At 64.2% G+C, this 111,091-nt stretch carries 119 protein-coding genes and 1 tRNA gene (1 of these 120 cut by a window edge); 82 read left to right on the top strand and 38 right to left on the bottom strand.

Annotated features, from left to right (window positions below; genetic code table 11):
* Positions 1-283, bottom strand: a 283-nt coding sequence (locus EPK82_RS14090) for an aldehyde dehydrogenase family protein (protein ID WP_134676959.1), incomplete at its 3' end; no start/stop codon positions are given.
* Positions 284-659: 376 nt separating this feature from the next.
* Here EPK82_RS14090 and qhpR point away from each other — a divergent pair.
* Positions 660-1,730: an AraC-like transcriptional regulator QhpR gene (qhpR, locus tag EPK82_RS14095; RefSeq protein ID WP_134676960.1), complete on the top strand. Its 1,071-nt coding sequence runs from the start codon at positions 660-662 to the stop codon at positions 1,728-1,730.
* A gap of 3 nt (positions 1,731-1,733) precedes the next feature.
* Here qhpR and EPK82_RS14100 read toward each other — a convergent pair whose 3' ends face one another.
* From EPK82_RS14100 to yjeH, 5 genes are all read right to left on the bottom strand, one after another.
* Positions 1,734-2,054 carry a glutaredoxin family protein gene (locus EPK82_RS14100; protein WP_037049770.1) on the bottom strand — a complete coding sequence of 107 codons (321 nt, stop codon included), beginning with the start codon at positions 2,052-2,054 and terminating at the stop codon, positions 1,734-1,736.
* Complete coding sequence (locus EPK82_RS14105; protein ID WP_134676961.1) at positions 2,051-2,896, bottom strand: polyphosphate kinase 2 family protein; 846 nt, start codon at positions 2,894-2,896, stop codon at positions 2,051-2,053. Before EPK82_RS14105 ends, EPK82_RS14100 begins: the two co-directional genes overlap by 4 nt.
* Before the next feature lies 1 nt (position 2,897).
* The gene (gene yejK, locus EPK82_RS14110) at positions 2,898-3,905 is read right to left on the bottom strand and encodes a nucleoid-associated protein YejK (RefSeq protein ID WP_037049760.1); all 1,008 of its coding nucleotides are present in this window, start codon (positions 3,903-3,905) and stop codon (positions 2,898-2,900) included.
* Positions 3,906-4,379: 474 nt separating this feature from the next.
* Complete coding sequence (locus EPK82_RS14115; RefSeq protein WP_134676962.1) at positions 4,380-5,705, bottom strand: TAXI family TRAP transporter solute-binding subunit; 1,326 nt, start codon at positions 5,703-5,705, stop codon at positions 4,380-4,382.
* Positions 5,706-5,858: 153 nt separating this feature from the next.
* Positions 5,859-7,121: an L-methionine/branched-chain amino acid transporter gene (gene yjeH, locus EPK82_RS14120; RefSeq protein ID WP_037049684.1), complete on the bottom strand. Its 1,263-nt coding sequence runs from the start codon at positions 7,119-7,121 to the stop codon at positions 5,859-5,861.
* 122 nt (positions 7,122-7,243) lie between these two features.
* Here yjeH and EPK82_RS14125 point away from each other — a divergent pair, with 122 nt between their 5' ends.
* The 10 genes from EPK82_RS14125 to EPK82_RS14170 all read left to right on the top strand — a co-directional run bounded on the left by EPK82_RS14125 (position 7,244) and on the right by EPK82_RS14170 (position 17,169).
* The gene (locus EPK82_RS14125; RefSeq protein WP_037049681.1) at positions 7,244-7,663 is read left to right on the top strand and encodes an Lrp/AsnC family transcriptional regulator; all 420 of its coding nucleotides are present in this window, start codon (positions 7,244-7,246) and stop codon (positions 7,661-7,663) included.
* A complete protein-coding gene (gene sbcD / locus EPK82_RS14130; protein ID WP_134676963.1) occupies positions 7,660-8,889 on the top strand; it encodes an exonuclease subunit SbcD in 1,230 nt (409 codons plus the stop codon). Before EPK82_RS14125 ends, sbcD begins: the two co-directional genes overlap by 4 nt.
* Positions 8,890-9,052: 163 nt before the next feature.
* The gene (locus tag EPK82_RS14135; RefSeq protein ID WP_134676964.1) at positions 9,053-9,634 is read left to right on the top strand and encodes an NAD(P)H-dependent oxidoreductase; all 582 of its coding nucleotides are present in this window, start codon (positions 9,053-9,055) and stop codon (positions 9,632-9,634) included.
* Positions 9,635-9,689: 55 nt separating this feature from the next.
* Positions 9,690-10,121, top strand: a complete 432-nt coding sequence (locus EPK82_RS14140; RefSeq protein WP_134676965.1) for a hypothetical protein — start codon at positions 9,690-9,692, stop codon at positions 10,119-10,121.
* Positions 10,122-10,190: 69 nt separating this feature from the next.
* Positions 10,191-10,562 (top strand): SH3 domain-containing protein, encoded by a 372-nt coding sequence (locus EPK82_RS14145; RefSeq protein ID WP_134676966.1) that lies wholly within the window; start codon positions 10,191-10,193, stop codon positions 10,560-10,562.
* A 61-nt stretch (positions 10,563-10,623) separates the two neighbouring features.
* Entirely contained in the window at positions 10,624-11,028 is a 405-nt protein-coding gene (locus EPK82_RS14150; protein ID WP_037049667.1) for an MAPEG family protein, read from the top strand.
* 106 nt (positions 11,029-11,134) lie between these two features.
* Positions 11,135-12,226 carry a GGDEF domain-containing protein gene (locus EPK82_RS14155; RefSeq protein ID WP_230622805.1) on the top strand — a complete coding sequence of 364 codons (1,092 nt, stop codon included), beginning with the start codon at positions 11,135-11,137 and terminating at the stop codon, positions 12,224-12,226.
* A 70-nt stretch (positions 12,227-12,296) separates the two neighbouring features.
* Positions 12,297-15,731, top strand: a complete 3,435-nt coding sequence (locus EPK82_RS14160) for an AAA family ATPase (RefSeq protein ID WP_134676967.1) — start codon at positions 12,297-12,299, stop codon at positions 15,729-15,731.
* Positions 15,732-15,733: 2 nt separating this feature from the next.
* A complete protein-coding gene (locus tag EPK82_RS14165; protein WP_134676968.1) occupies positions 15,734-16,276 on the top strand; it encodes a hydrolase in 543 nt (180 codons plus the stop codon).
* A 119-nt stretch (positions 16,277-16,395) separates the two neighbouring features.
* On the top strand, positions 16,396-17,169 hold the full coding sequence (locus tag EPK82_RS14170; protein ID WP_134676969.1) for a substrate-binding periplasmic protein: 774 nt from the start codon (positions 16,396-16,398) through the stop codon (positions 17,167-17,169).
* A gap of 139 nt (positions 17,170-17,308) precedes the next feature.
* On the opposite strand, the gene rlmF is transcribed toward EPK82_RS14170, so the two are convergent.
* From rlmF to EPK82_RS14190, 3 genes are all read right to left on the bottom strand, one after another.
* Positions 17,309-18,310, bottom strand: coding sequence for a 23S rRNA (adenine(1618)-N(6))-methyltransferase RlmF (rlmF, locus tag EPK82_RS14180; RefSeq protein WP_134676970.1), 1,002 nt, complete (start codon positions 18,308-18,310; stop codon positions 17,309-17,311).
* 210 nt (positions 18,311-18,520) lie between these two features.
* Positions 18,521-20,350 carry an SLC13 family permease gene (locus tag EPK82_RS14185; protein ID WP_037049653.1) on the bottom strand — a complete coding sequence of 610 codons (1,830 nt, stop codon included), beginning with the start codon at positions 20,348-20,350 and terminating at the stop codon, positions 18,521-18,523.
* A 30-nt stretch (positions 20,351-20,380) separates the two neighbouring features.
* Complete coding sequence (locus EPK82_RS14190) at positions 20,381-20,677, bottom strand: winged helix-turn-helix domain-containing protein (protein ID WP_037049650.1); 297 nt, start codon at positions 20,675-20,677, stop codon at positions 20,381-20,383.
* Between the two features lie 176 nt (positions 20,678-20,853).
* Here EPK82_RS14190 and EPK82_RS14195 point away from each other — a divergent pair, with 176 nt between their 5' ends.
* The gene (locus tag EPK82_RS14195; protein ID WP_134676971.1) at positions 20,854-21,573 is read left to right on the top strand and encodes a class I SAM-dependent methyltransferase; all 720 of its coding nucleotides are present in this window, start codon (positions 20,854-20,856) and stop codon (positions 21,571-21,573) included.
* Here EPK82_RS14195 and EPK82_RS14200 read toward each other — a convergent pair.
* Positions 21,570-22,439, bottom strand: coding sequence for a LysR substrate-binding domain-containing protein (locus tag EPK82_RS14200; RefSeq protein ID WP_134676972.1), 870 nt, complete (start codon positions 22,437-22,439; stop codon positions 21,570-21,572). The two genes, EPK82_RS14195 and EPK82_RS14200, sit on opposite strands and share 4 nt — an antisense overlap.
* Before the next feature lie 157 nt (positions 22,440-22,596).
* On the opposite strand from EPK82_RS14200, the gene EPK82_RS14205 reads away from it, so the two are divergent.
* On the top strand, positions 22,597-23,259 hold the full coding sequence (locus EPK82_RS14205) for a DUF998 domain-containing protein (protein WP_134677078.1): 663 nt from the start codon (positions 22,597-22,599) through the stop codon (positions 23,257-23,259).
* Here EPK82_RS14205 and nhaD read toward each other — a convergent pair.
* The 6 genes from nhaD to EPK82_RS14235 all read right to left on the bottom strand — a co-directional run bounded on the left by nhaD (position 23,229) and on the right by EPK82_RS14235 (position 31,882).
* Positions 23,229-24,611: a sodium:proton antiporter NhaD gene (gene nhaD, locus EPK82_RS14210; protein ID WP_037049647.1), complete on the bottom strand. Its 1,383-nt coding sequence runs from the start codon at positions 24,609-24,611 to the stop codon at positions 23,229-23,231. The genes EPK82_RS14205 and nhaD overlap by 31 nt on opposite strands.
* 145 nt (positions 24,612-24,756) lie before the next feature.
* Positions 24,757-26,190: a Na+/H+ antiporter NhaC gene (gene nhaC, locus EPK82_RS14215; RefSeq protein WP_037049645.1), complete on the bottom strand. Its 1,434-nt coding sequence runs from the start codon at positions 26,188-26,190 to the stop codon at positions 24,757-24,759.
* Between the two features lie 187 nt (positions 26,191-26,377).
* Entirely contained in the window at positions 26,378-29,209 is a 2,832-nt protein-coding gene (locus EPK82_RS14220; protein WP_134676973.1) for a valine--tRNA ligase, read from the bottom strand.
* A gap of 168 nt (positions 29,210-29,377) precedes the next feature.
* Positions 29,378-29,821, bottom strand: a complete 444-nt coding sequence (locus tag EPK82_RS14225; protein ID WP_134676974.1) for a DNA polymerase III subunit chi — start codon at positions 29,819-29,821, stop codon at positions 29,378-29,380.
* 60 nt (positions 29,822-29,881) lie between these two features.
* Positions 29,882-30,301, bottom strand: a complete 420-nt coding sequence (locus tag EPK82_RS14230) for a DNA polymerase III subunit chi (protein ID WP_037049731.1) — start codon at positions 30,299-30,301, stop codon at positions 29,882-29,884.
* Between the two features lie 93 nt (positions 30,302-30,394).
* Complete coding sequence (locus EPK82_RS14235) at positions 30,395-31,882, bottom strand: leucyl aminopeptidase (RefSeq protein ID WP_134676975.1); 1,488 nt, start codon at positions 31,880-31,882, stop codon at positions 30,395-30,397.
* Positions 31,883-32,026: 144 nt separating this feature from the next.
* On the opposite strand from EPK82_RS14235, the gene lptF reads away from it, so the two are divergent.
* Together lptF and lptG are read left to right on the top strand one after the other, a co-directional pair.
* Positions 32,027-33,151 carry an LPS export ABC transporter permease LptF gene (gene lptF / locus EPK82_RS14240; protein WP_037049636.1) on the top strand — a complete coding sequence of 375 codons (1,125 nt, stop codon included), beginning with the start codon at positions 32,027-32,029 and terminating at the stop codon, positions 33,149-33,151.
* The gene (gene lptG, locus EPK82_RS14245) at positions 33,144-34,208 is read left to right on the top strand and encodes an LPS export ABC transporter permease LptG (protein ID WP_134676976.1); all 1,065 of its coding nucleotides are present in this window, start codon (positions 33,144-33,146) and stop codon (positions 34,206-34,208) included. Before lptF ends, lptG begins: the two co-directional genes overlap by 8 nt.
* 56 nt (positions 34,209-34,264) lie before the next feature.
* Here the strand turns inward: lptG and EPK82_RS14250 are convergent, their stop codons facing one another.
* Positions 34,265-34,762 (bottom strand): RDD family protein, encoded by a 498-nt coding sequence (locus EPK82_RS14250; protein WP_037049632.1) that lies wholly within the window; start codon positions 34,760-34,762, stop codon positions 34,265-34,267.
* A gap of 165 nt (positions 34,763-34,927) precedes the next feature.
* Complete coding sequence (locus tag EPK82_RS14255) at positions 34,928-35,140, bottom strand: cold-shock protein (protein WP_003298189.1); 213 nt, start codon at positions 35,138-35,140, stop codon at positions 34,928-34,930.
* A gap of 510 nt (positions 35,141-35,650) precedes the next feature.
* Between EPK82_RS14255 and EPK82_RS14260 the strand changes: the two genes are divergently transcribed.
* Positions 35,651-36,646 (top strand): site-specific integrase, encoded by a 996-nt coding sequence (locus EPK82_RS14260; RefSeq protein WP_134676977.1) that lies wholly within the window; start codon positions 35,651-35,653, stop codon positions 36,644-36,646.
* Here EPK82_RS14260 and EPK82_RS14265 read toward each other — a convergent pair whose 3' ends face one another.
* The 3 genes from EPK82_RS14265 to EPK82_RS14275 all read right to left on the bottom strand — a co-directional run bounded on the left by EPK82_RS14265 (position 36,647) and on the right by EPK82_RS14275 (position 39,175).
* Entirely contained in the window at positions 36,647-36,961 is a 315-nt protein-coding gene (locus tag EPK82_RS14265; RefSeq protein ID WP_134676978.1) for a hypothetical protein, read from the bottom strand.
* The gene (locus tag EPK82_RS14270) at positions 36,961-37,266 is read right to left on the bottom strand and encodes a hypothetical protein (RefSeq protein ID WP_134676979.1); all 306 of its coding nucleotides are present in this window, start codon (positions 37,264-37,266) and stop codon (positions 36,961-36,963) included. The genes EPK82_RS14265 and EPK82_RS14270 overlap by 1 nt, the downstream gene beginning before the upstream one ends.
* Before the next feature lie 187 nt (positions 37,267-37,453).
* Complete coding sequence (locus EPK82_RS14275; protein ID WP_134676980.1) at positions 37,454-39,175, bottom strand: DNA cytosine methyltransferase; 1,722 nt, start codon at positions 39,173-39,175, stop codon at positions 37,454-37,456.
* Positions 39,176-39,216: 41 nt separating this feature from the next.
* On the opposite strand from EPK82_RS14275, the gene EPK82_RS14280 reads away from it, so the two are divergent.
* The gene (locus EPK82_RS14280; RefSeq protein WP_134676981.1) at positions 39,217-39,873 is read left to right on the top strand and encodes a hypothetical protein; all 657 of its coding nucleotides are present in this window, start codon (positions 39,217-39,219) and stop codon (positions 39,871-39,873) included.
* 5 nt (positions 39,874-39,878) lie between these two features.
* Here EPK82_RS14280 and EPK82_RS14285 read toward each other — a convergent pair whose 3' ends face one another.
* The 11 genes from EPK82_RS14285 to EPK82_RS14335 all read right to left on the bottom strand — a co-directional run bounded on the left by EPK82_RS14285 (position 39,879) and on the right by EPK82_RS14335 (position 45,897).
* Positions 39,879-40,454, bottom strand: coding sequence for a phosphohydrolase (locus EPK82_RS14285; RefSeq protein ID WP_134676982.1), 576 nt, complete (start codon positions 40,452-40,454; stop codon positions 39,879-39,881).
* Positions 40,451-41,476, bottom strand: a complete 1,026-nt coding sequence (locus EPK82_RS14290; RefSeq protein ID WP_167494357.1) for a DHHA1 domain-containing protein — start codon at positions 41,474-41,476, stop codon at positions 40,451-40,453. The genes EPK82_RS14285 and EPK82_RS14290 overlap by 4 nt, the downstream gene beginning before the upstream one ends.
* Entirely contained in the window at positions 41,473-42,201 is a 729-nt protein-coding gene (locus EPK82_RS14295; protein ID WP_134676983.1) for a hypothetical protein, read from the bottom strand. Before EPK82_RS14295 ends, EPK82_RS14290 begins: the two co-directional genes overlap by 4 nt.
* A 55-nt stretch (positions 42,202-42,256) precedes the next feature.
* Positions 42,257-43,078, bottom strand: a complete 822-nt coding sequence (locus EPK82_RS14300; RefSeq protein WP_134676984.1) for a YfdQ family protein — start codon at positions 43,076-43,078, stop codon at positions 42,257-42,259.
* Between the two features lie 32 nt (positions 43,079-43,110).
* A complete protein-coding gene (locus tag EPK82_RS14305; RefSeq protein WP_134676985.1) occupies positions 43,111-43,449 on the bottom strand; it encodes a hypothetical protein in 339 nt (112 codons plus the stop codon).
* 38 nt (positions 43,450-43,487) lie between these two features.
* Positions 43,488-43,754, bottom strand: coding sequence for a pyocin activator PrtN family protein (locus tag EPK82_RS14310; protein ID WP_134676986.1), 267 nt, complete (start codon positions 43,752-43,754; stop codon positions 43,488-43,490).
* Positions 43,751-44,107: a hypothetical protein gene (locus tag EPK82_RS14315; protein WP_134676987.1), complete on the bottom strand. Its 357-nt coding sequence runs from the start codon at positions 44,105-44,107 to the stop codon at positions 43,751-43,753. Before EPK82_RS14315 ends, EPK82_RS14310 begins: the two co-directional genes overlap by 4 nt.
* A complete protein-coding gene (locus EPK82_RS14320) occupies positions 44,104-44,394 on the bottom strand; it encodes a hypothetical protein (protein ID WP_134676988.1) in 291 nt (96 codons plus the stop codon). Before EPK82_RS14320 ends, EPK82_RS14315 begins: the two co-directional genes overlap by 4 nt.
* 10 nt (positions 44,395-44,404) lie before the next feature.
* Positions 44,405-44,938 carry a hypothetical protein gene (locus EPK82_RS14325; protein WP_134676989.1) on the bottom strand — a complete coding sequence of 178 codons (534 nt, stop codon included), beginning with the start codon at positions 44,936-44,938 and terminating at the stop codon, positions 44,405-44,407.
* The gene (locus EPK82_RS14330) at positions 44,938-45,135 is read right to left on the bottom strand and encodes a hypothetical protein (protein ID WP_134676990.1); all 198 of its coding nucleotides are present in this window, start codon (positions 45,133-45,135) and stop codon (positions 44,938-44,940) included. The genes EPK82_RS14325 and EPK82_RS14330 overlap by 1 nt, the downstream gene beginning before the upstream one ends.
* 78 nt (positions 45,136-45,213) lie before the next feature.
* Positions 45,214-45,897 (bottom strand): LexA family protein, encoded by a 684-nt coding sequence (locus EPK82_RS14335; protein WP_134676991.1) that lies wholly within the window; start codon positions 45,895-45,897, stop codon positions 45,214-45,216.
* 97 nt (positions 45,898-45,994) lie between these two features.
* Here EPK82_RS14335 and EPK82_RS14340 point away from each other — a divergent pair, with 97 nt between their 5' ends.
* The 29 genes from EPK82_RS14340 (at position 45,995) to EPK82_RS14480 (ending at position 75,157) form a co-directional block, all read left to right on the top strand.
* Positions 45,995-46,255 carry a hypothetical protein gene (locus EPK82_RS14340; protein WP_134676992.1) on the top strand — a complete coding sequence of 87 codons (261 nt, stop codon included), beginning with the start codon at positions 45,995-45,997 and terminating at the stop codon, positions 46,253-46,255.
* 318 nt (positions 46,256-46,573) lie between these two features.
* On the top strand, positions 46,574-47,059 hold the full coding sequence (locus tag EPK82_RS14345; protein WP_134676993.1) for a phage regulatory CII family protein: 486 nt from the start codon (positions 46,574-46,576) through the stop codon (positions 47,057-47,059).
* A complete protein-coding gene (locus EPK82_RS14350; protein WP_134676994.1) occupies positions 47,052-47,258 on the top strand; it encodes a TraR/DksA C4-type zinc finger protein in 207 nt (68 codons plus the stop codon). Before EPK82_RS14345 ends, EPK82_RS14350 begins: the two co-directional genes overlap by 8 nt.
* Complete coding sequence (locus EPK82_RS14355; protein WP_134676995.1) at positions 47,251-47,445, top strand: hypothetical protein; 195 nt, start codon at positions 47,251-47,253, stop codon at positions 47,443-47,445. Before EPK82_RS14350 ends, EPK82_RS14355 begins: the two co-directional genes overlap by 8 nt.
* Entirely contained in the window at positions 47,442-50,213 is a 2,772-nt protein-coding gene (locus EPK82_RS14360; RefSeq protein ID WP_134676996.1) for a bifunctional DNA primase/polymerase, read from the top strand. The genes EPK82_RS14355 and EPK82_RS14360 overlap by 4 nt, the downstream gene beginning before the upstream one ends.
* 344 nt (positions 50,214-50,557) lie before the next feature.
* A complete protein-coding gene (locus tag EPK82_RS14365) occupies positions 50,558-51,130 on the top strand; it encodes a hypothetical protein (protein WP_134676997.1) in 573 nt (190 codons plus the stop codon).
* Positions 51,131-51,447: 317 nt separating this feature from the next.
* On the top strand, positions 51,448-52,368 hold the full coding sequence (locus EPK82_RS14370) for a hypothetical protein (RefSeq protein WP_134676998.1): 921 nt from the start codon (positions 51,448-51,450) through the stop codon (positions 52,366-52,368).
* Positions 52,369-52,444: 76 nt separating this feature from the next.
* A complete protein-coding gene (locus EPK82_RS14375; protein ID WP_134676999.1) occupies positions 52,445-52,804 on the top strand; it encodes a putative holin in 360 nt (119 codons plus the stop codon).
* Positions 52,797-53,120: a phage holin family protein gene (locus EPK82_RS14380; RefSeq protein ID WP_134677000.1), complete on the top strand. Its 324-nt coding sequence runs from the start codon at positions 52,797-52,799 to the stop codon at positions 53,118-53,120. The genes EPK82_RS14375 and EPK82_RS14380 overlap by 8 nt, the downstream gene beginning before the upstream one ends.
* Positions 53,086-53,901 (top strand): hypothetical protein, encoded by an 816-nt coding sequence (locus tag EPK82_RS14385; RefSeq protein WP_341870009.1) that lies wholly within the window; start codon positions 53,086-53,088, stop codon positions 53,899-53,901. Before EPK82_RS14380 ends, EPK82_RS14385 begins: the two co-directional genes overlap by 35 nt.
* A 165-nt stretch (positions 53,902-54,066) precedes the next feature.
* Positions 54,067-54,648, top strand: a complete 582-nt coding sequence (locus tag EPK82_RS14390) for a terminase small subunit (protein ID WP_134677001.1) — start codon at positions 54,067-54,069, stop codon at positions 54,646-54,648.
* 2 nt (positions 54,649-54,650) lie between these two features.
* Positions 54,651-56,621, top strand: coding sequence for a phage terminase large subunit family protein (locus EPK82_RS14395; protein ID WP_134677002.1), 1,971 nt, complete (start codon positions 54,651-54,653; stop codon positions 56,619-56,621).
* A 14-nt stretch (positions 56,622-56,635) separates the two neighbouring features.
* The gene (locus tag EPK82_RS14400) at positions 56,636-56,854 is read left to right on the top strand and encodes a hypothetical protein (protein ID WP_134677003.1); all 219 of its coding nucleotides are present in this window, start codon (positions 56,636-56,638) and stop codon (positions 56,852-56,854) included.
* Complete coding sequence (locus tag EPK82_RS14405) at positions 56,854-58,314, top strand: phage portal protein (protein ID WP_134677004.1); 1,461 nt, start codon at positions 56,854-56,856, stop codon at positions 58,312-58,314. The genes EPK82_RS14400 and EPK82_RS14405 overlap by 1 nt, the downstream gene beginning before the upstream one ends.
* A complete protein-coding gene (locus tag EPK82_RS14410) occupies positions 58,311-59,516 on the top strand; it encodes a head maturation protease, ClpP-related (RefSeq protein WP_134677005.1) in 1,206 nt (401 codons plus the stop codon). The genes EPK82_RS14405 and EPK82_RS14410 overlap by 4 nt, the downstream gene beginning before the upstream one ends.
* Positions 59,513-60,148 carry a head decoration protein gene (locus EPK82_RS14415; protein ID WP_134677006.1) on the top strand — a complete coding sequence of 212 codons (636 nt, stop codon included), beginning with the start codon at positions 59,513-59,515 and terminating at the stop codon, positions 60,146-60,148. Before EPK82_RS14410 ends, EPK82_RS14415 begins: the two co-directional genes overlap by 4 nt.
* Before the next feature lie 70 nt (positions 60,149-60,218).
* Positions 60,219-61,217, top strand: coding sequence for a major capsid protein (locus tag EPK82_RS14420; protein WP_134677007.1), 999 nt, complete (start codon positions 60,219-60,221; stop codon positions 61,215-61,217).
* Position 61,218: 1 nt separating this feature from the next.
* A complete protein-coding gene (locus EPK82_RS14425; protein WP_134677008.1) occupies positions 61,219-61,554 on the top strand; it encodes a hypothetical protein in 336 nt (111 codons plus the stop codon).
* Between the two features lies 1 nt (position 61,555).
* Complete coding sequence (locus EPK82_RS14430; RefSeq protein WP_134677009.1) at positions 61,556-61,996, top strand: hypothetical protein; 441 nt, start codon at positions 61,556-61,558, stop codon at positions 61,994-61,996.
* 10 nt (positions 61,997-62,006) lie between these two features.
* Positions 62,007-62,213 carry a hypothetical protein gene (locus EPK82_RS14435; RefSeq protein ID WP_134677010.1) on the top strand — a complete coding sequence of 69 codons (207 nt, stop codon included), beginning with the start codon at positions 62,007-62,009 and terminating at the stop codon, positions 62,211-62,213.
* Between the two features lie 31 nt (positions 62,214-62,244).
* Entirely contained in the window at positions 62,245-62,994 is a 750-nt protein-coding gene (locus EPK82_RS14440; RefSeq protein ID WP_134677011.1) for a phage tail tube protein, read from the top strand.
* Between the two features lie 79 nt (positions 62,995-63,073).
* On the top strand, positions 63,074-63,871 hold the full coding sequence (locus EPK82_RS14445) for a DUF6694 family lipoprotein (protein ID WP_134677012.1): 798 nt from the start codon (positions 63,074-63,076) through the stop codon (positions 63,869-63,871).
* A 49-nt stretch (positions 63,872-63,920) separates the two neighbouring features.
* On the top strand, positions 63,921-67,187 hold the full coding sequence (locus EPK82_RS14450; RefSeq protein ID WP_134677013.1) for a phage tail length tape measure family protein: 3,267 nt from the start codon (positions 63,921-63,923) through the stop codon (positions 67,185-67,187).
* A complete protein-coding gene (locus EPK82_RS14455; RefSeq protein ID WP_134677014.1) occupies positions 67,188-67,613 on the top strand; it encodes a hypothetical protein in 426 nt (141 codons plus the stop codon). It begins immediately after the preceding gene.
* Positions 67,614-67,662: 49 nt separating this feature from the next.
* Complete coding sequence (locus tag EPK82_RS14460) at positions 67,663-71,241, top strand: hypothetical protein (protein WP_134677015.1); 3,579 nt, start codon at positions 67,663-67,665, stop codon at positions 71,239-71,241.
* Complete coding sequence (locus tag EPK82_RS14465; protein ID WP_134677016.1) at positions 71,241-72,311, top strand: hypothetical protein; 1,071 nt, start codon at positions 71,241-71,243, stop codon at positions 72,309-72,311. The genes EPK82_RS14460 and EPK82_RS14465 overlap by 1 nt, the downstream gene beginning before the upstream one ends.
* Positions 72,304-73,149 (top strand): hypothetical protein, encoded by an 846-nt coding sequence (locus EPK82_RS14470; RefSeq protein WP_134677017.1) that lies wholly within the window; start codon positions 72,304-72,306, stop codon positions 73,147-73,149. The genes EPK82_RS14465 and EPK82_RS14470 overlap by 8 nt, the downstream gene beginning before the upstream one ends.
* Positions 73,149-74,921 carry a hypothetical protein gene (locus EPK82_RS14475; protein ID WP_244229972.1) on the top strand — a complete coding sequence of 591 codons (1,773 nt, stop codon included), beginning with the start codon at positions 73,149-73,151 and terminating at the stop codon, positions 74,919-74,921. Before EPK82_RS14470 ends, EPK82_RS14475 begins: the two co-directional genes overlap by 1 nt.
* On the top strand, positions 74,921-75,157 hold the full coding sequence (locus EPK82_RS14480; RefSeq protein WP_134677018.1) for a hypothetical protein: 237 nt from the start codon (positions 74,921-74,923) through the stop codon (positions 75,155-75,157). The genes EPK82_RS14475 and EPK82_RS14480 overlap by 1 nt, the downstream gene beginning before the upstream one ends.
* Positions 75,158-75,218: 61 nt before the next feature.
* Here the strand turns inward: EPK82_RS14480 and EPK82_RS14485 are convergent, their stop codons facing one another.
* Complete coding sequence (locus EPK82_RS14485) at positions 75,219-76,265, bottom strand: hypothetical protein (protein WP_134677019.1); 1,047 nt, start codon at positions 76,263-76,265, stop codon at positions 75,219-75,221.
* Positions 76,266-76,434: 169 nt separating this feature from the next.
* On the opposite strand from EPK82_RS14485, the gene EPK82_RS14490 reads away from it, so the two are divergent.
* Positions 76,435-76,962, top strand: coding sequence for a hypothetical protein (locus EPK82_RS14490; RefSeq protein ID WP_134677020.1), 528 nt, complete (start codon positions 76,435-76,437; stop codon positions 76,960-76,962).
* On the opposite strand, the gene EPK82_RS24780 is transcribed toward EPK82_RS14490, so the two are convergent.
* Positions 76,929-77,228, bottom strand: coding sequence for a hypothetical protein (locus tag EPK82_RS24780; RefSeq protein WP_167494358.1), 300 nt, complete (start codon positions 77,226-77,228; stop codon positions 76,929-76,931). The two genes, EPK82_RS14490 and EPK82_RS24780, sit on opposite strands and share 34 nt — an antisense overlap.
* 37 nt (positions 77,229-77,265) lie before the next feature.
* Between EPK82_RS24780 and lysC the strand changes: the two genes are divergently transcribed.
* The 3 genes from lysC (at position 77,266) to EPK82_RS14505 (ending at position 78,790) form a co-directional block, all read left to right on the top strand.
* Positions 77,266-77,532, top strand: a complete 267-nt coding sequence (lysC, locus tag EPK82_RS24785; RefSeq protein ID WP_167494359.1) for an Rz1-like lysis system protein LysC — start codon at positions 77,266-77,268, stop codon at positions 77,530-77,532.
* Positions 77,533-77,682: 150 nt separating this feature from the next.
* Positions 77,683-78,477: a DNA adenine methylase gene (locus tag EPK82_RS14500; RefSeq protein ID WP_134677022.1), complete on the top strand. Its 795-nt coding sequence runs from the start codon at positions 77,683-77,685 to the stop codon at positions 78,475-78,477.
* A 43-nt stretch (positions 78,478-78,520) separates the two neighbouring features.
* Positions 78,521-78,790 carry a hypothetical protein gene (locus EPK82_RS14505; RefSeq protein ID WP_134677023.1) on the top strand — a complete coding sequence of 90 codons (270 nt, stop codon included), beginning with the start codon at positions 78,521-78,523 and terminating at the stop codon, positions 78,788-78,790.
* A gap of 9 nt (positions 78,791-78,799) precedes the next feature.
* Here the strand turns inward: EPK82_RS14505 and EPK82_RS14510 are convergent, their stop codons facing one another.
* Positions 78,800-79,495, bottom strand: coding sequence for an SOS response-associated peptidase family protein (locus tag EPK82_RS14510; RefSeq protein WP_134677024.1), 696 nt, complete (start codon positions 79,493-79,495; stop codon positions 78,800-78,802).
* A 100-nt stretch (positions 79,496-79,595) separates the two neighbouring features.
* Between EPK82_RS14510 and EPK82_RS14515 the strand changes: the two genes are divergently transcribed.
* Positions 79,596-80,033, top strand: coding sequence for a LexA family protein (locus tag EPK82_RS14515; protein WP_134677025.1), 438 nt, complete (start codon positions 79,596-79,598; stop codon positions 80,031-80,033).
* Complete coding sequence (locus EPK82_RS14520) at positions 80,026-81,300, top strand: Y-family DNA polymerase (RefSeq protein WP_134677026.1); 1,275 nt, start codon at positions 80,026-80,028, stop codon at positions 81,298-81,300. Before EPK82_RS14515 ends, EPK82_RS14520 begins: the two co-directional genes overlap by 8 nt.
* Here the strand turns inward: EPK82_RS14520 and EPK82_RS14525 are convergent, their stop codons facing one another.
* Together EPK82_RS14525 and EPK82_RS14530 are read right to left on the bottom strand one after the other, a co-directional pair.
* Positions 81,301-82,002, bottom strand: coding sequence for a hypothetical protein (locus EPK82_RS14525; RefSeq protein WP_134677027.1), 702 nt, complete (start codon positions 82,000-82,002; stop codon positions 81,301-81,303). It lies immediately after the preceding gene.
* A gap of 143 nt (positions 82,003-82,145) precedes the next feature.
* Positions 82,146-82,230: transfer RNA gene (locus EPK82_RS14530), tRNA-Leu, on the bottom strand.
* Between the two features lie 203 nt (positions 82,231-82,433).
* On the opposite strand from EPK82_RS14530, the gene EPK82_RS14535 reads away from it, so the two are divergent.
* From EPK82_RS14535 to EPK82_RS14565, 7 genes are all read left to right on the top strand, one after another.
* On the top strand, positions 82,434-83,207 hold the full coding sequence (locus EPK82_RS14535; RefSeq protein ID WP_134677028.1) for a substrate-binding periplasmic protein: 774 nt from the start codon (positions 82,434-82,436) through the stop codon (positions 83,205-83,207).
* Positions 83,208-83,242: 35 nt separating this feature from the next.
* Positions 83,243-84,286, top strand: a complete 1,044-nt coding sequence (gene queA, locus EPK82_RS14540) for a tRNA preQ1(34) S-adenosylmethionine ribosyltransferase-isomerase QueA (RefSeq protein ID WP_134677029.1) — start codon at positions 83,243-83,245, stop codon at positions 84,284-84,286.
* Between the two features lie 20 nt (positions 84,287-84,306).
* Positions 84,307-85,422 carry a tRNA guanosine(34) transglycosylase Tgt gene (tgt, locus tag EPK82_RS14545; RefSeq protein ID WP_208651146.1) on the top strand — a complete coding sequence of 372 codons (1,116 nt, stop codon included), beginning with the start codon at positions 84,307-84,309 and terminating at the stop codon, positions 85,420-85,422.
* 40 nt (positions 85,423-85,462) lie between these two features.
* A complete protein-coding gene (gene yajC, locus EPK82_RS14550) occupies positions 85,463-85,792 on the top strand; it encodes a preprotein translocase subunit YajC (RefSeq protein WP_037049627.1) in 330 nt (109 codons plus the stop codon).
* 67 nt (positions 85,793-85,859) lie between these two features.
* A complete protein-coding gene (gene secD, locus EPK82_RS14555; protein WP_134677031.1) occupies positions 85,860-87,728 on the top strand; it encodes a protein translocase subunit SecD in 1,869 nt (622 codons plus the stop codon).
* Positions 87,729-87,737: 9 nt separating this feature from the next.
* Positions 87,738-88,655, top strand: coding sequence for a protein translocase subunit SecF (gene secF, locus EPK82_RS14560; protein WP_134677032.1), 918 nt, complete (start codon positions 87,738-87,740; stop codon positions 88,653-88,655).
* A gap of 118 nt (positions 88,656-88,773) precedes the next feature.
* Positions 88,774-89,316 (top strand): glycine zipper 2TM domain-containing protein, encoded by a 543-nt coding sequence (locus EPK82_RS14565; RefSeq protein ID WP_037049619.1) that lies wholly within the window; start codon positions 88,774-88,776, stop codon positions 89,314-89,316.
* Between the two features lie 57 nt (positions 89,317-89,373).
* On the opposite strand, the gene suhB is transcribed toward EPK82_RS14565, so the two are convergent.
* A complete protein-coding gene (gene suhB / locus EPK82_RS14570) occupies positions 89,374-90,189 on the bottom strand; it encodes a type III secretion system regulator SuhB (RefSeq protein WP_047587606.1) in 816 nt (271 codons plus the stop codon).
* A 136-nt stretch (positions 90,190-90,325) separates the two neighbouring features.
* Here suhB and trmJ point away from each other — a divergent pair, with 136 nt between their 5' ends.
* The 23 genes from trmJ to EPK82_RS14685 all read left to right on the top strand — a co-directional run.
* Positions 90,326-91,114, top strand: coding sequence for a tRNA (cytosine(32)/uridine(32)-2'-O)-methyltransferase TrmJ (gene trmJ, locus EPK82_RS14575; protein WP_080757017.1), 789 nt, complete (start codon positions 90,326-90,328; stop codon positions 91,112-91,114).
* Positions 91,107-91,892, top strand: a complete 786-nt coding sequence (gene cysE, locus EPK82_RS14580; RefSeq protein ID WP_037049612.1) for a serine O-acetyltransferase — start codon at positions 91,107-91,109, stop codon at positions 91,890-91,892. The genes trmJ and cysE overlap by 8 nt, the downstream gene beginning before the upstream one ends.
* A gap of 136 nt (positions 91,893-92,028) precedes the next feature.
* On the top strand, positions 92,029-92,526 hold the full coding sequence (gene iscR / locus EPK82_RS14585) for a Fe-S cluster assembly transcriptional regulator IscR (RefSeq protein WP_037049610.1): 498 nt from the start codon (positions 92,029-92,031) through the stop codon (positions 92,524-92,526).
* 30 nt (positions 92,527-92,556) lie between these two features.
* Positions 92,557-93,771: an IscS subfamily cysteine desulfurase gene (locus EPK82_RS14590; RefSeq protein WP_037049608.1), complete on the top strand. Its 1,215-nt coding sequence runs from the start codon at positions 92,557-92,559 to the stop codon at positions 93,769-93,771.
* A 71-nt stretch (positions 93,772-93,842) separates the two neighbouring features.
* Complete coding sequence (gene iscU, locus EPK82_RS14595) at positions 93,843-94,229, top strand: Fe-S cluster assembly scaffold IscU (protein ID WP_017362576.1); 387 nt, start codon at positions 93,843-93,845, stop codon at positions 94,227-94,229.
* Positions 94,230-94,242: 13 nt separating this feature from the next.
* A complete protein-coding gene (gene iscA / locus EPK82_RS14600) occupies positions 94,243-94,566 on the top strand; it encodes an iron-sulfur cluster assembly protein IscA (RefSeq protein ID WP_021442761.1) in 324 nt (107 codons plus the stop codon).
* A 9-nt stretch (positions 94,567-94,575) separates the two neighbouring features.
* Complete coding sequence (hscB, locus tag EPK82_RS14605; RefSeq protein ID WP_037049605.1) at positions 94,576-95,097, top strand: co-chaperone HscB; 522 nt, start codon at positions 94,576-94,578, stop codon at positions 95,095-95,097.
* Positions 95,098-95,142: 45 nt separating this feature from the next.
* A complete protein-coding gene (gene hscA, locus EPK82_RS14610; RefSeq protein WP_134677033.1) occupies positions 95,143-97,008 on the top strand; it encodes a Fe-S protein assembly chaperone HscA in 1,866 nt (621 codons plus the stop codon).
* Positions 97,009-97,011: 3 nt separating this feature from the next.
* Positions 97,012-97,353 carry an ISC system 2Fe-2S type ferredoxin gene (gene fdx, locus EPK82_RS14615; protein ID WP_037049601.1) on the top strand — a complete coding sequence of 114 codons (342 nt, stop codon included), beginning with the start codon at positions 97,012-97,014 and terminating at the stop codon, positions 97,351-97,353.
* A 16-nt stretch (positions 97,354-97,369) separates the two neighbouring features.
* Complete coding sequence (gene iscX / locus EPK82_RS14620) at positions 97,370-97,570, top strand: Fe-S cluster assembly protein IscX (RefSeq protein WP_037049599.1); 201 nt, start codon at positions 97,370-97,372, stop codon at positions 97,568-97,570.
* A 183-nt stretch (positions 97,571-97,753) separates the two neighbouring features.
* Positions 97,754-98,185 carry a nucleoside-diphosphate kinase gene (gene ndk / locus EPK82_RS14625; RefSeq protein ID WP_037001951.1) on the top strand — a complete coding sequence of 144 codons (432 nt, stop codon included), beginning with the start codon at positions 97,754-97,756 and terminating at the stop codon, positions 98,183-98,185.
* 28 nt (positions 98,186-98,213) lie between these two features.
* A complete protein-coding gene (rlmN, locus tag EPK82_RS14630; RefSeq protein WP_134677034.1) occupies positions 98,214-99,362 on the top strand; it encodes a 23S rRNA (adenine(2503)-C(2))-methyltransferase RlmN in 1,149 nt (382 codons plus the stop codon).
* Between the two features lie 13 nt (positions 99,363-99,375).
* Positions 99,376-100,137, top strand: a complete 762-nt coding sequence (pilW, locus tag EPK82_RS14635) for a type IV pilus biogenesis/stability protein PilW (RefSeq protein ID WP_134677035.1) — start codon at positions 99,376-99,378, stop codon at positions 100,135-100,137.
* Positions 100,134-101,126, top strand: coding sequence for a RodZ domain-containing protein (locus EPK82_RS14640; protein WP_134677036.1), 993 nt, complete (start codon positions 100,134-100,136; stop codon positions 101,124-101,126). The genes pilW and EPK82_RS14640 overlap by 4 nt, the downstream gene beginning before the upstream one ends.
* A 3-nt stretch (positions 101,127-101,129) precedes the next feature.
* Entirely contained in the window at positions 101,130-102,242 is a 1,113-nt protein-coding gene (gene ispG, locus EPK82_RS14645) for a flavodoxin-dependent (E)-4-hydroxy-3-methylbut-2-enyl-diphosphate synthase (RefSeq protein WP_047587591.1), read from the top strand.
* A gap of 161 nt (positions 102,243-102,403) precedes the next feature.
* A complete protein-coding gene (hisS, locus tag EPK82_RS14650) occupies positions 102,404-103,693 on the top strand; it encodes a histidine--tRNA ligase (protein ID WP_037049586.1) in 1,290 nt (429 codons plus the stop codon).
* Positions 103,694-103,725: 32 nt separating this feature from the next.
* A complete protein-coding gene (locus EPK82_RS14655) occupies positions 103,726-104,364 on the top strand; it encodes a tetratricopeptide repeat protein (protein ID WP_037049583.1) in 639 nt (212 codons plus the stop codon).
* Entirely contained in the window at positions 104,357-105,508 is a 1,152-nt protein-coding gene (bamB, locus tag EPK82_RS14660) for an outer membrane protein assembly factor BamB (protein ID WP_037049581.1), read from the top strand. Before EPK82_RS14655 ends, bamB begins: the two co-directional genes overlap by 8 nt.
* A gap of 110 nt (positions 105,509-105,618) precedes the next feature.
* Positions 105,619-107,097 carry a ribosome biogenesis GTPase Der gene (gene der / locus EPK82_RS14665; RefSeq protein ID WP_037049579.1) on the top strand — a complete coding sequence of 493 codons (1,479 nt, stop codon included), beginning with the start codon at positions 105,619-105,621 and terminating at the stop codon, positions 107,095-107,097.
* A gap of 95 nt (positions 107,098-107,192) precedes the next feature.
* Positions 107,193-108,341 carry a pyridoxal phosphate-dependent aminotransferase gene (locus EPK82_RS14670; protein WP_134677037.1) on the top strand — a complete coding sequence of 383 codons (1,149 nt, stop codon included), beginning with the start codon at positions 107,193-107,195 and terminating at the stop codon, positions 108,339-108,341.
* Between the two features lie 97 nt (positions 108,342-108,438).
* Positions 108,439-109,221 carry an amidohydrolase gene (locus EPK82_RS14675; RefSeq protein WP_134677038.1) on the top strand — a complete coding sequence of 261 codons (783 nt, stop codon included), beginning with the start codon at positions 108,439-108,441 and terminating at the stop codon, positions 109,219-109,221.
* Positions 109,222-109,238: 17 nt separating this feature from the next.
* On the top strand, positions 109,239-109,694 hold the full coding sequence (locus tag EPK82_RS14680) for a hypothetical protein (protein WP_134677039.1): 456 nt from the start codon (positions 109,239-109,241) through the stop codon (positions 109,692-109,694).
* 210 nt (positions 109,695-109,904) lie between these two features.
* Positions 109,905-111,091, top strand: partial view of a GEVED domain-containing protein gene (locus EPK82_RS14685; RefSeq protein ID WP_134677040.1) — the 5' portion only. The gene runs 526 nt beyond the window's last position; the window shows 1,187 of its 1,713 coding nt (coding positions 1-1,187); the start codon lies at positions 109,905-109,907; its stop codon lies beyond the right edge, outside the window.

A 111,091-nucleotide genomic window follows, 5' to 3' on the forward strand; every position in this document is an offset into this window, starting at 1 on the left:
GGTTGGCTTCGATGCGGTCGGCGATCTTCAGCAGGATGTGCGAACGCTCCTGCACGCTGGTGCGGCCCCAGGCGTCGGCGGCGGCATGGGCGGCGTCCAGCGCCTTGTCGATGTCGGCGGCGTTGGAACGGGGGAATTCGGCGATCACCGAGCCGTCGACCGGGCTGGTGTTGCTGAAGTACTGGCCGCTGAGCGGGGCGACGAATTCACCACCGATGTAGTTGCCGTAGCGCGGCTTGAGGGTGACGACGGCGCCAGGGGTACCGGGTTTGGCATAGAGCATGAGCGTTCTCCGAAACGATGTTGTTCTAGTTGTGCGTAGCAGGTGAGCTGGGATGTCCAGCCAGGGGGCGGCTCGGATCGAGCGACAGCGAACCCTGGGGCTCGGACCGATCATGAGCCGATTTCATCTGCGCAACTTGACCGCAAGGGCGAGGTGCTGTCGTGCAAAGTCAACTTCGTCTGACGCTGGCGGGGCGTGTCGCAATGGGTCAACTCGGCCGCCTTGTTTTGGTGCGAGTGTTTCAAAACGACTCACTCGCCAGGCATGGCGCTGCCCTTTGATGTCGCGTCGAGGCTGGAAACGCCTGGCTGGCTGCCTCAGGTTGGTGCGGCGTGTTTCTTGCTTTCGAACAGCCATTGTCACGAAGGAGGACCTGATGAGTTCCTTTCTCTCTCAGGCCGGCGCTACGCTCGGTGCCTCGCTCCTGTCCGGTGCCCCGGCCAATGCCGGTGTGCTGGCAGCGGCGGCGAGCGGCCTGTGTGGATTCATCGAAAAGCACGGCGGTGATCCGGATCGCATTCTCGGCGTATCCGGCATCGACCCCGAGTGCCTGCGCCACCCGACCCTGAGCCTGGCGCTGCCCAACTACTGCCAGGTGCTGGAGGAGGCCGCGCACCAGTCCGGCTGCGACAACTTCGGTCTGTACTACGGTCAGCAGTTCAAGCCCCAGGCCCTCGGCCTGCTGGGCTACATCGGGCTGTGCTCGGCCACGCTCGAACAGGCGCTGATCAACTTCGCGCGGGCCTTCCCGCTGCATCAGCGCAACAGCCTGATTCGCCTGGTCGACGAGGGCGAGTGCTACCGCTTCGACTATCAGGTGCGCCATGGCGCCATTCTCAGTCGGCGGCAGGACGCCGAGTTGACCCTGGGCATGGTGCTCAACCTGGTGCGTCATGTGCTCGGCAGCCAATGGGCGCCGCGCGCCGTGCATTTCGAGCACCCGCGACCGGAGTGCTGGCATGAGCACTGTAAGGTGTTCGATGCGCCGGTGTACTTCGAGCAGCCATTCAACTCGCTGCTGATTCCCAAGCGCGGCCTGAACCGTGCCATGCCGGACAGCGATTCGGTGCTGCTGATGGTGATGCAGGATTCGCTGAACCAGATCAGCAGCCTGTGCGGCCGTGGCGAGCGGGACATGGTCAACGATGTACGCGAGCAGATCCGTCAGCGCCTGCTGTACGGCGAGCCGGCGCTGGATGAGGTGGCCGAGCTGCTGGGCATGACCAGCTGGTCCCTGCAGCGGCGCCTGCGCGAGCAGGGCCTGAGCTTCTCGCAACTGGTGGACAACGTGCGCCGCGAACTGGCCAACCGCTACCTGCGTGAGCCGCAGCTGCCGATCTCGCAGCTGGCCCTGTTGCTCGGCTATTCGGAAACCAGCGCGTTCTCGCGGGCCTTCCGCCGCTGGTTCGGCATCAGCCCGCGGCAGTGGCGGCGTGAAGGTGCCTGAGGCTCAGTAGGCCGCGCGGATGGCGCGCACGTCGTAGCCGTGGATGACCTGCCCGCGCATGTCGATCACTGGCACGCCGCGTCCGCCCAGGGCCTGGTAGGTGGCGCGGCCGGCGCTGTCCTTCTCGATATCCACTTCGCGATAGGCGATGCCATCGGCGGCGAACAGTTCGCGGGTCTTGGCGCAGTAGCCGCACCAGCTGGTGGCATAGAGCACGATCTCGCCGCTGGCGGTGCTGGCCTGTGGCGGGTTGAGCCAGCGCTCGAGCTTGTCCCAGTGCTGGAACAGGGCCAGGGCGGCGAGAATCAGCAGGATCTTCTTCATCGGGACACGTCCTTGTGCGGGGTGGCGGCTTGCAATTGCGCCAGAGTAAAGGGTGGAGGGCGATCCGGCCACTGCAATTGCAGGCGCTCCAGCTCACGCGCCAGCAGGCTGGCCAGCAGCAGGTCGCGTAGCCAGCGCTTGTGCGCGGGGATCACGTACCAGGGCGCATCAGCGCTGTGGCTGGCACTGAGCAGGTCGCTCCAGCGGCGCTGGCGCTCTGCGAACTGGCGATGCGACTGCAGGTCGCTGCGCTTGAGCTTCCAGCGTTTCTCCGGCTTTTCCAGGCGTTGGCGCAGGCGCTGGTACTGCTCGTCGGCGTCGATCTGCAGGTAGCACTTGAGCACATGGATGCCGCGGGCAGGCAGTTGGCGCTCGAACGCCAGCAACTCGGCCAGACGCGTGGGCAGCTCGTCCTCGCCGCACAAACCGTCGAGCGGGTCGCAGATCAGCGCTTCGTAGTGGCTGCGGTTGAACACCCCGAGCATGCCCGGTGCCGGCAGGCGCTGGCGATAGCGTTCGAGGAAGTGTGCCTGGCGCTCCTGCGCGCTCGGCGCCTGGAAGCCGTGAATGCTCAGACCCTGTGGGTTGCAGGCGCTCAGGACCCGGCGAATCACGCCGTCCTTGCCACTGCAGTCAGGCCCTTGCAGCACCAGCAGCAGCGCCTGGCGGCGATTGGCCCAGAGGCGTGTCTGCTGGTCCTGCAGCCAGGGCCGGAGTCGTGCCAGGCGGGCCTTGGCCGCATGCTTGTCGAGGCCGAAGGTACGCGCCGGGTCGCCTGCCAGCGGCGCCGCAACCTGGCAGCGGCAGCTCGCCAGTAGCGCGTCGCCGAGGCGCAGGTCCATCTCAGTCCTGGCGGCGCTTGAGCTGATCCTTCAGCTGGGTCGGCAGCTGGCGGATGATCAGCATGTCGCGGCCTTCGTCGTACTCCACCTTCGAGCCCAGCAGGTGCGCCTCGAAGCTGATCGACAGGCCTTCGGCGCGGCCGGTGAAGCGCTGGAACTGGCTGAGGGTGCGCTTGTCCGCCGGAAACTCCGGGGCCATGCCGTAATCCTTGTTGCGGATGTGCTCGTAGAAGGCCTTGGGACGCTCTTCATCGATCAGCCCGGAGAGCTCTTCCAGGGTGATCGGCTCGCCCATTTTGGCCTGGCCGCTGGCGTAGCCGACCAGTGTCTTGGTCTTCTCGCGGGCCTGCTCTTCGGGCAGGTCCTCGCTTTCCACGTAGTCGCTGAAGGCCTTGAGCAGGGTGCGCGTCTCGCCGGGACCGTCGACGCCTTCCTGGCAGCCGATGAAGTCGCGGAAGTAGTCCGAGACCTTCTTGCCGTTCTTGCCCTTGATGAACGAGATGTACTGCTTGGACTGCTTGTTGTTCTGCCACTCGCTGATGTTGATGCGTGCGGCCAGGTGCAGCTGGCCGAGGTCCAGGTGCTTGGCCGGGGTCACGTCCAGCGCGTCAGTGACGGCCACGCCTTCGCTGTGATGCAGCAGGGCGATGGCCAGGTAGTCGGTCATGCCCTGCTGGTAGTGGGCGAACAGCACGTGGCCGCCGGTGGACAGGTTGGACTCTTCCATCAGCTTCTGCAGCTGTTCCACGGCCTGGCGGCTGAAGGCGGTGAAGTCCTGCTCGCCATCGAGGTAGGCCTTGAGCCAGCCGCTGAAGGGGTAGGCGCCGGATTCCTCGTGGAACAGGCCCCAGGCCTTGCCCTGCTTGGCGTTGTAGCTCTCGTTGAGGTCGGCCAGGAGGTTCTCCATGGCTTGCGACGTGGCCAGCTCGCTGTCGCGGGCATGCAGCGCGGCGGGGCTGCCGTCGGGCTTCTTGTCGATCAGGTGGACGATGCAGTGACGGATCGGCATGGCGGTCTCGATGGGCAAATGAAACAGGGGCGCAGTTTACCCGAAGCGGGTGACGGATTCTGGTGCGGATGCATCGGCGCACGGTGCAGCCGCGTGGGGTGGATGTCGCCTTTTACATCCACCATAGGTGAGTCGACGCTGTGGATGCCGGGCTGTTCGCCCGGCGTTGCCGGGCATGGTGGATCGATGAAGCGTGATCCACCCTACGGTCGCGTGGGGTGGATGTCGCCTTTTACATCCACCGTGGGTGAGTCGGCGCGGTGGATGCCGGGTTGTTCGCCCGGCGTTGCCGGGCATGGTGGATCGATGAAGCGTGATCCACCCTACGGTCTGGTGCGGATGCATTGGTGCGCGGTGCCGCCACGTAGGGTGGATGTCGCTTTTTACATCCACCGTGGGTGAGTCGGCGCGGTGGATGCCGGGCTGTCCGTCAGGCGTTGCCGGGCATGGTGGATCGATGAAGCGCGACCCACCCTACGGCTGGCGGCGTTGCTGCAGGGTCTTCAGGCGCTCGACCACGTAGCGCACGTGCAGGTGCAGCTCGTACAGCTGGTTGGAGTAGGACAGCGGCACTTCCACCGCCGCCAGTTCGTCCTCCAGCTTCTCCAGGCGTTCGATCTCGCTGTCCAGCTCGTCCGGCAGCGAGCCGGCGTGGAGCTTGCGGTCGATCTCGCGCAGGTACTTGTACCAGCGATAGATGCGCGCCCGGATACGCCACTGGTAGATCGGCCCGACGGCCTTGAACAGCGGGATCATCACCACGATCAGCGGGATCAGCAGGATGATGTAGCGGTCGGCCAGCGAGGCGATGCGAAACGGCAGGTAGCGCTGCAGGATCGGCAGGCCCTTGGCGTAGTAGTGTTCGGCATCCTTGTGCAGTTCGAAGGTGCGCGGTTCGGCGCTGGGATAGGCGCCGGCGGTATCGAGCAGGGTGCCGTTCCTCATCACTTCGCGGCTGGCCTCGAGAAACAGCGGCACCAGCCCGGGGTTGAAGTCGTCGTTGACCACCAGGGTGGCCACCGGGGCCAGGGTGACGATGTCGCGGTCCGGTGCGTTGCTGGCCAGGTCGAGCAGGCCTTCGCCGACCGTCACCTGGTTGAAGAACGGCAGGCGCGCCTCGTAGGCCGCTGCGCGACGAAAGTGCGCCAGGGCGATATCGGGGTTGGCGGCCAGTTGCTGCACCAGGGCATTCTCCGCCGGGCCGACGAAGAACGCCGCGTCCAGCTCGCCGGCCAGCAGTGCGCGTGCGGCCTTGCCGCCGCCGATGTTCTGCCAGGTGTCGGGATACTGCTCGGGCAGGATCGCGTTGGCGCCGAGGATGGCGTCGCTGGCAGCGCGGGTGCCGCTGCCCTCGCCACCCAGGCCGAGCTTCAGCGGCAACAGGTCGGCGATGCGGTCCAGGCCGGTTTCACGGCGATAGAACAGCCAGAGCGGCTCCTGATAGATCGCCCCCAGGCTCTGCAGGCGCGTCTGCTCGTCCGGCGACAGTTGCCGCTCCAGGCCGCTTTGCACCAGGCCGATCTGCACGGCCGGGTCATCGGCCAGCAGGCGCTGCAGGTTGTCGCGCGAGCCCGAGGTCGGCACCAGGCTGAGTTCGAAACCCTCCTTGGCCAGTTCTTCCTTGAGGCGTTCGGCGAACTGCTGGTAGGCCCCGCCCTGGGTGCCGGTGGCCATGCTGGCGCTCATCGGCGGTGGCGGCGCGACGAACTGGAACAGCGCCCAGACCAGGCCGGCCACCACCGGGACGATCCACAGGTTGGCCAGGATCATGATCTTCAGGTCGTTGAGTACGCGGCGCATGGGGCTTCCTTGGGGCTGGGTTCAGGGTAAGGATAGAACCCCATGCGCCCCGAGGTCATCTGTAGCGCGGCTGGCCGGTAGCAATGCGGCTGACGGACGTAGGGTGGACGACGCTTCACCCGTCCAGCGACAGCGCCTTGCGCGAAAAGAGCGTCATCCACCCTGCGCCAGCGCCTTGTGCCTGTCGCGCAGGTGGCTCAACAGCAGCAAGGCGGCAAACAGCGCCACGGCATACAGGGCGTCGCTGCCGAGCATCACCAGCACCGCGCTGCACAGCACTGCGCTGAGTCCGGCCAGCAGGCGCCAGATACCATGCAGCAGGCTCCAGCCTGCGGCCATGCTGAGCAGGTAGATCAGCACGAAGTTGCCGTTGGCGTAGCGGATCAGGTCATCCACCGACAGTTGCAGCACGGCCGAGAGCAGCGCGCACAGCGCGCAACTGATCACGACCAGCAGCAAGGCCCGGCCGGGAACGCCATGGGCGTTGCGCACCGCCAGCCGGGCAGGCAGGCGGCCCTCGTCGGCCAGGCTCCAGATCAGGCGGGCGAAGCCCTGGATGTACACGTTCATCGAGGCGAAGCAGGCCAGGTAGCCGAGCACCGCCACCAGCACGCGGGCGCGCTCGCCGAGCAGCTGCTCGAACAGCCGGGGCAGGGCGGTGGTGTCACTGTGCACGTCGCCGTAGGTGGCGAAGCTCAGGACCGCCACCGAACAGGCCCAGTACACCAGGCCGGCGAGCAGCACGCCGAGCAGCAAGGCTAGCGGGAAGTCCCGCTGCGGGTGTTTGAACTCCTCGCCCAGATGGGTGAAGGCCTCGATGCCGACGAAGCACCAGAACATCACCCCCAGCGCCGTCGGCAGCAGGTGCCACTGGCCGTCCAGCGCCGGCAACAGCGGCTGGTCGGCATGGGGCAGGTCGCCCATCCACCAGATCAGCGCCACGCTGGCGACGATGGCCACGGCGATCAGCCCCTGCAGCAGGCCCGAGGCCCTGGGCGGGCGCTGGCCGAGCAGGAGGATGGCGCCCAGGGTCGCCAGCTCGATGATCAGCAGGTCGCTGCGGTCGAGGTCGAACAGGGCCAGCCAGAAGCCACTGGCGATATGCAGGGCCGCCGGCAGGCCCACGGGCAGCACGGCGAGAAACAGCAGGGCGCTGACGCTCTCCATGCGCAGGCCGAAGGCGCGGCCGATCAGGTGCGGTGCCCCGCCCGCGTGGGGGAAGCGCTTGCCCAGTTGGGCGAAGGTGAATGCCACCGGCAGCACCAGGGCGATGAGCATCAGCCAGGCCCACAGCGACGCCTCGCCAGCGGCGGTGGCCGCCAGTGCCGGCACCACGAAGATGCCAGTGCCGAGCAGCGATGTGCTGAGCAGGGCAATGCCCTGCAGCAGGCCCAGCTCCTTGTTGAGTCGACTCATGGGGTATGCTCACGCCTTTGCAGATCCCGCTATGGTAAGCCGCCGCCTGATTACAGGCTGCCGCCTTTCACCGACGAAATGGCGGTTCTTCCCGTCAACCTGATTGCCGCTCGAGAAACACCGTGGACAAGTTCGATCGCCAGATCCTCGCTCTGCTGCGCAGCGACGCGCGCACCTCCGTCAGCCAGATCGCCCGCGAGGTCAGTCTTTCCCGCTCGGCTGTCAGCGAGCGCATTCGCCACCTGGAACAGAGCGGCGTCATCCGCGGCTATCACGCCCAGGTCGCGGCGCCGGGTGAGGGTGGGGTCAAGGCCTTCCTCGAACTGTTCTACCAGAACGCCCGTTGCCAGGATTACGTCGAGCGCATGCGTGAATACCCGGAAATTCGCCACTGCAGCGGCATCAGCGGGGAAACCGACATGCTGGTGCTGGTCGAGGCGCCGAGCATGGCGCGCCTGAGCGAGGTCCGCGCGGCCATCGAGGCCTTCCCGCAGATGCAGCGGGTCAAGACCCACATCGTCGTCCAGGACTGGCCGCTATGAGCCTGCGCGTGCTGCACAGCTCCGACTGGCACCTGGGCCAGCACTTCATGGGCAAGACCCGCCAGGCCGAGCACCAGGCCTTCTGCGCCTGGCTGCTGGAGCAGGTGCGGGCGCATGCCGTGGATGTGCTGCTGATCGCCGGTGACGTATTCGACACCGGTGCGCCGCCCAGCTACGCCCGCGAGCAGTACTACCGCCTGGTGGTCGAACTGCGCGACGCCGGCTGCGCGCTGGTGGTCCTGGGGGGCAACCACGATTCGCCGGCCATGCTTGGCGAAAGCCGCAGCCTGCTGGCGCAGCTGGGCACCCAGGTGGTGCCGGCGGTGGGCCTCGACCTGGCCGAGCAGGTGCTGGTGCTGAATGATCGCCGCGGCCAGCCGGGCGCCATCCTCTGCGCCATCCCCTTCATTCGTCCGCGCGACGTGCTGGCCAGCCAGGCCGGGCAGAGCGCGCAGGACAAGCAGCAGTCGCTGCAACAGGCCATTGCCGCGCACTACCAGGCCCTGCACGCGCTGGCGCTGGAGCGGCGCAACGAGATCGGGCAGCCGCTGCCGATCATCGCCAGCGGCCACCTGACCACGGTCGGCGCCAGCGCCAGTGAGTCGGTGCGCGAGATCTACGTCGGCAGCCTGGAGGCCTTTCCCACCAGTGCTTTCCCGCCCGCCGACTACATCGCCCTGGGCCACATCCATCGGCCGCAGAAGGTCGGTGGCCTGGAGCATGTGCGCTACAGCGGTTCGCCGATCGCCCTGTCGTTCGATGAAACGCGCCAGCAGAAGGAAGTGCTGCTGCTGGAATTCGGCGAGGCCAGCCTGCAGTCGATCACGCCGCTGGCCGTGCCGGTGTTTCAGCCCATGGCCAGCCTGCGTGGCTCGCTCAAGGAACTGGCCGGCGCCATCGCCGAGGTCGCTGCCCAGGGCACGGGCGAGCGGCCGGTGTGGCTGGAGGTGCAGGTCAGCACCGACGACTACCTCAGCGACCTGCAAGGCCGCATCAGCGCCCTCTGCGAGGGGCATGCCGTGGAGGTGCTGCGCATCCGTCGCGAGCGTGGCAACGCCAGTGCCAGCCTGGCCAGCGCCGCACGGGAGACGCTGGACGAATTGTCCGTCGAGGATGTCTTCGCCAGGCGCCTGCAACAGGAGGTACTGGACGAGGCGGACAGCCAGCGCCTGCTCGAGCGGTATCGCCAGGTGCTGGAGGCCGTGCAGGAACGCCAGGAGCGCTAGGTGCGTGGCGCGGCATTTTGCCCGACAGCGCTGGCCGCGCGGGGCAAAGTCGCTATAGTGCACGCTCTTTCGATCTACCCGTGCTGCGAGGGTGGTGCCGAATGCGGGCGCAGGCTCGCTGGCCGCTGTCCTGCCGTAGCCGCCGCAACTGAAGGATCAGTGTGTGAAGTGTCTGGTGGTATTCGCCCATCCGCTGCAGGACAGCCTCTGTCGCCACCTGTGCGATGAAACCGTCGCGCACCTGGCGGGCAAGGGCTACGACATCGAGTTGCTGGACCTCTACGCCAGCACATTCGACCCACGGCTCAGCGAGGCCGAGCGGCAGAGCTACTACGCCGGCGCGTTCGACGCCGGGCACCTGCAGGCCCAGCTGCGTCAGTTGCAGGCGGCGCAGTCGCTGGTGCTGGTCTTCCCCACCTGGTGGTTCGGCTTCCCGGCCATTCTCAAGGGCTGGTTCGACCGCGTCTGGGCGCCGGGCCATGCCTATCAGCATGCCGCCGATCTCGGTGCGATCACCCCGGGCCTGTTGCAGTTGCAGGAGGTGCGGGTGGTTACCACGCTGGGCTCGCCCTGGTGGGTCGACCTGTTCGTCTTGCGCCGGCCCGTCAGGCGGGTGCTCAAGCTCGCCCTGCTGGGGGCCTGTACCCGGGGCTGCAGCTTCCGGATGTTGTCGTTCTACCGCAGTGAGAAGGCCGACCGCGCGCGCGTCGACGCCTTCGTGAGGAAGATCAGGGCGCGTTTCTGAGCGCGCGGACGTGATGCGCCGGCCGTGATGCCGGCGCCTGGCAAGGAGAGTCGTGATGTTGCTACAGGCCAATGGGTTCTTGCTGCTGGGGGCGCTGCTGACGGCGCTGGCCGGCGTGCTGCACTTTGCCTGCATCTTCTGGGGGGCGCGGGGTTTCCAGGTGCTTGGCGCCGGTGAACAGCTGGTGGCGATGGCCGCACGGCGTCACTGGTATCCGCCGGTGGTGGCCTGCGCCATTGGCTGCGTGCTGTTGCTGTGGGCGCTGCTGACGCTGTCTGCCGCCGGCCTCGGCCCGCAGCTGGCGCTGGCGAAATGGGCGGTGCTGCTGATCACCCTGGTCTACCTCGGCCGGGCCCTGGCCTTTCCCTGGCTCAAGCGGGTGATCATCGGCAACAGCGAGCGCTTCTGGCACCTGAGCTCATTGCTGTGCCTGGGGCTGGCGGCGCTGCACGGCGTCGGCCTGGCCCAGGTCTGGCAGGCCGCCTAGGCACTTCGACAGAGCGACGAGCGGCGGCATGTAGCGTTCGCCAAACCACAAGAAATACAGAGGTCGAGCATGCAACTGACGGAATACCGCGTCATCACGGCGCACACCAGCGAGTACCCCGAGCCGATCCAGTTCGAGGCCGGCGCCCCGCTGACGCTGGGGGAAGTCTACGAGGGACCGGAGGACTGGCAGGACTGGCGTTTCTGCCACACGCCGGGCCAGGCCGGCGGCTGGGTCCCGCAGCAGATCATCGAGGTGATCGCCGGCGACCGGGGCCGCGCGCGCGAGGACTATAGCGCCCGCGAGCTGGACGTCGTGATGGGCGAGCGGGTGCTGGCCGGGCGACAACTGAATGGCTGGGCCTGGTGCCAGCGCAGCAGTGGCGACGCGTCGGGCTGGGTGCCGTTGGAAAATCTGCAGGCCGAGGGCGCCGCGCGATGAGCCGCCGACTGTCATCGACCGCGTTGTCCGCCGCAGGGCAGCGCCTGCATGAGCGGCCGTCATGAGCCATGCCTTGATCGCGCCGATGCTGGCCCATGTCGGTCTGGCCGGCTTTCTCTATGTGCTCCTGACCCTGGCGCGTGCGCCCAGTATCTGGGGCATCGGGCGGCGCGCCGATGGCTCGAACCCCTGGGCCGAGGTCGAGCCGCGCATCAGCGCCAACCTGTCCAACCAGTTCGAATGGCCGCTGCTGTTCTACGTCGCCTGCCTGCTGCTGATCCAGGCCGGCGTGCAGTCGCCGCTCGCGACCTGGCTGGCGTGGGGTTTCATCGGCGGGCGCCTGGCACACAGCCTGGTACAGATCGGCACCGGCAACGTGCGCCTGCGCGGCCTGGTGTTCACCCTCAACTTCCTGGCCGCGCTCGGGCTCTGGGCGTTGGTGCTGCAGCGCTATCTGCATGGCTAGCAACGAATCTCGCGGCCGACACTGGAGTCTGGACTGCGCGTGACGACGCCGATCCGGCAATAGCGATCTATGCTGTCGATGATGGCAAATGGACAGGGGTGCTAGGGTGCTGACGACACTGGCCCGGTTGCTGGACCCGCTGCATGGGGTGCCGGATGCGACCCGACAGCGTTTCGAGGACTGGTATCGCCAGGCGGCGATTCCACAGATTCGCTATGTCGCCTTCCTGACCATGGGGCTGTACCTGATCTACGCCGCCATCGAGCAGAATGTCGAAACCGATCAGCCCTTCGCACGCTTCATCGTGCATGCGCTGATGGTGCCGGGGGCCCTGCTGGCTACCGGGCTGCTCAGTTTTCGACCCGGCCGGCAGACGCTGATGCTCGGCCTGCTGTCATGCGCGCCCATCGTGTCGGTGCTGTCGAATCTCTACTTCAACTTCGGCTCGTCACGCTTCGCGCTCTACGCGCCGGAAATCTACCTGAACCTGATGTGGACGTTCGCCATCTCGGGCCTGACCCTGAAGCGCGCGATGGCCACGGCACTGGTCTCGCTGTCGGCGATTCTCCTGGTCACCCTCGAACACTCACTCACCCCGGGGCCGCAGCGCCTGCACCTGATCTGGATTCTCGCCTCGTTCTCCTTCGGGCTGCTCAGTGCCTTCCTGCTGGAGAAGGCGCACAAACGCATGTTCCTGCAGCAGGACAGCCTGGAACTGAGCGCCAGCCTCGACGGCCTGACCGGGCTGTGGAACCGCTCGCGCACCGAGGCGTTCCTCGCCGACGAGCAGGCCAGGGCCAACCGCTACGGCACGCCGTTCTCGGTGGTGCTGATCGACATCGACCATTTCAAGCACGTCAATGACACCTTTGGTCATGCGGTGGGCGACAGCGTGCTGCGCCAGTTCGCCACGCTGCTGCGCGAGAACGTGCGCGCGGTGGACAAGGTCGGCCGCTTCGGGGGCGAGGAGTTTCTCATCGTCCTGCCGGAGATCGGCTCGCATCAGGCCGTGGCAGCCGTGCAGGCGCTGCGGCGGCGTATCCAGGCGTTCGCCTTCGACACCGTCGAGCGCAAGACCGCCAGCTTCGGTATCGCCGAATACCGCCCAGGCGAAACTCTGGAGGCACTGATGGCCCGGGCCGACAAGGCGATGTATCGGGCCAAGGCCAGCGGCCGCGACCGCGTCGAGGCGCTGTAGCGGCATTCGGGCCTGCAGCGCGCGGCGGAGAATGCCAGAATGGCCGCCTCCAACGGCTTTCGACCTGTGCATGAAAATCCTCAGCCTGCGCCTCAAGAACCTCAACTCCCTGAAGGGGGAGTGGAAGATCGACTTCGCCGCCGAGCCCTTCGCCGGCAGCGGCCTGTTCGCCATCACCGGGCCGACCGGCGCCGGCAAGACCACCTTGCTCGATGCCATCTGCCTCGCGCTCTATCACCGCACGCCGCGCATGAGCACGCTGTCGGCCAGCGGCAACGAGCTGATGACCCGGCACACCGCCGACTGCCTGGCCGAAGTCGAGTTCGAGGTCAGGGGGCAGGGCTACCGTGCGTTCTGGAGCCAGCGCCGAGCGCGGGACAAGGTCGACGGCGCGTTGCAGGCACCCAAGGTGGAGCTGGCGCGCATCGAGGGTGGCGAAATCCTCACCGACAGGATCCGCGAGAAGGAGAGCCTGACCGCCGAACTGACCGGTCTGGACTTCGAGCGCTTCACCAAATCCATGCTGCTGGCCCAGGGCGGTTTCGCCGCGTTCCTCGAGGCCAACGCCAACCAGCGTGCCGAACTGCTGGAAGAACTGACCGGCACCGAGGTCTACGGGCGGATTTCCCAGCAGGTCTACGAACGCACCAAGGCTGCCGAGCAGGCGCTGGGCCTGCTGAAAAGCCGCGCCCAGGGCATGGAACTGCTGGATGAAGCGCAGCGCACCGAGCTGCAGGGCGAAGCCGAGCGCCTGGCGCAGGAGCAGGCGCCGCTGCTCGCCGAGCAACAGGCGCTGCAAGGGCAGCAGCGCTGGCGAGAAGCCTTGCAGCGTGCCGAGCAGCAGGCCGCCGAAGCGGCGCAAGCCGTGCAACAGGCCCGGCAGCGCCAGGCCGACGCGGGCGATGAGCTGCAGCGCCTGGCTGCCAGCGAGCCGGCCTCGCGCCTGCTGCCCCTGCACCAGGCCTGGCAGCAGGCGCGGCAGGAGCACGAGCGGGCCGAGCACGACCTGCTCGCGCTGCGCGAACGGATGCAGGCCTGCGCCGAACGTGAGCGGCTGGCGCTGTGGCAGGCCAGCCGTTATGCCGCGCACGGTTGTGCCCAGCGTCAGGCCGCGCTGACGCAGCTGCAGCAGCAGTATGCCGAGGTGCAGGCCTGGCTGGGCGAGCGCAGCCAGCATGCGCGTCTGGGCGAGCTGCTCAGCGGCTGGGACGAGCGCTTCACCCAGCGTTCCAGGGACGAGCAGGGCGTGCAGGCGGCGCAGGCGCGGCTGAGCGAATCCGCCACGCAGCTCGCCGCGCTGCAGCGCCAGCGTGAGACGCAGGGCGCGCGTCTGACCACGCTGCAACAGCAGCTGGAGCAGGCGCGCGCTGCCGAGGCGCAGCAGCAGGCCAGCGTGCAGGACCTGCTGGGCGCGGCGGGAGAGGCGGGCCTGTGGCAGGAGGTGCAGGGCCAGCAGGCGCGCAGCCGCGTGTTCGACCGCTTGCAGCAACTGGCGCAGCGCCGCGAGACGCTGGGCGGGCAACTCGCCGCGCTGCCGCCGCGCCTGGCCGAACTGCAGCGTCTGCAGACGGACAGGAATACCGAGATCGGCGCGCTGCGCGAGCGCTACAAGGCGCTCAAGCAGCAGTGCGCCGACAAGGAAAAGCTGCTGGAGCAGGAACAGCGCATCCACGACCTGGAGGCCCATCGCGCCCGCCTGCAGCCGGGCGAGGCCTGCCCGCTGTGCGGCTCGCATGAGCATCCGGCGATCGAGCAGTACCAGGCGCTGAATGTCTCCGCCACCGAACAGGCGCTGGCGCAGTGCCGCAGCGACCTGGGCGAGCTGGAGAACCAGGGGGCCAGCCTGCGTGACGAGCTGACCCGCCTGGCCGCGCAGATCGAGCAGCTGCACGCGCAGCAGGCCGAGGCCCAGGCGCAGTTGCAGCCGCTGGATCAGCAATGGCAGCAGCAACTGAGCGAGCATGACATCCGCCTGCACGATGCTGCCGAGCTCGGCCCCATGCAACAGCAGCACGAGCAGGCGCTGGCGGCGCTGCAGGCGCGTCTGCAGACCGTGCAACAGCAGCAGGCCGAACTGCAGCGTCTGCGCGAGCTGCGCGAGACGGCCGAGCGTGAGCAGAGCGAAGCACAGCGGCAGCAGGCCCTGCTCGAACGCGATCTGGACAACACCCAGGCGCGTCTGGCCGAGCAACAGGCCGACCTGAACGATCTGCAGGCCGGGCAGGCGCAGCAGGCCCAGGCATTGCTGGCCAGCCTGGAGGGTTTCGCCAGCGAACTGCCGGCCGACGGCGAGGGCTGGTTGGCGCAGCAGAAGGCGGCCTGGCAGGCCTGGCGCGACACGCAGGCACGCGAGCAGCAGTTGCTCGAGCAGAAGCACGAGGCGCAGCGACAGCTGGACGAGGACCAGGCGCAGGCTGCGCAGTGGTTGCAGCGCTGGCAGGCCGCAGGCGTGGCTGACCTGGCCGAGCCTGCAGCCGTGAGCGATTCACGGCAGGCCTGGCGCGAGGCCGCCGAGCGCTTGGCCGCCGCGCAGCGTGAACGCGATGGCCTGGCCGGCAGCGAGCAGGCCCAGGTGGCGTTGCAGGCACGCCTGCAGGCGCGCCTGGATGACTGCCAGCAGGCCTGGCAGCAGGCGTTGGCCGGCAGCCCGTTCGCCGACCAGGCGGCGTTCGAAGCGGCGCTGCTGGGTGATGATGAACGTCAGCGCCTGCTGCAGCTGAAGGCCGATCTGGAGCGCGCGCACACCCAGGCGGCGACCTTGCAGGCGGCGGCGCAGGCCGAGGTACAGCGCCTCCAGGGCGAGGCGCAGAGCGCCCTGAGCCTGGCCGAGCTGGGCGAACAGATCCAGGCCCTGCAGGATCGCCTGCGTGCATTGAGCGAGCGCCAGGGTGAGGTGCGGGCCCAGCTTCAGGCCGACGCGGCACGGCGCAGCAGCCAGCAGGCGCTGTTCGCCGAAATCGCCGCACAGGAGGGCGAGCATGCCCTCTGGCAGCAACTCAACGGCCTGATCGGTTCGGCCGATGGCGCCAAGTTCCGCAAGTTCGCCCAGGGCCTGACCCTCGATCACCTGATCCACCTGGCGAACCGCCAGCTGACCCGCCTGCACGGCCGCTACCAGCTGGCGCGCAAGAGCAGCGGCGAGCTGGAGCTGGAGGTGCGTGACACCTGGCAGGCCGACGTGGCCCGTGATTGCCGCACGCTGTCCGGCGGCGAGAGTTTCCTGGTCAGCCTGGCCCTGGCCCTGGCGCTGTCCGATCTGGTCAGCCACAAGACCAGTATCGACTCGCTGTTCCTCGATGAAGGCTTCGGCACGCTGGATGGCGAGACCCTGGAGGTGGCGCTGGACGCCCTGGACAACCTCAACGCCAGCGGCAAGACCATCGGCGTGATCAGTCACGTCGAGGCGATGAAGGAGCGTATTCCCGTGCAGCTGCGGGTACACAAGGGCGTCGGCCTCGGCTACAGCCGGCTCGATGCGCGTTTCGCGGTGAAGGAAGGAGCGTAGCGATGTTGATGCGAGCGAAGGATTCCACCCTGCTGGTGATCGACCTGCAGGCACGGCTGTTGCCGGCGATCGACGCGGGCGCGGCGCTGGTCGAGCAGGCCGCCTGGCTGGTACGTGTGGCGCAGCGCCTCGACGTGCCGGTGATCGCCACCGAGCAGTACCCCAGGGGGCTGGGGGCAACCGACCCCGGCCTGCGCGAACTGCTGCCGGCGCACGGGCTGCGCGAGAAGATCCATTTTTCCGCCACGGCGGGCGCCGGGCTGTTCGACCTGCCGGGAGGCGAGCGCCGCCAGTTCGTGGTGTGCGGTGCGGAGACCCATGTCTGCGTGCTGCAGACGGTACTCGGCCTGCTGGCCGCCGGGCGCGAGGTGTTCGTGGTCGACGAGGCGGTGGGTTCGCGTCGCCCGCGTGACAAGGCATTGGGCCTGGCGCGCATGGAGCGCGCCGGAGCGCTGATCGTCTCGCGCGAGATGGTCGCCTTCGAATGGCTGGAGCAGGCCGGCACCGAGCAGTTCCGCGAGATCAGCCGCACCTTCATTCGCTGACGCGCGCCTGCCCCCACCAGGCTGGGGTGGCCAACTGCGCCTATGCTTAGGCACGGGATCATCAGTCGGTCATTCGCCACGGCCTGCCTGCCGGGCGGTGACACGTTGGAGTGCGGTCATTGTTCAGAACGCTGCATTGTTGCGTGTTGGGGTTGCTGCTGGGGGCCAGTGTCGCCGCCGAGTCGGCGCTGCGGTTCTGCCATGAGGACCAGGATTCGTACCCCTGGGTCATGAGCGATGGCAGCGGCCTCAACAAGGAACTGCTCGATCTCGTCCAGCAGCAGCTCGGCCTGCAGTTCACCTATGTGGCGGTGCCCTGGAAGCGTTGCCTGGCCGGCTTGCAGCATGGGCTGTATGACGGCGCTTTCGCCGCCAGTTTCAAGCCCGAACGCCAGCGGATGGGGCGTTATCCCCTCGATGCGGAGGGCCGGCCGGATACCCTCAGGCGCCTGCATTCGTCGCGCTACACCCTCTATCGGCGCGCCGGCAGCGCGGTGTCCTGGGACGGCCGGCGCTTCAGCCATCTGAACGGCCGCGTGGGCTCGCTCAGTGGCTTTTCCATTCGCGACCTGCTGCTGGCCCATGGCCTGGAGGTGGACGAGTCCAGCCGTGACCCGCTGGCGCTGTTGCAGATGCTCGAGCATGGCCGTATCGAGGCCGCTGCCTTGCAGACCCAGCGCGGTGATTTCGTGCTGCAGGCCAATCCCCAGCTCGCGCAGTCGATCGAGAAGCTGCCGCAGCTGCTCGAGGAAAAACCCTACTACCTGATGCTGTCCAATGCGCTGCTGGCGCACGAGCCGGATCTGGCCGAGCGGATCTGGGCCGAGGTGCAGCGCCAGCGTGAGTCGGCCGCCTACCAGGAGCGGAGAGACGCCTACCTGGCGAAGCCCTAGGCTTTGTACGAAAAGTGTCTGCGCTCGGTGATGCTGCGTTGAAATCGCTCTCAGAATGCTCATTTACAGCACGTAAACTGCGCTTCTTCGAGCGATTTCGCCTGGCCTGACCTTCGCTCGACGACTTCTCGTACAGAGCCTAACGCCAGCGCTTCTGGCGCCAGGCCTCGCGCTGGGCGGCGTCCTTGAATGTCCAGGCCACCAGACGGCTCTGCTTCTGCCCCTGGGACATGCCGAGAATGCGCACTTCGCTGGCGCCGGCCCTGGCCAGCCAACCCTGCAGCAGTTCCACGTTGCCGCCCTTGGACACCAGGCTGCTGAACCACAGCACCTGCTCGGCGACCTGCGCGCTCTCGCTGGCCATGCGCTTGAGGAACGCCGCCTCGCCACCGGGGCACCACAGTTCGGCAGCCTGGCCGCCGAAGTTGAGCACCGGCAGCTTGCGTTTCGGGTCGAGCTTGCCGAGGTTGCGCCATTTGCGCGTGCTGCCACGGGTGGCGTCCTCGGCGCTGGCGTGGAAGGGTGGGTTGCACAGGGTCAGGTCGATGCGCTCGTCCGCTTGCAGCAGGCCGACAAAGACGTGCGCCGCATCGCTTTGCTGGCGCAGTTCGATGGCACCCTGCAGCGCGCGGTTGGCCTGCACGATGGCGCGTGCCGAGGCCAGTGCCGCCGGCGCGATATCGGCGCCGATGAAGTGCCAGCCGTATTCGCAGTGGCCGATCAGCGGGTAGATGGCGTTGGCGCCCACGCCGACGTCCAGCGCCTGAATCGCCGCGCCACGGGGAATCTGCCCCGCGTTGTCGGTCGCCAGCAGGTCGGCGAGGTTGTGCAGGTAGTCGGCGCGGCCGGGAATCGGTGGGCACAGGTAACCATCGGGAATGTCCCAGTGGCGGATGCCGTAGTACTGCGCCAGCAGCGCACGGTTGAAGACCTTCACCGCCTGCGGATTGGCGAAGTCGATGCTCGGCTTGCCATAGGGGTTGCTGATGACGAACTGGCCGAGTTCCGGGCTGGCCTTGATCAGCTCCGGGAAGTCGTAATGTCCCTGGTGGCGATTGCGCGGATGCAGTTCGCCCTTGCTCGGCGCCGTCTTCACGGCGGCGGGGGCGGGCTTGCGTGGGCGTTTCGGTGGCTGTGGCATGGACGAGCTTCGGGCAGGCGGGCGGCGATTTTCCCACAGTCGGGCTGGCCGTGCAGCCGGGGCATCGCCTGGTGGCTGCCGCAGGGCGCCTCTGGAAACCTGGGCGAGGCGGTCAGCACCAGGCAGGAACGAGCGAAGAACGCTCGGAGTCGCGCCGGACTTCACCTGCGCTGAATGAGCCGTTCGGGCGCAGCAGTTTCCAGCGCTTGCCTACAGCGGGAAGATCAGCGGCACCAGCCCCACGCTGACGATCATCACCAGCAGGGTGAAGGGCACGCCGATGCGCACGAAATCGCCGAAGCGGTACTGCCCGGGGCCCAGTACCAGGGTGTTCACCGGCGAGGAGATCGGCGTCATGAACGCGGCCGAGGCGGCCAGGGCCACGGTCATGGCGAACGGCAGGGGTGAGGCATCGAGCGCCTGCGCGGTGGCGATCGCCACGGGCGCCATCAGCACCGCCGTGGCGGTATTGGAGATGAACAGGCCGATGACGGCGGTCAGCACGAACAGGCTGGCCAGGATCAGGCGCGGCCCGGCATCGCCCAGACCACCCACCAGCCCCTGTACCGCCAGCTCGACGCCACCGGTCTGTTGCAGCGCCTGGGCGAAGGGCAGCATGCCGACGATGAGGATCAGCGTCGGCCAGTGGATCGCGCGGTAGGCGCTGTCCAGATCGATGCAGCGAAACGCCCCGAGCAACAGGCAGGCAATCAGCGCGGCCTGCACGTTGGGCACCAGGCCGCTGACCATCAGCAGCACCATCACTGCCAGGCTGAGCAGGGCATAGGGCGCCTTGCGCGCCGCCGGTGCCACCTCGGCGACCTCGGCTGGCAGGCTGAGCACCAGAAAATCGCGGCTCAGCCCCTGCAGGCGGTGGATATCGCGCCAGGCGCCCGCCACCAGCAGGGTATCGGAGGCCTTGAGCTTCTCATCGACCAGCAGCCCTTCCAGGGCGCCACCCTGGCGACGCAGGCCGACCACGTTGAGCTTGTGCCGCGAGCGAAAGCCCAGCTCCTGGATGGTCTTGCCCGGTAGCTGCGACTCCGGCGGCAGCGCCACCTCGGCCAGGCCCAGCTCATGCGCGTGCAGGCTGAAATACGAGTGCGGCAGCGGCATGGGCTCCAGGCCGAGGGCCTGGTAGCTGCCGAGCAGGCCGATGGCGGGGCTGGCGATATCCACCAGCAACACGTCGCCGGGCTCCAGCAGGGTGTTGCCGCTGGCCATCAGCAGCAGGGTACGCAGGCGTTGCCGGCGCTCGATGGCGATGACGTTGATGCCGTGCTCGCGGCGCAGTTGCAGTTCGTTGAGCACCTGGTTGGCCAGCGGCGAGTCCGCCCGCACACGCAGGCGCCGCTCGCGCTCGCCGAGGCGATAGCGCTCGGCCAGGTCGGCCAGGGTCAGGCGCGGCGGTTCGGCATTGCCGCCGGCCTCGGTGCGCACCAGCCAGCGGCGGGCCAGCAGCATGTAGCCGATGCCGAGCAGGAGGATGGCCAGGCCGATCGGGGTGAAGGTGAAGAAGTCGAAGCCCGCGAGGCCGGCGCGTCGCAGTTCGGCGTGCACCACCAGGTTCGGCGGCGTCGCCACCAGGGTCAGCATGCCGCTGATCAGCCCGGCGAAGGCCAGCGGCATCATCAGGCGCCCCGGCGCCAGGCGCAGGCGAGCGGCGACGCCGAGTACCACGGGAATGAAGATGGCGACCACGCCAGTGGAACTCATCACCGAACCCAGGCCGGCCACGGCCAGCATCAGCAGGATCAGCAGGCGCGTCTCGCTGCTGCCGGCCCTGGCCACCAGCCAGTCACCGAGGCGATAGGCGATGCCAGTACGCACCAGGCCGTCGCCGATGACGAACAGCGCGGCGATGAGGATCACGTTGGCATCGCTGAAGCCGGCCAGGGTCTGCTGCAGGTCGAGTACACCGGTCAGCGGCAGGGCGACCAGCACCAGCAGGGCGACCACGTCCATGCGTGGCTTGCCGATGACGAACAGGGAAATGGCGCCGGCCAGCAGGCCGAGCACCCAGAGAAGATCGGGATTCATCGCAGCTCCAGAAAGCACGGAGCGATTGTTTCAGGGATAACCGAGCGTGGTCTTGATCTGCTGCAGGTTGCCGGCGATCCAGCGCTTGTCGATCGGCCCCCAGTCGCGGATCAGGTACTGCCCGGCATTGTTGCGCTCGCCCTGGCCCTGGGCGAACTGACAGTCGATGTCCAGCTCGATCAGCGCCGAGAGGGTGTCCTGCGCCGTGCGCCGTGGCATGCCGGTGGCCTCCATCAGCGCCGGCACGCTGGTCGCGGCGCCGCTGTCGATCAGCCAGGCGACGTAGAGGCGTCGGTAGAAACTGGTCTTGGTCTTGCTCACGTCCATGCGCTGGGTGTCCACGTCGGGCCGGGATTGATCGGGGGACTATATCAGCGTGGCGCTGCTCGTGGCACAGGGGGTGGTAGGTGAATTCCTCATGGGAATGCATTGGATGATAAATATGAATTTTTATTATTGTCCGGCTCGCCCTAGGCTGACGCCATCCACAGAGGAGAGCCAGGATGGAGCAGGGCCGCATGCCGGGCGCGGACAAGTTCGACGCGCCCCGGGCCGAGGAATATGCCCGCCAGAGCAGAATCGCCCTGGCCGGTTACGACGCCTGCCATGAGCTGGGCGCCTGTGTGCTGGCGACGTGCCTGGAGCAAACGGCGCAGCCGCGGGTGCTGGTCGCCGGGGTTGGCGGCGGCGCGCAGGAGATCATCACCCTTGTCGGCTTGCTACCCGCCTGCCGCTTCGTCGCGGTCGACCCCTCCGCGCCGATGCTGGCGCTGGCCCGCGAGCAACTGAGTGCCAGGGGGCTGCTGGGCTGTTGCGAGTTGCTGCCGGGGACGGTCGATGAGCTGCCCGCCGCCGCGCGCTTCGATGCCGCCACCCTGATCGGCGTGCTGCATCACGTGCCGGGGGATCGGGCCAAGCGGCAACTGCTCACCTCGATCGCCACGCGGCTCGAGCCCGGCGCGCCTCTGGTGCTGGCGGGCAACCATCAGGCGTATGCCGAGCAGCCCTTCCTGCTCAAGGTCTGGGCGCAGCGCTGGCGACAGCAGGGGGCCACGCCGGAGGAGGTGAAGGTCAAGCTGGGCAGGATCCTGCAGGGGGCCGATCCACCCCGCAGCGAGGCACAGGTGCAGCAGTTGCTCGACGACAGCGGTTTCGGCCCGGCGCAGCGGTTCTTCTCCAGCCTGTTCTGGGGCGCCTGGGTCACCTCGCGGCGTGCCGGCTAGCGCGCGGCGCTCTGCTCCAGCAGCCAGGCCTGGAACAGCGGCAGCGCAGGCGGCGATTCGGCGTTGGGGCGGGTGACCAGCACGTAGCGCTCGGCCAGTTCCGCCAGCACCGGCCAGGGCGCGCTGAGGCGCCCATCGGCCAGGTCCTGCTCGACATAGCGGCGCGGCACCAGGGCCATGCCGATGCCCGCCTTGGCGGCCTCGATGAGCAGGGCATAGCGGTCGTACACCGGGCCCTGGTCCGTGTGGGCCAGCGCCAAGGCGCTCAGCTCGGCATAGCGTGCCCAGCCGAAGGGGCTCTCGTGCTTGTGCAGCAGCGGCATCTGCCCGGCCGGCCGGGCCGCCAGCTGCGGGTGGCAGACGGCGATCAGCGGTTCCTCGAACAGGGCCTGGATCTGCATCCCCGGCCAGTCGAGATGGGCATGATGGATCGCCGCGTGCAGCTCGCTGTCCGCCAGGGAAAACGGCTGCGTGCGCTCGCGCAGGTTGATCTGGATATCCGGGTGCAACTGGCGAAAGTGCACCAGGCGCGGGATCAGCCAGCGGCTGGCCAGCGTCGGCAGGACACCGATCTCCAGGGCACTGTCGGCGCTGGCGCGCTGGGTCAGTTGCCGGGTGTGGCGCTCGATGTCGGCCAGCAGCGTGCGCATCTGCGTGGCGTAGCCGGCACCGGCAGTGGACAGCTCGACGCGGTTGCCGACGCGGTGGAACAGGCGCACGCCGAGGAAGTCTTCCAGCTTGGCGATCTGCCGGCTGATCGCGCCTTCGCTCAGCGACAGCTCCTGGGCGGCGCGGGCGAAGCTCTGGTGGCGAGCGGCGGCTTCCAGGGCCAGTAGTGCGGCGGTGCTGGGTAGGCGTCTGCTCATTCTGGCCGTCCGTGTGCGAGGCGCGACAGGATGACGCATGTGCAAGCTGCCTTGCAAAAAAATCGGTAACGCCCGCGCCCTGGCCTGCCTAGCATGTCGCCGGGTTGCCACTGTTGCTGGTGGCGCTGTCATCGACGGAGTGAAGGAGCGTGTCGTGCTGAAGACGAGTGATCGGGTGTTGCTGGGCAGTGGTGTGCTGATTCCTTGCTGGCTGTTGCTCGGCGTGGCGCTGACGGCGCTGGCCTACCCCGGCTACAGCCACCTGCAGCAGGCCATGAGCGAGCTGGGCGCGCAGGGGGCTCCGACCCATGGTTTTTCCGCCTGGGTCAACAACCTGCCACTGGGGCTGCTGTTCATTCTCTTCGGCCTGGGCATGGCGCGCCGCTTTCCTGGTTCGAAGCTGGCATTGCTCAGTGCGCTGCTGATCGGCCTGCATGGCCTGGGCAGCCTGGGCGCCGGCTATTTCGCCTGCGACCAGGGCTGTGCGCCAGCGCAACCGTCGCTGTCGCAGCAGTTGCACAACCTGGCGGGGCTGCTGATGTTTGTCTCGCTGACGCTGGCCTGCGCCCTGTGGATCGTGCTGGCGCGGCGGCTGTTGCAGTCGCCCGGGCTGGCGCTGTTCTCGGCACTGTGCCTGGTGCTGGCGATCGTCACGGTGTGGCTGATGGCCACGGCGGTTGCCAGTGGCCAGCTGTTCGGCCTGTACCAGCGCCTGAACTACGGAATATCGGTGCTCTGGGTCGCGGCGCTGGCATTGCAGGTACTGCGTGCCAGCGTGGGACGCACCGCTCAGCCGAGCACGGCGGCGAGCGCCATGTAGGTGGCCGCGCCGGCCAGGTAGCCGATGAAGGCCAGGCCGCTGATCTTCTTCAGGTACCAGATGAAGTTGATCTTCTCCATGCCCATGGCTGCCACACCGGCGGCGGAACCGATGATCAGGCAGCTGCCGCCGGTGCCGGCGCAGTAGGCGAGCATTTCCCAGAAGTTGCCGTTGACCACGAAGTTGCTCAGCCACGGCAGCTCCTCGGCGGCGGCGGTGGCGAGCATCTCCGGGCTGACCAGCGGGTACATCTTCATCGCCCCGGCGACCATCGGCACGTTGTCCACGACGGCCGACAGGATGCCGATGGAGATGGCGATGCTGTAGACGTTGCCGAGGCCGTCCTTGAGCAGGGTGGCGACCTGGATCAGGTGGCCGGCACTGGACAGCGCGGAGACCGCCAGGAGGATGCCGAGGAAGAACAGCACGCTGGTGATGTCGATGCGACGCAGGACGCCGACCACGGACAGCGGGTCCTTCTCTTCGCTGTTCTTGCTGCGGTGGATGATCTCGGTGGTGATCCACAGCAGGCTGAGGCCGAAGAGGATGCCCATGTACGGCGGCAGGTGAGTGATGGTCTTGAAGATCGGTACGAAGATCAGCGCGCCGAGGCCCAGGCCGAAGACCAGGTTGCGCTCGAACGGCGTGGTCGGGTCGCGGCGGCTCTCGGCGCTTTCCTTGATGCGCGGTTCGGAGACTTCGCCCTTGAGGACGAAACTCATGATCAGCAGCGGAGCCAGCAGGCAGACCAGGCTGGGCAGGAACAGCTTGGCGATGATGCCGGTGGCGGTGACCTGGTCACCGATCCACAGCATGGTGGTGGTGACGTCGCCAATCGGCGACCAGGCGCCACCGGCGTTGGCCGCGATGACCACGATGCCGGCGTAGAACCAGCGCTCGTGCCGGTCGGCGATCAGCTTGCGCAGCAGCGAGATCATCACGATGGTGGTGGCCAGGTTGTCCAGGGCGGCGGAGAGGAAGAAGGTGATCAGCCCCACCAGCCACAGCAGGTGGACGCGCTTGGTGGTGCGGATGCGGTCGGTGATGACCTTGAAGCCTTCGTGGGCGTCGATCAGCTCGACGATGGTCATCGCCCCCATCAGGAAGAACAGGATCTCGGAAATTTCCCCCAGGTGATGGCGCAGCTCTTCGACGACGTGATGGGTATTGGTGCTGGAGCCCGCGGTGCCGGTGCCGAGCAGCGGCAGGATGCTGTCCGCGCCGAGGACCAGGAGGGTCCAGGCGATCACGGCGGTGAGCAGGGCGGAGGCTGCCTTGTCGATCTTTAACGGGTGCTCGAGTGCGATGCACAGGTAACCGAGGACGAATACGAGGGCCATCAACGCATACATGGAGGGTCCGCCTGTTTTCTTCTGTTGATATTGAAGGTCGGTAGGCGGGGGAAGATGCCTGAAACAACTTGCAAAAGGAAAGGACTTAATGCCGCAGCGGCGCTGCGAGGGCGATCCATGCCGCTCGCGCGCAGGTAATCAGGCGTTATTGCAGCGCAGCGGTGCGGCGTGGCGGCAGCAGGTAGGCCAGGGCGATGGCCAGCACCGGCATGATCAGGTTGAAGAAGCAGTACGGCAGGTAGCTCAGGGTGGCCACGCCGAGCGTGGCGGCCATGTAGGCACCGCAGGTGTTCCAGGGCACCAGCACCGAGGTCAGGGTGCCGCCGTCCTCCAGGGCGCGGGACAGGCTGGTTGGCGGCAGGTCGCGGGCCTCGTACTCGGCGCGGTACATGCGCCCCGGCAGCACCAGGGCGATGTACTGGTCGGCGGTGATGACGTTGGTGCCGATGGTGGTGGTGATGGTGCTGGCGACCAGGCCGCTGTCGCTGCGCACCAGGCGCAGGGCACTCTGCAACAGGCGCTGCAGCAGACCAAGGCGCTCGAGCACGCCACCGAAGCACATGGCGCAGATGATCAGCCACACCGTGGTGAGCATGCTGGCCATGCCGCCCTTGGACAGCAGGCCATCGAGTTCGGCATTGCCGCTGGCCGACTCGTAGCCGGCGAACAGCGCGTTCCAGACCGTCTTCAACGGCGCCAGGGCTCCGGCCGAGGGATCGGCCAGGCGCGCCATCACGTCGGGCTGGAAGGCGATGGCGAACAGCGCACCGACCAGCGCGGCGAGGAACACAGCAGGAAAGGCCGCCCACTGACGCACCGCGAGCAGCAGCAGGAAGGCCACCGGCAGCAGCAGGTGCCAGCCCAGGCGGAACTGGGCTTCCAGCGCGGCGAGGACCTCGCTGATGCGCCCCGTATCATGTTCGGCGCTGGCCTGCTGGCCGAGGGTGAAGAAGATCGCCAGGGCAATCAGCAGCGCCGGCACGGTGGTACGCAGCATGTTGCGGATATGCGCGAACAGGTCGGCGCCGGCGGCGGCTGGCGCCAGGTTGGTGGTGTCGGACAGCGGCGACAGCTTGTCGCCGAAGTAGGCGCCGGAAATGATCGCCCCGGCGGTGATCGCCGGGTCCAGGCCGAGGCCGGCGGCCACGCCCATCAGACCGATGCCGAGGGTGCCGGCCACCGTCCATGAACTGCCGATGGACAGTGCGGTGAGCGCGCAGATCAGGCAACTGGTGACGTAGAAGTACTCGGCGCTGATCAGCTTCAGGCCGAACCAGATCATGGTCGGCACGGTGCCGGCGAGAATCCAGGTGCCGATCAGCGCGCCGACGGCCAGCAGGATCAGGTTGGCCTTCATGGCCATGTGAATGCCAGCGAGTATGCCTTCCTCGATCTCGCTCCAGCGCAGGCCGTTCTTCAGCCCGACCAGGCCGGCGACGAAGGCGGCGCTCATCAGGGCGATCTGGTTCGGGCCGCTGGAGGAACCGTCACCGAACAGGTAGACGGAGAGGCTGAGGAGAACGACGAGCACGCCGATAGGCAGCAGTGCATCGAGCAGGGAAGGGGAACGGGCTGTCATGGGTATACCGGAAAATCAGATGAACCTTGGGGCGGGCTGGTGGCCGCGACTGCGCTGTCAGGGCTCGTGGCTGTGACTGCATGGAGGCAGGCGCTGGCGCGCAGCGGAATGTCAGGGCCGAAAGCCCCTCCTGGAAAAAACAGGCCCGCGCCGGTTAGGGCGCGGGCCTGTGGGTGTCGCCGGAGGATCAGAGTGCGGCGATCTTGCCGCGCTGCTCGACCATCTTGGCCAGGGCCTGCTCGGCCTCGGCCAGTTTGGCGCGTTCCTTCTCCAGCACTTCGGCAGGGGCCTTGGCGACGAAGCCTTCGTTGCTCAGCTTGCCGCCGACACGTTTGACTTCACCTTCCAGGCGGCCGATCTCCTTGTCCAGGCGCGCCAGTTCGGCGTCCTTGTCGATCAGTCCGGCCATCGGTACCAGCACTTCCATCTCGCCGACCAGGGTGGTGGCGGACATCGGCGCTTCTTCACCGGCAGCCAGCACGCGTACCGATTCCAGCTTGGCCAGCTTGTTCAGCAGCGGCTCGAAATCGGCCAGGCGGCGTTGATCCTCGGCGCTGGCGTTGGCCACGATGATGTCGATGCGCTTGGCCATGGAGATCTTCATCTCGCCACGGATCTGGCGCACGCCGAGCATCAGCTGCTTGACCCACTCGATATCGCCTTCGGCGGCGGCGTCGATGCGGGTCTCGTTGGCCACCGGCCAGGGCTGCAGCATCAGGGTGTCGCCCTGCACAGCGGCCTGGCCCTTGATGCGCTGCCAGATTTCTTCGGTGATGAACGGCATGAACGGGTGAGCCAGGCGCAGGATGACTTCCAGCACGCGCACCAGGGTGCGGCGGGTGCCGCGCTGACGCTCGAGCGGCGCGTTCTCGTCCCACAGCACCGGCTTGACCAGCTCCAGGTACCAGGCGCAGTACTGGTCCCAGACGAACTCGTAGAGCGCCTGGGTGGCCAGGTCGAAGCGGAAGGCATCGAGCTGGCGGGTGACTTCGGCTTCGGTGCGCTGCAGCTGGCTGATGATCCAGCGGTCGACCGAGGACAGTTCGACCTCTTCGCCATTCACGCCGGTGTCCTGGCCATCGGTGTTCTCGATGACGAAGTTGGCGGCGTTCCACAGCTTGTTGCAGAAGTTGCGGTAGCCCTCGACGCGGCCCATGTCGAACTTCACGTCGCGGCCGGTGGTGGCCAGCGAGCAGAAGGTGAAGCGCAGGGCGTCGGTGCCGTAGCTGGCAATGCCTTCGGGGAACTCGGCCCTGGTCTGCTTGGCGATCTTCTCGGCCAGCTTGGGCTGCATCATGCCGCTGGTGCGTTTTTCCAGCAGCTCGTCGAGGGTGATGCCATCGACGATGTCCAGCGGGTCGAGCACGTTGCCCTTGGACTTGGACATCTTCTGCCCCTGGCCGTCGCGCACCAGGCCGTGCACGTAGACGGTCTTGAACGGAATCTGCCCGGTCAGGTGGGTCGACAGCATGATCATCCGGGCGACCCAGAAGAAGATGATGTCGAAGCCGGTGACCAGCACGTCGGTGGGGTGGAAGGTCTTGAGGAAGTCGGTCTGCTCGGGCCAGCCGAGGGTGGAGAAGGTCCACAGGCCGGAGCTGAACCAGGTGTCCAGCACGTCTTCGTCCTGACGCAGGGTGGCGCCTTCGAGCTTGTACTTGGCGCGTACTTCCGCCTCGTCGCGACCGACGTAGACGTTGCCGGCTTCGTCGTACCAGGCCGGGATGCGGTGGCCCCACCACAGCTGACGGCTGATGCACCAGTCCTGGATGTCACGCATCCAGCTGAAGTACATGTTCTCGTACTGCTTGGGCACGAACTGGATCTCGCCACTCTCGACCACCGCGATGGCTTTTTCCGCCAGCGGCTTGGTGGAGACGTACCACTGGTCGGTCAGCCACGGCTCGATCACGGTGCCGGAGCGGTCGCCCTTCGGTACTTTCAGCGCGTGGTCTTCGATCTTCTCCAGCAGGCCGGCTGCCTCGAAGGCTGCGACGATCTGCTTGCGCGCCTCGAAGCGGTCGAGGCCGGCGAACTGTGCCGGGATGCCCGCGTCGACCTGTTCGTTGACGCTGCCGTCGAGGTTGAACACCTGGGCGGTGGCCAGCACGGCGGCGTTCTTGTCGAAGATGTTGATCAGCGGCAGGTTGTGGCGCTTGCCCACTTCATAGTCGTTGAAGTCGTGCGCCGGGGTGATCTTCACGCAGCCGGTACCGAACTCGGGGTCGCAGTAGTCGTCGGCGATGATCGGGATGCGGCGGCCCACCAGCGGCAGGTCGACATAGCTGCCGATCAGTGCCTTGTAGCGTTCGTCTTCCGGGTGCACGGCCACGGCGCTGTCGCCGAGCATGGTTTCCGGACGGGTGGTGGCGACGATCAGGTAGTCATTGCCTTCGGCGGTCTTCTTGCCGTCGGCCAGCGGGTAGCGCAGGTTCCACAGCGAGCCTTTCTCGTCGTGGTTTTCCACTTCCAGGTCGGAGATGGCGGTGTGGAACTTGGTGTCCCAGTTGACCAGACGCTTGCCACGGTAGATCAGGCCATCGTCGTGCAGGCGGACGAAGGCTTCCTTGACAGCTTCGGACAGGCCGTCGTCCATGGTGAAGCGCTCGCGCGACCAGTCGACCGACGAGCCCAGGCGGCGAATCTGCCGGGTGATGGTGCCGCCGGACTGGTTCTTCCACTCCCAGACCTTCTCCAGGAACTTCTCGCGGCCCAGGTCGTGGCGGCCGATGCCATCGGCGGCCAGCTGGCGCTCCACCACCATCTGGGTGGCGATACCGGCGTGGTCGGTGCCCGGCTGCCACAGGGTGTTGCGGCCCTGCATGCGGCGGAAGCGGATCAGCGCATCCATGATGGCGTTGTTGAAGCCGTGCCCCATGTGCAGGCTGCCGGTGACGTTCGGCGGCGGGATCATGATGGTGTACGGCTCACCGCTACCTTGTGGGGCGAAGTAGTCGTTCTGCTCCCAGGTCTGGTACCAGTTGGATTCGATGGCGTGCGGCTGGTAGGTCTTGTCCATGCGCGGCGGGACCCTTGTGACGGCTGATCGGAAAAGCCGACAAGTATAACGGGGATCAAGTGGGCGGCGTAAGGGCGGCGCGTCGGTCGGCGCAACGCTGCAGTCGCAGGGCCGGGGAACCCGCCAGCCGGCAGCCTGGCGGGTAGCGCCCGCCCGGCATGGGGCGCGTCAGGGTTTGCGCGGGGGCAGCAGGCGCGGCAGGCGGGCTTCCAGGCGACGCTTGAGTTCGGCTTCGATCTGCGGCACGAAGTCGTCGATCACATCCTGCAGAATCAGTTGCGCTGCGGCACGCAGCTCGCCATTGAGGTGCTGCAGGTCGCGGGCGCTGTCGTGCAGGCGCGGCTCCAGGCGTTCGCGTATCGGGCTGGGCGCCGCTTCGCTGGGCGTCGCCGGCTGCGCTGCCGGTTTCGCCTGGGCGGCCGGCGTGGCGTGGAACGGCGGAGGCGGGCCGGGCGGGGCGCTGACGATGTCGGACAGCACGGGGATGCTGTCCGGATCGAGCGAGTCGATCAGCAGCGGTGGCTCGTGGCTGTCATCACCCAGGAGCTCGCGGATCGACTCCAGATCATGCAGCAACTGAACGGGTTTTTGCGGAGGCTTGGGGGTGTCCATGACGGTCAGCGCAGCGATAGGAAAAGGCAGTGTGACAAAGGGTGTGAGCGTTGCCGGACCCTAAAGTTCGACACGTTGCGGATCATACCCGCGCTGGCGGTAGGCGCGGAAATTCTCGCGACAGGCGTTCAGCAGTTCCGGTTGCTGGTTGACGATCTCGATGATGCGGGCAAAGCGCTCGACATGCGGCGACAGGCTGCTGCCGAGGTTGATCAGCACGCCCTGCTCGGCGCTGGGGACCTCGTCGGTGCCCAGCACCACAGGCGACAGCGGCGCATCGCGGTGCAGGTCGTGGGGCACGAAGCGCTCGGCCTTGAATTGCCAGAGCAGGTCATCGAGCTCGCCACACTGCGCCTCGTCGCTGCCGCGCAGGAACACCGGCAGACCGGCGCTCCAGGCCTTCAGTGCCAGCTGGCAGGCGGCCCGCAGGCGCCCGGGGGCGTCGCTGGAGGAAAGGACGTAGAACTCGATTCTGGGCATGATTTTTTCGGCGGTGATAAAGGGCAGACGTAGCCCGGATGCAATCCGGGACAGCTGTATGTCCGCGGATTGCATCCGGGCTACGGAGTGGCATCAGGCCTTGGCGCGATCCAGCAGGTACTGGGTCAGCATCGGGACCGGTCGGCCGGTGCCGCCCTTGTCCTTGCCGCCACTGATCCAGGCGGTGCCGGCGATATCCAGGTGCGCCCAGTGGAAGTTCTTGGCGAAGCGCGACAGGAAGCAGCCGGCGGTGATGGTGCCGGCCTTCGGCCCGCCGATGTTGGCGATGTCGGCGAACGGGCTGTCGAGCTGCTCCTGGTACTCGTCGTGCAGCGGCAGCTGCCAGGCGCGGTCGTCGGCGCTTTCGCCGGCCTTGAGGATCTGCCTGATCAGGGCGTCATTGTTGCCCATCAGGCCGGAGACGTTGCTGCCCAGGGCGACGATGCAGGCGCCGGTGAGGGTGGCGATGTCGAGCACCGCCTGCGGCTTGAAGCGCTCGGCGTAGGTCAGGGTATCGCACAGCACCAGGCGGCCTTCCGCGTCGGTGTTGAGGATTTCCACGGTCTGCCCGCTCATGGTGGTGACGATGTCGCCAGGGCGGGTGGCGCGGCCGCTGGGCATGTTCTCGGCGCAGGCCAGCAGGCACACCAGGTTGATCGGCAGTTGCAGTTCCAGCACGGCTTTCAGGGTGCCGAACACGCTGGCGGCGCCGCACATGTCGTACTTCATCTCATCCATGCCGGCGGCCGGCTTGATGCTGATGCCGCCGGTGTCGAAGGTGATGCCCTTGCCGACCAGAGCGAAGGGTTTCTCGTCCTTCTTGCCGCCCTGGTAGTGCATGACGATCATCCGCGGCGGCTGCTCGCTGCCCTGGGCCACGGCGAGGAAGGCGCCGGCGCCGAGTTCCTTGAGCTTCTTCTCGTCGAGGATTTCCACCTTGAGGTTCTTGTACGCCTTGCCCAGGGCCTTGGCCTCTTCGGCCAGGTAGCTGGGGTGGCAGAGGTTCGGCGGCAGGTTGCCCAGGTCCTTGGTGAAGGCCACGCCGGCGGCGATGGCGCGGGCGTGCTGCAGGGCGCGCTCGGCATCGGCCAGCTCGGCCTTGTCGACGGCCAGGGTGACTTTCTTCAGTGCGCGAGGATCGGCTTTCTTGCTCTTGAACTGCTCGAACAGGTAGCTGCCGTCGGCCAGGGTTTCCACGATCAGGCGCGCCTTGCCGTAGGCATCACGGCTCTTGACCTTGAGTTCGCCGAGGGCGAGCAGGGCGTCGCTGCCGCCCAGGCCCTTGAGCACGCCGTGCACGCTGGCAATCAGCTTGCGCAGCTGACGGTCGGACAGATCGCCCTTGCCGCAGCCCACCAGCAGCACGCGCTCGGCCTTGAGGCCCGGCAGGCTGTGCAGCAGCAGGGTCTGCCCAGGTTTGCCGGTGATGTCGCCACGTTTGAGCACGGCGCTCAGTGCGCCTTTGCTGGCCAGGTCCACCGCCTTGGCGGTTTCACTCAGTTTGCGGCCTTCGCCGATGGCGACGACCAGGGTAGCGGTCTTCAGGGTTTCCGGGCGTGTACTTTTGACGAGGAATTCCATAATGAGCTGTCCCCAAGACAAAGAGTCAGGTTTGACGGATAATGTCCGCCATTTTTTCGAGGGCTCACCCTGCGGTGGGCCGGCAAGTAGGTGCGGCTAGTTTGAGCGCTCGCGCCTGAGCCTGACAACCCTGGAGCGTCCGGTTTGATCGTCTTCCGTTATCTATCCCGCGAAGTGCTGGTAACTCTCAGTGCGGTAAGTGCCGTACTGCTGGTGATCATCATGAGTGGTCGTTTCATCAAATATCTGGCCCAGGCAGCGCAGGGGGTTCTCGACCCCGGCGTGCTGTTCATGATCATGGGCTACCGGATACCTGGCTTCCTCCAGCTGATTCTGCCGCTGGGCCTGTTCCTCGGTTTTCTGCTGGCTTACGGTCGCCTGTACCTGGACAGCGAGATGACGGTGCTGTCCGCCACCGGTGTCAGCCAGCAGCGTCTGACGGCCTACAGCCTAGCGCCGGCCCTGATCGTCGCTCTGCTGGTGGGCTGGCTCAGCCTCGGCCTGGCGCCGCAAGGCGTTGCCGGCGTGGCGCGCATTCTCAACCAGCAGGACGCCCTGACCGAACTCGACACCCTGGTGCCGGGGCGCTTCCAGTCGATCCGCGACGGCTCGCGGGTGACCTATTCGCAGGAACTCTCCGCCGACCGCAGCGAGCTGCGTGGTGTGTTCATGTCGGAGAAGCGCTTCTCCACCGACGGCACCTCCGAGCGCGGCATCACCGTGCTGGTGGCCGAGAGCGGGCGCCAGGAAATCCAGGACGATGGCAGCCGCTACCTGATTCTGGAGAACGGCTACCGCTACGACGGCGAACCGGGTGAGGCCGACTACCGCGCCATCCAGTACGACACCTACGGCGTGCTGCTGCCCAAGCCCGAGGTCGCCATCGAGGCCAACGAGCGCGAGGCGATTCCGACCCGCGATCTGTTCGGCAGCGACGACCCGGTGCTGCAGGCCGAGCTGCAGTGGCGCCTGTCCCTGCCGCTGCTGGTGTTCGTGGTCACCCTGCTGGCCGTGCCGCTGTCGAAGGTCAACCCGCGCCAGGGGCGCTTCCTCAAGCTGCTGCCGGCGATCTTCCTCTATATGGCGTACCTGGGGCTGCTGATCGCCGCCCGTGGCGCGCTGGACAAGGGCCGCCTGCCAACGGGGCTCGGGCTGTGGTGGGTGCATGGCATCTTCCTGGCCATCGGTTTGTTGTTGCTGTACTGGGAGCGTCTGAGTCTGTGGTGGGCCAGCCGTCGTGCGGCGGTGTCGGAGGTGGCCCATGGCTAAGCTGGATCGTTACATCGGGGCGCAGGTATTCATCGCCATTCTCGCGGTGCTGGGCATCATTCTCGGCCTCGCGCTGCTGTTCGCCTTCATCGATGAGCTGGGTGACCTGAACAAGGGCGACTACGGTCTCGGCCAGGCTCTCTGGTACGTGCTGCTGACCGCGCCGCGCCGCGCCTACGAGATGCTGCCGATGGCGGCGCTGATCGGCTGTCTGATCGGCCTCGGCACGCTGGCCAGCAACAGCGAGCTGACCATCATGCGTGCCGCTGGCGTGTCCATCGGGCGCATCGTCTGGGCCGTGATGAAGCCCATGCTGGCACTGATGCTGGTCGGCATTCTGATCGGCGAGTACGTCGCGCCACTCACCGAGAACCAGGCCCAGGCCGATCGTGCCCTGGCCCAGGGCGGCGGCGCTGCGCAGAGTTCCAAGCGCGGCATGTGGCATCGCCAGGGGCAGGAGTACGTGCACATCAACGCCGTGCAGCCCAATGGCGTCCTGCTCGGGGTGACCCGTTATCGCTTCGATGACGAGCGCCGGTTGCTGTCGGCCAGCTTCGCCCGTCGTGCCGAGTATCGCGACAGCCACTGGATGCTGCGCAACGTGCAGACCACCCTGTTGCACGAGGACCGCTCCGAAGTGGTCAAGCAGGACCAGGAGCGCTGGGATATCGAGCTCAATCCGGAACTGCTGAACACCGTGGTGATGCAGCCCGAGTCGCTGTCGGTCACCGGCCTGTGGCAGTACATCCACTACCTGGCGGAGCAGGGCCTGAACAATGCGCGTTACTGGCTGGCCTTCTGGACCAAGCTGCTGCAGCCGCTGGTGACCGGGGCGCTGGTGCTGATGGCCATCTCGTTCATCTTCGGCCCGCTGCGTTCGGTGACCCTGGGGCAGCGCGTGTTCACCGGCGTGCTAGTGGGGTTCGTGTTCCGTATCGCCCAGGACCTGCTCGGCCCATCCAGCCTGGTGTTCGGCTTCTCGCCGTTGCTGGCGGTGCTGGTGCCTGCCGGTGTCTGTGCGCTGGCCGGCGTCTGGTTGTTGCGGCGCGCAGGCTGAGTCAGATCCACAAAAAAGCCGGTTCATTGAACCGGCTTTTTCATGTCTGCTGTTGGTTATTTCTTGTGGACGTTCTTGGGTAGCTGGACGACGCGGCTGCCCGAATAGATGTCGTGCCAGGTACGGCCCTGCTTGTCCCATAGCAGCCAGAGAAAGCCGAGCCCGGCGAACAGCCAGGAGCCGATCGCGACCACGAAGCGCAGCAGGGCCTGCCACAGGTCGATGGCACTGCCATCGGCATTCTGGATGCGCAGGCCCCAGGCCTGCATGCCCAGGGTCTGGCCATTGTGGGTCCAGAACTTGGCGAAGAAGGCGAACAGCGACAGCAGTGCCAGGCTGGCGAGCACCGGGTCATGGTCCAGCGCGCCGGCTTCGGCCATGGCTCTCAGCGTATCGCCGCCGTGGATCATGCGCAGGATGCCCTGCTGGTAGGCCAGGGTCACGACCATGACCAGGGCGACGCAAAGCAGGAAGTCGTAGAAGATGGCCGCCAGGCGACGAATCAGCCCGGCAGTGGGGAAGTCTCCCTGCGGGCGTAGCGTGTGTTTCGGCATGATGGGCTCGCTGTGACGAAAGTGCGCGCCATTCTAACCGCGAGCGGGCGGAGGGGATAAACAAGCGTCTCGCTGATCTGTTACCTGGCGCTGCAGGGCAAGGGGCCGAACGACAGGCATAAAAAACCCCTGATGAAGATCAGGGGTTTTTCAAAGCTGCGGCAATCAGCCCAGGATCTGAACCTGGTCGGCCTGCATGCCTTTTTGACCTTGCACAGCGACGAAGCTGACTTTCTGGCCTTCTTTCAGGCTCTTGAAGCCGTTGCCTTCGATCGCGCGGAAGTGCACGAACAGATCCGGACCGCTTTCAGGAGTGATAAAACCAAAACCTTTCTCGTCGTTAAACCACTTGACGGTACCGTTCTGACGATTCGACATGTCTTTTTCCTTGAAACTAGAGTTGATGACAGCCTCCGAGTATAGAGGGCTGAGACTGGTTGCAAGGAGTAATAGAAGTCGAGCGGGATGTAGCGGATCTAGATGATCTGCTGCACCAGAGTCACGATTCACAGCGACCCATGCAAACAGTTCGATCACTCTACGCTAACTTTTGCGCAATTGCCAACCCCTGCCAGGTACGTCGCCAGCCAGGTTTTACGGGGCCTGCCGAGGCGCTGGGAAAGTGCAGCGACAGCAGGATTGCAACAATTGCATGGATTGTTCGTGCAGAAATGAAAAAGCCCGCAAGACCAATGTCTTGCGGGCCATGTCGTGGTGCCCCGGGGGAGACTCTACCCGAAGCGGGCAGCATTGTGCACATAACGGCAGTTACGTGCAAGCAGCGGATTACCTCATTGTTACGGTTATGCCATCGGTGCAGCAGAGGGCAGAATACGGCTGTTGCGTGGTACTGTTTACGCCATTTTTACGCCAAGGGAGGCGGTAGGCGTGGCGTCATTCAGGAAGCGTAGTGGCGGCTGGCGGGCAGAGATTGCCAAGCGTGGCATCAGGGAGTCGCAGACCTTTCCCACCAAGGCTCAGGCACAGGCCTGGGCAACACAGCGCGAGGCCGAGATTCTAGCCGGCGTGCCGGGCCATGTCGCGGGCGTGGACTCGACTCTCTCAGATGCACTCATGCGTTACAAGCGCGAGGTGTCGCCGAGCAAGGCGGGGCAGCGCTGGGAAGAGATCCGCCTGGACAAGTTGAACAACGAGCTGCCTTTCGTGGGGCTGCGCATTGGTGAAGTGACGGTCGACCAGATTGCCGAATGGCGTGATGCCCGGTTGAAGTCGTTGAAGGCGCCGAGCGTACGACGTGAGATGACGCTGCTGTCATCCGTTTTCGAGATCGCCAAGCGCGAATGGCGTTGGTGTTCTGCCAACCCGGTGCGGGAAGTGAAGCGCCCAGGTAACGGACGTCCGCGCGATCGGCGGGTGCTGGCTGATGAGGAGCAGCGGCTGCTGGCCCGGTTCGGCTATATAGAAGGGCAGGCGCCGGTGACGCTGCTGCAGGAGTTGGCCTACGCCTTCCTGATCGCTTTGGAAACAGCCATGCGCCAGGGCGAGATACTGTCGCTCACCAAAAAGAACACTCACTTGGCGCGGCGGTATGTTCGGCTGGAGCTGACGAAGAACGGCGACAGTCGCGATGTACCGCTGAGCAAGCGGGCGGTCGATCTACTGGCGGTGCTTGTAGATGCTGCCGAGGGCGATGAGCTGTTCAAGATCAGCAGCGGGACGGCTGATGCGATGTTCCGGCGTATTCGGGATGAGCTGGGGATCGTCGATCTGCGCTTTCACGATACCCGGCATGAGGCGACTACCAGGCTCGCGAGAAAGCTCGATGTGCTCGACCTGGCCCGTATGACTGGCCACCGCGATCCGCGGTCATTGATGGTGTACTACAACGCCACGGCCACCGAAGTGGCCGGCCGGCTGGATTGATCAGGCAGCCTTGCGGCGCTGCCTGGGTGTGGGGAGCTTGCTGCGGTTCTGCCTGGCCCAGGTGATGACCTCGGCCGCGAACCACCGTTTCTCTGCCCGAGCCCCGGTCAGGCATGGCTGCAGCGGGCTGGGGAAGTCCGACCGTGTGACGACCCGGCGCTTGGTGGTATCGGCGGCCAGCTTCAAGTAGCTGGCGATGTCATCGGCTGTCCATAGCTCGTCAGCCTGGTTTACCCGGGGGCCGCTCAGTTGATCGACCAGCTGCTTGATGGCTACCAGCAGCTCGGTGGGTTGTGCATCTGTTTGAGGGGCCATTACCGCCTACCTCCCTTGTTGCGATTCTTGCGGGTGCCGCCGTGGGCGGTGGCTCGCCAGCTGACGAAGGTGGCCAGGTTGCCGGCCTCGTTGCCGAGGTCGTCGATGGTCTGATCCATGATCGCGTACAGCTCGTCGAGGTCGGCCTTCTGGATGATCTTGGTGCTTTCGATAAGCACGCGGCCGTCAGGCGTCTTGATCACATACTCGACCAGCCAGCGCATGGGCTTGCGTGGGATGGTGCCGGTGTGGCTCGCTCCACGACCCTCCGACATCTCGGTGCTGTGGAAGATGGTGCAGGTCATGCGTGCACCTCATTGTTGTTAACCGTGTATCGGCGGTCAGTGCGCAGGCCAGCAGCACCAATAGCAGGGTGAGACGAAGATACTTCTGCATGTACAACTCCGTTGAATGGGTTGCACAGAAAGGTATTCCCCTTTTTTTTGCAAAATAGGTCTATTGCGTACCCAAACAGGGCCAAACTGCCGATGGTCATGCCGCCACCTCGCTCTGCTGCTGGTCCACCAGGTTGGCACGCACCAGGGCGGCGGCGACTGGTGGGCAGACGCTGTTGCCGCACATTCGCACCTGGGCGTCCTTGGGCAGCTTGGGGTTGGTGAGGGTGCGGTTATGGATGTAGTCGGCCGGAAAGCCTTGGGCGGCGTAGAGTTCGTGGGGCTCGAGCATGCGCATGCCGATATCGACGATCTCGTACGGCTCGCCCTTGATCATAACCAGGCCGAGGTGATCCTTTGTGGTGATGGTGTGCACGGGCTCGCACAGGGTCTGTCCGGTGCCGTTCTCGTAGTACTTGATGAGGAAGGCGCGCACCTCACCCAAGTGGTTGCCGGATGCAGTGACGGTGTGGAGCGGCTCGGTCACAGGCTGGCCGTCGCGGCTGGTGCCACGCAGCTTGACCATGTGGCTGGTGACCAGGGCGTTATGGTCGCGGGTCGTCACCGTGGGGGCTGGGTCGGTCATCGCAGAGCCCGGGCCTTTGTAGTTTCCGCCGTAGTGCTTGGCCAGGAACGCTGCGACCAAGCCGATCGGCGCGGCGCCGCCTGGCTTCTTGATGTAGCTGTTGGCGGTCACGGTGGGCAGAGGTTCTTCGAGCGAGGTGCCGCGGTCGTTGGTGCGGAATTTGGTAATCACCGGGGCGATTAGCGCCTGCTGCGAGCCCTGTGCAGTCACCGTCCAGAGTGGCTGTTCGACGCTGGCTACGCGTGGCTGCTGACCAGCACGCTCGCCGTTACGGGTGTTGGCGATGAAGGGCGCCAGGGTCGGCACCACAAGCCCGGTCCCGCGCTTGCTGGTGATGGTCTGCAGCGGCTCGCCCAGCGGTTGGCCGCGGAAGTAGTCGTAACCGTGGTTGACCTTCACCAGGTAGGGCTCGGCATTGTCGATGACGTAGCGCTGTATCCCGCGGGCGATACGGCGCAGCGTGTTCTCGGCCAGCGGCCGGCGAACGCCCAGCGCCTTGCCTTCCTCGGGCGTGAGGAAGATCGACGGGCAGGGGAGTGACCAGTCGATGATGTCCGCCGCCAGGCGCTGGGGCTTGGCCTGTTTGGCCTTGACCTCAAGGCTACCGGCCGCCAGGTGTGTCGGCTCAGGCCATACGATGGGCATGCCGTCGCAACGCGCGATCAGGAACAGGCGCTTGCGGATGGTCGCGGCGCCGAACTGGTTGGCGCGCAGCTCGCGCCATTCCACCTGGTAGCCGTGGCGGCGCAGGGCGTTGACGAAGCTGTTGAAGGTGCGGCCCTTGTTCTTCGGGCAGGGGCGCCCCTCGGCGAGCGGGCCCCAGGTGACGAACTCCTCGACGTTCTCCAGCATGATGACGCGCGGGCGAACGGTGGCGGCGTAGCGGATGGCGACCCAGGCCAGGCCGCGGATCTCCTTCTTGACCGGCTTGCCGCCCTTGGCCTTGCTGAAGTGCTTGCAGTCCGGGCTGAACCAGGCGAGGTCGACCGGTCGGCCGCCGGTGATCTCGCGCGGGTCCACCTCCCATACGCTCTCGCAGTAATGCTTGGTGTGCGGGTGGTTGATCTCGTGCATCGCGATCGCTTCGGGATCATGGTTGATAGCGATATCGACCGGGCGACCCAGGGCCATTTCGATGCCGGTGGACGCGCCGCCGCCGCCGGCGAAGTTGTCAATGACCAAGCCACAGAAGTTGAAGCTGGGTTGTGGGTGGATGCGGTAGGTACTGGTCATGCTGCTCTCCCGTGGACGAGGCCATTTTGGAGAGGCAAGCTATGGCAATTAATCTGGATAGGGCGGCGAGCATGATTGGCAAGTTGGTACAAGTCGCAAGAAGGCTCACCGTTGCGTCCGGGGCGCTGATTGCAATTGCAGTAGTGTCTTGGGCTGCCGGCATAATCCTTCAGGAGCGCGGCTTGAAGGATCCGGCGGCCTGGGTTCAAGCTGTAGGCACTTTGATTGCGATAGCCGTCGCTATCGCGATTCCAGCGTGGCAGAAACAAACACAGGTTGAGGAAAAGCGAGACGAAGAGTTTGTACAGCGCAAGCTGACAATCGAGTGTGTTCGTTCGCTGGTAAATCACCAGCGTACCCTCTTGGGATCCATGCAAATAGCAGTTGCAGATCGCGAAACTGGCAAGCTCTCGGCATTCGAGTGGAAGCTCCTTGGTCATCGGTTGGCTGAAAACCGAAGAGAGATGGAGGATTTGAAGGTCGATGCTTTTGGCCCGCGGTTTGTACCGCATGTACTTGATGTAAAGGGCGTTGCAGCAATGATGTGTCTCATTGAATCGACTGAAAGCAATCATTACGAATGGCCGCAAGCGTGCGGGCGCCTGTTGACTGCCGTAGATCTCATGCAGGCCCGCTTCAACGAACTTGTTAGTATGGAAGAGGATCTCTTCGAAGCGTTTGGTAAGCCCTACGTGTGAGACATTCATTTCGCTTCCCTCGCACGGTGAGTGGTGGTGAGCAGACTCATCAGCCGCTGGAAGTAGCGGTCGCGGGCTTCCTCTGCACTCCATGGTTTGATGTGCCACGCGGGCAGCTCGATGCCCTGGATGCACTCCCAGGCGTCGGGGTGGGCGGGCATGAGGTCGCGGCGCTCGACGGCGAGCATGTACATGTCGGCCTCTTTCACCTGGGCGGGTAGCTCGGGCTCGAGGTCGAAGCGTTCGCAGATGGCGAGCCAGATGCGCTGCTCGACCTGGCCGTATACGTCATCGACTGCCATGTCCTGGGCGTACCCGCGCATGGCCAGCTTGAGCGGGCGCGTCATGTCGCCGATGTAGGCTTCGGTGGCGTCGTGGAGCAGGGCGTGCAACTGGTATTCAGGCTCGACCAGTTCGTGCACACGGTGGCAGTGCTCGGCAACGGAGTAGTGCTTGCTGGTGTGGCCGTTGAAGCGGCAGAGCCGGGCCAGGCTGAATGCGATGTCTGCCGGGTGGATCATGGCGACTGTGGGCTCGAGCAGCTCGAAGCGGATGCCTTGATTGGTGAGGATCCAAGTCATAGCGGATCCTCCATGTCGAGCAGTTGACCCGCTGTCACTAGTGCTCGGCCTGCCCGTGCTGCAGGAACCTGGCCGCCGGTGAGCGCCTGGCTCAGGCACTCGGTCACTTCGCGAAGGGCGTTCAGAAGCTGGGCTTCTCGCTCGCTGCTCTCCAGTGTTGCCGGCAAGAAGCCCGTCACCAGCTCGTGGTCGAATGGCACGGTGAAGCCGGCCGCGTTGCGGTGACCGCCGCCGCCGTACTGTTTGGCGATCTCGGATACGTCGAGGCCTTCGGGCTGGCTACGCAGTGAGAAGACGCGGCCCTTTGGGGTGTCGCTGTAGCAGGCGGCGAAGGGTTCGCCTTGGGCCAGGACGTGGCCGGCGGCGCTGGCCATGAAGTGGGGGCAGTTCAGGGCCGGTACATCGTGGCCGCCGATGGTGAGGCGGCGGGCGTTCGGTACCAAGTCGGCCACGTTCTTGTTGTGTGCTCTCAAGATGGAATGGCCATCGTCGCGAAGCTCTAAGGAGACCCGCTCCATAAGGCCGTCCCATATGTCGAAGTCCTGGCCGTAGCTGAACACCGCCGCCATGATTTCTTTGGTGCCGGGCAGGGCGAAGCGCCAGAGGTCGCGATCCTCGATGTGGTTGATCACGCGGGGACGTGGTGAAAACGGGTAGAAGTAGTCCCAGGCAAGCCCGGCGCCGCTGCGTTGCATGTCGAACACCGCCCCGAGGGGCTGCTGTGCGGCTAGCCAGTCGCTGTATTTGGCAGGGGCGGCCGGGATTTCGGCCAGGTCTTCGGCGGCGCTCTTGTGGTGGTCGATGATCAGGATCGAGCGGGCAGCCTGGGCGAGCTGGAGCAGCTGGTCGCGCTTGTAGGAGAAGTCCACGAGGATGATGTCGCGGCCTTCGACCTCAGGTGCGGGCTCGCCATATCTGCCGGGGTGGAAGTCGACGTTATCGGCGCCCAGCGCCTTGCGAACGACCCAGGCGGCGCCGAAGCCATCGGCGCAATTGGCGTGGTAGATGCACAGGGTCTTCATGCTGCGGCCTCCTGCTCGGCGACGCGCTGCATGGCTTCTTCGTAGGTCATCACGGCTTTGCCGCCGGCCCGGGCGCTCATGTCTTCGTTGGTCAGGTAGAGCGTGTCGTGCAGTTCAACAGGGCGCGGGTCTGCTTGAAGGTCGTCAACGATCTTGCTCAAGCCGAGGGCCTTGGCGATTCGGGCAGCATTGCGGGTTTTGCCGCACGCCTCGGGGCCGAACACGATCACGCTACGCACGTTGTCGGTTGGGGAGGCGGCATCGGACTCCTGCTGCTGCAGGCGTGATACTAAGGCCTGCAGCTGGGCGCGGGTGGCGTTGGTGTCTCGTTCGCGCTGGGAGTTGCCCAGGAACTTGTGGACTTCCCCGGCCTTCTCCAGCTGCTTGATGGCACGCCGTAACCACAGCAGCTCGTGGTCGCTCAGGCAGCGCTGGGCGAACAGCTTCACCCGGGCGTCAGCGTCCTGGCTGATCGCGTCAAGGCCATGCTTATGCTCACGCAGTAGATTCAGGCGCTGGCCCTTGAGGCTGGTAATTTCCAGCGCTTGCTCATTGATGGTTTCTTGAAGTCCATCAATCAGTGGCTGGCGGGCTTGGCTGCCGTCTGAATAACCTCTGGCGCGGATGCGCATTTTGGCGATGCGGAGAAAGACCGACGTAAAGACCAGGCCGATGCTGAGGCCTGCGATAAGGCTGATGATGATCAGGTGGGTAGTGGAGTGCATGTGCTGTGCCTCGAAGGTGGTAAGAGGCCGGCGTGGTAAGCGCCGGCCGGATGGTTTAGATGCTGGCGTCGTACAGGGGGATTTCGCCGATGGCGTCGTGGATTTGTTTGCGGACGGCGCTGTAGGCTTCCTCGAGCACCTTGTCCGGGCGCACGAGCTCGTACCACATGCTGAGGCGGCCCTCGGCGATGCGGTAACGGAAGCGAGCGCTGATCAGGAAGGCGTCGCCGCCCAGGAAGGGCTTGATGCCGATGTAGAACAGCTCAGGGATGTTGAGCTGGCCCGTTGCGCCGGCGCTGCCATCGATTTGTTCGTTGTAGGTGAGCTGCACCTGGCCATTGTCGAGGCGGGTGCCCTGGCGGAAGGTGATGTTCTTTTGCGCCTGAAGCGTGCGGCTGATTTCGAGCATGTCCGCGGCGCTCGGGGCGTTCTTATCGTCTTCGTTCTGAACGATGTCTTTCACGTTGTCTTCGATGAACTGAGCGAAGTCCGCCTGTGGGAGGCGCTTGCGATCCATCTCTTTCCAGTTACCCCATTCGACGGTGAGCGGGCACGAGTAGGTTGCGGTGTGATCACCCCAGGCTGCCGACTCGGGGGTGTGGTAGTCGAAGAGCGCCTTGAAGGTGCGGCCAGTTGGGCCATTGCAGAAGACTGCGGTAGCGGGGTTGGCGAAACGGGTCACGTAATCCACGAAGGACGGCACGTCCAGCAGGGTGAGGCGCTGACGGATACGGGTCGGGGCGGGCAGCAGCTTTTCCAAATCTTCGAGCGCTACATCGTCCGGGCGCAGTGCGAGTGGCTGGGGGATGCCCGCGACGTTGAACGGCTTGCCGAGGGTTTGAGCGAGTACGACCAAGTGCTTGAGTGCTTCTTGCATGAGTGTGCTCCTGTGAGCGGTTGGGGCTGGGGTTAGTCGGCGGCTTTGCGCAGAGGGGCCGGTGCTTCTTCTTCGACGGAGCGCAGCTCGAGGTTCTGCTGTCGCGGGTCGCGGCGGCTGATGTTCCCCTCGGGGGTGAGGAAGAACAGCGACGTGCCACGCGCCAGAACCGGCTCCTTGCTCTTCACGTCGGCCTTGATGGTCATCTGGCCGGCGCCTTCGGGCTTGTAGGTGAGCTTGATGGTCAGCTCGCCACCCTTGTTGGTCAGGCGAATGGCGTCGATCAGGGCGTGCTGGACGTCGGTCAGTTCGTCCAGCAGACCGCCGCCTTCCACGTCCCGCAGCGTGTCAATGAATGGGCGTTTACTCATGGTGCTGTGCCTCTTGGTGGTGGCCTTGGTGGGGCCGGTTATGCCGCCTGTTTGGCGGCTTGTTCTTGCTGGCGGTCGAGCCATTTGGCGAGGGTGGGCAGGTAGATGACCCAGGGCGACCGCTTGGAATTGGGGTCCAGCCTCCAGAGCTGCAGCTGGAGCCCACCGGCGGCGATCTTGCGGCGAAGGTATGCCACGCTTGTGATGTGCGGCAGGTGGTCGGCCAGCAGCTGCTCGGCGGTGATGTAGTTGGCCGAGTAGCGTTGGCGCAGCTGCTCGAGCGTGGTTTGCGGGGCCTCCGTCATGGCTTGGCCTGCGGCTCGAAGCGCGTGGCGACGAGCTGGACCAGCCCCTCGATGGATTTGGCGCGCTGGCGGTACACCGGCTCGCCACTGGCGTTGACGATCAGGGCGAGGTAGGGCGCCTGGGTTTTCGGCTCCAGCGACACATAGGGCAGGTGCCCGAGCGGCGTTACGCGCACCAGCTCGGCATACAGCCGGCCGAGCTCTTCGCGGTGCGGGTAGGCGGCGTTGAGGCGTTCGATGGCCTCGGTGCTGGTGTCGGCCAGGGTTTTGCCGCTGAGCGCAGTAGGGTGCTCAACGTGCACGCTGGCCAGCTTGAGGGCACCGATGGCGTGGCTGATTGGGCTGTTGCTCATGCTTGGCTCCCTGCCTGACGTGGCGGCATGTGGCGGATATGGATGCCCATCTGTTCAGCCAGCCAGGCGACGCCGTCTTCCGTGGTCATCACCACCGGGTAGTGCGAGATCTTGCCAATGCGTGGATTCCAGCGGCCGCGGGTTTCGACGAACAGCCGGCCCTCGACTCGCGGCGATGGGATCAGCTGGCTTTCGGCGTTCAGGATCTTCAGCTCGCGGAGTTTCGTGCGTAGCTTGCGGTCGCCCATGCCCAGCACGACTGCGGTGGCTTTCAGGTCGCGATTCATGGCGGTTACCTCAGGCAGCGAGCTGCTGGATGTGCTCGGCGAGCGAGAGGTACACGCCTTGCTCGCTTCCCCGTGCCAAGTGCGTTCTGTTGCCGTTTGCCGCCACAGCGGTACGGCGCGAGTCGTGTGGACTAGCGTGTACGGTGACGACTGTGCCGCTACTGAGCGTGGCGCTGCCGCCTTCGCGGCAAACCGTGCGCAGGGTGCGTTCGTCGTCGGTGCCCAGGGTGGCCGTAGGGCTGTGGGCGGACTCGCTTTCGGGCCGTGGAAGGCCCGTGTCGAGCCGGCCGTTGGCCAGATCCTCGATGAAGATCTTGGCCTGATTGAAGAAGCCGGCCTCGTGCGGGTCGAGGGTCAGTTCGCCAGTAATGTCCGCCAGGGTCGAGCGCAGGCGGATGCGATGCTCGGCGCATTCGGCGTCGATGTGCACGTGGATGGCCTGGCTGCAGTCGCCCGGGCGGGCCAGTTTGAGGATCACGCTGCCGCCATGAATGAGGGCAGCGCGCAGCAGGTCTTGCGAGGCGAGGGTGAGGATGAGGTACATCACGCCGCACCTCCCGGGAAGCCACTGAAGTCTTCGAAGGCGGGCAAGGTGGAGCTGCGCAGTTGAGGGCGGCCGCAGACGATCATCACCAGCTGGCCGGTAGCCTGTTGGATGCTGCGAACGATGGTGGGGTTAGATGCTGCTGCCGGGTGGATGACCACCGGGCAGCGGGTATTGCTGTGCTGTGCCTGATTCATTGCCGTAAACCCTTGGTAAGTGGGTACGGCAGAGATTATCCCTGTTGGGTATTGGAGTAAATACCTATCGGGTATTTTTTAGAGTTGATCAAATCTCCATGTCGCCTTGCCGACTATCGCCCAGGTATCGTCGATTTCCTGGATGCGCGGCTTGAAGTCCTCATTGAGGGCGAAGAGGAAGAGGCGACCGTCTTCTTCGATCAGCTTCTTGAATGTGCCGGCTGTGTGGTCGGCTTTCTTGGCGAACACAAAGTCACCTGGTTTCCACTCCAGAGACGGCTCGATGAGTACCTTGTCGCCGCTCCAGAACTTGGGCTGCATCGAGAAACCGTCAAGCTTCAGGATGAAAGCATTGGGAGTAGGGTTGCCTGGTGCGTCGAGCCATTCTTCGGCGGTACCGGGCTGGTAGAGATCGATAATTTCCATTGCTGCTCCCGCGGCTGTAACGCCGACAACCGGTAGCTTCCCTTTTGGAACGCCCATTGGCCATGCATCGGCCTTATAGCTGCCCCCCTCTCCAGCCAGCATCAGGGCTGTGGCTGGGATGTCGAGATCATAAGGACTCAGCCCGAGCGTCTGCTCGATCTGGCGAGCCATGTCGTCACCGATGCCCTTGTGCCGTGTAGGGCCCGCAAACTGGCCGACCTGACTGGTTTCTTTGTCGAGCTGCCGAGCCAGCTCGGCCACGGACAGCGGACGGCTTGCCATCTCGCGGCGCAAGTTGGCATGTCGAATCTCGGGGATGGAGGGTAGTTTTTTCATCCTTGAATTTTCGCTTATCTGTTACCTAGTGGGTAAGTGCCCATTGGCTATTGCAAAGCAATACCCGATGGGTAAGAATCTGCGCCAGAGGTGACCCATGAAACTCAGTGACTACATCCGTTCAATCGATAAACCCAAGGCGCCGGAGGGCAATCCGCTCTGCGATTACGCTCAGCGGTGCAACGTGACCATCGGATACATGAAGGTTCATGTGTTGTACGCCAGGAAGGAGCCGCGGTTTCGGCTACTGCTCGCCCTCGCCCATGAAAGCGATGGTGCTGTGAGCATTCCCGAGGTGCTTCAGCACTTCGGTGTGGCCGAGGAGCAGTTGCTCTACTCAGGCTCCCAAGCCGCTTGAATCAACCGCCACTACTTACCACCGCATTGCCGGGGTGGCGTTGCCGGCACCGTGGCCTTACCAGCGGAGCGGGGCCGGCAGTAACCAGAGCTACAAACCTGACGCCACGGCGGCAGGTGAAAGAAGTGCCGGTGTCAGGATCCCACTTACCAATGATCTCCTGACCCCGGCGGGTCGGTAGAGCGGTTACCAGCCGCTCTACCTCAACAACCGTTTCCCCTGAGGCACAGCACGTACATAAGGGGTTTCGGCTGCTGTGGCCATAGGATAGGGCGCTGCCCATCCTCTGGCTATGGTAGTTAGCGGGGTTTACTACCAATGAGCACCAGCACAGAGATTACGGGCGGGCCAGTGCGCTCGCTCGCGGCGGCGATCGATCTGGATTGCCGCAATTTTCACGGCGGCCACACGGCGGTGTGCGCCATCCTCGAGGAGCCTTATGGCCCTTTCCAGAAACGCCTCTCAAGTTCATACCCTGAGCACCACCTGAACACCCTGCAGCTGGCCCGTGTTGTCGAGCTGACGCGCGGGCCGATGGTGCGCGAATGGTTCGAGCAGGTGTTCGGCGTGGTGACCTACCAGCCCAAGCCGGTGCAGGCCAGCCAGGACGCGCTGAAGCAACTGAGCCGCCTGCTGGAGAAAGAGGGCAAGTTCGTCGGCAGCCTGGTGGGCGGTGCGGCGGACAACCAGTGGAACGCTGACGAAGTGGCCGCGCTTGAGGAGCACGGCTATGCGCTGATCGGCAAGCTGCTGGGCATCATGGCCGGCGCGCGTGAAGCGATGGAGGGCCGCCAGCATGGATGAGCACCTTTTTGAACTCGCGCAGAAGGCTGAGCAAGCGCGCCTGCAGCAAGCGATCGATAACCGCGTGCGGTATCAGGGTGAGAGTGCTGAGGACTGCGAGGGCTGCGGGGTTGAGATTCCGTTAGCACGACGCCTAGCGTTGCCTGGGTGCCAGACCTGCATTGATTGCCAGAGTCTGAGGGAGGTGCGCCGTGGGTGAACACCAGCTCAAGCCCTGCCACTGCTCGTATGAAGGCCCGTTGGCTGGCATCAACCACCAGGGCGTTTACTTCTCCCTGAGCTGTCCAGAATGCCGCCGCTCGGTTCAGGCATTCACCATGGAGGGCCTGATCGAGGCTTGGAATAAGCCAATGGAGTGTGAGAAGCAGGGGGCGCAGGGCGAATGACCAAGGCGTCAACCACTTCCCCGGCCCCCATCGCTGCCTGGGCGCGGCGTTATATCGAGAACTTCAAACTGGCCCTGGTACCGATACCCGAGGGCGAGAAGGGCCCGACTGGCAAGGGCTGGAACAAGCCCGGGGGCTATATCAATGACGCGGAGAAGGCCGAGGCGCACTGGACGAAGCACCCGAAACAGAACATGGGTGTGTTGCTCGGCGCGAGCGGCGTTTGCTCGCTGGACGTGGATCACGTTGAGTGGACGCGCCAGGTGCTGGGCGACTTGCTGGGCATGAGCCTGGACGACGTGGCTGCCGAGCACGCGACCAGCGTGGGCAACCCTGAGCGCTTTCGCATCATGTTCGCGGTGCCGGCCGGCTGCGAGTTCAGCCGGCACTCGCTGGTGTGGCCCAACCCTGACGACCCGGATGGCTCGAAGCACAAGCTGGCCATGAAGGCTGTGAAGCGTGCCCAGGAGATCGGCGACAAGGATCTCGAAGCCGAGATGCGGGCCAAGGCCAAGGCGCTGGCACCGGTGACGGTGTTCGAGCTGCGTGGCGGCGATGTGCAGGACGTGCTGCCGCCCTCGATACACCCGGATACCGGCCAGCCCTACACCTGGCGCACGGCGCCGAGCGGTGAGGCGTTCGGCGAGCTGCCGCGCGACCTGGTGAACATCTGGACCAACTGGGAGGTGTTCAAGCGCATGGCGTTGGACGCCTGCCCGTGGGCGCCCAAAGCGTCGGAGCCTGCTGCCAAGAGGGGCGCAGCGGTGAAGCCGGCGCCGGCCGGCACGAGCGGGAAGGGCGAGTCGGTGGTGGATGCCTATAACCGCGCCTATGACGCTGCGGGCCTGCTGCAGGCCGCCGGTTACATGAGGCGTGGCAAGAAGTGGCTCTACCCGGGAAGTTCGACTGGCCTGCCTGGTATCTCGATCAACGATGAAGGCCGGGTGTATTCGCACCACGGCGCCGACCCGTTGGCGAACGGCCACTGGAATGACCCGTTCGATGTGTTCTGCCTCCTCGAGCACGATGGCGACCAGAAAGCAGCGGTGAAGGCGGCGGCGAAGTTGCTCGGGCTGGATCACGCGAGCAAGCGCAAGCAGGTGGTGAAGCAGAACGGCCCGAAGGCGGATGCGCCGCCGGCGGGCGCCGCCCCTGAGCTGCCGCCGCAGGCTGATGACCTTCCCCCGGCCCCATCTGACGCAGAGGGCGACGGCGAGGCCGGCACCAGCAGCACCGGGGGTGCGGGGGGAGGCTTCTCATTGGCCTGGCTGCTGCGGCGTTACGCGCTGATCGAGGGCACCACCCATGTGTGGGATATCGATGCGGCGAAGAAGATCAAGAAGTCGGGCTTCATCGCGCATATCGGCAAAGAGTCGTTCAAGGAATGGGAGGCGGTCACCGACAAGCGCAAGAAGCGGGTCAGCGAGGAGTGGGTCAAGGATAACGAGCGTACCCAGGCGCTGGCGGGCAAGGCGCTGGGCGACTTCTCGATGCCGATGATGACGCGCTACGTGTACATCGACGGGACGAAGGACGCCTGGGACTATGCGAAGAAGCGGCGGATCGCCGAGGGCGCGGTGAAGATGGCCCTGGGTGACGCCTACAGCCTGTGGTTGAACAGCCCGGATCGGCGGGTGGTGGATATGAACCACATCGTGTTCGACCCGACGATGACGCATGACCCCGAGGTGTACATCAACACGTTCGAGGGCCTGCCGCTGCAGCCTGAGCGCAACGATGCGGCGTGCGAGAACCTGATCTGGCTGGTGTCGTTCCTGTGCAACCACGCTGAAGACGCGGCGCAGTGGCTGTCGCGCTTCCTGGCTTACCCGCTGCAGCACACAGGCGCCAAGCTGGATACGGCGGTGCTGATGCACTCGACGACCGAGGGCTCCGGCAAAAGCCTGTTGTTCTCGGTGGTGATGGGGCGCATCTACGGGCAGTACTCGGCGACGGTGGGGCAGACGCAGCTGGAAGGCTCGTTCAACGCCTGGCAGAGCGGAAAGATGTGGGCGGTGTTCGAGGAGGTTGTGAGCCGCGACCAGAAGTACAACCAGGTGGGGAAGATCAAGCAGCTGATCACCGGGCAGACGGTGCGTATCGAGTCCAAGTTCGTGAACGGCTGGGAAGAGGCCTCGCATATGAATGCGGTGTTCCTCTCGAACGAGATCGTGCCCTGGCCGATCAGCGATAGCGACCGGCGGTTTCTGGTGATGTGGCCCGAGGCGAAGCTGCCGGAGGAACGGCAAAAGGCGATCAAGCACGAGCTGGATAACGGCGGGGTCGAGGCGTTCTACGCCTGGCTGCTGGCCTACGACCTGGGCAACTTCGACAAGCAGACCAAGCCGCCCGTGACGCCGGCGCGTGACCGCCTGGTGGCGTTGAGCCGGGCGCCCTGGCAGACGTTCATGCACCTTTGGCGCCTCGGCGAGCTGGGCGCCAACCTGTGGGGCGCCTGCCTGAGCAGCGACCTGTATTCGCTGTTCCTCGAGTGGTGTCAGCGGGGCAAAGAGCACTCGATGAGCCAGACGAAGTTCTCGCTGTTCATCACGACGATGGACGTGGACAAGACGCGGGCCATCCCCTGGACGGATCGCAACACGCGGCGGTTCGCGGCGTTCTTCTTCCCGAAGGATGAGGAGTCCTTCCTACCACCATCCACTACGGCGGCCGTGCTGGGCAAGCATGTGGTCGAGTGGCGCGATCGCGCCCGCAAGGCCGGCTGGAACGTGGACAAGTGGGATCACGTGCAGCAGGTGGCAGCATGACTACGGCCAAAAGTGTGTTGGGTGTGTTGGGTGTGTGTTGGGTTGGTTTTGGCAACCCTACACACATTGCGCCCAGTAATTCCGGGCGTTGTAGCGGTGTGTGTTGGGTGTGTTGGGTTTACGCGCCCGCACGCGTGCGTATACGAAAAAAATCACGCTCTCTCTCATGGGGTAACTCTTCAAGCGGCTGCATTTTTTCTCCACGCGAGACCCTTAAAAACCCTACCAACCCAACACACCCAACACACATTGCTTTAAAGCATTGTTCTGAAAGGGTTTTAGGTGTGTCGGGTGTGTGTTGGGTTGAGCGATTTTGTGTTGGGTTTTGAGCGGGGGAATGGGCGATGAATGAGGTGATCGAGGCGCTGTTGGTGCGCTGGGGCGAGGAGCAAGGCAGCCCGGCACTGAATGTGAGCATCCGCTCGCCGCTGGGTAGCATGGACGAGGAGGGCGCCCGGGGTGTGGCGGGCTCTCGCTGCCTGCTGACCAGCGTGGAGTGCAATGCGGCCCTGTCGCCTGCATCGAGCCTTGTGGAGCAGGCGCTGATTGAGCTGGCGGGAGACGAGCCCGCCGGCCTTGGATCGTTGGGGCGCGTACTTCGCGGGCTCGCCGTCGTTCGATATGCGAGGCAGCCACGGTTGCAGGTGCGTGAACAATGCGCAGCCCTGGGCATATCCCAGCGCACCTATCGCAGCCGGGTGAGTGATCTGCATCTGGCCCTTGAAGACCAGCTGCCGCGATTGATGCGGCGGCGGGAGGTGGCCGAGGCGGCATTGCCAAGTTCGCAGGCAGCGAAGAGGCGGCTGGAGCACGCGCGCTTGGCGGCGAAGGCGCAAGCCCGTTCGAAGCGTGAGCGGGAGTCTGGACTACGGGCTTTTGCGCGGGCGGTGAAGCTGGCGGCGAAGGCGCAGGAATGACCGTTTGTCGGGGCATGTTGTCGTGAACCCGGCGCGAACCCGGCGTGAACCCTGCGCGAATCGTCACACCGAAAATTGGCCGTTGAGGGCTTGCATGTTCAAGGGGTAAAAGGTGCCCAGGCTTTATTGCGGTGCCCGCGATAAACACCCTGCACGGTGCTGTGCAACTCGACGGTCGCTCCCCCGCGCCGTCACCGCCCCCGAAAGGGGGCATCCATTCCGAAGCCCTGCCAACTTGGCGGGGCGTCGCATTTGCTGGCCAGTGGCCGCACTGAGCGTTTTGATGTAGATTTCCCTGCCTGTTAGGGAGAGCGCTTGTGACGGACCAACTAACGTTAGATTTGCCTGTAAATTTTTTCTTTGAAGCCGAGGAGCCGGTTCCGATCGATGAAATTGTTTCATCGTTACTTGGGCTGCAAAAACTTGCGTCCAAGGTCCCGGCCCTGATTGGAACGCTTTGCGAGGCAGATGGCGAGGTCGATTGGGAAGGGCTAAAAGTCTCTAAAATCCAGTCTGGCAGCTTGCTCGAAGTACTTGTGCTGACGCTGCTTTTTAGCTCAGTGGCCGACAAAGAAAAATGCATCAAATGGTTGAACGAGACCACGATGGGTAAATACGCGAAATTTGGTTTGGGCGGCTTGTTAGTTCTGCTTTTGGCAAGTGAGGCTGTCACGATGTACGACACCTTTGCGTCCAAAGTCGGTAACCAAACCGAAACCCCAAGCATTCAGGCCAATCACAACGTAATCATCAACATTGGCAGTGACGCCACTGGTGTAGCCCCTGATGAGCTAAAGGCCGCCGTAGACGCGGCGTTAACTGGTGATCGCAAAAAAGTGGTGCGCGCAGCTCTTGATTTTATCAGGCCAGCGTCGGGCGAGGGCCGTGGTGGGCTGCACGTTGGAGATCACGCTAGCGGAGTGCAGTTTTCTCACGAGGCTGCGACTGAGGCGCCGCCCACTCCTGACTTTCGGGCTAGAGACACTGAGGTGGCCTACACGGACACCCAGTTAGATATTCGTGCTCTGGATCGCGACAGTGCTGATAGAGGATGGAAAGGAACGCTTCCTAGAGCTACTGGTGAGAAGCGTTTGCCAATCGAGTTCGCCGAAGGCGTGGACATCAGTAAAGCAGTTTCCGAAGAGTCAGTCCGAGCAGATGTGATAGTTGTCATGGCAACAGATTTCAATCGCGGGATTCTGATCCCGAAAAAGATAACAGTCACAAAGATCTACTGATCATTAATCAACACGAGCCCAGCTATTTTGCTGGGCTTTTTCGTTTCTGGCCATTGGCCGCTTGGGAGTGTTCACGATGGCCGAGCCAACAGTCGCAGCGTTTGGTGTCGCCGGTGCGCTGGGTGCCGGGCTGTCGGGTTTCTTCGTGGGTGTCGATGGCAATGCGGCAACTGGGGCATTGTGCGGGGCGCTCGTGTTCGTGACGACTCGCCCTGATCTAGGGTTGCTCGAGCGAATCGTGTACTTCTTCGTCAGCTTAGTGATGGGCTATCTGTTCAGCCCGGCTCTGTCCGAGCTGGAGTTCCAGGGTATCCGGCCGTTCGCCTATTCGGGGCCGGCTGCATTTGCGGCGGCTGCACTAGTTGTGACCGTCACGTTAGTGGCGATCAAAAAGCGCGGGCCACCGCCGCCCGTAACGGGAGACGCTGATGGCTAGTTTGATCATGACCCAGGCCACGTTCTGGTTGTGCGTGGTGCTGTTCATCCGCCTGTTCACGTTCCAGCGTGGCACGCTGCGATTTCGCCGTTCGATGTCCTGCCTGGCCTACGTGACGATGGCGAGCGCTGGAGCTGCAGTGATCCACATCCTGCAAGGCGATCTGGTATTGCCGGGTCATGCATGGCCGCTGGTGGTGCTGCTCGCAGTCTTTACCGGGCTGGTAGTGCGGGCTCGGGGCAACCTGGCCGCGGTGCTACGGCCTGGGGCGTCGGGTTGGAATGGTCTGGAACGACGCCGCAGCAATGAGGGGTAGGATCACGGCCAGCGATCTCGACGATGCGTTGGACGCGCTTAAGCAGCTAGAGCCGAAGCTGGCGAACGCGGCCTTGGCTGACGCGCTGAATCACACCCTCAATCAGGCTGAGCCATTGGTACGTGCTGAGATGCGCGACGTGTTCGATCGCCCTACGCCGTTCACGCTGAACTCCATCCGCAAGATCAACGCCCGGCCCAACAATCTGGAAGCCGCGCTGTGGATCAAGGATGACAAGGACGGCGCGGCTACTGGCAAGCAGTTCGCCCCTGAAGACTGGGTGGCGCCGCAGGTGTTCGGTGGCGGTCGCCAGCAGCGTGCGTCCGAGACCTGGCTGCGTCAGGCTGGGATTCTGCCGGCTGGGCTGTTCGCCGTGCCTGGTGCGGGTGCTCGCCTCGATAAGTACGGCAACATGCAGCGCGGCCACATGATGCAGATCCTGTCCGGGCTGAAGGCGTTGAACCGATCCGGGTCGGATCACAGCGCGACGGCAAGCCGCCGGTCGTTGCGCAAGGGCCACGCCTTGGCGTTCTTCGTGATGAAGCGCGGCCGGACGCCCATCGGTATCGCCGAGCGGCGTGGCAAGTCGGTGAGCATGGTGATTGCCTTCGTACGACAACCGCAGTACCGCGAGCGCCTGGACTTCCATGGTGTGGTGCGGCGCGTTGCCGAGAACGATGCCCAGCTCGAAGCGAACATCGACAAGGCCATCGCCGATGCCCTGAGCGGTCGGCTGCCGACCAACTTCAGCCGTCGCCCAGGTGTCCGGCGGGCTGGGTAGCCTGCGGCGGCGAGCCAGCCGCGAAAGGGCCGGGGGCCCCTGGGGCGGCGGGGCTCGTAAGGGTAATTCGAGCCCCGCTCTCGCGTTAGTGGGAGGCCGTGAGAGTTAGTTAACAGGAGTTAATTCGGTTAATTCCTTGGGTAATTCTGGTTAACAGGTGAATTCATGTCGGTCATGTCTAAGGCTGAGTTCGCGGATAGTCGCGGCTGGTCTCGGCCGTATGTATCCAAGCTGGTCAGCCAGGGGCGCTTGGTACTGACCGATGACGGCAAGAAGATCGATGTCGAGGCCAGCCTCGCGCTGTTGGGTGAGACAGCCGACCCAAGCAAGGCCGGCGTAGCGGAGCGGCACCAGCGCGACCGAGCTGAAAAGGGCGTGCATGCGCTCGTTTCGCCGTTGGCCCCGCCTTCGACCGCGCCAGGCGCTGGCGGTGGCGACAGCTACCAGAAGGCGAGGGCGCACCGCGAGACCTACCTGGCTCTGCTCGCCGAGGACGAATTCCTCAAGGGCCGCGGCGAGCTGGTCGAACGCAAGGCGGTCGACACCGCCGCTTTCAACACCGCGCGTACGGTGCGCGACCTGTTCCTGGGGCTGCCGCCCAAGATTGCCGGCGAGCTGATCGCGATCACCGACACCTGGGAGATGGAACGAAAGCTTACCGAGCTGTTTCGCGGCGTCCTTGAGGATGCCGCCAGCCTGGTGCAGCTGGACACCGAGATCGAGCAGGGGACAAAGGAGCCGAACTAGCCATGCAACACCCGTATGCCGACGGTGCCGCCACGTACCGTGCGGCATACCTGCGGGGCCTGCACTTGGACCCCGAACTGTGGATCGACCAGTGGGCCGACCACTACCAGCGGATCCCCAAGGACACCGGCGCCGCCGAGCCCGGCAAGTACCACACCGACCGCACGCCCTTCGCGCGCGAGCCGATGCGCTGCCTGTCACCGCTGCACCCCTGCAAGCGCGTGGTGACCATGGTCGCCTCGCAGATGATGAAGACGCAGATCGCGCTCAATTGGATCGGCGGCAACATCCACATGGCGCCGGCCAACATCCTGGCGCTGCTGCCGAGTGAGAAGCTCGCCCGTCGGGTCTCCAGCCGGATCGACAAGACGATCAAGGCGGTGCCGGAGTTGAAAGATCGCGTGGCCAAGCCACGCTCCCGAGACGCTCGCAACACCCTGGACACCAAGGAATTCGAAGGCGGCACGCTGTACTGCACCACGGCAGGATCGGCCGCCAACCTGGCAGAGCTGGCCGCGCGCTACATCTACGGCGATGAGATCGACCGTTGGGATGTGGACGTCGACAGTGAAGGCGACCCAATTGAGCTGGCTGAAGCGCGCGGCACCACGTTTGGCCGTAAGGCGAAGTTCTACTTCTCCAGCTCGCCGACGATCAAGGGCGCCTCGCGCATTGACGATCTGTACGAGCAGAGCGACAAGCGCCGCTATTTCGTGCCGTGCCCGCACTGCGGGCATCACCAGGTGCTGGAGTGGGCAAACCTCAAATACACCGACGACTACAAGCGCGTCGACTATCTCTGCAGCAACACCGAGTGCGGTGCGCTGATCGAGGAGCACCACAAGACCGCCATGCTACTGGCCGGCGAGTGGAGAGCAACGGCCAAGGGGGACGGCGAAACGGTGGGTTTCCACCTCAATGCGCTCTATTCCCCCTTGGGCTGGCTCTCCTGGCAGGGCCTGGCCAAGCAGTATGACAAGGCCAAAGTCGCGGCCGACCGCGGCGACAACGAGCCCATGCAGGTGTTCTACAACACCCGCCTGGCGTTGGTTTGGGACGCCGCCCAGGAGATGACCAAGGCCAGCGAGCTGAAAGCCCGCGCCGAGGACTATCGCCTTGGTACGGTGCCGCTTGGTGCGCTGATCCTCACTGCCGCTGTCGACGTGCAGCACAACCGGCTCGAATTGCTGGTGATCGGCTGGGGTGAGGGGTTGGAGCGCTGGGTGGTGGACTACGTTGTTGTACCGGGTGACCCGGCGCTGCAGCGCACTTGGCTAGATCTGGACGAGCAATTGAAACGCCGGTACCGGCACGTCTCTGGCGTCGAGCTGGCCATCTGCGCCACGGCGGTCGACTCCGGTGGTCACCACACCGATGAGGTCTACCAGTTCACCCGGTTACGCCGCTGGCGGAAAGTGTTCGCGGTGAAGGGGGCAAGCAAGCCCGGCCGGCCCGTGCTGGCTCAGCGGCCCTCGAAAGTCGATGTGACGTACAACGGCCAAACCGAGAAACAGGGCGCCGAGCTCTGGATCATCGGCACCGACACGGCGAAGGACTGGATCTACAACCGTTACCCGTTCGCCGACGGCCCAGGTGCATTGCACTTCTCGACAGACCTGCCGGCCGAGTTCTACGACCAGGCCGTGGCAGAGCGAAAGATCACCGTCTACGTGAAGGGCTACAAGCGCACCGTCTGGGTGAAAGGCAAGGCCGAGCGCAACGAAGTGCTCGACCTACTTGTTTACAACCAGGCAGCTGCCCAGTTCCTGGGGCTGCACCGGTACCACTTGGGCGAGTGGAGCAAGCTTCGCGCCGCGGTTAGCCAGGGCAGCCTCTTCGCGCAGCCTGCTGCCAGCAGCAACGTTGCTGCCCTGCAGGAAGAGGCCGTAAAGGCAGCCAGCCCACCACCTTCGAAGCCTGCACCACAACCCACTGCGCGCCGGGTATCCCGCAGCGCATACCTGAAACGATGACAAGAGGGCCGCCGATGGCCAGCGCACAGGAGCGCCTGGACGAAGTCCGGGCGTCAATTCAGGACATCCTGAAAACGGGGCAGAGCGTCAGTAAGGGTGACCGTCGGCTGGATCGGGCGGCGCTCGCAAGCCTGCGCATGTTGGAAGAGCAGTACGCCGCAGAGGCTGCCCGTGAGGCCCGCGTCGGCCGACCCCGGCAGATCCGGTTATACAACCGCGGCAAGGGGGCATGATGGGCTATCGAATTCGTGCCAAGCCGGCGCGGCTTCAGGTCGTCAACAGCTATGAGGGCGCCGGCCAAGGCCGTCGCGCGCAGAGCTGGGATGCCCCCGACGCTGCGCTGAACACCATTGCCATTCCGGCCTTGCCAACGCTGCGCAAGCGCTCGAAGGCTGCGGTGCGCAATAACCCCTGGGCCGCCAGCGGCATCGGTAAGCGAGTTAGCAGCCTTATCGGAACCGGCATCACGCCGCGTGCCCAGATCAAAGATGAAGCGCTTCGTAGTGCAATCAACCAGCTCTGGAGCGACTGGACCGACGAATCCGATGCCGACAACCTTACCGACTTCTACGGCCAGCAGGCGCTGATCGCCCGCATGGTCGAAGAGTCTGGCGAGTGCTTCGTGCGGAAACGCTATCGGCGGCCAGAGGACGGCCTAGCGGTACCGCTGCAGCTGCAGATACTGCCGCCCGAGTTCGTGCCGCTGGATCGTAACTTTGTCACCCGCCGCGGCAACGTTGTGCGGGCCGGCATCGAGTTCGACCAGGTAGGGCGCCGCGTGGCGTATTGGATGTGGAAGAACCACCCCGGCGATTCCCGGGCACTGGGTACTAGCTACAACACGTTGAACCGCATCCCGGCCAGCGAAGTGCTGCACATTTTCGAACCGCTAGAGGGTGGCCAACTGCGCGGCATTCCACGATTGGCGCCGGTTCTCCTGCGGCTCAAGTCGTTGGACAACTACGACGACGCGGTGCTGTTCCGTCAGGAGCTGGCCAACCTGTTCGCCGGGTTCATAACCAAGCCCCGGCCGGATGGCCCGCCGGCCATCGACACATTGACCGGCCAGCCGATCCAGAGCGACTCCGATGGCACGCCAATGGTGGCCATGGAGCCGGGCACCATGCAGGAGCTGCTTGAAGGCGAGGAGGTAGTGTTCTCCGAACCCCCGGGCGCTGGTGATACCTACGTGCCGTTCATGAAACAGCAGCTGATGGCCGCGGCCGCAGGCATCGAACTGCCCTACGAGCTGCTCACCGGCGACATGGCCGACATCAGCGATCGCGTGCTGCGCGTGCTACTCAATGAGTTCAGGCGCCGCATCGAGCAGCTGCAGTTCAGCGTTTACGTGTTCCAGCTTTGCCGGCCGGTCCGCGCCGCCTGGCTCGACGCGGCCTGGCTCTCTGGAGCAATCCAGCTGCCCGATTACCAGGCCAAGCGCCGTGACTATCTGCGCACGCGTTGGGTGCCACAGGGATGGGCCTACATGCATCCCGTACAGGACGTGCAGGGCAAGCTGTTGGAAATCAAAGGCGGGCTGGCCAGCCGCAGTGAGCACGCGCTGCGCAGTGGCTACGACGCCGAGGTCATCGACCAGGAGAACGCCGACGACAACGCCCGGGCCGAGAAGCTTGGGCTCAACTACACCACCGACACGGCCGACCTGGCTGGCCAGAAAGAGGAAACCCCATGATGAAGATGACCAACCGCCTGGCGCTGGCGGTAATGCTGGGCGGCCTGGGCATCGACGCCTTCGCCCAGCCGCGCATGCTGAACCTCGAAGGCGCGCCTGACCTGATCGCTGAACACTGGTACAGCATCCAGTCCGCTGGCGAGGAAAGCGGCAAGCCCATCGAGGTCTACATCTACGGCGAGATCGGGTTTTGGGGTGTCACCTCTGGTGACTTCATCCGCGACCTGAAATCTGTCGACGACGGAGTTCGTGAGGTGCATGTGCACTTCGACACCATCGGCGGTGACCTCTTCGACGGTATCGCCATCCACAACACCCTGCGTGCCTTGGGCGAGCGTTGCATCGGACAGATCGACGGTGCTTGCTTCAGCGCCGGCAGCGTGGCCGTCTGCGGCGCTCACAAGGTGCGCATGGCTGACAACGCGATGTTCATGATCCACAACCCCTGGACGTTCATGGCCGGTGACAGCAACGAGCTGCGCCAGATGGCCGACATGATGGACAAGGCCTCGGAAGGCATCGTCGCCAGCTACCAGCATCGAGCGCTGAACATAGACGACGCTGAGCTGCGCCGCATGATCAACGACACCACCTGGCTCACGGCAAACGAGGCCAAGGCCCACGGTTTCGTCGATGAAGTGTTCGGCGACGGCGCGCCGCTGGTGAACAATGCGGCCCTGGGCAAGATCCTCAACCGTTACCGCAACGTGCCTGAGGCGGCGCTTCGGCTGATCGGGGAGGTCGAGCCGGTAGCGCCCGAGCCCGAGCCCGAGCCGGAACCGGCTCCGGCTCCAGCCCCAGTACCGGCTACCCCGGAAGCCGCCGAACTGGCTGCAAAGCTCGCAACCGACTGCGCCCAGGCCGGCCTGAGCAACTGCGTCAGCTACCTGATCAAAGCCAGTGCCTTGGCCAGCGCCGATGCGGTGCAGTCGCACTTCAATCGAGCCAAGGATGTCCGCGCCGCCTGCCTGGTGGCCAACCTGCCGGATGAAGCCCAAGGCTTGATCGAAGCTGGCCTCAACGGCGATCAGGCCCGCGCCAAGTTGTTCGACAAGCTGGCTGCTGCCAGCGGCAATGTGGAAATCAGCAACTTACCCCCGGTAGATGACGGCCCACAGGCCGGCGCCTACCAGCCCCCTGCGCCGGGTGAGGTCTACGCCCGGCGCCGCAAACTAGCCTCGAAAGGAGGAAACAACGCATGACCATCAAAACCGAAGGCGTGTACGCCGGTGAGTTTCTCCTCTCGGAGGCCAACGGCAGCCGCAGCCGCGAGGAGGTGGTCATTGCCGCCGGCTCCGGCATTCTCAAGGCAGGCACACTGATCGCGCTTCTCACGGCTGCAAATGCTGGCCAGGCTGCGGCAGATGCTGGCAACACCGGCAATGGCGTGCTCAACGGCATCTCGATCACCAGCGCGGCCACCTCTGGCACCTATGTGGTGGAAGTCACCTCGGCGCCTGCAGGCGGCGCCAAGTTCGCGGTCGTCGACCTCGCCGGTAAGGAGGTTGGCCAGGGCGTGGTCGGCACTCAATTCGTCAGCCCGGGCCTCACCTTCGACCTCACCGAGGGTGCTACCAAGTTCGTGAAGGGTGACAAGTTCACCCTCACGGTAAAAGCCAACCTCGGCGAATACACCGCCTACGACGACGATGGCACCGACGATGGCCGCCGAGCTGCCAGTGGCATTTTGTACGCCTCGGTGGACGCGACACTGAACGACGTACGCGCCGTCGGCGTGATGCGCGACGCCGAAGTGATCGAGCGGCTGCTTACTGGCCTGGATGCCAACGGCCGCGCCGATCTGCAGGCGAAGAGCATCGTCATCCGCCCCTGATCCCCAGCTGCAATTCCCCCAACTCCCCAAGCCCCGCACCTGCGGGGCTTCGCATTTCTAGGAGCCAAACATGGCTGAAATCACTATTTTTCAGGACGAGGCGTTCGGCGTAGACGCGCTGCTCACCGTTATCAACGAAGACCACGTATTGCCCGGGCAGATTGCCGCCGCAGGCCTGTTCGAGGAGCAGGGCGTTGCGAGCACCGTGGTGCAGATCGAAAAGGACGGCATGACCCTCGCGCTGGTCAAGGCTGCTCCACGCGGTGCCCCTGGCCAGGCGGTCATCGGCGACAAGCGCAGCATGATCCCTTTCAACACCGTTCACCTGCCGCAGACCTTCAATATCCTTGCGGACGAAATTCAGGGTATCCGCGCAGTCGGCAGCCTCACCGAACTGATGCAGGTACAGGCCTACGTTGCGCGTCGTATCGAAAAGGCCCGCCGCCAGCTCGACCTTACCCACGAGTTCCAACGCATTGGTGCCATCAAGGGCAAGGTGGTGGACGCCGATGGTGAGAGCGTGCTGTTCGACATCTTCCAGCGCTTCGACATCAAGCGTCCCGCGGTTTTCAGCCTTGAGCTGGATAATCCCGATACCGATGTGTCTGCCAAGTGTGCCGAGATCCTCGACGCACAGGACGATGCGCTCGGTAACACCACCAGCACCGGCGCGCACGCCTACTGCGGCAAAACCATCTGGGCCAAGCTGATTGCCCACAAGAGCGTGCGCGAGGCCTACCTGAACTGGCAGGCAGCCGCACAGCTGATGGGGGATCGTCGCCAGCCCTTCGAGTTCGGTGGCATCACCTGGGAGCGTTACAAGGGCAAGATCGGCAACACCCCGTTTGTGGCAGACGACCGCGCGCACGTCGTGCCCACGGGTGTGCCGGAGCTGTTCATCAGTGCCTTCGCGCCGGCGGACTATATGGAAACGGTCAACACCGAGGGCATGCCGTACTACTCGAAGCTGGAGATGATGAAGTTCGGTAAGGGTGTAGAAGGCGAGGCTCAATCCAACCCGCTGCACCTCTGCACTCGTCCAGCTTCTATTCGCGAGCTGAAGGTCTGATATGGCCGGCTTCGGCGACGCAATGGCAGCAGTAGATGCTGCTATCGAAAACAGCCTGACTGACGGCACCGCCGACTTCCTTGCCAGCAACGGCACCCTGCAGCGGCAGGGCTTGGCCATCATGCTCGACAAGGAGGTCGAGCGATTCGACCAAGTGGGCGGTGGTGTCAGCCGTGCAGTGACTATCAGCGTGCGTCGTGCTGCTCTCGGGCAGTACGACCGCCAGGGCGCCTTCAAGCTCGACCGCTGCCAGTGGGGTGCCGATGGCAAGACCTGGCATCTCGACGGCATCGTGAGTGATGACGGCGCCTGGATCACCTTCTACGTGGTGCCCTGACATGCCAACTGACATTCAATCCGAAATCATCGCTGAGCTGATCAAGCGGCTGGGTGTTGTCGAGTCGTTCGGTGCCGAAGTCATCGAGGACAACGTGCTGCGGGTCATCGACGCCGAGGACACCAGCGGCCTGCGGGATGACTTCATCATCATCCAGCCCGGCCAGACCGAGGAAGTCGAGCGGCAAACGGGCGGCAGTGTCCGCGAAGCTGTGACGCTGAACATTACTGCGATCACTCGCCGGCGCAGCGCGGGCGCTCTGCTGCGTGATGCCCGGCTCGGCATCAAGTGTGCGCTGCCCGGCCCGAAGGCCGGCCTGGCCACCCAAGGCGTGCAGAAGGCCGACTTCCTTCCTGAAACCCCCATGCCGGCCGGAGAGGGTCGGCGCTGGGCATGCCACGTGATGCCTATTCAGGTCACCTACGTGCAGCCCCTCAAATGAGGAACCCGTAATGCCCAAGATCAAAATCACCCAGGCGTTCAACTTCCACTCTGGTGGCGTGACCAAGCACTACGAGAAGGGTGAACGTGACGTGACCCAGGCTGTGGCCGATCACGCGGTCGCGCGTGGCTATTCGCCAAAACCGGCAGAGCCCGAGGGCGATGCTGCTCCGCCGGCTGCCGAGCCTGCTGCTGCCAAGGCCGCCAAGAAGGCCTGAGCAATAACCCCATTCAACAGAGGTAGCCTCAATGTCTCAGATTGACCGCTCGTTCATCGGCGAGGGCATTGCCTATGCTCGCGCCTATCAGTCCCAGGATCCGCTGCTGGACATGGGCAACTGCGATGCCTTCAACATCGCCTTCGCCACCAACCGCCAGACATTGCCGAACTTCCGTGGCGGTGGCGGTAACCGTAACGTCCGCGAGCGCGTCACCGACGTGACCGCGACAGTTGGCCTTTACGACCTGACCGAAACCAACCTGGCGCGCATCACCCGCTCGACCGTTGAAAACGTCGCGGCGGGCGTGCAGACGGACGAACCTGCAACCGCCGGCGGCGTGGAAGGCGAGCTGATCCCGTTCAAGTACCTGCCCGACCTGTCCAAGCCGGTCACCGTCAAAGGCGCTGATGATACGGAGCTGTCGGCAGGCGCTGACTACCTGCTGACTCCCCACGGCATTCTGCGTACCGCTGGCTCCAAGATCACGGCGGCCGGTGTGCTATTCACTTACACCAAACGGGAATCGAGTGCGCTGCAGATGCTCAATGGTAGCGCGCACGAGCTGGAGATCTTCATCGCTGGCCTCAACGATGCACAAAGCGGGGAGCCTTACAGCCTCCGTCTGCGCCGCGTGAAGTTCGGCATGCTGGCCTCGCTGCCTGTGTTCGGGCAGGAGTACCTGAAACTGGAAGGCCCGGCCGAACTGCTGGCTGACCCGCTGGTGCTGACCAACGACATCAGCAAGTTCTGCCAGATGGATATCGTCAAGGCAGCGTGACGAGCCCGGCCATGGACGGCCGTCTATTCATCCGTCCGCAGCAGACTGTAAGCTTCTGTTTTCTGCGGAGGGAACCCTAATGAAGCAACCATTGATACTTCTACTGCTCATCGCCCTTGCTGGGTGTGGTGAGCCCAAACTGGATGGTAGTAGCGAACAAGCCATGAAGGCCTCGATGGAGAAGGTCAGCTCGAGCCTCTCTGGCGAGAGCAAAGCTAAGTTCGATGAGGCCATCAAGGTGGTGCTGTTCTCCGGTATCAACCTGCGTGAAATCGCCAGCGGCAAGCAAACCGCTGATTCTGTTACTTCCAATGCTTTTAAAGAGCTCGATGGCAAGACTGCAGACCAGGTGGTCGCCAGGGCGGATGCCATAATTGCCGAGCGCCAGGCGCGAGAGCGGGAGCAGGGACTTAAGGAGATTCAAGAGCTCACAGCTGTCGTGGAGAAAGCGGAAGCGAACAAAGCGGAGCTCTCGAAGTTTGTTGTTCAGAGATCCCGCTTCCAGCTCCGCGACAAGCAATATTCAAGCTACAAGGAGCCGATCATCGAGCTGACGGTTTTCAATGGCACTGCTCATCCGGTATCCCGAGCATACTTCAAAGGCACGATCGCCTCCCCGGGCCGTTCAGTCCCCTGGCTCGTTGAAGAATTCAACTACTCGATTGCAGGTGGGATTGAGCCCGGCGAAGTAGCCGAATGGGCGCTAGCACCCAATATGTTCAGTGATTGGGGAAAGGTTCGGGCCCCTGACGACGCAGTATTCACTGTCGAAGTGACTCGTATTGATGGAGCTGATGAGAAGCCTCTCTACGATGCTCGCGGCTTAACCGAGCAGCAACAGAATCGACTGGCTGAGTTGCGAAAGCGATACCAGTAAAAGATATCTAAACCCGCCTAGGCGGGTTTTTTTTCGCCTGGAGAAAACCATGGCCGGCATCAAAGAGCGCCTGATTCAGTTCATTCTGCGCGGGAAAGACGAGCTTTCGCCCGAGGCCAAGAAATCGACCGAGGCGCTCGAAGCGCTGCGCAACGAAGCGGCCTCCCTGAATGAGCAGCTCGATCGCGCAAAAGGCGAGCGCGGCCTGGTGCGTGACATGCTCGCCACCCAGCGGGCGCTCGAGCAGTCGCAGCGTGTGTTGGCCCAGACCGATGAAAGCATCAAGGAACTGCGTGCTGCGCTGGACGAGAACCCCGGTGGCGCTGGTCTGAAGCAATCCTTGAAGGATGCGGACAGGGAGGCCGCGCGGTTGCGCCGTGTTATCGCTGGCCTTTCCAGCGACCTGGGCGCCCATGAGAAGGCTGCTCAGGCTGCTGGCCTGGATACCAGCAAGCTAGCTGAAGAAGAGAAACGCCTCGCCCGCGAAGTTGATGAGGCCAAGAAGGCCCTTAAAGCCAACGGCCAGGAACTGCGCGAGCTGGAGCGCGAGCAGTCAAAAGCAAGCCGCGCTGCGGCGGAGCATGCTGGCCGTGTAGGTGCAGTGCGCGAGGCAATGGCCAGCGGTGCGCGCCAGGTGGTGGCCTACGGCGCCGCCTACCTCTCGCTGAGTGGAATCTTCGGGCTTGTTCGTGGCGGCCTTAACCTGGTGCGCGATGGCATCCGCGCCGTCATCGATGACGGAATGGATAGCGGCTCGGCCCTGGCTCAGCTCGAGGCCGCGCTGCAGTCGACCGGCAACGCTGCAGGCTTCACTGCTGAGCAGTTGCTGGAGATGGCCCGCGGATTCCGCGACAACTCGATGCTCTCCGACGAACAGGTGCAAGCCGCCCAAACACGACTGCTCAGTTACACCGATATTGTCGGTGAGCAATTCCCGAAAGCTATGCAGATCGTCATTGATCAGCAGGAACGCCTGGGTATAAGTGCAGAGGCCTCGGCGGAGACAGTTGGTAGGGCTCTGCAATCGCCGGTAGAGGCGATGACGACCTTGGGCCGGCAAGGTTTCAAGCTAGAGGAAGGACAGAAGCGGCTGCTGCGTCAGTTGGTTGCAACCGGTAAGACCGCGGAGGCGCAGGCAGTCATCATGGACATGATGACCGAAGCCTATGGTGGTGCCGCGGCTGCTGCCAAGCTGAACACAGCTGCCGGCCTCTGGAAAACCATCACCGACCAGATCGGCGACTTCGCCGGCCGGGTGGGGGACAGCGGCGCTTTCGACTACATCCAGACTAAGTTGCGTCAGATGGCTGACGGCCTGGATGCCATGGCCAACGACGGCCGCCTGGACAGGCTCGCGCAGCACCTCTCGGACACATTCACTCGCGGTGCCGAAGCGGTCTCGCGCTACGTTGAAAAGCTAGCCACAGTCGATTTTGAAAGCTTGGCTGACAAGGCCGCCGGGATGGCGAGCAAGATTGGTCCGGCTATTGACCAGACTGTCAGCGCTGGTCAATACGCCACGGCGGCCTTGACGACGGTTTGGAACGTCTTCTCGGGCACGGTGACTGCCGCTGCAGCGGCACTGACGCTGGCCGTTCAACAGACTGTGGGGCGCCTCGCCTTGGCCACCGGCCAGATCGCCAGCGCGTTCGGTGGGGACGACATCAAGGCCAAGGCCGATGCCCTTTACACGTTCCTCGGAGACTTGAGCACAGCATACGCTGTGCAGGCTAAGACCGATTTCGGTCAGGTCGGTGACGCTTGGAGCTTCCTCAACGAGAGCGTGGAACAGAGCGCCTCCGAGCAGACTGAGACGATCAAAAGAGAGGCTGATGATCAGTTCGAGCACATCGTCCAGCGCGTCACCGACATCAACAATGCCCTGAGTCAGATCAGCTCAGTCAGCAGTGTGGTGCAACTCCAGCAGCTCGGCCGTGAAATGTTCAACGCCTATCAGGCTGGGCGGCTCACTCAGGAAGAGTACAGCGCCGGTGTGCTGCTGCTGAACGAGCGGCTCCGTGAGATGGGCGGCGTAGCTAAAGCAACCGGGTCCGAGGTCAAGGGCGCTGCAGCCAGCTTGAAAACGCTCGCAGATGTGCAGGCGGCCATCAGCAGCGCCAAGACCGCCGTCGACATCCGCAACATCAACACTGCACTGAACAAGCTCTACGGCGATGGTGTGATCACCGCCTCGCAGTACAACGAGGAGGTCAAGAAGGCAGCGGCCCGGCAGGCCGAGCTGAAGAAAGCTGTGGAGGGCGGCAAGAAAGCCCAGGACGACAAGAACCAGTCCGACAAGGACGCCATCGTTACCAGCGAGCAGCTACGGCGCGAGTCGGGCAAACGCATGGAAGCCGAGCGCAAGGCTGGCGATGACGCCATGCAGCAGCGCCGCAAAGAGTCCAGCGACGCCAAGAAGGACATGGGCGCCATGGCCGGCTTCTACGACGGCGTGATGAACGCCGCCCGCGGGCCGCTCGCCTCGCTGAGCGCCGCGGCGCTGGAAGCTTTCGACCGGCTGCGCGGCATCAAGACTGCCGACATGAACATCGACACCAGCAGCCTGGATGCCACGGTCGATTCGTTGGGGCGGGTTAGCAAGGCGCTGGGTGACGTACGCAGCCAGATGAACAGCCCGTTCACCGGCCCGCTGGGTCGCTGGCAGTTGGACATGCAGGAAGCCAGCCTCAAAACACAGCAGGCATACCTGGGGCAACAAGCTCAGCTCCAGCGGCTACTCGAGAAGTACCAGAGCGGTGCCCTGAGCACGCGGCAGTTCGAGAGCGCTGCCCGTGGCCTTCGCCGTAGCCTGAGCCTGCTGGATGATTCCGATCTGAGCAGCCTGGACAGTGCCATCAAGTCCGCCCAGGATTCGATGGAGCAGATGGGGCATTCGACCCGCTCGACGCTGGAAAGCCTTCAGGATGAGCTGGACGGCCTGCAGGGGCGCACCGAGGACATCGAGCGGCGCCGGTTTGCCGCGCGCCGCCGTGAACTGGAGGCGCAGCTGGCCGAGGCGAATGCGGGGGGCGACAGCCAGGCCGTTGCGAACGCCAGTAAGGCTCTCGGCATGCTCCGGCAGATCGAGGCCGAATCGGCGCAGCAGCGGCAGGCCGAGGAGCAGAAGCGACGACAGGAAGAGCTGGCGAAAACCAACACGTCTGCAGCGTCGACTCCAAGGCCGGCGGAACAGCCCTCCAAGATTGTCCGGCTGGAGCTGCCTGGCCGGGCACCAGTTGACGTTTCGGTCGGTAGTGCAAACGATGAAACCAACCTGCTCGCCATCCTCGAGGATGCCGGGCTGAGGACGTTGTAAATGCCTAACCAGATCACCCTGGCCGGTGTTGCACTCGACGACCACCACGAGTGGACGGACGAGTTTCAGTGGAGCGCCGTAGAGCAGGAGCAGGAGCGATCGCTAAGCGGCGCGCTGATCGTGCAGGAAGGTGTAAAGCGTTATGGCAGGCCTATCACCCTGGCGGCGAACAACGCGGCCTGGACGCCGCTCTCTGTGGTCAGGCGGCTCGAGGAGCTGCGCGACCAGCTCGGCGTGGTCATGCCGCTCGAGCTGGCGGACGGGCGAGCCTTCCATGTGATCTTCAACCGCGTGGACGGCAACCCGCTCGAGGCGCAGCAACTGGTGCGGGAGGTCGAGCCTGGTCCCGATGCTGATTACCTGATCACCCTGAAACTGATCACAGTCGCGCCGCCGCCTGATCCGGTACCCGACCCACAACCCTGACCTTTGAACCCGCCCCGGCGGGTTTTTTTATGCCCGGAGATTGGCTGGCATGACCATCACTAGCAACGACGTGAAACTGCTGGAATCCCAGCGCCTGACTGATGCCGACGATGGTGGCGGTCGCGCGACTGGCAAGGCCATTGTCGATGGCCAGGTGAACAACCTGTTCCCGGACATCAGCCGGCTTGACCGCACCATCGGCCGCATCAACCTGCGCAAGGTCAGCGCTGGGGTGATGACCGAGAACGCTGACGCCTACCTCGGCGCCCACGGCATCGTGACCCAGGGGCCGGCCGATCCGCGCGTCAACGTACTGCTGTTCAATACCGGCAGCCAGACCGATGTGCGCACCGATGCCCAGGATCTGATCGAGAGCTACGTCGCCGCGGCGTCAATGGCTCAGTTCGACCTGCTCGGCACCCAGCTGGCTGGCCAACGAGCGATCGCCTGCGTGCAGCGCGAGGAGCAGCGCATCCCGGAAAGCGGCGATGTGTTCCAGCTCGCGACCGCCACGGTGGCTCAGTACGTGCGTGTGGTCGGTGTGGAGTCGCGCCTCGAGCAGTTCACCTTCGACTATGGCAATGCCAACTTCGTGAACTTCACCCGGCGCCGGCTGGATCTCCAGCTTTCCGCACCGCTACTGACGCCGTTCCCTGGCGGCCAGGTGACGCCGGCCGGTACCACCGTCACCGCGCTGGATGGCGCCGCCAAGGCTCGCGTGCTGAGCACGCAGGTTGCCGATGCGGCCCGCTATTTCGGTATCAGCCCGCTGGCCGACGCCGTCGCCCAAGGCGCGCTCACTGTGCGCGTGAACAGCGTGTATGCGCAGCTGGTGCCGAGCACTACCAAGGAGTCGGCACTGGTCGACCTGTTGGGCGGCTACCAGCGGCAGCTCTACATCCCAGCCGGGCCGGCTCGTACTGTGAACCTGAGCGTGGCCGTGGGCGCGGTGGCGGGGGAGTCCCGCACCTTTCTCGGTACCGGCTGCGCGCCTGGCACCCTGACGCTGACAGCAGGCGACGGCGTGTTCAGCGACGACAGCAAGGGCGCGCTGCGCTACGTGAGCGGCAGCAACTGGATCACCTCCGGGCGCGTGGATTACCAGACCGGGGAGGTGACTCTGGTGCGCACTGGCAGCAGCTGGGCAGGTAACGCCAGTGCGACCTATCGCCCGGGTGCTGCAGCCACCGGCGACACCATTACCGGGGAGTATCGAATCACCCTAGGCAATCGCGGTTACGTCTACACCCTGAACCTGGCCGGTGCCATCCCACGGGCCGGCACGCTGTCTGTGTCGTACCTGGCCCTGGGCAAGTGGTATGAGCTGCGCGACTTTGGCGATGGCCTGCTGACCGGTGAGGGGGCGGGCACCATCAGCATGGCCACCGGCTCGGTAAGCCTGACCCTGAACGCGCTGCCAGATGTTGGCAGCTCGCTGGTGTACAGCTACGTCAGCTCGGCCGACGACGCCATCAGCAGCCATGCCGGCGCCGCGGTCAAGCCTGAAATCGAGGTGCGCTACACGCTGCCTGGCGGCGGCATCCAGCCTGGCACCCTGACGGTATCGTTCACCGCCGGCACGGCGTTGACCCTGAGCGACGATGGCCTGGGCAAGCTGAGCGGTAATGGCGGTACCGGCACCATCGTCTATGCGACCGGTGACCTAGTGATGAAGCTGAGCGCGCCACCGGCATCCGGGATCGCTTACACCTTCCGCCGCGGCTCTGTCGACGACGCGCCGCTGAGCGTGACCAGCGACGGCAGCGGGGTGGCGACGTTTACCATCCCCGGTGCGCCGCTCAAGCCTGGCAGCGTGCGGATCGACTGGCTGACCACGCGCCGCCAGTCGGCGCCGGCGATCAACTGGAAGGTGATCGAAAGCGGCAACGTGCTCCCGATCTATGACGGCACGAGAGAGGTGAGCAACACCGCCAGCGACAACGGCGCCGGCGGCTGGCAGGGTGGCCGCAATGGCTCGATCAACTACCAGACGGGCCAGTGCACCCTGCAGGTGGCGCAGCTGTATGACTATATCGAATACACCTACAGCAACCGCGCCAGGAACAACACCACTGGGCCGTATACCGAGCCGGTGCTGGTGACTACGCCTGTGCAGCAGCGCGAGCAGTTCGCCGGCACGCTCTCGGCCAAATCCCAGGCTGCCGGTGCAAGCTCGGACGAAGCCACGCACACCCAGGCGCAGCCGCCGATCACGGTCGACCTGCTGCCCAACGTTGGCGCCGCCATCGTGCCCGGCTCGCTGTTGTTCAGCTGGAACGGGTCGCTGTACACCGACCGCAGCGGGATCCTGTACCGCGATGTCTCCAGTGCCACCAATGGAGGTGTGGCGGTGGGCGCCGTCGACTACGTGGGCCGCACGGCGACCATCAACAGCTACGCCGGCAACGCGCTGGGGGCGGTGACGCTGCTGGCCTGCCTGACCGCATCGACGGGCTTTGGCGTAACCGCGGCCACGTTCCGCACGCCGGGCGCACCGCTGCGCGCCGGTAGCATGCAGGTGACCGCGGTGCGCGCCGACACTGCTCAGGTAGTGACCGCCGTGTCCGACCTGAACGGTGTGTTCGCCACCGGCATCATCCGTGGCGCCGTCGACGCCGCCACCGGCATCGCACGGCTGACGTTCACCACCAACCCCGATGATGAATCGGGCGAGAGCGACGTGCCGGTGATCCCACTGCTGACCCGCTACAACGCGGTGGTACAAACGCGCCTGCCGCTCGATGCGGGCCTGCTCGGCCTGGACCCGGTACGCCTGCCGGCTGACGGCCGAGTGCCGATCTACCGGGAGGGTGACGTGCTGGTGATCCACCACACTGCCGAGACCGTTGTGGCGTCGCCGGAAGGTGGTGCCACGGTCACGCTCGCCAGGCAGCAGCAGGCGAACATCGAGGTAGTGGATAGCGACGGCCACGTGCTGCGGGCCTCGTCGTTCAGCGACGACCGCGAGAAAGGCACGGTGACCTGGGCGAACCCGCTGGTGCTGCAGACCGAGAACGGCACGCCCCTGAGCACGCCGCTGATCATTCGTGATCGCGTCGAGCACATGGCGCTGTGCGTCGAGGTGCAGATCACCGGGCAGGTGGGGCTGAGTTCGCCGATACCGTGGGATCTGCCGGCAGGCGAGGCGATGGTGTCCAGCGCCGTGACCTGGGGCGACCTGCAGTCGCGGGTACACACCTGGTTTACGCAGCAGACGTGGAGTCAAGGTGCGCCCAACTGGGCAGATCGGCCCGAGGGCAACACCACGACGGCGAACTACAACCAGCTGAGCTACCCGCCGGTGATCACCAACGTCGGTGCCATTGCCGGCAAGTGGGCGCTGGTGTTCACCAGCAACACTTCGTTCAACGTGGTGGAGCAGCAGCTCGGCGTGATCGCCACCGGCAGTACAGGCAGTGACCTGTCACCCATCAACGCCCTGACGGGCCAGCCGTATTTCACGATCCGGCGCGAAGGTTGGGGCACTGGCTGGGCGGCCGGCAACGCCGTGCGCTTCAACACCGACTCGGCGCTTGGGCCGATGTGGGTGATCCGTACGGTCATCAGCGGGCAGGGCACCGTCAACGATGACCAGTTCAAACTTCAAATTCGTGGAGATGCTGACTAATGGCCGATGCAGTGCTGTATTCGCACCTCGATGTGGGTGCTCCCCCATTGAAGCTGGGGATGGTGGATTCCACCGTGAACGGGGTAGTGGGTTGGTACAACCTACTGTACCCCTGCCTGGTCACCGGCTATGGCTCCGGCGCCAACGCAAAGCCGGGACAGGGGTGGACGCTCATTCATGCCAACCTGCCCAACCACTTCACCCTGAAGTCACCGGATGGGGTGTACTACAGTTTCGGGAAAGGCCCGGGCGTCACTTATGCGTATGCGCCTAAAACCCAGCTCTTTCTCTCGGAGCTGGTGACCGATGCAACTGTATTTCCTCCGGTAGGGACGAATGTCCGCTCTTATCACCACTCCGTGGACTATTCGTCCAACTCTGCTCGGCAATGGGTAGTTCCAGCCAGAAGTTACTCGGAAAGCATGCACAACTGGTTTGTTATCGCCCGGGGCTCCCAGGTGCATATCATCACCAACGGTGCCAGCAATTCCAGCGATGGTATGAGTGGGTACGGGGATACTCCGGGCGCGTCCTACGGCTATTACGGGACAAATTACTTCTTCGGAAACTTCTTGTTCCCAGACCCGGATATCCCCAAATCTGGCCCAGGAAATCACATGGCCTTGGGTGGTTCATATGAAGGTAGCGCTCAGAATTTTAGTTCTGAGGCTAATGGCGGCTACACACTTCAATATGGCACGCGATTGCGTAACCCTTTTACAGGCGCAGTCGAAACAGCACTGATGCCCACCATCCAGGCGTATTGCAGTCTTCCTACGGGTTACCAAGGCAGCAAGCTAGGGGTGCCGGCTTATGCACCTGACATGCAGTTGTGCCCTCATCACGTTTATGACCCTGTTCTCGGCTATATCGCCAGGCTGCCTGGGATTCTTCGCGATGAGTATTACAGCCATCGTAATGCGGCAGAGGTAAGTCGTGCGTTGGGTAAGGGCGGAACACTTGCAGGGTGCCTGATCCCTTTCGATTACGGCGGCGATCCGATGTACATGATCCCTACCCAATGGGGTACGTCTTTCTTCTGCCTGAAAGAGAAATTCTGGAATGCTTAATTTCTGGGTGCTGGCCAAAAAGGTCATTTGGCGGCGGTCTTTTGCCGCTCCCCTTGACCCTAGATTTGGCAAGTACAAAGTGATGGGGAGCAAGGCCTTGATCGAGCTCAGGCCGAAGCTGATCTTCGTACCCATCTCCGTGGAAGTTCGTCGTGAAGGAGAACCTTCGGATCGGTGGCTGGTTACCCTCCAGCGCTCGGACACGAACCAGGCCCTGGCCAACTTCTACGACGGCGGCCCAAATCCCCAGTACCTCAGCCGGGCGGTGATCTATCGCGAGGTGCTGGCCCAAGCCTACGAGTACAGCGAGCCGCGCCTCGGCATGTCGCGCTGGCCAACCCTGAGCGAGACTGCCAACCACCTGCTGTTCAACCTGACCGAAAGCGACGGCGGCAACCAGGTACCGACGGTTGATGCTCGGCTGAAGGCTGCCGCGACGGTCGACTCGGTCTGGTCGTCGCGCGAGACGGTGATCGTCGAGCGTATGGACGATGGGCAGTGGCGGGTGGCCGGCTACGGCCGGACACCCGATGACGGCCTGGGCGACATCGATCTGAAAGTCACCACGTCCGGGACGGTTTACGCGATCGCGCTGGATGACTTCGGCGTTACCTTCGTGCCGGGCCTAGCCGTGGCGGTTGGTGATCGCGTTCGCCCCGCGGCCTTTGGCGGCTGGGTGTATGAGGTGACCGAGGCGGGTGAGCTGCCAGCTGCTGAACCGGAGTGGTGGCCAGCTGTAGGTGAAAACCCATCGCGCCCGCTGGGAACTGCGCGAGCGATCGCCGTGCGCTATTACCGGCCGTTGGCCCATGGCCCGGTGCCTGTCGAGAGAATCTGATGCTTGCAATCACTGTTGGTGGTGGCTGGGGTCGTGCGGCTGCAGCCGATCGCCAGGGCGCGCCTATACCTTGGGGAGCGACCCGGGCGGCTGACCTCGGCGCCGGTGCGCGGTGGGAGATCGCCAGCGTTCAGGACGGCGCCGACCAGGGCGCGGCCTGGGCGATGGTGCCCGCGGCAGACTTGTCGCGCGCTTCGGCGTGGCTCGAGGCCGCGCGCCGCGATGGCGCCGTGCAGCGATCGCCCTGGGTGGATGTGCCGCGCAAGGATGCGCTGCTCGACGTGGGCTGGGATCACACCATACGGCCCGTGGAGCTCGGGCTGCGGCTGATCTACAACCCGATGCCCGCGCGCAAGGAGCTGCTGCTGAGCGTGGGCGTGCGGCGGGTGAATGAGTTCGGCCCGCGGTATGACGCGGCCACTGCTCTGCAGGACAGCCTCTATGTGCCAGGCACTGGCCCGCTGGTGTTCTCGTTCGGCGGGCGGCCGTACTTCCCGTCGACGGCACCGCAGATGTACTTCGACTTTCGGTACGAGCCTGAAACGCGACGGATTCAGCCGGCCGACACCGGCAGCATTGCGGTGCGGTGGTCGACTGCGCGGCGCCTGAACCTCGGGTATCGGGTGCCCTGGGGCAAGGCGCGGGTGCTGGATGGCGCGCTCACTGGCATCGAATACGTGGACTACCCCGGGCCGGTGAAGCCGATACCGGTGCCGCCACCCGATCCCACCATTCTGGATACCTACATGATTGCCAATACCGTCAACCTGGTGGTGCTGCCTTCGCGCACGCCGCTCGAGGCGAAGAACCTGCGCGTCAGCCTGGATGCCGACAGCTTCAGCTGGAAGTTCAGCGCGGACATTTTCACTCAGGCGGCGCTGAACCTCGTTCGCCCTGGGGTCGATGGCCAGCGCGAGGTAGAGCTGGATATCAATGGCTGGCGGTGGATCCTCATCATCGAGCGCTACAGCCGGCAGCTGAAGTTTCCGACCGAGGCCTACAGCATCACCGGCGCCACCCGCACTCAGCTGCTGGCCGAGCCGTACGCGCCGCTGCGCACCTCGCTGAACAGCGCGCCGATCACGGCGCGCCAGGTGGCCGACAATGAGCTACTGAATACCGGCTTCACCATCGAGTGGGACGCCGAGAACGTCGGCCCCCGTGACTGGACGTTCCCGGCCGGCGCGCTGAGTTACCAGAGCCAGACGCCGATGCAGGTGATCGCTCGAATCGCCGAGACGGTGGGCGCCATCGTCCGACCCGCCCGCGACAGCGACACGCTCGAAGTACGGCCACGCTACGTTGTGCCGCCTTGGGAGTGGGGCGCGACGGATGCGCCGGTCGACCGCATCATTCCGCCGGCGATGCTCACCCAGCTCGATGGCGAGTGGACGCCGCAGCCGGCCTGGAACGCTTGCTACGTGTCGGGCACCAGTCACGGCGTGTCGATGCTGGTCCGCCGGGCAGGGACTGGCGGTGACAACCCGGCGCCGGACGTCTTCGACGACTGGATCACGGGCGAGGAGGCGAACCGCGCCCGCGGCGTGCATGAGCTGGCCAAGGGCGGTGACATCGAGATCGTCGGCTTCCGCCTCCCGCTGTTCCACGCGAGTGATGACCACGGCGTCGGCCTGGTGCTGCCCGGCATGCTCTGCCGCGTGCCGGAGCCTTCCGGCTCCTGGCATGGCGCCTGCCTGTCCACCGAGATCAGTGCCGAGGGCACTGGCGCCGTTCGCGTTGCGCAGAACCTGAAGCTGGAGAGGCACTACTGATGGCCACCGTGAACCCTTGGAAGCGCTTCATCGGGCTGCTGCCCGGCGGCGTGCGCACGGTTGCTATCGTGCGCAGCATCGACACCATCGCCGGCATCAGCACCGTGGAGCTACGCACGGGCACCCGCATCGCTGTGCGCGGCGTGGATGTGCCCAGTGGCAGCAAGGCCTATATCGCAGACGGCACGATCACCGGGCCGGCGCCTAACTTGCCGCATCTGGATGTAGATGTTTGACAGCCATGTTTACTCGAAGCCAGGCATTCAGGAAACTTCTCGGGAAAGCAGCCCAGACGGGCTATTCGTGCTCGTTCTGGTAGTACGAGTCTTCCATGGCGCAGCGTTCGCATAGTGTTGCTCCGCGGTGCGCCTCTTGCTCGTCTATAGGGCGTTCGCAGTTAGTGCATTTGGGCCAGTGTGTAATTTGGCCGCACCAGTAACAGCTGGACTCACTCAAAAGTAGCATGTGCACATGGCAAAAGTTGCACTCTTGGACTTCATCCTCGCCATAGCTTCGAAACGGATCTTCATGGATATCTGAAAAATTCTCTGAGAGAAAGTCTGAGGCTGACTCTGTTTGCCCACATGCAAAGCAAGTAAGTCTGAATTCGGATGAATTTATTGATACCTCGTTTGCTACGTCTTCGGGGTGGGGCCTCAATAGTGGGGAATAGCAGGCGTTGCAATTGCATGTTTTAAGAAACTCTAACGCTGCGAGTGGGTAGCTTATTCTTTCCCATTCCTCGGCAATTTGATCCTCGCAATCCTTAAATAGCTCATGCGCGGTGAGCATTGTTGTCCAGGCTTCGCCGAGTAGGGCACTAGGCGATTCATGCAGCTCGTCAGTGATGAATTTTTTTAACATCGGAAACAGTGCAGATATCGAGGCCTGAATTATGGTGACTGGGTGAGTTGGATGAAGATGCTCCAAGTCGTTCCTATAACCTCGCAGGGGGGCTAAGGCGCCCCAATCGTGATAAATGTTCAGGCTTTCGAGCCGGTCCTTGATCGTGTTTGAATCAATTGTGTTTTTCCCATTTGGTGTCGGCATCCAATTCACATTGCCATCTTCCGCCACCCTGGGAAGCACATGTGTATGCACGAATATTAGCGACTTCGCAGACTCAGGTGTTTTAGCGAGAGATGCGATTTTGTATTTGAATAGTAAAAGTATTCCAGCGTAGATGTTTCTGGCGGCGGATATGCAGCGCTCTGGTCTTTTTTTATCTCTACTTGTGATGTAGTCCTCCACACCAAGTTGGATTGATGTAACTGCGTTTCTAAGAAGCTCTTCAACTTTAAAGCCAGTCTCTGAATTTTTCTTCGCCTTTGCGCCCCTTGGCATTGTCTTTCCTTTTTTATCTTGATGGCAGTGAGTGGTTTGCGCCCTTAGTAAATATATAAGGAGCAGTTTCGAAAGGGAATCGCGGCGGTCGAGTGCTCGCCGCCGCAGAAAATTGTCACCAAACCAACATAGCCCACCCCCAAGTAAATTTTTCACCCGGAGAAATCGCATGACCTTGAACGAGATCCGCCTCGGGCCTTTGGCCCAGGCGCTCGCGCTGCTGCCTGCGCGTATGAAAAGTGACGCCGCTGAGATTCAGGTGCTGGCCACCACCCAGCAGGAATCGCCGAACCGCGAGCAGTGCCAGCTGCCGATCCGGCCGGGCAAATGCGGGCCGGCCCGTGGCATCGCCCAGTTCGAGCTTGGCGGTGGCGTTCGCGGTGTGCTGCACCACCCAGCATCGCGCCCGCACGTACTCGCCGTCTGTGCTGCTTTGGGCATCGAGCCCACCGAACGGGCCATCTTCGACGCGCTCCCTACCCAGGATGACGTGCTGGATTGCGCGCTGGCCCGGCTACTGTATTGGACAGACTTGCGGCCGCTGCCGGCCGTGGGTGATGTAGCCGGCGCGTGGGAGTACTACCTGCGCAATTGGCGGCCTGGTGCTTATACGCGTGGTTCGGCTGTTCAGCGCGATCAGTTGCGCAAGAAGTGGACGGTGAACTATGCCCTGGCCATGCAGGCGGTGACGCAGTGATTCCGGTTCAGTACCAGCTGGTCGCCAAGGCGGCCGGCGTTCTGGTGCTCATGGCCGCCGCTGCCGGTGTCGTCTGGTGGGGCATGGCCCCGCGTATCGCCATCGAGGATCAACGAGCGGGCCGGGCAGAGCAGCAGCTGGCTGACGCCCAGGCCATGATCGAGCTGCAGGCCGGCGTGCTGGCTCAGCAGCAACACCAGCTTGGCCAGCTCGCCGACGTCGACCGCCGGATCCAGCAGCTTGGCCAGACCATCAACCGCAATCAAGCCGCGCAGTCGGCTGCCCTCGAGGAGCTCAAACGCAATGATCAAGCCGTGGCTGTATATCTGTCTGGTGCTGTCCCTGGCGACCTTGGCCAGCTGTACGCGCGCCCCGAAACCACCGACCCCGCCGCCTACCGCGGCGCGCATGGAGTGCAGTCTGGTGCCGTGCCGGCTGCCGGGCCGCCAGGCGCTGGTGGTGAATGACGACTGGCGGCGCGCCGTCGACGAGCTGGAGTACGAACTGGGGCAGTGCAGCACCCAGGTGATTGCGTGCATCGAGCGTCAGGCCGCGCAGCGGCCCCAATGAAAGAGAGGCGACGAGCCCGGGTGCGCCAACACCCAGGCTCGACACCTGACCCGCAGAACGTCCCTGCAAGCCAAGCCAAGGCCTCCGCCTCGTGCACGAAGCGCGGCGAGCCTAGCACCTGTTTATCTATACAGTAAAGGTTTGCACTCAATGACCAACCCGATCATCCCCTGGATGGGCGGCAAGCGCCGTCTTGCCGACCGTCTCATCCCGCTTTTCCCGCCCCATGAATGCTATGTCGAGGTGTTCGCCGGGGGCGCGGCCCTGTTCTTCATGCGCCCGCAGCCGGCCCCGGTCGAGGTGCTGAACGACATCAACGGCGATCTGGTGTCGCTTTATCGCGTTGTCCAAAACCACCTCGAGGAATTCGTGCGCCAGTTCAAGTGGGCGCTCACCAGCCGCCAGCTGTTCGAGTGGCACAAGGTCGCCCGGCCGGAGACGCTGACCGACATCCAGCGCGCCGCGCGCTTCTTCTACCTGCAGCACAATGCCTTCGGCGGCAAGGTGTCAGGGCAGACGTTCGGCACGGCCACCACCGCCCCAGGCTTCAGCGTGATGCGCATCGAAGAAAACCTCACGGCAGCCTGGCAGCGCCTGGCCGGCACCTACGTTGAGAACCTGGGCTGGCTGGAATGCGCCGAGCGGTACGACCGCGCCCACACCTTTCACTACATGGATCCGCCGTACTGGAAAACCGAGGGCTACGGCGTGGGCTTCCCGTTCGAAGAGTACGAGCGGATGGCCGCCTTCATGCGGCGCTGCAAGGGGAAAGTGATGGTAAGCATCAACGATCATCCCGACATCCGCCGTGCGTTCGATGGCTTCCACATGGAGCAGTTGGATATCAGGTACAGCTGCACGAACCAGCGGCAGGGGCTTGCCGAAAAGACCGGCGAGCTGGTGATCATGAACTGGGAGCCGGCGGCGCTCGGCGGGCTGTTCTAGTTGAGCAGGGCGTATACTGCTTTCTTTTCGTGAGGGGCAGCTCATGCTCGTAATCACCGGTCCGAAATGGGGCCTGGCGCTTGAGAAGCACCTCGGCACGCAGCAAGGTGTGTCGATCTGGGAGTTTCACCGGACGGCATCCTCTGTCGCGCGTGACCAGGGGCGGCGGGTCTACCGGCATGCGCGCATCAAGCCAGCCGAGCCAAAAGACGGCCAGCAGGTTGAGGTGACGTTGATGCTGACGGCGACATCACCCGAGGCTGACTGGGTCTCTCTCGGCATGGCGACTGCCCTCAACGTCGATACGCTGTGAACGCGAGCGCTAGATCAGGGGATCATCGATCTTCCTGATCAGCTCCGGCCCGTGGTTTTTCACATTTCCCACGGCCTTGTTGACCGGGTACCACTCGAAGGCCTCCACGGCGGTGTCGTGGTGCCTTGCCAGATCCTCGGCCCGCTCGGGTAGTAACCCAGGCTCCAGCCACTCCCTCGCCACATCTGGCGGCAGCACCACCGGACGCCGGTCGTGGATGTCGACCATCCCCTGATCGCTCGCGGCGGTGATGATCGCAAAGCCGCCCGCGCCTTCTTCTTCGCCATGCGGGATATCGCCGATCGCGGCGAAGAACGCCGGGGCACCTCCCTTCAGTCGGATGAAATATGGCTGTTTGACCTTCGGGTTGTCTGGATCCTTCTTCCACTCGTACCAACCATCTGCCATCACTAGAGCTCGGCCGCGTTTCCATATCGCGCTCCAGAACCTGCTGGTGGCCGCAGTCTCGATCCGTGCGTTGATCGCCGGTGGCCGCTTGCCGTCCGCCCAATGCGGGGCGTAGCCCCATCGGGTCGAAGTCGCATGGGCGCCCTGGTCATCCTGATGAAGCAGCAGGACACGCGACTGGGGCGCGACGTTGTAGCGGGCCAGGGGCTCGTTCGACCAGTCACCCTCTAGCAACCCCAGTTGCAGCGCCTTCGCGTACTCGTCAACGGTTCGGTACTGCGTGAATCTTCCGCACATAGAACCCTCCGGTCGTCAGTTGGCCATCATGATTCTTTGACCACGGCTCGGGTCATTTGGTATCTGTATATGCATACAGTATTATTCTCAGGTCTCTCTCATGGGCAACGCAACCATTCTTGGCCCGCTGGGCAGCTCCGATATCGAGCTGCCCTTTTTTTCTTTCCGCGTACCGGCCGGCTTCCCCAGCCCCGCCCAGGATCACCTCGAGCAGAAAATCTCGCTGGATGAGCTACTCGATATCCATGCGCCGCAGACGTACCTGGTGCGGGTGGAAGGTGACAGCATGACCGGGGCCGGTATCTTCGACGGTGACGTGCTGGTAGTGAACAAGGCGCTGGACGCCGTGCCCGGTGACATCGTGATCGCCGCCATCAATGGCGAGCCGGTGGTGAAGACCCTGGCCCGCGATGGTCAGCAGATAGTGCTGCGATCAGAGAATCCGAAATACGCGCCTCGGTTCGTGATGGAGGGCGACGAGCTGCTGATCTGGGCTGTGGTGACAGACAGCATTCGGCGGCACCGCTGCCATGGTTGAGCAGGCGATTGCATTGGTCGATTGCAACTCGTTCTACGCGAGCTGCGAGCGCGTCTTCCGGCCTGACTTGCAGCGGGTGCCGATCGTTGTGCTGAGCAACAACGACGGCTGCGTGATCGCTCGCAGCGCCGACGCGAAGCCCTTTGTGAAAATGGGCGCCCCTTACTTTCAGATCAAGAATGACCTGCGCCGCCACGGCATCATGCCGTTCAGCAGCAACTACGCCCTGTACGGGGATATGAGCGAGCGGGTGATGACCGTCATAGAGTCAATGGTGCCGGCGGTCGAGATCTACAGTATTGACGAAGCATTCGCTGACCTGACTGGGGTGCCTGGTGACCTCGAGCAGATCGGCCGGCAGATCCGTGCGCGGGTGCTTAAGTGGACAGGCATCCCGACTGGAGTAGGCATCGCTGGAACGAAGACCTTGGCCAAGCTGGCCAACCACGCCGCGAAGAAGTGGCAGACGCGGACGGGCGGTGTGGTCGACCTGCGCGACCCCGATCGGCGCGACAAGGTGTTGAAGGTGCTGCCGGTGAGTGACGTGTGGGGAGTTGGCCGGCGGATGACGGAGCACCTCAACGCCCAGGGCATCAAGACCGCGTGGGATCTGGCCCAGGCAGACGCCTGGACGCTGCGTAAGCAGTTCAGCGTAGTGATCGAAAAGACCGCTCGCGAGCTGCGCGGCACGCCATGCCTGACGCTGGATGAGGCGGCGCCGCCGAAGAAGGAGATATGTTCCAGCCGGATGTTCGGCAAGCGCCTGCAGGACATCGAGTCGATCCGCCAGGCCGTGGCCACCTACACGGCCACTGCGTGCGAGAAGCTGCGGGCGCAGCAGTCCGTATGCCGGCAGATCCGCGTAGGTGTGCGCACTGGCATGCATAATCCTGACGAGGCCAAATATGCGAAGGGTGTAGCGCTGCAGCTGCCCTGGGCGACTGACGACACCCGCATGATCACCCACTACGCCATGCATGCCCTGCAACAGGCCTATCGGGCCGGCTACTCATACAGCAAGGCCGAGGTCATGCTGCTCGATCTCTGCCAGCGAACGGAGATCACCGGCGACCTGTTCGCACCGCAGCAATCGGCCGAGTCGACCAGGGTCATGGCCGTGCTGGATGAGATCAACGCCAGGTGGGGAAGGGGGACGCTGCGGCCTGGCCGGGTGGAGCTGCAGCCGGAGTGGGGAATGCGCCGAGACATGATGAGCCAGAGCTTTACGACGCGACTTGATCAGCTATGGCGAATTTATGCGAGGTAATCATCTTCCTGTTGGCTTGGGGAGCTTCGCAATTAGCTCATTAGCCTTGTTCATGAGTTCAACTATCTCTTCAGTAACCGACTTCATACCATCTGCAGTTGATCCCATTCCGAGAACAGTCGCTCGGGAAAGTACATCGTCTTGGTAAAGCTGACTTACACGCTCAGAAGCCTCGGGAGTAAGGACATGGCCTAGGCTGGCAATTCGATCATTGAGAAGAGTTTGCGCGAGTTCTTGAGCTTTCTCTGTATCGCGGTTATTCATCTCTATCATCGTTATTAGTCCTTTTGCCCGCATATATATGCGGACCAGCAGCTCAGACAGCTCGGCCGGAAGCTGGCTTAGGCACGCGGGAGCAGAGTCGTAGATGGGGAAAGGGTTTGCTCCGATGGGAAAGATACATACATAGGGAGTGTCTTCAGGCAATGTCATTAATTCATCGCCGTATTCTTCCTGATAGACCTTGAGAGCAGTTGTAATTTCTACCTGAATTAGCCTAGTGGTGTCGTATAGCACCGCTTTGTCAGCTGCAAGCACGGCTTCTGCTGCCAATTTATGAGCGCTATTGGTTGCCCGCAGAGTAAACCAGCCACCAAGGATCGCACCGAGGAATGCGCTGATTAACTCAGTGCTGAGCAAGAGGCTGAGAAGGGTGTTGAGGAAAGTGCAGAGCACGTCAAGAACGTAACTGAGAGCATCCATTGCTATGAAATCCTTTGCTTAAGCGCTTCAGATCGCATTGGGTCTCTATGAGCGCTGCCAGAGGCGGATAGAAAAATGATTACGCCAAATTTACGCCAGGCATAAAAAAAGGCCTTGATAATCAAGGCCTTAGAGAATCTATATGGTGCCCCGGGGGAGACTCGAACTCCCACTCCTTTCGAAAACGGATTTTGAATCCGCCGCGTCTACCGATTCCGCCACCGGGGCACGATGGCGGCGCAGTATAGGGACGCGTCTTGCGCTGGTCAATCGGCGCAGCTGTCGTGGCAACGCTATGGCTGGGACACTGTGTAGCAGCGCTGCATCTGACTTTTTATTGCGTCGGTGCTTAGAATCACGTCTGTCATCAAGCGCACCGAGGTGAGTGCTTATATAGGTGGCTTTGGGCAGTCCGGTCATGGAGGGGGAGTGTGGTCAGAGTCTTGTGCCGGGCAATTCTGCTGTGGCTGGCGCTCGTGCCCGTGGCGCGGGCGGAGGTGCTGGTCTATGCCGTCACCGATGAGAGCTGGGCGCCGTACTGGATTGTCGACGGCGAGCGGATCAGCGGCATCCTGCACGATTTCATGATCGCGCTGGATGCGCGCCTGCCGGACGACCTGCAGGCCAGCCACCCGTTGCCGCCGCTGCGCACGCAGAAGCTGTTCCGCGAGGGGCAGGTGCAGATCGAATGTTGCGTGAGCCAGAGTTGGCGGCGCGCTGCCGGGCAGGCCGAGGTTTCGCTCTGGAGCATTCCGGTGCTGGATGCCGAAGAGATGCTGCTCTTCGCGCCGGGCAAGGGGTTTCCCTTCCGGCACCTCGAAGACCTGCGTGGCCGCTCCATCGCCACGGTGCGGGGCTACGGCTATGTGGGCAGCGAGTATTTCCAACGCAACGATGGTGCCGATGCCCATGCGTTGATCTTCCGGGTCGCCCAGGGGCACAGCGAGGCCGGTATTCTCGACCGGCTGGAGTGGCGCTACCTGAGAAGCCGCGATCCTCAACTGCAGGCGCCGAGCTGGCAGGTGGAGGAGGGCGCCGTGATCAACCGCTCGCAGTTGCGTCTGCGCCTGCATCGTGACCATGCCGGGCACCTGGCGGCGATCAACGAGGCGATAAGGGCCCTGCAGGAGGACGGTACCCTGGCGCGTATCGTCGCAGAGTACGCGCCGCAGGCTTACGTGGCCGGACAAGGGGAAATCCGGTAAGCTTTGCGGCCCTGCTGAAATACCCCCGCCGAATCATGCGTGTTGCCGATTTTCACTTCGATCTCCCCGAGTCGCTGATCGCCCGCCATCCTCTGGCCGAGCGTCGCGCCAGCCGTTTGCTGCAGCTCGATGGCCCGAGTGGCGAGCTGCATCATGGCCAGTTCACCGATGTGCTGGAGCAGTTGCGCCCCGGCGATCTCATGGTGTTCAACAACACCCGCGTGATCCCTGCGCGCCTGTTCGGCCAGAAGGCCTCCGGCGGCAAGCTGGAGGTGCTGGTGGAGCGTGTGCTCGATCAGTATCGCGTGCTGGCGCACGTTCGCTCGAGCAAGTCGCCCAAGCCTGGCTCGCAGATTCTCATCGATGGCGGTGGCGAGGCCGAGATGGTCGCGCGTCACGACGCCCTGTTCGAGCTGCGCTTCGCCGAGCCGGTGCTGCCGCTGCTCGAGCGTGTCGGACACATGCCGTTGCCGCCCTATATCGACCGCCCGGATGACGAGGCGGATCGCGAGCGCTATCAGACCGTCTATGCGCAGAAGGCCGGAGCGGTGGCGGCGCCGACCGCCGGGCTGCATTTCGATGACGAGCTGCTGGCGGCCATTCGTGGCAAGGGCGTGGAGACGGCCTTCGTGACCCTGCATGTGGGCGCGGGCACCTTTCAGCCGGTGCGCGTCGAGCGTATCGAGGACCACCACATGCACAGCGAGTGGCTGGAGGTCGGCCAGGATGTGGTCGATGCGGTCGCCGCCTGCCGCGCGCGCGGCGGTCGTGTCGTGGCGGTGGGCACCACCAGCGTGCGCTCCCTGGAAACCGCTGCCCGCGATGGCGAGTTGAAGCCCTTCAGCGGTGACACCGACATCTTCATCTACCCCGGCCGGCCGTTCCATGTGGTCGACGCTCTGGTGACCAACTTCCACCTGCCCGAGTCGACGCTGCTGATGCTGGTGTCGGCGTTCGCCGGTTATGCCGAGACCATGGCGGCCTATCGTGAGGCCGTGGCGCAGGGTTATCGCTTCTTCAGTTATGGTGATGCCATGTTCATCACCCGCAATCCCGCCGCGCGCGGGCCCGAGGTTTGAGTATGTCGCGCACCTGTCGCATGTCCTTCGAGTTGCTGGCCACCGACGGCAAGGCCCGTCGTGGTCGCCTGACCTTCCCGCGTGGTGTGGTCGAGACCCCGGCCTTCATGCCGGTGGGTACCTATGGCACGGTCAAGGGCATGCTGCCGCGTGACGTCGAGGGGATCGGCGCGCAGATCATTCTCGGCAACACCTTCCACCTGTGGCTGCGCCCGGGGATGGAGGTGATCAAGAAACATGGCGATCTGCACGACTTCATGCAGTGGCAGGGGCCGATCCTCACCGATTCCGGTGGCTTCCAGGTGTTCAGCCTGGGCGCCATGCGCAAGATCAAGGAAGAGGGCGTGTACTTCGCCTCGCCCGTCGATGGCGCCAAGGTGTTCATGGGGCCGGAAGAGTCGATGCAGGTGCAGCGTGACCTCGGTTCGGACATCGTGATGATCTTCGACGAGTGCACGCCGTATCCGGCCGAGTTCGACGTGGCCAAGCGCTCCATGGAGCTGTCGCTGCGTTGGGCCAGGCGCTCCAAGGATGCGCATGGCGAGAACACGGCGGCGCTGTTCGGCATCGTCCAGGGCGGCATGCACGAGGAGCTGCGCAAGCGCTCGCTCGACGGCCTCTGCGAAATCGGCTTCGACGGCCTGGCCATTGGCGGCCTGTCGGTGGGTGAGCCGAAGGAGGAGATGATCCGCGTGCTCGACTACCTGCCGCCGCAGATGCCGGCCGACAAGCCGCGCTACCTGATGGGCGTCGGCAAGCCCGAGGACCTGGTCGAGGGCGTGCGTCGCGGCGTCGACATGTTCGACTGCGTGATGCCGACGCGCAACGCCCGCAACGGTCACCTGTTCGTCGATACCGGCGTGGTGAAGATCCGCAACGCGGTGCACAAGCACGACGATTCGCCGCTGGACCCGACCTGCGACTGTTACACCTGCACAAACTTCTCCCGCGCCTACCTGCATCATCTGGACAAATGCGGCGAAATGCTCGGCAGCATGCTCAATACCATCCATAACTTGCGGCATTATCAGCGGGTTATGGCTGGTTTGCGCGAGGCTATCGGACAGGGTACATTGGCCGCCTTTGTCGAAACCTTCTATGCCAAGCGCGGCCTGCCTGTGCCGCCGCTGGACTGATTCCCGAACGATTCAAGATCCTTTCCATTAGGAGTGCTACATGAGCTTTTTCATTCCCGCCGCCTACGCTGACACCGCGGCTGCTGCCCCTGCAGGGAGCGGTTTCGAGTGGGTCTTCCTGATCGGCTTCCTGGTCATCTTCTATCTGATGATCTGGCGTCCGCAGGCCAAGCGCGCCAAAGAGCACAAGAACCTGCTCGGCGGTCTGCAGAAGGGCGACGAAGTGGTCACCAGCGGCGGCATCGCCGGCAAGGTCTCCAAGGTCACCGATGATTTCGTGGTGATCGAGGTGTCTGACACCGTCGAGCTGAAGTTCCAGAAGCAGGCCATTGCCGCCACCCTGCCCAAGGGCACGCTGAAAGCCATCTGATTCGGTTCATAGTTTCCATTCGACGGGGCGCTTTAAGCGCCCCGCGTCATAAGCGGGTGGCTCGTTCATGCTCAATAAATACCCTCTGTGGAAGTACCTGCTGATCCTGGCCGTGCTGGCGATCGGTCTGGTCTACTCCATCCCCAACCTCTATCCGGACGATCCTGCGATCCAGGTCAGTGGCGCCAGTTCGGCGTTGGCCATCGAGCAGGCGGATGTCGACCGTGCCAGCAAGGCGCTGCAGGATGCGGGCATCCAGGTCAAGGCCGCCAGCATCGACGAGCGTGGTCGCGGTGGCCTGATTCGTCTGGCCAAGCAGGATGACCAGTTGCCGGCCAAGGACATCGTCCGCCGTGCGCTGGGTGATGACTACGTGGTGGCGCTGAACCTGGCGCAGACTACGCCCGACTGGCTGCGCAGCCTGGGCGCGAGCCCGATGAAGCTCGGCCTGGACCTCTCCGGCGGTGTGCACTTCCTGCTGGAAGTCGACATGGACAAGGCGCTGGATGTGCGTCGCAAGGTCTATGAAGGCGAGATCAAGAGCCTGCTGCGCAAGGAGCGCGTGCGCTACCGCAGCATGCCGGAAAGCAATGGCCGCATTCAGCTGGGCTTTGCCGACAGCGAGACGCTGGACAATGCCGAGCGCCTGATCCGCAAGGACTACAAGGACTTCGAACTGACCAGCGTCGAGCGTGGTGGTCAGCAGGTCCTGCAACTGGCACTGACCCAGGCCAAGATCGCCGAGATTCGCGAGTACTCGATCAAGCAGAACCTCACCACCGTGCGCAACCGGGTCAACGAGCTGGGCGTCGCCGAGCCGCTGGTCCAGCGCCAGGGTGCCAACCGCATCGTGGTCGAGCTGCCGGGCGTGCAGGACACTGCCGAGGCCAAGCGTATTCTCGGCAAGACCGCCAACCTGGAGTTCCGTCTGCAGGCCGAGCTGGACGCGCCGCGTGGTGCGACCGAGGACTTCGAATTCCGCGAGGCCGGTCGTCCGCCGGTGCAGCTCGAGCGTGAGCTGATCATCACCGGTGACCAGGTCACCGACGCGCAGGCCAGCTTCGACGAGAACGGTCGCCCGCAGGTGAACATTCGTCTCGATGGCCATGGCGGCGACCTGATGAACCGCGCCACCCGCAACAACGTCGGGCGCAGCATGGCGGTGATCTTCATCGAACAGAAGCCGGTCACCCGCTACGTGCGTCAGACCGTCGACGGTGTCGAGCAGGAGGTCGCCGTGCCGACCTTCGTCGAAGAGAAGAAGATCATCAGCCTGGCGACCATCCAGTCGGCGCTGGGTAGCCAGTTCCGCATCACCGGCCTGAACGGCCAGGGCGAGTCTTCCGAGCTTGCGCTGCTGCTGCGTGCCGGTGGCCTGGCTGCACCGATGTACTTCGCCGAAGAACGCACCATCGGCCCGAGCCTGGGTGCCGAGAACATCGCCAAGGGTATCGAGTCCACCGAGTGGGCGATGATCTTCGTGGCGCTGTTCATCATCGCCATCTATCGCTTCTTCGGTGTGCTGGCGACCGTGGCGCTGGCGTTCAACCTGGTGCTGCTGGTCGGTCTGATGTCGGCGATCGGCGCGACCCTGACCCTGCCGGGTATCGCCGGTATCGTGCTGACCCTGGGTATGGCGGTGGACGCCAACGTGCTGATCTTCTCGCGCATACGCGAGGAACTGGCCAAGGGGCTGCATGTGCAGCGGGCGATTCATGAAGGTTTCGATCGTGCCTACTCGGCGATTCTCGACAGTAACCTGACCACCCTGCTGGTGGGCGGCATCCTGTTCGCGATGGGCACCGGCCCGGTCAAGGGCTTCGCGGTGACGATGTCGCTGGGGATCGTGACCTCGATGTTCACAGCCATCATGTTCACCCGAGGTCTGGTCAACCTGATCTTCGGTGGTCGCAACGTCAAGAAGCTGTGGATCTGAGGTGCAGCCATGATCAAGTCAACCATTCGTTTCATGGCGATCCGCAACATCGCCTTCGCAATGACCGTCGTGCTGACCATCGTCGGCCTGGGTGCGCTGTTCGCCAAGGGCCTGAACTTCGGTCTGGACTTCACCGGCGGTACCCTGATCGAGCTGCAGTACGAGCAGCCGGCCGACCTGGATCTGATCAAGAACGAGCTGGGCCAGGCAGGCTACGTCGATGCCGTGGTGCAGAGCTTCGGCGCCAGCACCGATGTGCTGGTGCGCCTCGCCGGTGACGACGCGGACCTGGGCAACCAGGTCGCGGCGGCGCTGCGCAAGGTGGACGCGGCGACGCAGTTCGAGGTCAAGCGTGTCGAGTTCGTCGGTCCGCAGGTGGGTGAAGAGTTGCGCGACCAGGGCGGCATCGCCATGCTCCTGGCCCTGGGCGGCATCCTGCTGTACCTGGCATTCCGCTTCCAGTGGAAGTTCGGCGTCGGTGCCATCGCCTCGCTGGTGCACGACGTGGTCATCACCCTGGGGGTGCTGGCGTTCTTCCAGATCCCGTTCGATCTGACCGTGCTGGCGGCGGTGCTGGCGATGATCGGTTACTCGCTCAACGACACCATCATCATCTATGACCGTATCCGCGAGAACTTCCGCGTGCTGCGCAAGACGTCGCTGATCGAGAACGTCGACATCTCGATCACCCAGACCCTGCTGCGTACCATCGCCACCTCGTTGTCCACGGCACTGGCGCTGCTGGCGCTGCTGTTCTTCGGTGGCGACGTGCTGGCGGCCTTCGCGCTGACCCTGCTGGTCGGTGTGGTGGTGGGTACCTACTCGTCGGTCTACATCGGCGCCACGGTGCTGGTGTGGCTGAAGCTCAGCGTCGAGGACCTGATTCCTCCGGCGGTCGATGTAGAGGCCGACGACGGGCGTCCCTGATGTTGTGATGGACGTCTAGAAAGTCAGCGAAAGCCGCGGCAAGTCGAACTTGCCGCGGCTTTTTGCTGTCCTAGGCAAGGAGAGAGGCGCGAGTCGCCGAGCCTGGGAGACACATAAAATGAACAAGTCAATGTTGGTAGGTGCCGTACTGGGTGCTGTGGGTGTGACCGCTGGTGGTGCCGTGGCCACCTACAGTCTGGTTGATCGTGGCCCGGACTATGCCGAGGTGCTGGCTGTCACGCCGGTCAATGAAACCGTGAAGACCCCGAGGGAAGTGTGTAAGGACGTGACCGTCACGCGTCAGCGTCCGGTGCAGGATCAGCATCAGATCGCCGGTACCGCCATTGGCGCCATCGCCGGCGGCCTGCTGGGCAACCAGATCGGTGGCGGCAACGGCAAGAAGATCGCCACGGTGGCGGGTGCGGTTGGCGGCGGCTACGCCGGCAACAAGATTCAGGAAGGCATGCAGCAGCGTGACACCTACACCACCACAGAAACGCGCTGCAATACCGTGACCGATACCAGCCAGAAGCTGGTGGGCTACGACGTGAAGTACCAGCTGGGCGAGAAGGTCGGCAGCGTGCGCATGGATCGTGATCCTGGCAGTCGCATTCCGCTCAACGACAAGGGCGAGCTGGTTCTGGTGCAGCAGACCCAGTGAGAAAAGGCCGCCAATAAAAAACGCCCCTCGGGGCGTTTTTTATTGCGCAGCTGAAACTCAGCGCTTCATCGAGGGCGCCAGGTGCGGCTGAATGGCGGTCAGCACGGCCTTGAAGCACTTGGTGTTGCCGGCGACGATCTGGCCCTTCTCGAGGAAGTCGTGGCCGCCGCTGAAGTCGCTGACCAGGCCGCCTGCTTCCTGGATCAGCAGGGCGCCTGCTGCCATGTCCCACTCGGACAGGCCGAACTCCCAGAAGGCATCGAAGCGGCCGGCGGCGACGTAGGCCAGGTCCAGGCTGGCGGCGCCGGCGCGGCGGATGCCGGCGGTCTGGCCGGTCAGGCTGCGGAACATGTTCAGGTAGTTGTCCAGGTGGTCCAGCTGGCCATCGCGGAACGGGAAGCCGGTGCCGAGCAGGGCGCCGTCGAGGCTCTTGCGGTTGCTGACGCGCAGGCGGCGGCCGTTGAGGGCGGCGCCACGGCCACGGCTGGCGGTGAATTCTTCCTGGCGTACCGGGTCGAGGACGATGGCGTGCTCGAGGCGGCCGCGGTATTTGCAGGCAATGCTGATGGCGAAGTGCGGCACGCCACGGATGAAGTTGGTGGTGCCGTCCAGCGGGTCGATGATCCACTGATAGTCGGCGCCTTCGCCGCTACCTTCCAGCACGCCGCCTTCCTCGCCCAGGAAGCTGTGGGTCGGGTAGGCCTTGCGAATGGCCTGAACGATCATCAGTTCAGCGGCCTTGTCGACCTCGGTGACGTAATCCTTGGCATCCTTCTCGTCGACCGAGATGACATCCAGGCGCTCGATGGAGCGAAAGATCATTTCACCGGCGCTGCGAGCGGCGCGCAGGGCGATATTCAGCATGGGCTGCATGGGAGGTTCACCTGGGGCGTTAAAGAAAGCCGGCCATGTTAGCAGAAAACCTTTGTCGATGAAGCGCCGTCTGTATGCTGCATGGCATTAATCTGAGGGCTTGGGTAAGATCGTTGCCCCCTTGTCTTCACTGAGAGTGCCTGCGTTGCTGGAAAATATTCGCGTGGTTTTGGTCAACACCAGTCATCCGGGCAACATCGGCGGCGCTGCGCGGGCGATGAAAAACATGGGCCTGTCGCGTCTGGTGCTGGTCGATCCCGTGGATTTCCCCAGTGGTGATGCGGTCGCGCGAGCCTCCGGGGCCACCGATGTGCTCGATGCCGCGCAGGTGGTCGGTACGCTGGAAGAGGCGCTGGTCGGCTGCAGCCTGGTGATCGGCACCAGTGCGCGTGATCGGCGCATTCCCTGGCCGCTGCTCGATCCGCGCGAGTGCGGTGTGACCAGTTGCGAGCAGGCCGCAGGCGGCGGCGAAGTCGCGTTGGTGTTCGGTCGCGAATATGCCGGGCTGACCAACGAAGAGCTGCAGCGATGTCAATATCACGTGCATATCCCGTCGAACCCGGAGTTCAGCTCGCTGAACCTGGCGGCGGCGGTTCAGGTGCTGGTCTACGAAGTGCGGATGGCCTGGCTCACGGCGCAGAATCTGCCGACCAAGGTGGAGAAGCTGGAGACCACGGCGGTGCTCAACTCCCAGGCGGCGACTGCGGATGAACTGGAGTCCTTCTACGGTCATCTGCGTCGCGTGCTGGTGATGATCGGCTTCCTCGATCCGCAGAAGCCCCGGCACCTGATGACTCGCCTGCGTCGCCTCTATGGGCGCAGTGCGGTGAGCAAGTTGGAAATGAATATCCTGCGCGGCATTCTCACCGAGACCGAGAAAGCCGTGCGCGGAGAGCCTCACAAGCAGGGGAAATCTGATGTTTGAACGCATGCGAGAAGATATCCAGAGCGTATTTCACCGTGATCCGGCCGCGCGCAATACCTTCGAGGTCGTGACCTGCTACCCCGGGCTGCATGCCGTCTGGCTGCATCGTGCCGCGCATTCGCTCTGGCGTTCGGGGTGGAAGTGGCCGGCGCGCGTGGTGTCCAACTTTGGGCGCTGGTTGACCGGTATCGAGATTCATCCCGGGGCCAGGATCGGGCGGCGCTTCTTCATCGATCACGGCATGGGCATCGTCATTGGCGAGACTGCCGAGATCGGTAACGACGTGACGCTGTATCAGGGCGTGACCCTGGGTGGCACCAGCTGGAACAAGGGCAAGCGCCATCCGACCCTGGAAGATGGTGTCGTGGTCGGTGCGGGGGCCAAGGTGCTCGGCCCGTTCACTGTCGGTGCCGGTGCCAAGATCGGCTCCAACGCGGTGGTGACCAAGGCGGTGCCTGCCGGTGCCACGGCGGTCGGTATTCCGGGCAAGATCATCGTCAAGTCCGACGGCGAGCAGGAGGCCAAGCGCCAGGCCATGGCCGAGAAGATCGGCTTCGATGCCTACGGTGTGGGGCAGGACATGCCGGACCCGGTGGCGCGTGCCATCGGCCAGCTGCTCGATCACCTGCACGCCGTCGACGGGCGTCTCGAGGGCATGTGCAAGGCCCTGACGGCGCTTGGCAGCGATTACTGCGGCAAGGATCTGCCGACGCTGCGCGATGAAGACTTCGCCGACGTCTGCAAGGACCAGCAGGCAAGCGACAAGCCCGCTGCGTGATGCACCAGGGGGCGGCATTTGCTATCATGCCGCCTCTTTTTGCGGTCAATCCCGAGTAAATCAATAGGTCTTATAGTTGACTTAAATACTCGGGAATCGCATACTCCGCTGCAATTCAGTGATTCGTGGTAGAGCCATGCGACTGACCACCAAAGGCCGTTACGCCGTTACCGCCATGCTTGATCTGGCGTTGCACGCACAGCACGGTCCCGTTTCCCTGGCCGACATCTCCGAGCGGCAGGGCATCTCCCTGTCCTATCTCGAGCAACTGTTCGCCAAGCTGCGCCGTGGCAGCCTGGTGTCCAGCGTGCGCGGGCCGGGTGGCGGCTACCAGTTGTCGCGCGACATGCGTGGCATCCAGGTGGCGCAGGTGATCGACGCGGTCAACGAGTCCGTCGACGCGACGCGTTGCCAGGGGCAGGGCGACTGCCACGCCGGCGATACCTGCCTGACTCACCATCTGTGGTGCGATCTCAGTCAGCAGATTCACGAATTCCTCAGCGGCATCAGCCTGGCTGATCTGGTCGCACGCCATGAGGTGCAGGAAGTCGCGTTGCGTCAGGATCAGCGTCGCTGCTCCGGCAGAGGCACTGCACCGCATCTGGATAAGATTGAAGCGTCTGCCATCGAATGAGCAGGGCGTTTGCCTGATAGGAGAAACCCAATGAAATTGCCGATCTACCTCGATTATTCCGCTACTACGCCGGTCGATCCGCGCGTAGCGCAGAAGATGAGCGAGTGTCTGCTGGTCGACGGTAACTTCGGTAACCCGGCTTCGCGCTCTCACGTGTTCGGCTGGAAAGCCGAGGAAGCCGTGGAAAACGCTCGTCGTCAGGTCGCCGAGCTGGTCAATGCCGACCCGCGCGAGATCGTCTGGACCAGTGGCGCCACCGAGTCCGACAACCTTGCCATCAAGGGCGTCGCGCACTTCTACAGCAGCAAGGGCAAGCACATCATCACCTCGAAGATCGAGCACAAGGCGGTGCTGGACACCACCCGCCAGCTCGAGCGCGAAGGTTTCGAAGTGACCTACCTGGAGCCGGGCGAAGACGGCCTGATCACGCCGGCGATGGTCGAGGCCGTGCTGCGTGAGGACACCACCCTGGTTTCCCTGATGCACGTCAACAACGAGATCGGCACCATCAACGACATCGCGGCCATCGGCGAGCTGACTCGCTCCCGTGGCGTGCTGCTGCACGTCGATGCGGCGCAGTCCACCGGCAAGGTGGACATCGATCTGGAGAAGATGAAGGTCGACCTGATGTCCTTCTCCGCGCACAAGACCTACGGCCCGAAAGGCGTCGGTGCCCTGTACGTGCGCCGCAAGCCGCGTGTGCGTCTGGAAGCGCAGACCCATGGCGGTGGCCACGAGCGCGGCATGCGCTCCGGCACCCTGGCCACGCACCAGTGCGTCGGCATGGGCGAAGCCTTCCGTATCGCCAAACAGGAGATGGCTGCCGAGAACCAGCGCATCAGCGCCTTGCGCGACCGCTTCTACAGCCAGCTCGAAGACATGGAAGAGCTGTACGTCAACGGCAGCCTGACCGAGCGCGTGCCGCACAACCTGAACCTGAGTTTCAACTACGTCGAGGGCGAGTCGCTGATCATGGCGCTCAAGGACCTGGCCGTATCGTCCGGCTCGGCCTGCACTTCGGCTTCGCTGGAGCCTTCCTACGTGCTGCGTGCCCTGGGTCGTAACGACGAGCTGGCGCACAGCTCGATTCGCTTCACCTTCGGCCGTTTCACGACCGAGGAAGAGGTCGACTATGCCGCCGCCAAGGTCCGCGAAGCCGTGGACAAGCTGCGCGAGCTGTCGCCCCTGTGGGATATGTTCAAAGAAGGTGTCGACCTTTCCTCCGTGGAATGGGCAGCACACTGATAGCTGCCGAGGCGGATCGTTCGCTGGGCGCTCCGCCGGAGAGCGGTACCTGATGAGAGAGGAAGTACAACATGGCATACAGTGACAAGGTCATCGACCACTACGAAAACCCGCGCAACGTCGGCAAGCTGAATGCCGAGGACCCGGACGTCGGCACCGGCATGGTCGGTGCGCCGGCCTGCGGCGACGTGATGCGCCTGCAGATCAAGGTCAGCGAGAGCGGCGTCATCGAAGACGCCAAGTTCAAGACCTACGGCTGCGGCTCGGCGATCGCTTCCAGCTCCCTCGCCACCGAGTGGATGAAGGGCAAGACCCTCGACGAAGCGGAAAGCATCAAGAATACCCAGCTGGCCGAAGAACTGGCGCTGCCGCCGGTGAAGATCCACTGCTCCGTGCTCGCCGAGGACGCCATCAAGGCGGCCGTGCGCGATTACAAGCAGAAGAAAGGCTTGCTCTGATACGAGGTTTGCAATGGCCATCACCATGTCTGAAGCAGCTGCCCGCCACGTGCAGCGCTCCCTGGATGGGCGCGGCAAGGGCGAGGGCATTCGCCTCGGTGTGCGCACTACCGGGTGTTCCGGCCTGGCCTATGTTCTCGAGTTCGTCGATGAGCTGGCGGCCGAGGACCAGGTTTTCGAGAGTCACGGCGTCAAGGTGATCATCGACCCCAAGAGCCTGGTCTATCTCGACGGCACCGAACTGGACTTCGTCAAGGAAGGCCTCAACGAGGGCTTCAAGTTCAACAACCCCAACGTGCGCGGCGAGTGTGGCTGCGGCGAGAGCTTCAACGTTTGAGGCGCTCGCGTGGGTAATCCTTGTCATTTCGCCCTGTTCGACCTGCAGCCGAGCTTTCGCCTCGACCTGGAGCAGCTGGCTGCGCGTTACCGCGAGCTGGCGCGCCAGGTGCATCCCGATCGGTTCGCCGACGCTGGCGAGCGTGAGCAGCGCCTGGCGCTTGAGCGTTCCGCCTGCCTCAACGAGGCCTATCAGGTCCTCAAGACGCCCTCGCAGCGTGCGCGCTACCTGCTGGCCATGCGCGGCCCCGAGCTGCCGCTGGAAGTGACGGTGCAGGATCCGGACTTCCTGCTGCAGCAGATGCAGCTGCGCGAAGAGCTGGAGGAGTTGCAGGACGACGCCGACCTTGCCGGTGTCGCCGTCTTCAAGCGGCGCCTGAAAACTGCGCAGGAGCAGCTCAACGAGCGCTTCGCCGAATGCTGGGACGATGAGGCTCGCCGCGAGGAAGCCGAACGCCTGATGCGCCGGATGCAGTTTCTCGACAAGCTCTCTCATGAAGTGCGCCAACTAGAAGAGCGCCTCGACGATTAACCTGTGGGTTGCCTCGGCAATCCGCCTGATGATTTCAAGAAGACCATGGCCTTATTGCAGATCGCCGAGCCAGGACAGAGCCCGCAACCGCACCAGCGCAGGCTGGCGGTGGGCATCGACCTGGGCACCACCAATTCGCTGGTCGCCGCTGTACGCAGTGGTCTGGCCGAGCCTCTGGCGGACGATGAGGGCGGGGTCATCCTGCCTTCGGCGGTGCGCTACCACCCGGATCATGTCGAGGTGGGCGAATCAGCCAAGCAGGCGGCTGCCAGTGACCCCTTCAACACCGTGCTGTCGGTCAAGCGCCTGATGGGGCGCGGCGTCGCCGATGTGCACCAGCTCGGCGAGCAGCTGCCATACCGCTTCGCTGCGGGCGAGTCGCACATGCCCTTCATCGAGACGGTGCAGGGCGCGAAGAGCCCCGTCGAAGTCTCGGCCGAAATTCTCAAGACCCTGCGCCTGCGCGCGGAGCAGACCCTGGGTGGCGAACTGGTCGGCGCGGTGATCACCGTGCCGGCCTATTTCGATGATGCCCAGCGTCAGGCGACCAAGGATGCGGCGCGAGTCGCCGGTCTCAACGTCCTGCGCCTGCTCAACGAGCCCACTGCCGCTGCGGTTGCCTATGGCCTGGATCAGAAGGCCGAGGGTGTGGTCGCCATCTATGACCTGGGTGGCGGCACGTTCGATGTGTCCATTCTGCGCCTCACCGGTGGGGTGTTCGAGGTGCTGGCCACGGGCGGCGACAGTGCCCTGGGCGGCGATGATTTCGACCACGCCCTGGCTGACTGGATCATCCAGCAGGCCGGGCTGTCCAGTGACCTCGACCCGGCCACGCAGCGAGGTCTGCTGCAGGCCGCCTGTGCCGCGAAAGAGGCGCTGACCGACGCCGAGACGGTCGAGCTGAGTTTCGCCGAATGGCGTGGCTCGCTGTCGCGGGCGCAGTTCGAGGCGCTGATCGAGCCCATGGTCGCGCGCAGCCTCAAGGCCTGCCGGCGTGCGCTGCGTGATTCCGGCGTCGAGCTGGAGGGCGTCAGTGCGGTGGTGATGGTCGGTGGCTCCACCCGTGTGCCGCGGGTGCGCGAAGCAGTTGGCGAGCTGTTCGGGCGCACGCCGCTGACCAATATCGATCCGGATCAGGTGGTGGCCATCGGTGCCGCCATACAGGCCGACACGTTGGCCGGCAATCAGCGTGGCGATGGCGAGGAGCTGCTGCTGCTCGATGTGATTCCGCTGTCGCTCGGTCTAGAGACCATGGGCGGCCTGATGGAGAAACTGATTCCGCGCAACACCACCATTCCGGTGGCGCGGGCGCAGGACTTCACCACCTACAAGGATGGCCAGACGGCCATGATGATTCACGTGCTGCAGGGTGAGCGCGAGCTGATCGCCGATTGCCGCTCCCTGGCGCGTTTCGAGTTGCGTGGCATCCCGCCGATGGTGGCCGGGGCGGCCAAGATCCGCGTGACCTTCCAGGTCGATGCCGATGGTCTGCTCAGTGTCGCGGCGCGTGAGCTGGGCTCGGGCGTCGAGGCGAGCATTCAGGTCAAGCCGTCCTATGGCCTGACCGATGGCGAGATCGCACGCATGCTGCAGGATTCCTTCCAGAATGCCGGGGGTGACAAGGCTGCGCGTGCGCTGCGCGAGCAGCAGGTCGACGCCCAGCGCCTGATCGAGGCCGTGGAAGCTGCGCTGGAGGCCGACGGCGAGCGTCTGCTGGATGCCGAGGAGCGCGAGGTCATCGAGTTGCAAGTGCAGGAGCTGCGCGATCTGCTCGCGGGTAGCGATGGTCCGGCCATCGAGCGGCAGACCAAGCGCCTGTCGCAGGTCACGGATGCGTTTGCCGCGCGGCGCCTGGATTCAACGGTTAAAGCCGCGCTGGCCGGGCGCAATTTGAATGAGATCGAGGAATAACTGATGCCGCAGGTGATTTTTCTGCCCCATGAAAGGTTCTGCCCGGATGGCCTGGTGGTCGAGGCCGAGCCTGGCGTCTCCATCCTCGAGCTGGCCCATGAGCACCATATCGAAATGGAAAGCGCCTGTGGCGGCGTGTGTGCCTGCACCACCTGCCACTGCATCGTGCGCGAGGGTTTCGACTCGCTGAACGAGGCTGACGAGTTGGAAGAGGATTACCTGGACAAGGCCTGGGGGCTCGAGGCGCAGTCGCGTCTGGCCTGTCAGGCCATCGTCGGCGAGGAAGACCTCACCGTCGAGATTCCCAAGTATTCGCTGAACCACGCGGCCGAAGCGCCGCATTGACCCAGGAAACATGAGCATGAGTCTGAAATGGGTTGATGTGCTGGATATCGCCATCGAGCTGAGCGAGCAGAAGCCGGATGTCGATCCGCGTTACGTGAACTTCGTCGATCTGCACCGCTGGGTCGTGGAGTTGCCGCAGTTCTCCGATGATCCGCAGCGGGGCGGCGAGAAGGTCCTCGAGGCGATCCAGGCTGCCTGGATCGAAGAGGCCGAGTAGCGCGACGCCGCTCGCCTGCGGGGCGTGAAACCGCAGTTCCCGGTCGTCTGCCGGTCGCGGAGCTTCATCTCGTAGCGTTTACTTGCAGCTGGAGGCGAGTCGCCTGTGGCTGCCATCTCAGAACCCGCGTATAATTCGCGGGTTTAATTTTTCGCTTTAACCCTAAAGTTTCTGGAGCTTCACATGGCTGTTCAACGTACTTTCTCCATCATCAAGCCTGACGCCGTTGCCAAGAACGTCATCGGTGAGATCACCACCCGTTTCGAAAAGGCCGGCCTGCGCGTTGTCGCTTCGAAGATGCTGCAACTGTCCGAGCGCGAAGCTGCCGGTTTCTACGCTGAGCACAGCGAGCGCGGCTTCTTCAAGGATCTGGTTGCCTTCATGACCTCCGGTCCGGTCATCGTCCAGGTTCTGGAAGGCGAAGACGCCGTCCTGAAGAACCGCGAGCTGATGGGCGCCACCAACCCGAAAGAAGCGGCTGCCGGCACCATCCGTGCTGACTTCGCCGTTTCCATCGACGAGAACGCTGTTCACGGTTCGGATTCCGAAGCTTCTGCCGCTCGCGAGATCGCTTACTTCTTCTCCGCTACCGAGCAGTGCGCGCGCATTCGCTGATCGAAGCGAATGATGCGAGGGTGAAGCCATGACCAATACCACCGGCAAGATCAACCTGCTGGGCCTGACCCAGCCGGAAATGGAACAGTTCTTCGAGTCCATCGGCGAGAAGCGCTTTCGTGCCGGCCAGGTGATGAAGTGGATTCACCACTTTGGCGTCGATGATTTCGCCGCCATGACCAATGTCGGCAAGGCCTTGCGCGAAAAGCTCGAGGCCTCTGCCGAGATTCGCGGCCCTGAAGTGGTCAGCGAAAACATTTCCGCCGATGGCACGCGCAAGTGGGTGGTGCGTGTGGCGTCGGGCAGCTGCGTGGAAACCGTGTACATCCCGCAGAATGGCCGCGGCACCCTGTGCGTGTCGTCGCAGGCCGGCTGTGCCCTGGATTGCAGCTTCTGCTCCACCGGCAAGCAAGGTTTCAACAGCGACCTGACCAGCGCCGAGATCATCGGCCAGGTGTGGATCGCCAGCAAATCCTTCGGCAGCGTGCCGGCCAAGATCGACCGTGCCATCACCAACGTGGTGATGATGGGCATGGGCGAGCCGCTGCTGAACTTCGACAACGTCGTCTCCGCCATGCAGATCATGATGGATGACCTCGGCTACGGCATTTCCAAGCGCAAGGTGACGCTGTCTACCTCCGGCGTGGTGCCGATGATCGACAAGCTGGCCGAAGTGATCGACGTGTCGCTGGCGCTGTCGCTGCATGCGCCGAACGACGAGCTGCGCAACCAGCTGGTGCCGATCAACAAGAAGTATCCCCTGGAGATGCTGCTGGCCGCGTGCAAGCGTTATATCTCCAAACTGGGTGAGAAGCGCGTGCTGACCATCGAGTACACCCTGCTCAAAGGTGTCAACGATCAGCCCGAGCATGCTGAGCAGATGATCGCACTTCTTGCCGATGTTCCTTGCAAGATCAACCTGATTCCGTTTAATCCCTTCCCCTTCTCGGGGTACGAGCGGCCGAGCAATAACGCCATTCGCCGCTTCCAGGACCTGTTGCACAAGGCTGACCATAACGTCACGGTACGCACCACCCGTGGTGACGATATCGATGCCGCCTGCGGCCAGCTGGTGGGCCAGGTCATGGACCGTACTCGGCGCAGCGAGCGTTACATCGCCGTGCGCCAGCTGGGCAGCGAGGCTCAAGAGCCGCGCAATGCCGCCAATCGAAATTGAAGAGAGGATGTCCATGACCTTGCGCCCTGCGCTGTTGTTGCTAGTCGTCAGTCTGCTGGGTGGTTGCGTGACCACCGGCCACGTTGACCCCATGAGTACGACAAAAGGGCGTGAAGAGGCGCGAGCCGCCTATGTGCAGCTGGGGGTCGCCTATATCCAGCAGGGTGATACCCAGCTGGCCAAGGTGCCGTTGAAGAGCGCACTGGAACTAAACCCGTCGGATGCCGATGCGCATGCGGCGCTGGGCATGGCGTTCCAGCTGGAAATGGAACCCAAGCTGGCGGACGAGCACTATCGCAAGGCGCTGTCCCAGCGTCCGGCAGACGCTCGCCTGTTGAACAACTACGGTGGTTTCCTGTTCGAGCAGAAGCGTTACCAGGAAGCCATGGACACCTATCTCAAGGCCACCGAGGACAATCTCTACCCGGAACGCTCCAGGGTCTTCGAGAACCTCGGCCTGACCGCTCTGCAACTGGGGCGGCGAGAGGAGGCCAAGGAATACTTCCAGCGCTCGTTGCGCCTGAGCAGCCGTCAGCCTCGCTCGCTGCTGGAGATGGCCGCGATGTCCTACGAGGACAAGGAGTATGTCCCGGCCCGTAGCTACTACGACAGCTACAGCGCAATGGCGCCGCAGAACGCGCGCAGCCTGCTGCTCGGTGCTCGTCTGGCCGAAGTGTTCGAGGACCGCGACCGGGCCGCCAGCCTGGGCCTGCAGTTGCGCCGCCTGTATCCGGCGTCCAAGGAATACCAGCAATATGTTTCGGGGCAACGATGAAAGCGGCCCATAGCGAAGTGACCCAGTCCATGTCGAACAATCCGGGCGAAAGCCTGCGCCAGGCCCGTGAAGTCAAGGGCTGGAGCGTTGCCGAGGTGGCCTCCCAGCTCAACCTGACCCAGCAGCGTCTCGCCCAGATCGAAGCGGGTGCCTTCGACAAGCTGCCCGGCACCACGTTTGCCCGTGGTTACATTCGTGCCTACGCCAAGCTGCTGGAACTCGACCAGAACCGTCTGGTGCTCGAGTTCGACCAGTTCACCGGAACCGATGCCACGGGCAGCAGCGTGCATGCCCTGGGGCGTATCGAGGAACCGGTGCGTTATTCGCAGAGCATCCTGCGCCTGGTGAGCTTCCTGCTGCTGCTGGCGCTGATCGGCGCCGGTTTCCTCTGGTGGCAGGATCAGGGGCGTCCGGTCGCCAGCCTGGCTGACGTCGGCATCGAGCATGTCGAGGTGGAGGGGGCCGATGGCACCACCCAGGTGCATTCTCTGGCCGAGCCGGAAGACCAGGCCGTGATCCTGGCCCAGGGCGACCAGCAGAGCAGCCCGCTGCTGTTGCCGGTCGAGCCGGGCGATGAGCCGGAAAGCGCCGGTGCCACTGATCAATCCACCAACGAGACAGGCGCAGCGAGCGCGGTCGTCGCCGACACACCGAGCGCTGCAGGCGCGGGCGATGCCCCGCTGGCGAGCAGCGAGGCGCAGGCGCCTGCCGCCGTTGAACCCGCTGCTCCGATTGCCGTCTCCGCCGGGCAGGGTGCGCTCAACGTGCGCTTCACCGCCGACTGCTGGGCGCAGGTGACCGATGCCGACGGCAAGGTGCTGGTCAGCGCGCTGAAGCGCAGCGGCGAGCGCATCGAACTGACCGGCAAGGCTCCGATGGAGCTGCGTCTGGGTTTCGCTCGCGGAGCCCAGGTGACTTACAACGGCGAAAGCGTGGACGTTGCGCCGCACATGACTGGCGAAACCGCGCGCCTGAAACTGGGGTTGTAAAGCATGCATTGCGAATCGCCGATCAAGCGTCGTCTGTCACGCAAGATCTGGGTGGGCTCGGTACCGGTGGGCGGCGATGCGCCGATCGCGGTGCAGAGCATGACCAATACCGACACCAATGATGTCGCCGCCACCGTGGCGCAGATTCGTCGCCTGGAAGATGCTGGCGCCGACATCGTGCGGGTTTCCGTGCCTGACATGGACGCTGCCGAGGCTTTCGGCCTGATCAAGCAGCAGGTGCGCGTACCGCTGGTGGCCGACATTCACTTCGACTACCAGATCGCCCTGCGCGTGGCTGAGCTGGGCGTCGACTGCCTGCGTATCAACCCCGGCAACATCGGCCGCGAGGACCGCGTCAAGGCGGTGGTCGAGGCGGCGCGCGACAAGGGCATTCCGATCCGCATCGGCGTCAACGCCGGTTCGCTGGAAAAGGACCTGCAGAAGAAGTACGGCGAACCGACCCCGGAAGCGCTGGTCGAGTCGGCGTTGCGCCATGTCGAACACCTGGACCGCCTGAACTTCCCCGACTTCAAGGTCAGCGTGAAGGCGTCCGACGTGTTCATGGCGGTCGAGGCCTATCGCTTGCTGGCCAAGCAGATCGAGCAGCCGCTGCACCTGGGCATCACCGAAGCCGGTGGCCTGCGCTCCGGTACCGTGAAGTCGGCCGTCGGCCTGGGCATGCTGCTGGCCGATGGCATTGGCGATACCATCCGCATTTCTCTGGCCGCCGATCCGGTGGAAGAGATCAAGGTCGGTTTCGATATCCTCAAGTCCCTGCGCCTGCGTTCGCGTGGCATCAACTTCATCGCCTGCCCGAGCTGCTCGCGGCAGAACTTCGATGTGGTCAAGACCATGAACGAGCTGGAAAGCCGCGTCGAGGACCTGCTGGTGCCGCTCGACGTCGCCGTGATCGGTTGCGTGGTCAATGGTCCAGGCGAAGCCAAGGAGGCGCATATCGGCCTCACTGGTGGCAGCCCGAACAACCTGGTCTACATCGACGGCAAGCCGGCGTCGAAGCTGACCAACGAGAATCTGGTGGATGAGCTGGAAAAGCTCATTCGCGACAAGGCGGCCGAGAAGGTCGCCGCCGATGCTGCCGTGATCGTTCGCGGCTGAAACCGGCCAGCCTGCGCGTCGAGCACATCGCGAGCGTGGGCCAGGCAAGGAAAATACGGGCGAAGAAGCGCAGTTTACGACTGTAAATGAGCATTTTGAGCCTGTTTTTGACGCTGCATCAGCAAGTGCAGCAGTGTCGAGAGCAGGTTTAAGGATTATTTGTGAGCAAATCTCTGCAAGCCATTCGTGGCATGAACGACATCCTGCCGGAGCAGACGCCTGCCTGGCGCTACCTGGAGAACACCCTGGTCGACCTGCTCGACGGCTACGGCTACAAGGAAATCCGCCTGCCCATCGTCGAGTACACCGAGCTGTTCGCGCGCGGTATCGGCGAGGGCACCGATGTGGTCGACAAGGAGATGTACACCTTCCGCGACCGCAACGAGGAGTCCCTGACCCTGCGTCCGGAGGGCACTGCCGGTTGCGTGCGTGCCGTGCTCGAGCATGGTCTGTCCGGTGGTGGCCAGGTGCAGAAACTGTGGTACGCCGGCCCGATGTTCCGTTACGAGAAGCCGCAGAAGGGCCGTTATCGCCAGTTCCACCAGGTTGGCGTGGAGGCTTTCAACCTGCCGGGGCCGGACGTCGATGCCGAACTGATCGTGCTGACCTGGCGCCTGTGGAAGAAACTCGGCCTGGCCGATGCGGTGACCCTGCAGCTCAACAGCCTGGGTTCCAGCGAGGCGCGTGCGGCCTACCGCGACGCGCTGGTCGCTTACCTGCAGGAGCGTTTCGAGCAACTGGACGAAGACAGCCAGCGCCGTCTGACCACCAACCCGCTGCGCATCCTCGACAGCAAGAACGAGGCGACCCAGGCCGTTCTGGTCGGTGCACCGACCCTGGGCGACTACCTCGATGAGGAGTCGCGCCTGCACTTCGACGGCGTCAGGGCGCGCCTGGATGCCGCCGGCATCCGCTACGAGATCAATCACAAGCTGGTCCGCGGCCTGGATTACTACAACCGCACCGTGTTCGAGTGGGTGACCGACAAGCTCGGTGCCCAGGGCACGGTATGCGCCGGTGGTCGTTATGACGGCCTGGTTTCCCAATTGGGTGGCAAGGCGACGCCGGGGGTCGGCTTCGCCATGGGCGTCGAGCGCCTGGTGCTGCTGCTGGAAACCCTCGAATTGTTGCCGGCCGAGCTGAACCGTGCCGCCGACGTCTACGTCTGCGCCTTTGGCGAGGCGGCCGAGCTGGCTGCACTGACCCTGGTCGAGCGCCTGCGCGATGAGTTGCCGGCGCTGCGCCTGCTGCTCAACAGTGGCGGCGGCAGCTTCAAGAGCCAGTTCAAGAAGGCTGACAAGAGCGGCGCGCGCTATGCGCTGATTCTGGGGGACGACGAATTGGCAGGGCGCGTGGTAGGTTGCAAGCCGCTGCGCGACGACAGTGAACAACAAAGCGTTGCCTGGGATGCTCTGGCCGAGCATCTGGCTGCCTGCCAGCAACAGGCCTGAGCAGGCTCTCGATTAGGAGTACGGGGTTAGACATGCAGACCGAAGACGAACAGATCGCGCAAATCAAGGACTGGTGGAATCGCAACGGCAAACCGTTGCTGACCGGCGGCGTACTCGCGCTGGTAGCCGTGCTCGGCTGGCAGGGTTGGCAGAAGTACCAGACCAACCAGGCGCAGAGTGCCTCCGCGCTGTATCAGCAACTGCTGGAAACTGCGCTGGATCCGGCCGGCAAGCCTGATGCAGGCAAGGTGGCCGAACTGTCCGGCAAGCTCGACAGCGAGTTCGGCGGTAGCCATTACGCGCAGTACGGCAGCCTGTTCGTCGCCAAGGTCGCGGTCGAGGCCGATCGTCTCGACGACGCCGCCGTTGCCCTGCAACGCGTGCTCGACAAGCCGGCCGACGCCACCCTCGACGAGCTGGCGCGTCAGCGCATGGCACGCGTTCTGGCTGCCCAGGACAAGGTCGACGAGGCGCTGAAGCTGCTCGACGCCAAGGTCGACGAGGCGTTCCTGGCCAGCCGCGAGGAGCTCAAGGGTGATCTGCTGGTCCAGCTGGGCCGCAGCGATGACGCGCACGCGGCCTACCAGAAGGCCAAGGATGCGCTGGCCGAGGACGCCGCCGTTGGCGGTCTGCAGATGAAGCTGGACGACCTGGCAAAAGGGGATGCGTGACGTGATGCGTTGGAAGAATGCCGCACTGCTGGCTCTGGCCGTTCTGGCCGTGGGTTGCAGCAGCAATAGCAAGAAGGAACTGCCACCCGCCGAGCTGACCAAGTTCGATACCGAGGTCGAACTGCGTACCGAATGGAGCCGCTCCGTCGGTGACGGCCAGGGCGAAACCTTCAACATGCTGGTACCGGCCATCGATGGCGACGTGATCTACGCGGCCGACGTCGAAGGCCTGGTCATGGCCATGGACCGCACCAGTGGCAAGGTCATCTGGCGCAAGAAGCTGGACATCCCGGTCTCCGGTGCCATAGGTGCCGGTTATGGCCAGGTGCTGCTGGGCACGCTCAAGGGTGAGGTGATCGCCCTGGACTCCAGCGATGGCGAGGAGCAGTGGCGCTCGCGTGTGACCAGCGAAGTGCTGGCCGCCCCGGCGAGCAACGGCGATATCGTCGTGGTGCAGACCCAGGATGACCGCCTGATCGCGTTCGATGCCAGCACTGGCAATCAGCGCTGGATCGTCGAGAACACCCCGGCGGTGCTGACGCTGCGTGGCACCGGCGCGCCGCTGGTGACCAACCGCCTGGTGGTCGCGGGTCTGTCCAGCGGCAAGGTGGTGGCGGTCGACGCCCAGCGTGGCCTGCCCGTTTGGGAGCAGCGCGTGGCCATCCCGCAAGGTCGTTCCGAGCTGGAGCGCGTGGTGGATATCGACGGCGGCCTGCTGCTGTCCGGTGGCACCGTGTACGCGGTGAGCTACCAGGGCCGCGTCGCGGCGATGGACCTGGATTCCGGCCGTGTGCTGTGGCAGCGCGAGGCCTCCAGTTCGGTTGGTGTCGCCCAGGGCTTCGGCAACGTCTACGTCAGCCTGGCCAACGGCACCGTCGAAGGCATCGACGAGCGCAGTGCCTCGGCGCTGTGGAGCAACGATTCCCTGGCTCGCCGCGAGCTGTCCGCGCCACAAGTGTTTTCCAGCTACGTGGCCGTGGGCGATTTCGAAGGCTATCTGCACCTGCTGAGCCAGGTCGATGGTCGCTTCGTGGGTCGTACCCGTATCGACAGCGATGGTCTGCGCACGCGTCCGCTGGTGGTGGGTGACTGGCTGTATGTCTTCGGCAACAGCGGCAAATTGGTAGCGCTGACCATCAAGTGACCAACTATGCTGCATCCAGGCCCGGGTCTGGATGCAGCAGCGCAAAATATTCCGGCCGCTGCCCGTGCAGCGGCCTTTGCATTTTCTGAAATAACGTAGTGGAGAGCCTGATGGTTCCCGTAATTGCCCTGGTGGGCCGGCCCAATGTCGGCAAGTCCACACTCTTCAACCGCCTGACCCGCAGTCGCGACGCCATCGTCGGCGACCTGTCCGGTCTGACCCGCGACCGCCAGTACGGCGAGGCGAAGTGGCAGGGGCGCACCTATATCGTGATCGATACCGGCGGTATCTCCGGCGACGAGGAAGGCATCGACGCGAAGATGGCCGAGCAGTCGCTGCAGGCGATCGAAGAAGCCGATGCCGTGCTGTTCCTGGTGGACGCGCGCGCCGGCATGACCGCCTCCGACCAGATGATCGGCGAGCACCTGCGCCGGCGTAACAAGCAGAGCTTCCTGGTGGTGAACAAGGTCGACAACCTCGACGTCGACCTGGCCCGCGCCGAGTTCAGTCCCATGGGCCTGGGCGAGCCGCTGGCGATCGCCGGTGCCCATGGCCGTGGCATCACCCAGATGCTGGAAGTGGTGCTCGGTGCCTTCCCCAAGGATGCCGGCGAGCCGGAAGAGGGCGCCGAAGAAGAGGAAGAAGTGCTGGAAGGCCAGGAAGCCAAGCGCATCCCCGGCCCGAGCGAGAAGGACGGCATCAAGCTGGCCATCATCGGTCGCCCCAACGTCGGCAAGTCGACTCTGGTCAACCGCATGCTCGGCGAAGAGCGGGTCATCGTCTATGACCAGGCCGGCACCACGCGCGACAGCATCTACATCCCCTTCGAGCGTGACGACGAGAAGTACACGCTGATCGACACCGCCGGCGTGCGTCGTCGCGGCAAGATCTTCGAGGCCGTGGAGAAGTTCTCCGTGGTCAAGACCCTGCAGGCGATCCAGGACTCCAACGTCGTGGTCTTCGTCATGGACGCCCGCGAAGGGGTGGTCGACCACGACCTCAACCTGCTCGGCTTCGTGCTGGAGAGCGGTCGTGCGCTGGTCATCGCCCTGAACAAATGGGACGGCATGGACCAGGGCCAGAAGGACTACGTGAAGACCGAGCTGGAGCGCCGGCTGTTCTTCGTCGACTTCGCCGACATCCACTTCATTTCCGCACTGCACGGCACTGGCGTCGGCCACCTGTACAAGTCGGTGCAGGCGTCGTTCAAGTCGGCCATCACCCGCTGGCCGACCAGCCGCCTGACGCAGATCCTCGAGGATGCCGTCAGCGACCACGCGCCGCCCCTGGTCAACGGTCGCCGGATCAAGCTGCGCTATGCCCACCTGGGTGGTGCCAACCCACCGCTGATCGTCATCCACGGTAACCAGGTCGACGCGGTCCCGCGCGCCTACTCCCGTTACCTGGAGAACACCTTCCGCCGCGTGCTCAAGCTGGTCGGCACGCCGATCCGTATCGAGTACAAGGGCGGCGACAACCCGTACGAAGGCAACAAGAACAAGCTCACCGACCGCCAGGTGAACAAGAAGCGGCGCCTGATGAGCCACCACAAGAAGGCCGAGAAGAAGCGCAAGGACAAGAGACGATAGTCATAAGCGGCAAGCCTCAAGCTACAAGAGGAGCCGAGCCGCTTTTGCTTGCGGCTCGAAGCTTGTAGCTTGCAGCTTTCCCCGAGGAAGTCGCGATGCTCGCCAGCAAACTGCCCAACGTCGGCACCACCATCTTCACCCGCATGTCTCAGCTTGCTCTGGATACCGGGGCGATCAACCTGTCCCAGGGCTTTCCCGATTTCGACGGGCCGCAGGCGCTGCGTGAAGCAGTGGCGCGCCATGTCCTGGAAGGGCGCAATCAGTATTCGCCGATGACCGGTCTGCCCGCCCTGCGCCAGCAGGTGGCAGCGAAGATCGCGCGCAGCTACGGCGTGCAGCGGGACGCCGACAGCGAGATCACCATCACTCCCGGCGCCACCGAGGCGATCTTCTGCGCGGTGCAGGCGCTGATCCGTCCGGGCGACGAGGCCATCGTCCTCGATCCCTGCTATGACAGCTATGAGCCCTCCGTGGAACTGGCGGGCGGTCGCTGCGTGCACGTGCCGCTGGCCCTGGCGGATTTCGCCGTGGACTGGCAGCGCCTGGCCGATGCGATCACCCCGCGTACCCGGCTGATCTTCCTCAACTCGCCGCACAATCCCAGTGGCGCGCTGCTGTCGCGCGGCGACCTGGACCGCTTGGCCGCGCTGATCCGCGAGCGCGATATCCATGTGATCAGCGACGAAGTCTATGAGCACCTGATCTTCGACGGCGTGCAGCACGCCAGCGTGCTGGCACACGACGAGCTGTACGCGCGCGCCTTCGTGGTCAGCTCGTTCGGCAAGACCTACCACGTCACCGGCTGGAAGACCGGCTACGTGGTGGCGCCGCCTGCGTTGACCACCGAGCTGCGCAAGATCCACCAGTACGTGAATTTCTGTGGCGTCACGCCGTTGCAGCATGGCCTTGCCGATTTCATGGCCAGTCACCCCGAGCACGTCGAGGAGCTGCCTGCGTTCTACCAGGCCAAGCGCGACCTGTTCTGCGACCTGCTGGCCGGCTCGCGTTTCACCTTCACCCGCGCGCCGGGCACCTACTTCCAGCTGGCCGACTACCGGGCTATCCGTCCTGATCTGGACGACGTCGCCATGGCCGAGTGGCTGACCCGTGAGCATGGCGTGGCGGCGATCCCGGTCTCGGTGTTCTACCAGTCCGCACCGCAGGATCTGCGTCTGGTGCGCTTCTGCTTCGCCAAGCGCGAGGACACCCTGCGCCAGGCGGCGGAGAAACTCTGCGCGGTGTGATGCAGGCTGATCACCGCGACGCGTGATCCAGCAAGGCGGGGTGGGTGTGAAACGCGACATCCGCCCTGCGCGCTACCGATTTCCCCGAGGCCTTGATATGACCGACAAAACCGATCTCGAACTGGCGCTGATCCAGACCTCCCTGGCCTGGCACGATCCGGCCGCCAACCGCGAGCACTTTCAGACCCTGCTGGAGCAGGCGCGCGGCGCTGATCTGGTGATCCTGCCGGAGATGTTCACCACCGGCTTCTCGATGGAGTCGGCAGCGCTGGCCGAACCGGAGGATGGCCCCAGCAGCACATGGCTGCGCGAGCAGGCGCAGCGTCTCGATACGGTGATCTGCGGCAGCCTGATCATCCAGGCCGACGACGGCAGCTATCGCAATCGCCTGCTCTGGGCGCGTGCGGATGGTTCGCTGGCGCATTACGACAAGCGCCACCTGTTCCGCATGGCCGGCGAGCACAAGCATTTCCAGGCCGGAGACGAGCAGGTCGTGCTCGAGCTCAAGGGCTGGCGTGTCCGCCCGCTGGTCTGTTATGACCTGCGCTTCCCGGTCTGGAGCCGCGACGCGGGTGGCACCGACCTGCTGCTCTACACCGCCAACTGGCCCGCTGCCCGCCGCCAGCACTGGAACCGCCTGTTGCCGGCGCGGGCCATCGAAAACCTGTGCTATGTCGCGGCTGTGAACCGGATCGGCGAGGACGGCAAGGGGCATGGATATACTGGTGACTCCCAGGTGCTGGACTTCCAGGGCGAGCCGCTGCTGCAGGCGAACGCCGCCGATGGCGTGTTCCGCCAGCGCCTGGCGGCCGAGCCGCTGGCGGCCTATCGCGAGCGTTTTCCGGCGCATCTGGATGCCGATGCCTTCACCATGAACTGAATCAGGAGCGACACGACATGGACGTACAGCAGGACAACCCCTTCCAGACCCCACAGGCGGACCTGCAGCAGGCTTCTGCCTCGACGCTGCCGCTGTACAGGATTGCCGCGGTGGGGCTGGGCACCTTTCTCGGCACACCGCTGGCCGGTGCCTGGATGCTTGCGCACAACCTGCAGCTGCTGGGCAAGGCCGACCGTGTCGCCATGGTCTGGGGCGTTGCCGTGTGCCTGCTGGCGCTGACCCTGGCCCTGGCCTTCGTATTGCCGGAAGAAGTACCCACGCTGCCGTTCGCCATCGGGCAGCTGCTGGGCATGGTGATGCTGGCCAAGCACCTGATCGAGGCCGATATCCAGCAGCACGCCGCCGCTGGTGGCACCTTTCTCTCCAACTGGCGGGCGGCAGGCATTGCCGTGCTCTTCTCGATCGCCGTGATGGCGCTGCTGTTCGCCGTGCTGATGATCCTGGACGTCTGATCCGTGTCCGCCCCGTGCCGTGCGGGGCGTTCGCCTCTGCAGCATGCGGATCGATCGCGGATGGCGGCGATTCGCCAATAAATTCCGGACGGCCGCTCGCTTTTGCCTCTAGCATTGCTGGCGCAGGGACGCGTGGATGGAAGTGGGCACAGGCTTGGCCCTGATAGCTCTGTCGCTCCCTGCCCAACATGAACGCAAGGAGCGAAAACAATGTACAAGACACTCATGGCGCTGGGCACCTGCCTGGCGATGAGCCCGCTGATGGCAGCCACGTACTGCGACAGCCGGGGTAACAGTGGCAGTGAATGGATCGCCGGAGTCAGCGTCAACGGCGCGAGCCAGACGTCCGGCAGCGATGGCGGTTACCTGAACGCCACGGGTCAGCCTCCCTTCCAGCTGACGGGGCAAGGTGACCGGCTGGAGCTCCGTCCCGGTTTCCGCAACACCCAGTACGTCGAGAACTGGGGGGCCTGGATCGACTTCGACCAGAACGGCAGTTTCGAGGCCAGCGAGAAGGTGCTGGCCGCTCAGGGCAGCACCGTCGTCTCCGCACCCATCGCGGTGCCTTCCGGCAGCGCCGGTACCACCCGCATGCGGGTACAGATGCGCTGGGGTGCTACCGCGCAGCCCTGCGGGACTTATGGCTACGGCGAAACCGAGGATTACCTGGTCAAGCTGCCAGACGGCGCAGGACAACCGACGCTGCCCTACAGCCTCACGCTGGAACCCGGTTTCTGGGTGTCCCGCAGCGGCGATCTGGGCGACAAGCTGACGCTGGTGGTCGAGGAGGACGGCAAGCGCGTCCTCGGGCGCAACGCGGCCGGCAACCTGCGTGATCACTATTGGAACAATGCTGTCGGCAAACACTACCGGATCTGGCTGGAGAGCTTCATCGACGGCGGCTACAAGACCGTCTCGAATGTCGTGGCCTACCAGCCCGGCGTCACTGACCGTGTTGCGCTGAGCCGCAATGCCGATCAGGGCAGCATCAGTTCGTCGGCGGCGTTCCAGGGCAACTGGGTGATCGCCGCACAGGGCGGCGAGACGCTGCGTCAGCCAGCGCAGGCCGGTGTTCCGCTGCAGTTCGCCTTCAACCATGGCGAGCGTTACCAGGTCTGGGCCGAAGCCAGCGTGAGCGGCAAGGACGAGGCCATCTCGGTTCCGCTCGCCTTCCGCGAGGGTTTTCCCGCGCGCTACATCGACCTGGAGGTCGAGGCGGACTTCCAGCTGCGGCATGACGGTCCTGCCGACAAGCCTCTGAACTGGGTCATTCGCGAGGACGGTGTCGAGGTGCTGCGCCAGCCCACCGGCGGTGCTGCGGAACTGCGCTACCCGTTCCAGCAGGGCCGTGCCTACAAGGTCTGGATCGAGCAGGCCGTTGGCGGCGAGCTGGTGCA

The organism is Ectopseudomonas khazarica (assembly GCF_004521985.1).
Classification (GTDB): domain Bacteria; phylum Pseudomonadota; class Gammaproteobacteria; order Pseudomonadales; family Pseudomonadaceae; genus Aquipseudomonas; species Aquipseudomonas khazarica.

Coding starts and splice junctions, on each gene's coding strand:
- EPK82_RS14305 (WP_134676985.1), bottom strand. CDS start 43,449: ATGAGTAAACGCCCATTCATTGACACGCTGCGGGACGTGGAAGGCGGC.
- EPK82_RS14475 (WP_244229972.1), top strand. CDS start 73,149: ATGCTTGCAATCACTGTTGGTGGTGGCTGGGGTCGTGCGGCTGCAGCC.
- EPK82_RS14505 (WP_134677023.1), top strand. CDS start 78,521: ATGCTCGTAATCACCGGTCCGAAATGGGGCCTGGCGCTTGAGAAGCAC.
- EPK82_RS14340 (WP_134676992.1), top strand. CDS start 45,995: ATGAAACTCAGTGACTACATCCGTTCAATCGATAAACCCAAGGCGCCG.
- EPK82_RS14500 (WP_134677022.1), top strand. CDS start 77,683: ATGACCAACCCGATCATCCCCTGGATGGGCGGCAAGCGCCGTCTTGCC.
- EPK82_RS14490 (WP_134677020.1), top strand. CDS start 76,435: ATGACCTTGAACGAGATCCGCCTCGGGCCTTTGGCCCAGGCGCTCGCG.
- EPK82_RS14330 (WP_134676990.1), bottom strand. CDS start 45,135: ATGAATCAGGCACAGCACAGCAATACCCGCTGCCCGGTGGTCATCCAC.
- EPK82_RS14195 (WP_134676971.1), top strand. CDS start 20,854: ATGGAGCAGGGCCGCATGCCGGGCGCGGACAAGTTCGACGCGCCCCGG.
- EPK82_RS14225 (WP_134676974.1), bottom strand. CDS start 29,821: ATGGACACCCCCAAGCCTCCGCAAAAACCCGTTCAGTTGCTGCATGAT.
- EPK82_RS14200 (WP_134676972.1), bottom strand. CDS start 22,439: ATGAGCAGACGCCTACCCAGCACCGCCGCACTACTGGCCCTGGAAGCC.
- EPK82_RS14300 (WP_134676984.1), bottom strand. CDS start 43,078: ATGCAAGAAGCACTCAAGCACTTGGTCGTACTCGCTCAAACCCTCGGC.
- EPK82_RS14440 (WP_134677011.1), top strand. CDS start 62,245: ATGTCTCAGATTGACCGCTCGTTCATCGGCGAGGGCATTGCCTATGCT.
- secD (WP_134677031.1), top strand. CDS start 85,860: ATGCTCAATAAATACCCTCTGTGGAAGTACCTGCTGATCCTGGCCGTG.
- EPK82_RS14145 (WP_134676966.1), top strand. CDS start 10,191: ATGCAACTGACGGAATACCGCGTCATCACGGCGCACACCAGCGAGTAC.
- sbcD (WP_134676963.1), top strand. CDS start 7,660: ATGAGCCTGCGCGTGCTGCACAGCTCCGACTGGCACCTGGGCCAGCAC.
- EPK82_RS14310 (WP_134676986.1), bottom strand. CDS start 43,754: ATGACGGAGGCCCCGCAAACCACGCTCGAGCAGCTGCGCCAACGCTAC.
- EPK82_RS14255 (WP_003298189.1), bottom strand. CDS start 35,140: ATGTCGAATCGTCAGAACGGTACCGTCAAGTGGTTTAACGACGAGAAA.
- EPK82_RS14450 (WP_134677013.1), top strand. CDS start 63,921: ATGGCCGGCATCAAAGAGCGCCTGATTCAGTTCATTCTGCGCGGGAAA.
- EPK82_RS14485 (WP_134677019.1), bottom strand. CDS start 76,265: ATGCCAAGGGGCGCAAAGGCGAAGAAAAATTCAGAGACTGGCTTTAAA.
- EPK82_RS14390 (WP_134677001.1), top strand. CDS start 54,067: ATGTCGGTCATGTCTAAGGCTGAGTTCGCGGATAGTCGCGGCTGGTCT.
- EPK82_RS14360 (WP_134676996.1), top strand. CDS start 47,442: ATGACCAAGGCGTCAACCACTTCCCCGGCCCCCATCGCTGCCTGGGCG.
- EPK82_RS14185 (WP_037049653.1), bottom strand. CDS start 20,350: ATGAATCCCGATCTTCTCTGGGTGCTCGGCCTGCTGGCCGGCGCCATT.
- EPK82_RS14590 (WP_037049608.1), top strand. CDS start 92,557: ATGAAATTGCCGATCTACCTCGATTATTCCGCTACTACGCCGGTCGAT.
- iscX (WP_037049599.1), top strand. CDS start 97,370: ATGAGTCTGAAATGGGTTGATGTGCTGGATATCGCCATCGAGCTGAGC.
- yajC (WP_037049627.1), top strand. CDS start 85,463: ATGAGCTTTTTCATTCCCGCCGCCTACGCTGACACCGCGGCTGCTGCC.
- EPK82_RS14115 (WP_134676962.1), bottom strand. CDS start 5,705: ATGCGCCGCGTACTCAACGACCTGAAGATCATGATCCTGGCCAACCTG.
- EPK82_RS14470 (WP_134677017.1), top strand. CDS start 72,304: ATGCTTAATTTCTGGGTGCTGGCCAAAAAGGTCATTTGGCGGCGGTCT.
- EPK82_RS14295 (WP_134676983.1), bottom strand. CDS start 42,201: ATGCACTCCACTACCCACCTGATCATCATCAGCCTTATCGCAGGCCTC.
- EPK82_RS14320 (WP_134676988.1), bottom strand. CDS start 44,394: ATGAATCGCGACCTGAAAGCCACCGCAGTCGTGCTGGGCATGGGCGAC.
- yjeH (WP_037049684.1), bottom strand. CDS start 7,121: ATGAGTCGACTCAACAAGGAGCTGGGCCTGCTGCAGGGCATTGCCCTG.
- tgt (WP_208651146.1), top strand. CDS start 84,307: ATGTCCTTCGAGTTGCTGGCCACCGACGGCAAGGCCCGTCGTGGTCGC.
- EPK82_RS14420 (WP_134677007.1), top strand. CDS start 60,219: ATGGCTGAAATCACTATTTTTCAGGACGAGGCGTTCGGCGTAGACGCG.
- EPK82_RS14405 (WP_134677004.1), top strand. CDS start 56,854: ATGGGCTATCGAATTCGTGCCAAGCCGGCGCGGCTTCAGGTCGTCAAC.
- iscU (WP_017362576.1), top strand. CDS start 93,843: ATGGCATACAGTGACAAGGTCATCGACCACTACGAAAACCCGCGCAAC.
- EPK82_RS14385 (WP_341870009.1), top strand. CDS start 53,086: ATGGTCTGGAACGACGCCGCAGCAATGAGGGGTAGGATCACGGCCAGC.
- EPK82_RS14285 (WP_134676982.1), bottom strand. CDS start 40,454: ATGACTTGGATCCTCACCAATCAAGGCATCCGCTTCGAGCTGCTCGAG.
- EPK82_RS14345 (WP_134676993.1), top strand. CDS start 46,574: ATGAGCACCAGCACAGAGATTACGGGCGGGCCAGTGCGCTCGCTCGCG.
- EPK82_RS14190 (WP_037049650.1), bottom strand. CDS start 20,677: ATGGACGTGAGCAAGACCAAGACCAGTTTCTACCGACGCCTCTACGTC.
- bamB (WP_037049581.1), top strand. CDS start 104,357: ATGCGTGACGTGATGCGTTGGAAGAATGCCGCACTGCTGGCTCTGGCC.
- EPK82_RS14510 (WP_134677024.1), bottom strand. CDS start 79,495: ATGTGCGGAAGATTCACGCAGTACCGAACCGTTGACGAGTACGCGAAG.
- EPK82_RS14525 (WP_134677027.1), bottom strand. CDS start 82,002: ATGGATGCTCTCAGTTACGTTCTTGACGTGCTCTGCACTTTCCTCAAC.
- iscA (WP_021442761.1), top strand. CDS start 94,243: ATGGCCATCACCATGTCTGAAGCAGCTGCCCGCCACGTGCAGCGCTCC.
- EPK82_RS14425 (WP_134677008.1), top strand. CDS start 61,219: ATGGCCGGCTTCGGCGACGCAATGGCAGCAGTAGATGCTGCTATCGAA.
- secF (WP_134677032.1), top strand. CDS start 87,738: ATGATCAAGTCAACCATTCGTTTCATGGCGATCCGCAACATCGCCTTC.
- EPK82_RS14365 (WP_134676997.1), top strand. CDS start 50,558: ATGAATGAGGTGATCGAGGCGCTGTTGGTGCGCTGGGGCGAGGAGCAA.
- EPK82_RS14465 (WP_134677016.1), top strand. CDS start 71,241: ATGGCCGATGCAGTGCTGTATTCGCACCTCGATGTGGGTGCTCCCCCA.
- EPK82_RS14675 (WP_134677038.1), top strand. CDS start 108,439: ATGACCGACAAAACCGATCTCGAACTGGCGCTGATCCAGACCTCCCTG.
- EPK82_RS14380 (WP_134677000.1), top strand. CDS start 52,797: ATGGCTAGTTTGATCATGACCCAGGCCACGTTCTGGTTGTGCGTGGTG.
- EPK82_RS14290 (WP_167494357.1), bottom strand. CDS start 41,476: ATGAAGACCCTGTGCATCTACCACGCCAATTGCGCCGATGGCTTCGGC.
- EPK82_RS14445 (WP_134677012.1), top strand. CDS start 63,074: ATGAAGCAACCATTGATACTTCTACTGCTCATCGCCCTTGCTGGGTGT.
- EPK82_RS14150 (WP_037049667.1), top strand. CDS start 10,624: ATGAGCCATGCCTTGATCGCGCCGATGCTGGCCCATGTCGGTCTGGCC.
- EPK82_RS14335 (WP_134676991.1), bottom strand. CDS start 45,897: ATGAAAAAACTACCCTCCATCCCCGAGATTCGACATGCCAACTTGCGC.
- EPK82_RS14480 (WP_134677018.1), top strand. CDS start 74,921: ATGGCCACCGTGAACCCTTGGAAGCGCTTCATCGGGCTGCTGCCCGGC.
- EPK82_RS14165 (WP_134676968.1), top strand. CDS start 15,734: ATGTTGATGCGAGCGAAGGATTCCACCCTGCTGGTGATCGACCTGCAG.
- hscA (WP_134677033.1), top strand. CDS start 95,143: ATGGCCTTATTGCAGATCGCCGAGCCAGGACAGAGCCCGCAACCGCAC.
- lptG (WP_134676976.1), top strand. CDS start 33,144: ATGGCTAAGCTGGATCGTTACATCGGGGCGCAGGTATTCATCGCCATT.
- EPK82_RS14455 (WP_134677014.1), top strand. CDS start 67,188: ATGCCTAACCAGATCACCCTGGCCGGTGTTGCACTCGACGACCACCAC.
- EPK82_RS14220 (WP_134676973.1), bottom strand. CDS start 29,209: ATGGACAAGACCTACCAGCCGCACGCCATCGAATCCAACTGGTACCAG.
- yejK (WP_037049760.1), bottom strand. CDS start 3,905: ATGCCGATCCGTCACTGCATCGTCCACCTGATCGACAAGAAGCCCGAC.
- EPK82_RS14350 (WP_134676994.1), top strand. CDS start 47,052: ATGGATGAGCACCTTTTTGAACTCGCGCAGAAGGCTGAGCAAGCGCGC.
- qhpR (WP_134676960.1), top strand. CDS start 660: ATGAGTTCCTTTCTCTCTCAGGCCGGCGCTACGCTCGGTGCCTCGCTC.
- ndk (WP_037001951.1), top strand. CDS start 97,754: ATGGCTGTTCAACGTACTTTCTCCATCATCAAGCCTGACGCCGTTGCC.
- EPK82_RS14270 (WP_134676979.1), bottom strand. CDS start 37,266: ATGACCTGCACCATCTTCCACAGCACCGAGATGTCGGAGGGTCGTGGA.
- EPK82_RS14395 (WP_134677002.1), top strand. CDS start 54,651: ATGCAACACCCGTATGCCGACGGTGCCGCCACGTACCGTGCGGCATAC.
- EPK82_RS14325 (WP_134676989.1), bottom strand. CDS start 44,938: ATGTACCTCATCCTCACCCTCGCCTCGCAAGACCTGCTGCGCGCTGCC.
- EPK82_RS14250 (WP_037049632.1), bottom strand. CDS start 34,762: ATGCCGAAACACACGCTACGCCCGCAGGGAGACTTCCCCACTGCCGGG.
- EPK82_RS14670 (WP_134677037.1), top strand. CDS start 107,193: ATGCTCGCCAGCAAACTGCCCAACGTCGGCACCACCATCTTCACCCGC.
- EPK82_RS14140 (WP_134676965.1), top strand. CDS start 9,690: ATGTTGCTACAGGCCAATGGGTTCTTGCTGCTGGGGGCGCTGCTGACG.
- nhaC (WP_037049645.1), bottom strand. CDS start 26,190: ATGACAGCCCGTTCCCCTTCCCTGCTCGATGCACTGCTGCCTATCGGC.
- cysE (WP_037049612.1), top strand. CDS start 91,107: ATGTTTGAACGCATGCGAGAAGATATCCAGAGCGTATTTCACCGTGAT.
- EPK82_RS14160 (WP_134676967.1), top strand. CDS start 12,297: ATGAAAATCCTCAGCCTGCGCCTCAAGAACCTCAACTCCCTGAAGGGG.
- EPK82_RS14105 (WP_134676961.1), bottom strand. CDS start 2,896: ATGGACCTGCGCCTCGGCGACGCGCTACTGGCGAGCTGCCGCTGCCAG.
- EPK82_RS14435 (WP_134677010.1), top strand. CDS start 62,007: ATGCCCAAGATCAAAATCACCCAGGCGTTCAACTTCCACTCTGGTGGC.
- suhB (WP_047587606.1), bottom strand. CDS start 90,189: ATGCAGCCCATGCTGAATATCGCCCTGCGCGCCGCTCGCAGCGCCGGT.
- EPK82_RS14460 (WP_134677015.1), top strand. CDS start 67,663: ATGACCATCACTAGCAACGACGTGAAACTGCTGGAATCCCAGCGCCTG.
- EPK82_RS14265 (WP_134676978.1), bottom strand. CDS start 36,961: ATGGCCCCTCAAACAGATGCACAACCCACCGAGCTGCTGGTAGCCATC.
- iscR (WP_037049610.1), top strand. CDS start 92,029: ATGCGACTGACCACCAAAGGCCGTTACGCCGTTACCGCCATGCTTGAT.
- EPK82_RS14640 (WP_134677036.1), top strand. CDS start 100,134: ATGAAAGCGGCCCATAGCGAAGTGACCCAGTCCATGTCGAACAATCCG.
- EPK82_RS14315 (WP_134676987.1), bottom strand. CDS start 44,107: ATGAGCAACAGCCCAATCAGCCACGCCATCGGTGCCCTCAAGCTGGCC.
- EPK82_RS14275 (WP_134676980.1), bottom strand. CDS start 39,175: ATGACCAGTACCTACCGCATCCACCCACAACCCAGCTTCAACTTCTGT.
- EPK82_RS14415 (WP_134677006.1), top strand. CDS start 59,513: ATGACCATCAAAACCGAAGGCGTGTACGCCGGTGAGTTTCTCCTCTCG.
- rlmF (WP_134676970.1), bottom strand. CDS start 18,310: ATGCCACAGCCACCGAAACGCCCACGCAAGCCCGCCCCCGCCGCCGTG.
- lysC (WP_167494359.1), top strand. CDS start 77,266: ATGATCAAGCCGTGGCTGTATATCTGTCTGGTGCTGTCCCTGGCGACC.
- queA (WP_134677029.1), top strand. CDS start 83,243: ATGCGTGTTGCCGATTTTCACTTCGATCTCCCCGAGTCGCTGATCGCC.
- EPK82_RS14655 (WP_037049583.1), top strand. CDS start 103,726: ATGCAGACCGAAGACGAACAGATCGCGCAAATCAAGGACTGGTGGAAT.
- pilW (WP_134677035.1), top strand. CDS start 99,376: ATGACCTTGCGCCCTGCGCTGTTGTTGCTAGTCGTCAGTCTGCTGGGT.
- EPK82_RS14680 (WP_134677039.1), top strand. CDS start 109,239: ATGGACGTACAGCAGGACAACCCCTTCCAGACCCCACAGGCGGACCTG.
- rlmN (WP_134677034.1), top strand. CDS start 98,214: ATGACCAATACCACCGGCAAGATCAACCTGCTGGGCCTGACCCAGCCG.
- nhaD (WP_037049647.1), bottom strand. CDS start 24,611: ATGTATGCGTTGATGGCCCTCGTATTCGTCCTCGGTTACCTGTGCATC.
- ispG (WP_047587591.1), top strand. CDS start 101,130: ATGCATTGCGAATCGCCGATCAAGCGTCGTCTGTCACGCAAGATCTGG.
- EPK82_RS14515 (WP_134677025.1), top strand. CDS start 79,596: ATGGGCAACGCAACCATTCTTGGCCCGCTGGGCAGCTCCGATATCGAG.
- der (WP_037049579.1), top strand. CDS start 105,619: ATGGTTCCCGTAATTGCCCTGGTGGGCCGGCCCAATGTCGGCAAGTCC.
- EPK82_RS14100 (WP_037049770.1), bottom strand. CDS start 2,054: ATGAAGAAGATCCTGCTGATTCTCGCCGCCCTGGCCCTGTTCCAGCAC.
- EPK82_RS14520 (WP_134677026.1), top strand. CDS start 80,026: ATGGTTGAGCAGGCGATTGCATTGGTCGATTGCAACTCGTTCTACGCG.
- EPK82_RS14410 (WP_134677005.1), top strand. CDS start 58,311: ATGATGAAGATGACCAACCGCCTGGCGCTGGCGGTAATGCTGGGCGGC.
- EPK82_RS14375 (WP_134676999.1), top strand. CDS start 52,445: ATGGCCGAGCCAACAGTCGCAGCGTTTGGTGTCGCCGGTGCGCTGGGT.
- EPK82_RS14400 (WP_134677003.1), top strand. CDS start 56,636: ATGGCCAGCGCACAGGAGCGCCTGGACGAAGTCCGGGCGTCAATTCAG.
- EPK82_RS14280 (WP_134676981.1), top strand. CDS start 39,217: ATGGCAATTAATCTGGATAGGGCGGCGAGCATGATTGGCAAGTTGGTA.
- EPK82_RS14565 (WP_037049619.1), top strand. CDS start 88,774: ATGAACAAGTCAATGTTGGTAGGTGCCGTACTGGGTGCTGTGGGTGTG.
- fdx (WP_037049601.1), top strand. CDS start 97,012: ATGCCGCAGGTGATTTTTCTGCCCCATGAAAGGTTCTGCCCGGATGGC.
- EPK82_RS14430 (WP_134677009.1), top strand. CDS start 61,556: ATGCCAACTGACATTCAATCCGAAATCATCGCTGAGCTGATCAAGCGG.
- EPK82_RS14235 (WP_134676975.1), bottom strand. CDS start 31,882: ATGGAATTCCTCGTCAAAAGTACACGCCCGGAAACCCTGAAGACCGCT.
- EPK82_RS14230 (WP_037049731.1), bottom strand. CDS start 30,301: ATGCCCAGAATCGAGTTCTACGTCCTTTCCTCCAGCGACGCCCCCGGG.